This window comes from Amphibacillus marinus, assembly GCF_900110345.1.
In the GTDB taxonomy this organism is placed as follows: Bacteria; Bacillota; Bacilli; order Bacillales; family Amphibacillaceae; genus Amphibacillus_D; species Amphibacillus_D marinus.
Window position 1 is genome coordinate 1 of record NZ_FODJ01000011.1, and the last position, 115,343, is coordinate 115,343.

At 38.4% G+C, this 115,343-nt stretch carries 112 protein-coding genes and 2 riboswitches (1 of these 114 running past the window's edge); of the genes, 84 read left to right on the forward strand and 28 right to left on the reverse strand.

The window, feature by feature from the left end; genetic code table 11:
• Positions 1–374 precede the first annotated feature (374 nt).
• Complete coding sequence (locus tag BM000_RS13170; RefSeq protein ID WP_091499322.1) at positions 375–3,572, reverse strand: DEAD/DEAH box helicase; 3,198 nt, start codon at positions 3,570–3,572, stop codon at positions 375–377.
• 218 nt (positions 3,573–3,790) lie between these two features.
• Here BM000_RS13170 and BM000_RS13175 point away from each other — a divergent pair, with 218 nt between their 5' ends.
• From BM000_RS13175 to BM000_RS13300, 26 genes are all read left to right on the forward strand, one after another.
• Positions 3,791–5,374: a peptide chain release factor 3 gene (locus tag BM000_RS13175; RefSeq protein ID WP_091499325.1), complete on the forward strand. Its 1,584-nt coding sequence runs from the start codon at positions 3,791–3,793 to the stop codon at positions 5,372–5,374.
• Positions 5,375–6,101: 727 nt separating this feature from the next.
• Positions 6,102–8,084 carry an excinuclease ABC subunit UvrB gene (gene uvrB, locus BM000_RS13180; protein WP_091499328.1) on the forward strand — a complete coding sequence of 661 codons (1,983 nt, stop codon included), beginning with the start codon at positions 6,102–6,104 and terminating at the stop codon, positions 8,082–8,084.
• Positions 8,085–8,089: 5 nt separating this feature from the next.
• Positions 8,090–10,969 (forward strand): excinuclease ABC subunit UvrA, encoded by a 2,880-nt coding sequence (uvrA, locus tag BM000_RS13185; protein WP_091499330.1) that lies wholly within the window; start codon positions 8,090–8,092, stop codon positions 10,967–10,969.
• Positions 10,970–10,971: 2 nt separating this feature from the next.
• Positions 10,972–11,325: a DUF1806 family protein gene (locus BM000_RS13190; RefSeq protein WP_091499333.1), complete on the forward strand. Its 354-nt coding sequence runs from the start codon at positions 10,972–10,974 to the stop codon at positions 11,323–11,325.
• Between the two features lie 15 nt (positions 11,326–11,340).
• Positions 11,341–12,000, forward strand: a complete 660-nt coding sequence (gene bshB2 / locus BM000_RS13195) for a bacillithiol biosynthesis deacetylase BshB2 (RefSeq protein WP_091499335.1) — start codon at positions 11,341–11,343, stop codon at positions 11,998–12,000.
• Positions 12,001–12,037: 37 nt separating this feature from the next.
• Positions 12,038–12,241, forward strand: coding sequence for a PspC domain-containing protein (locus BM000_RS13200; RefSeq protein ID WP_091499338.1), 204 nt, complete (start codon positions 12,038–12,040; stop codon positions 12,239–12,241).
• Positions 12,234–12,596: a phage holin family protein gene (locus BM000_RS13205; RefSeq protein ID WP_091499341.1), complete on the forward strand. Its 363-nt coding sequence runs from the start codon at positions 12,234–12,236 to the stop codon at positions 12,594–12,596. The genes BM000_RS13200 and BM000_RS13205 overlap by 8 nt, the downstream gene beginning before the upstream one ends.
• A 180-nt stretch (positions 12,597–12,776) precedes the next feature.
• Positions 12,777–14,612, forward strand: a complete 1,836-nt coding sequence (gene pabB / locus BM000_RS13210; protein WP_245751678.1) for an aminodeoxychorismate synthase component I — start codon at positions 12,777–12,779, stop codon at positions 14,610–14,612.
• A 104-nt stretch (positions 14,613–14,716) separates the two neighbouring features.
• Positions 14,717–15,670, forward strand: coding sequence for an HPr(Ser) kinase/phosphatase (gene hprK, locus BM000_RS13215; protein WP_091499346.1), 954 nt, complete (start codon positions 14,717–14,719; stop codon positions 15,668–15,670).
• A gap of 21 nt (positions 15,671–15,691) precedes the next feature.
• A complete protein-coding gene (lgt, locus tag BM000_RS13220) occupies positions 15,692–16,519 on the forward strand; it encodes a prolipoprotein diacylglyceryl transferase (protein ID WP_091499349.1) in 828 nt (275 codons plus the stop codon).
• A gap of 116 nt (positions 16,520–16,635) precedes the next feature.
• Complete coding sequence (locus tag BM000_RS13225) at positions 16,636–17,583, forward strand: nucleoside recognition domain-containing protein (RefSeq protein ID WP_091499351.1); 948 nt, start codon at positions 16,636–16,638, stop codon at positions 17,581–17,583.
• Positions 17,573–18,214 carry a pyrophosphatase PpaX gene (gene ppaX / locus BM000_RS13230; protein ID WP_091499354.1) on the forward strand — a complete coding sequence of 214 codons (642 nt, stop codon included), beginning with the start codon at positions 17,573–17,575 and terminating at the stop codon, positions 18,212–18,214. The genes BM000_RS13225 and ppaX overlap by 11 nt, the downstream gene beginning before the upstream one ends.
• Positions 18,214–18,729 (forward strand): acyltransferase, encoded by a 516-nt coding sequence (locus BM000_RS13235; RefSeq protein WP_091499356.1) that lies wholly within the window; start codon positions 18,214–18,216, stop codon positions 18,727–18,729. Before ppaX ends, BM000_RS13235 begins: the two co-directional genes overlap by 1 nt.
• 105 nt (positions 18,730–18,834) lie before the next feature.
• On the forward strand, positions 18,835–20,442 hold the full coding sequence (locus tag BM000_RS13240) for an FAD-dependent oxidoreductase (RefSeq protein WP_091499359.1): 1,608 nt from the start codon (positions 18,835–18,837) through the stop codon (positions 20,440–20,442).
• A 143-nt stretch (positions 20,443–20,585) separates the two neighbouring features.
• A complete protein-coding gene (locus BM000_RS13245; RefSeq protein WP_091499362.1) occupies positions 20,586–21,590 on the forward strand; it encodes a tetratricopeptide repeat protein in 1,005 nt (334 codons plus the stop codon).
• Positions 21,591–21,668: 78 nt separating this feature from the next.
• The gene (trxB, locus tag BM000_RS13250; protein ID WP_091499364.1) at positions 21,669–22,619 is read left to right on the forward strand and encodes a thioredoxin-disulfide reductase; all 951 of its coding nucleotides are present in this window, start codon (positions 21,669–21,671) and stop codon (positions 22,617–22,619) included.
• Positions 22,620–23,001: 382 nt separating this feature from the next.
• Positions 23,002–23,478: an 8-oxo-dGTP diphosphatase gene (locus tag BM000_RS13255; RefSeq protein WP_091499367.1), complete on the forward strand. Its 477-nt coding sequence runs from the start codon at positions 23,002–23,004 to the stop codon at positions 23,476–23,478.
• Positions 23,479–23,483: 5 nt separating this feature from the next.
• The gene (rapZ, locus tag BM000_RS13260; protein ID WP_091499369.1) at positions 23,484–24,365 is read left to right on the forward strand and encodes an RNase adapter RapZ; all 882 of its coding nucleotides are present in this window, start codon (positions 23,484–23,486) and stop codon (positions 24,363–24,365) included.
• A gap of 5 nt (positions 24,366–24,370) precedes the next feature.
• On the forward strand, positions 24,371–25,351 hold the full coding sequence (locus BM000_RS13265) for a gluconeogenesis factor YvcK family protein (protein WP_091499371.1): 981 nt from the start codon (positions 24,371–24,373) through the stop codon (positions 25,349–25,351).
• A gap of 7 nt (positions 25,352–25,358) precedes the next feature.
• Complete coding sequence (gene whiA, locus BM000_RS13270) at positions 25,359–26,303, forward strand: DNA-binding protein WhiA (RefSeq protein WP_091499374.1); 945 nt, start codon at positions 25,359–25,361, stop codon at positions 26,301–26,303.
• A 99-nt stretch (positions 26,304–26,402) separates the two neighbouring features.
• Positions 26,403–26,660, forward strand: coding sequence for an HPr family phosphocarrier protein (locus tag BM000_RS13275; RefSeq protein WP_091499377.1), 258 nt, complete (start codon positions 26,403–26,405; stop codon positions 26,658–26,660).
• Positions 26,661–27,406: 746 nt separating this feature from the next.
• Complete coding sequence (locus BM000_RS13280) at positions 27,407–28,306, forward strand: ABC transporter ATP-binding protein (RefSeq protein WP_091499379.1); 900 nt, start codon at positions 27,407–27,409, stop codon at positions 28,304–28,306.
• Positions 28,299–29,561 carry an ABC transporter permease gene (locus tag BM000_RS13285; protein WP_091499382.1) on the forward strand — a complete coding sequence of 421 codons (1,263 nt, stop codon included), beginning with the start codon at positions 28,299–28,301 and terminating at the stop codon, positions 29,559–29,561. Before BM000_RS13280 ends, BM000_RS13285 begins: the two co-directional genes overlap by 8 nt.
• Before the next feature lie 127 nt (positions 29,562–29,688).
• Positions 29,689–30,924, forward strand: coding sequence for a metallophosphoesterase family protein (locus tag BM000_RS13290; protein WP_091499385.1), 1,236 nt, complete (start codon positions 29,689–29,691; stop codon positions 30,922–30,924).
• A complete protein-coding gene (locus BM000_RS13295; protein WP_091499388.1) occupies positions 30,914–33,889 on the forward strand; it encodes an ATP-binding protein in 2,976 nt (991 codons plus the stop codon). Before BM000_RS13290 ends, BM000_RS13295 begins: the two co-directional genes overlap by 11 nt.
• 59 nt (positions 33,890–33,948) lie before the next feature.
• Entirely contained in the window at positions 33,949–34,491 is a 543-nt protein-coding gene (locus BM000_RS13300) for a GbsR/MarR family transcriptional regulator (protein WP_091499562.1), read from the forward strand.
• Positions 34,492–34,550: 59 nt separating this feature from the next.
• Here the strand turns inward: BM000_RS13300 and BM000_RS13305 are convergent, their stop codons facing one another.
• Together BM000_RS13305 and BM000_RS13310 are read right to left on the reverse strand one after the other, a co-directional pair.
• Positions 34,551–35,777 carry an HD domain-containing protein gene (locus tag BM000_RS13305; RefSeq protein WP_091499390.1) on the reverse strand — a complete coding sequence of 409 codons (1,227 nt, stop codon included), beginning with the start codon at positions 35,775–35,777 and terminating at the stop codon, positions 34,551–34,553.
• Positions 35,778–36,245: 468 nt separating this feature from the next.
• A complete protein-coding gene (locus BM000_RS13310) occupies positions 36,246–37,142 on the reverse strand; it encodes a peptidylprolyl isomerase (protein WP_091499393.1) in 897 nt (298 codons plus the stop codon).
• 203 nt (positions 37,143–37,345) lie between these two features.
• Between BM000_RS13310 and BM000_RS13315 the strand changes: the two genes are divergently transcribed.
• Positions 37,346–37,435, forward strand: coding sequence for a YjcZ family sporulation protein (locus tag BM000_RS13315; protein WP_143063944.1), 90 nt, complete (start codon positions 37,346–37,348; stop codon positions 37,433–37,435).
• 196 nt (positions 37,436–37,631) lie between these two features.
• Here BM000_RS13315 and BM000_RS13320 read toward each other — a convergent pair whose 3' ends face one another.
• On the reverse strand, positions 37,632–37,913 hold the full coding sequence (locus tag BM000_RS13320; RefSeq protein ID WP_091499398.1) for a hypothetical protein: 282 nt from the start codon (positions 37,911–37,913) through the stop codon (positions 37,632–37,634).
• 175 nt (positions 37,914–38,088) lie between these two features.
• The gene (locus tag BM000_RS13325; RefSeq protein WP_091499401.1) at positions 38,089–38,553 is read right to left on the reverse strand and encodes a GbsR/MarR family transcriptional regulator; all 465 of its coding nucleotides are present in this window, start codon (positions 38,551–38,553) and stop codon (positions 38,089–38,091) included.
• A gap of 422 nt (positions 38,554–38,975) precedes the next feature.
• Between BM000_RS13325 and BM000_RS13330 the strand changes: the two genes are divergently transcribed.
• From BM000_RS13330 to BM000_RS13340, 3 genes are all read left to right on the forward strand, one after another.
• A complete protein-coding gene (locus BM000_RS13330) occupies positions 38,976–40,172 on the forward strand; it encodes a quaternary amine ABC transporter ATP-binding protein (RefSeq protein ID WP_091499403.1) in 1,197 nt (398 codons plus the stop codon).
• Positions 40,165–41,001 carry an ABC transporter permease gene (locus tag BM000_RS13335; protein ID WP_091499406.1) on the forward strand — a complete coding sequence of 279 codons (837 nt, stop codon included), beginning with the start codon at positions 40,165–40,167 and terminating at the stop codon, positions 40,999–41,001. Before BM000_RS13330 ends, BM000_RS13335 begins: the two co-directional genes overlap by 8 nt.
• A gap of 72 nt (positions 41,002–41,073) precedes the next feature.
• A complete protein-coding gene (locus BM000_RS13340) occupies positions 41,074–41,964 on the forward strand; it encodes a glycine betaine ABC transporter substrate-binding protein (RefSeq protein WP_091499409.1) in 891 nt (296 codons plus the stop codon).
• Between the two features lie 264 nt (positions 41,965–42,228).
• Here the strand turns inward: BM000_RS13340 and BM000_RS13345 are convergent, their stop codons facing one another.
• The 3 genes from BM000_RS13345 to BM000_RS13355 form a co-directional block, all read right to left on the reverse strand.
• A complete protein-coding gene (locus BM000_RS13345; RefSeq protein ID WP_091499412.1) occupies positions 42,229–42,591 on the reverse strand; it encodes a YtxH domain-containing protein in 363 nt (120 codons plus the stop codon).
• A gap of 496 nt (positions 42,592–43,087) precedes the next feature.
• Complete coding sequence (locus BM000_RS13350) at positions 43,088–43,606, reverse strand: tryptophan transporter (RefSeq protein WP_091499414.1); 519 nt, start codon at positions 43,604–43,606, stop codon at positions 43,088–43,090.
• A gap of 109 nt (positions 43,607–43,715) precedes the next feature.
• The gene (locus BM000_RS13355) at positions 43,716–44,144 is read right to left on the reverse strand and encodes an HIT family protein (RefSeq protein WP_091499416.1); all 429 of its coding nucleotides are present in this window, start codon (positions 44,142–44,144) and stop codon (positions 43,716–43,718) included.
• A gap of 253 nt (positions 44,145–44,397) precedes the next feature.
• Between BM000_RS13355 and BM000_RS13360 the strand changes: the two genes are divergently transcribed.
• From BM000_RS13360 to BM000_RS13375, 4 genes are all read left to right on the forward strand, one after another.
• On the forward strand, positions 44,398–45,132 hold the full coding sequence (locus BM000_RS13360) for an ABC transporter ATP-binding protein (RefSeq protein WP_091499417.1): 735 nt from the start codon (positions 44,398–44,400) through the stop codon (positions 45,130–45,132).
• Positions 45,133–45,136: 4 nt separating this feature from the next.
• Positions 45,137–46,345, forward strand: a complete 1,209-nt coding sequence (locus BM000_RS13365) for an ABC transporter permease (protein WP_091499419.1) — start codon at positions 45,137–45,139, stop codon at positions 46,343–46,345.
• 74 nt (positions 46,346–46,419) lie between these two features.
• Entirely contained in the window at positions 46,420–46,983 is a 564-nt protein-coding gene (locus BM000_RS13370) for a helix-turn-helix domain-containing protein (RefSeq protein WP_091499420.1), read from the forward strand.
• The gene (locus BM000_RS13375) at positions 46,947–47,801 is read left to right on the forward strand and encodes an IS3 family transposase (protein WP_091499422.1); all 855 of its coding nucleotides are present in this window, start codon (positions 46,947–46,949) and stop codon (positions 47,799–47,801) included. The genes BM000_RS13370 and BM000_RS13375 overlap by 37 nt, the downstream gene beginning before the upstream one ends.
• Before the next feature lie 64 nt (positions 47,802–47,865).
• Here BM000_RS13375 and BM000_RS13380 read toward each other — a convergent pair whose 3' ends face one another.
• The gene (locus BM000_RS13380; protein ID WP_091499423.1) at positions 47,866–49,029 is read right to left on the reverse strand and encodes a M20 metallopeptidase family protein; all 1,164 of its coding nucleotides are present in this window, start codon (positions 49,027–49,029) and stop codon (positions 47,866–47,868) included.
• A gap of 170 nt (positions 49,030–49,199) precedes the next feature.
• Between BM000_RS13380 and liaF the strand changes: the two genes are divergently transcribed.
• From liaF to lplA, 7 genes are all read left to right on the forward strand, one after another.
• Positions 49,200–50,036, forward strand: coding sequence for a cell wall-active antibiotics response protein LiaF (gene liaF, locus BM000_RS13385; protein WP_091499425.1), 837 nt, complete (start codon positions 49,200–49,202; stop codon positions 50,034–50,036).
• 14 nt (positions 50,037–50,050) lie between these two features.
• Entirely contained in the window at positions 50,051–51,106 is a 1,056-nt protein-coding gene (locus tag BM000_RS13390) for a sensor histidine kinase (RefSeq protein WP_091499426.1), read from the forward strand.
• On the forward strand, positions 51,107–51,733 hold the full coding sequence (locus BM000_RS13395; protein WP_091499427.1) for a response regulator: 627 nt from the start codon (positions 51,107–51,109) through the stop codon (positions 51,731–51,733). It begins immediately after the preceding gene.
• Positions 51,734–52,275: 542 nt separating this feature from the next.
• Entirely contained in the window at positions 52,276–54,444 is a 2,169-nt protein-coding gene (locus BM000_RS13400) for a transglycosylase domain-containing protein (RefSeq protein WP_091499429.1), read from the forward strand.
• A 20-nt stretch (positions 54,445–54,464) separates the two neighbouring features.
• The gene (locus BM000_RS13405) at positions 54,465–54,929 is read left to right on the forward strand and encodes a VOC family protein (RefSeq protein WP_091499430.1); all 465 of its coding nucleotides are present in this window, start codon (positions 54,465–54,467) and stop codon (positions 54,927–54,929) included.
• A 112-nt stretch (positions 54,930–55,041) separates the two neighbouring features.
• Positions 55,042–55,770: an MBL fold metallo-hydrolase gene (locus BM000_RS13410; RefSeq protein ID WP_091499432.1), complete on the forward strand. Its 729-nt coding sequence runs from the start codon at positions 55,042–55,044 to the stop codon at positions 55,768–55,770.
• Positions 55,771–55,842: 72 nt separating this feature from the next.
• The gene (gene lplA / locus BM000_RS13415) at positions 55,843–56,838 is read left to right on the forward strand and encodes a lipoate--protein ligase (protein WP_091499433.1); all 996 of its coding nucleotides are present in this window, start codon (positions 55,843–55,845) and stop codon (positions 56,836–56,838) included.
• A 603-nt stretch (positions 56,839–57,441) separates the two neighbouring features.
• Here the strand turns inward: lplA and BM000_RS13420 are convergent.
• A complete protein-coding gene (locus BM000_RS13420) occupies positions 57,442–57,894 on the reverse strand; it encodes a DUF3939 domain-containing protein (RefSeq protein WP_091499435.1) in 453 nt (150 codons plus the stop codon).
• Between the two features lie 192 nt (positions 57,895–58,086).
• On the opposite strand from BM000_RS13420, the gene BM000_RS13425 reads away from it, so the two are divergent.
• The 5 genes from BM000_RS13425 (at position 58,087) to addA (ending at position 67,538) form a co-directional block, all read left to right on the forward strand.
• Positions 58,087–58,626, forward strand: coding sequence for a competence protein ComK (locus tag BM000_RS13425; protein ID WP_091499436.1), 540 nt, complete (start codon positions 58,087–58,089; stop codon positions 58,624–58,626).
• Positions 58,627–58,943: 317 nt separating this feature from the next.
• Complete coding sequence (locus BM000_RS13430; RefSeq protein WP_091499438.1) at positions 58,944–59,609, forward strand: TVP38/TMEM64 family protein; 666 nt, start codon at positions 58,944–58,946, stop codon at positions 59,607–59,609.
• Positions 59,610–59,634: 25 nt separating this feature from the next.
• Complete coding sequence (gene lepB / locus BM000_RS13435; protein WP_091499439.1) at positions 59,635–60,186, forward strand: signal peptidase I; 552 nt, start codon at positions 59,635–59,637, stop codon at positions 60,184–60,186.
• Between the two features lie 152 nt (positions 60,187–60,338).
• Entirely contained in the window at positions 60,339–63,809 is a 3,471-nt protein-coding gene (addB, locus tag BM000_RS13440; RefSeq protein WP_091499441.1) for a helicase-exonuclease AddAB subunit AddB, read from the forward strand.
• A complete protein-coding gene (addA, locus tag BM000_RS13445; protein ID WP_091499443.1) occupies positions 63,810–67,538 on the forward strand; it encodes a helicase-exonuclease AddAB subunit AddA in 3,729 nt (1,242 codons plus the stop codon).
• Between the two features lie 53 nt (positions 67,539–67,591).
• Here the strand turns inward: addA and BM000_RS13450 are convergent, their stop codons facing one another.
• Positions 67,592–68,014, reverse strand: coding sequence for a BrxA/BrxB family bacilliredoxin (locus tag BM000_RS13450; protein WP_091499444.1), 423 nt, complete (start codon positions 68,012–68,014; stop codon positions 67,592–67,594).
• Positions 68,015–68,841: 827 nt separating this feature from the next.
• Here BM000_RS13450 and BM000_RS13455 point away from each other — a divergent pair.
• The 7 genes from BM000_RS13455 (at position 68,842) to BM000_RS13485 (ending at position 74,769) form a co-directional block, all read left to right on the forward strand.
• Positions 68,842–69,300 (forward strand): chemotaxis protein CheX, encoded by a 459-nt coding sequence (locus BM000_RS13455; protein ID WP_245751684.1) that lies wholly within the window; start codon positions 68,842–68,844, stop codon positions 69,298–69,300.
• Between the two features lie 113 nt (positions 69,301–69,413).
• Positions 69,414–69,878, forward strand: a complete 465-nt coding sequence (locus BM000_RS13460) for a chemotaxis protein CheW (protein WP_091499448.1) — start codon at positions 69,414–69,416, stop codon at positions 69,876–69,878.
• A gap of 18 nt (positions 69,879–69,896) precedes the next feature.
• Complete coding sequence (locus BM000_RS13465) at positions 69,897–70,253, forward strand: response regulator (RefSeq protein WP_091499449.1); 357 nt, start codon at positions 69,897–69,899, stop codon at positions 70,251–70,253.
• Between the two features lie 155 nt (positions 70,254–70,408).
• A complete protein-coding gene (locus BM000_RS13470; protein WP_245751680.1) occupies positions 70,409–71,611 on the forward strand; it encodes a methyl-accepting chemotaxis protein in 1,203 nt (400 codons plus the stop codon).
• 531 nt (positions 71,612–72,142) lie between these two features.
• Positions 72,143–73,309: an acyl-CoA dehydrogenase family protein gene (locus tag BM000_RS13475; protein WP_091499451.1), complete on the forward strand. Its 1,167-nt coding sequence runs from the start codon at positions 72,143–72,145 to the stop codon at positions 73,307–73,309.
• A gap of 49 nt (positions 73,310–73,358) precedes the next feature.
• On the forward strand, positions 73,359–74,270 hold the full coding sequence (locus tag BM000_RS13480) for a M14 family zinc carboxypeptidase (RefSeq protein ID WP_091499452.1): 912 nt from the start codon (positions 73,359–73,361) through the stop codon (positions 74,268–74,270).
• Positions 74,271–74,349: 79 nt separating this feature from the next.
• Positions 74,350–74,769 (forward strand): universal stress protein, encoded by a 420-nt coding sequence (locus tag BM000_RS13485; RefSeq protein ID WP_091499454.1) that lies wholly within the window; start codon positions 74,350–74,352, stop codon positions 74,767–74,769.
• Between the two features lie 45 nt (positions 74,770–74,814).
• Here the strand turns inward: BM000_RS13485 and BM000_RS13490 are convergent, their stop codons facing one another.
• From BM000_RS13490 to BM000_RS13500, 3 genes are read right to left on the reverse strand one after another with little or no spacing between them, the layout of a single operon-like run.
• Positions 74,815–75,225, reverse strand: a complete 411-nt coding sequence (locus BM000_RS13490; RefSeq protein WP_091499455.1) for a Fur family transcriptional regulator — start codon at positions 75,223–75,225, stop codon at positions 74,815–74,817.
• The gene (locus tag BM000_RS13495) at positions 75,225–76,076 is read right to left on the reverse strand and encodes a metal ABC transporter permease (protein WP_091499457.1); all 852 of its coding nucleotides are present in this window, start codon (positions 76,074–76,076) and stop codon (positions 75,225–75,227) included. Before BM000_RS13495 ends, BM000_RS13490 begins: the two co-directional genes overlap by 1 nt.
• Before the next feature lie 13 nt (positions 76,077–76,089).
• Positions 76,090–76,845 (reverse strand): metal ABC transporter ATP-binding protein, encoded by a 756-nt coding sequence (locus BM000_RS13500; RefSeq protein WP_091499458.1) that lies wholly within the window; start codon positions 76,843–76,845, stop codon positions 76,090–76,092.
• A 238-nt stretch (positions 76,846–77,083) separates the two neighbouring features.
• Between BM000_RS13500 and BM000_RS13505 the strand changes: the two genes are divergently transcribed.
• From BM000_RS13505 to BM000_RS13515, 3 genes are read left to right on the forward strand one after another with little or no spacing between them, the layout of a single operon-like run.
• Positions 77,084–77,392 carry a metal-sensing transcriptional repressor gene (locus tag BM000_RS13505; protein ID WP_091499460.1) on the forward strand — a complete coding sequence of 103 codons (309 nt, stop codon included), beginning with the start codon at positions 77,084–77,086 and terminating at the stop codon, positions 77,390–77,392.
• Positions 77,393–77,402: 10 nt separating this feature from the next.
• Positions 77,403–79,787, forward strand: a complete 2,385-nt coding sequence (locus tag BM000_RS13510) for a heavy metal translocating P-type ATPase (RefSeq protein WP_091499461.1) — start codon at positions 77,403–77,405, stop codon at positions 79,785–79,787.
• Between the two features lie 20 nt (positions 79,788–79,807).
• Entirely contained in the window at positions 79,808–80,017 is a 210-nt protein-coding gene (locus tag BM000_RS13515; RefSeq protein WP_091499565.1) for a cation transporter, read from the forward strand.
• Between the two features lie 49 nt (positions 80,018–80,066).
• On the opposite strand, the gene BM000_RS13520 is transcribed toward BM000_RS13515, so the two are convergent.
• Both BM000_RS13520 and BM000_RS13525 read right to left on the reverse strand, forming a co-directional pair.
• On the reverse strand, positions 80,067–80,387 hold the full coding sequence (locus BM000_RS13520; RefSeq protein ID WP_091499463.1) for a spore coat protein: 321 nt from the start codon (positions 80,385–80,387) through the stop codon (positions 80,067–80,069).
• A gap of 15 nt (positions 80,388–80,402) precedes the next feature.
• Positions 80,403–80,663, reverse strand: coding sequence for a spore coat protein (locus BM000_RS13525; protein WP_091499464.1), 261 nt, complete (start codon positions 80,661–80,663; stop codon positions 80,403–80,405).
• Positions 80,664–80,809: 146 nt separating this feature from the next.
• Here BM000_RS13525 and BM000_RS13530 point away from each other — a divergent pair, with 146 nt between their 5' ends.
• Both BM000_RS13530 and gcvH read left to right on the forward strand, forming a co-directional pair.
• Positions 80,810–81,166 (forward strand): arsenate reductase family protein, encoded by a 357-nt coding sequence (locus tag BM000_RS13530; protein ID WP_091499466.1) that lies wholly within the window; start codon positions 80,810–80,812, stop codon positions 81,164–81,166.
• Positions 81,167–81,181: 15 nt separating this feature from the next.
• Complete coding sequence (gene gcvH / locus BM000_RS13535) at positions 81,182–81,565, forward strand: glycine cleavage system protein GcvH (protein ID WP_091499467.1); 384 nt, start codon at positions 81,182–81,184, stop codon at positions 81,563–81,565.
• Between the two features lie 54 nt (positions 81,566–81,619).
• On the opposite strand, the gene BM000_RS13540 is transcribed toward gcvH, so the two are convergent.
• Complete coding sequence (locus BM000_RS13540; protein ID WP_245751686.1) at positions 81,620–82,042, reverse strand: TlpA family protein disulfide reductase; 423 nt, start codon at positions 82,040–82,042, stop codon at positions 81,620–81,622.
• A 112-nt stretch (positions 82,043–82,154) separates the two neighbouring features.
• A riboswitch (SAM riboswitch) is annotated at positions 82,155–82,270 on the forward strand.
• A gap of 133 nt (positions 82,271–82,403) precedes the next feature.
• Here BM000_RS13540 and BM000_RS13545 point away from each other — a divergent pair.
• The 4 genes from BM000_RS13545 to BM000_RS13560 all read left to right on the forward strand — a co-directional run bounded on the left by BM000_RS13545 (position 82,404) and on the right by BM000_RS13560 (position 85,340).
• Positions 82,404–83,429, forward strand: coding sequence for a methionine ABC transporter ATP-binding protein (locus BM000_RS13545; protein WP_091499470.1), 1,026 nt, complete (start codon positions 82,404–82,406; stop codon positions 83,427–83,429).
• Positions 83,422–84,087, forward strand: coding sequence for a methionine ABC transporter permease (locus BM000_RS13550; protein WP_091499472.1), 666 nt, complete (start codon positions 83,422–83,424; stop codon positions 84,085–84,087). The genes BM000_RS13545 and BM000_RS13550 overlap by 8 nt, the downstream gene beginning before the upstream one ends.
• A gap of 61 nt (positions 84,088–84,148) precedes the next feature.
• Positions 84,149–84,967 carry a MetQ/NlpA family ABC transporter substrate-binding protein gene (locus BM000_RS13555; RefSeq protein WP_091499474.1) on the forward strand — a complete coding sequence of 273 codons (819 nt, stop codon included), beginning with the start codon at positions 84,149–84,151 and terminating at the stop codon, positions 84,965–84,967.
• Positions 84,968–85,151: 184 nt separating this feature from the next.
• Positions 85,152–85,340, forward strand: a complete 189-nt coding sequence (locus BM000_RS13560) for a YuzK family famiily protein (protein WP_091499475.1) — start codon at positions 85,152–85,154, stop codon at positions 85,338–85,340.
• Positions 85,341–85,404: 64 nt separating this feature from the next.
• Here the strand turns inward: BM000_RS13560 and BM000_RS13565 are convergent, their stop codons facing one another.
• Positions 85,405–85,872: a hypothetical protein gene (locus BM000_RS13565; protein ID WP_091499477.1), complete on the reverse strand. Its 468-nt coding sequence runs from the start codon at positions 85,870–85,872 to the stop codon at positions 85,405–85,407.
• A gap of 384 nt (positions 85,873–86,256) precedes the next feature.
• On the opposite strand from BM000_RS13565, the gene sufC reads away from it, so the two are divergent.
• The 5 genes from sufC to sufB are packed head-to-tail and all read left to right on the forward strand — an operon-like array spanning position 86,257 to position 91,445.
• On the forward strand, positions 86,257–87,042 hold the full coding sequence (gene sufC / locus BM000_RS13570; protein ID WP_091499479.1) for a Fe-S cluster assembly ATPase SufC: 786 nt from the start codon (positions 86,257–86,259) through the stop codon (positions 87,040–87,042).
• Positions 87,043–87,061: 19 nt separating this feature from the next.
• On the forward strand, positions 87,062–88,372 hold the full coding sequence (gene sufD, locus BM000_RS13575; RefSeq protein ID WP_091499480.1) for a Fe-S cluster assembly protein SufD: 1,311 nt from the start codon (positions 87,062–87,064) through the stop codon (positions 88,370–88,372).
• Position 88,373: 1 nt separating this feature from the next.
• Positions 88,374–89,594: a cysteine desulfurase gene (locus BM000_RS13580; RefSeq protein WP_091499482.1), complete on the forward strand. Its 1,221-nt coding sequence runs from the start codon at positions 88,374–88,376 to the stop codon at positions 89,592–89,594.
• A complete protein-coding gene (sufU, locus tag BM000_RS13585) occupies positions 89,584–90,027 on the forward strand; it encodes a Fe-S cluster assembly sulfur transfer protein SufU (protein WP_091499484.1) in 444 nt (147 codons plus the stop codon). The genes BM000_RS13580 and sufU overlap by 11 nt, the downstream gene beginning before the upstream one ends.
• Positions 90,028–90,047: 20 nt before the next feature.
• The gene (sufB, locus tag BM000_RS13590; protein WP_091499485.1) at positions 90,048–91,445 is read left to right on the forward strand and encodes a Fe-S cluster assembly protein SufB; all 1,398 of its coding nucleotides are present in this window, start codon (positions 90,048–90,050) and stop codon (positions 91,443–91,445) included.
• Between the two features lie 253 nt (positions 91,446–91,698).
• On the opposite strand, the gene BM000_RS13595 is transcribed toward sufB, so the two are convergent.
• Entirely contained in the window at positions 91,699–91,980 is a 282-nt protein-coding gene (locus BM000_RS13595) for a hypothetical protein (RefSeq protein WP_091499487.1), read from the reverse strand.
• A gap of 149 nt (positions 91,981–92,129) precedes the next feature.
• Between BM000_RS13595 and BM000_RS13600 the strand changes: the two genes are divergently transcribed.
• The 6 genes from BM000_RS13600 to BM000_RS13625 all read left to right on the forward strand — a co-directional run bounded on the left by BM000_RS13600 (position 92,130) and on the right by BM000_RS13625 (position 99,519).
• A complete protein-coding gene (locus BM000_RS13600; RefSeq protein WP_177178307.1) occupies positions 92,130–93,008 on the forward strand; it encodes a diacylglycerol/lipid kinase family protein in 879 nt (292 codons plus the stop codon).
• A 111-nt stretch (positions 93,009–93,119) separates the two neighbouring features.
• A complete protein-coding gene (locus tag BM000_RS13605; protein WP_091499490.1) occupies positions 93,120–94,502 on the forward strand; it encodes a bifunctional metallophosphatase/5'-nucleotidase in 1,383 nt (460 codons plus the stop codon).
• 55 nt (positions 94,503–94,557) lie between these two features.
• On the forward strand, positions 94,558–95,316 hold the full coding sequence (gene yunB / locus BM000_RS13610; protein ID WP_091499492.1) for a sporulation protein YunB: 759 nt from the start codon (positions 94,558–94,560) through the stop codon (positions 95,314–95,316).
• A 51-nt stretch (positions 95,317–95,367) separates the two neighbouring features.
• Positions 95,368–95,543: riboswitch (Lysine riboswitch) on the forward strand.
• 313 nt (positions 95,544–95,856) lie between these two features.
• Positions 95,857–97,407 (forward strand): Na+/H+ antiporter NhaC family protein, encoded by a 1,551-nt coding sequence (locus BM000_RS13615; protein ID WP_091499493.1) that lies wholly within the window; start codon positions 95,857–95,859, stop codon positions 97,405–97,407.
• 512 nt (positions 97,408–97,919) lie between these two features.
• Entirely contained in the window at positions 97,920–99,395 is a 1,476-nt protein-coding gene (locus tag BM000_RS13620; protein WP_091499495.1) for a sodium-dependent transporter, read from the forward strand.
• Between the two features lie 16 nt (positions 99,396–99,411).
• The gene (locus tag BM000_RS13625) at positions 99,412–99,519 is read left to right on the forward strand and encodes a methionine/alanine import family NSS transporter small subunit (protein ID WP_091499497.1); all 108 of its coding nucleotides are present in this window, start codon (positions 99,412–99,414) and stop codon (positions 99,517–99,519) included.
• 73 nt (positions 99,520–99,592) lie between these two features.
• Here the strand turns inward: BM000_RS13625 and BM000_RS13630 are convergent, their stop codons facing one another.
• Entirely contained in the window at positions 99,593–100,528 is a 936-nt protein-coding gene (locus BM000_RS13630) for a M23 family metallopeptidase (RefSeq protein WP_091499498.1), read from the reverse strand.
• Positions 100,529–100,704: 176 nt separating this feature from the next.
• On the opposite strand from BM000_RS13630, the gene BM000_RS13635 reads away from it, so the two are divergent.
• Entirely contained in the window at positions 100,705–100,980 is a 276-nt protein-coding gene (locus BM000_RS13635) for a YutD family protein (RefSeq protein WP_091499500.1), read from the forward strand.
• A gap of 49 nt (positions 100,981–101,029) precedes the next feature.
• On the opposite strand, the gene BM000_RS13640 is transcribed toward BM000_RS13635, so the two are convergent.
• On the reverse strand, positions 101,030–101,539 hold the full coding sequence (locus BM000_RS13640) for a phosphatidylglycerophosphatase A family protein (RefSeq protein WP_091499501.1): 510 nt from the start codon (positions 101,537–101,539) through the stop codon (positions 101,030–101,032).
• A gap of 237 nt (positions 101,540–101,776) precedes the next feature.
• On the opposite strand from BM000_RS13640, the gene BM000_RS13645 reads away from it, so the two are divergent.
• Genes BM000_RS13645 through thrB form a run of 3 tightly spaced genes read left to right on the forward strand, consistent with a single transcriptional unit; the run spans position 101,777 to position 105,028 of the window.
• Positions 101,777–103,069: a homoserine dehydrogenase gene (locus tag BM000_RS13645; RefSeq protein ID WP_091499503.1), complete on the forward strand. Its 1,293-nt coding sequence runs from the start codon at positions 101,777–101,779 to the stop codon at positions 103,067–103,069.
• 4 nt (positions 103,070–103,073) lie between these two features.
• Positions 103,074–104,135 (forward strand): threonine synthase, encoded by a 1,062-nt coding sequence (thrC, locus tag BM000_RS13650; RefSeq protein WP_091499504.1) that lies wholly within the window; start codon positions 103,074–103,076, stop codon positions 104,133–104,135.
• Positions 104,132–105,028, forward strand: coding sequence for a homoserine kinase (gene thrB, locus BM000_RS13655; RefSeq protein ID WP_091499506.1), 897 nt, complete (start codon positions 104,132–104,134; stop codon positions 105,026–105,028). The genes thrC and thrB overlap by 4 nt, the downstream gene beginning before the upstream one ends.
• 40 nt (positions 105,029–105,068) lie before the next feature.
• On the opposite strand, the gene BM000_RS13660 is transcribed toward thrB, so the two are convergent.
• Entirely contained in the window at positions 105,069–105,290 is a 222-nt protein-coding gene (locus BM000_RS13660) for a NifU family protein (protein ID WP_091499566.1), read from the reverse strand.
• 208 nt (positions 105,291–105,498) lie between these two features.
• Between BM000_RS13660 and dapF the strand changes: the two genes are divergently transcribed.
• Both dapF and BM000_RS13670 read left to right on the forward strand, forming a co-directional pair.
• The gene (gene dapF, locus BM000_RS13665) at positions 105,499–106,350 is read left to right on the forward strand and encodes a diaminopimelate epimerase (RefSeq protein ID WP_091499509.1); all 852 of its coding nucleotides are present in this window, start codon (positions 105,499–105,501) and stop codon (positions 106,348–106,350) included.
• A gap of 77 nt (positions 106,351–106,427) precedes the next feature.
• Positions 106,428–106,787: a HesB/IscA family protein gene (locus BM000_RS13670; RefSeq protein ID WP_091499511.1), complete on the forward strand. Its 360-nt coding sequence runs from the start codon at positions 106,428–106,430 to the stop codon at positions 106,785–106,787.
• A 219-nt stretch (positions 106,788–107,006) separates the two neighbouring features.
• Here BM000_RS13670 and BM000_RS13675 read toward each other — a convergent pair whose 3' ends face one another.
• Entirely contained in the window at positions 107,007–107,996 is a 990-nt protein-coding gene (locus BM000_RS13675) for an NAD(P)/FAD-dependent oxidoreductase (protein WP_091499513.1), read from the reverse strand.
• A gap of 190 nt (positions 107,997–108,186) precedes the next feature.
• On the opposite strand from BM000_RS13675, the gene BM000_RS13680 reads away from it, so the two are divergent.
• Together BM000_RS13680 and BM000_RS13685 are read left to right on the forward strand one after the other, a co-directional pair.
• Positions 108,187–109,386 carry an NAD(P)/FAD-dependent oxidoreductase gene (locus BM000_RS13680; RefSeq protein ID WP_091499515.1) on the forward strand — a complete coding sequence of 400 codons (1,200 nt, stop codon included), beginning with the start codon at positions 108,187–108,189 and terminating at the stop codon, positions 109,384–109,386.
• A gap of 46 nt (positions 109,387–109,432) precedes the next feature.
• Positions 109,433–109,675 carry a hypothetical protein gene (locus BM000_RS13685; protein ID WP_091499518.1) on the forward strand — a complete coding sequence of 81 codons (243 nt, stop codon included), beginning with the start codon at positions 109,433–109,435 and terminating at the stop codon, positions 109,673–109,675.
• A 191-nt stretch (positions 109,676–109,866) separates the two neighbouring features.
• Here BM000_RS13685 and BM000_RS13690 read toward each other — a convergent pair whose 3' ends face one another.
• The 3 genes from BM000_RS13690 to deoD all read right to left on the reverse strand — a co-directional run bounded on the left by BM000_RS13690 (position 109,867) and on the right by deoD (position 112,028).
• Positions 109,867–110,343, reverse strand: coding sequence for a divergent PAP2 family protein (locus tag BM000_RS13690; protein ID WP_091499521.1), 477 nt, complete (start codon positions 110,341–110,343; stop codon positions 109,867–109,869).
• A 92-nt stretch (positions 110,344–110,435) separates the two neighbouring features.
• On the reverse strand, positions 110,436–111,026 hold the full coding sequence (locus BM000_RS13695) for a biotin transporter BioY (RefSeq protein ID WP_091499524.1): 591 nt from the start codon (positions 111,024–111,026) through the stop codon (positions 110,436–110,438).
• Positions 111,027–111,320: 294 nt separating this feature from the next.
• Positions 111,321–112,028 (reverse strand): purine-nucleoside phosphorylase, encoded by a 708-nt coding sequence (deoD, locus tag BM000_RS13700; RefSeq protein ID WP_091499528.1) that lies wholly within the window; start codon positions 112,026–112,028, stop codon positions 111,321–111,323.
• A 258-nt stretch (positions 112,029–112,286) separates the two neighbouring features.
• Between deoD and BM000_RS13705 the strand changes: the two genes are divergently transcribed.
• Entirely contained in the window at positions 112,287–112,550 is a 264-nt protein-coding gene (locus BM000_RS13705) for a phosphocarrier protein HPr (protein WP_091499531.1), read from the forward strand.
• Positions 112,551–112,604: 54 nt separating this feature from the next.
• Here the strand turns inward: BM000_RS13705 and BM000_RS13710 are convergent, their stop codons facing one another.
• Entirely contained in the window at positions 112,605–113,789 is a 1,185-nt protein-coding gene (locus tag BM000_RS13710; protein ID WP_091499533.1) for a MalY/PatB family protein, read from the reverse strand.
• Between the two features lie 396 nt (positions 113,790–114,185).
• On the opposite strand from BM000_RS13710, the gene yugI reads away from it, so the two are divergent.
• On the forward strand, positions 114,186–114,554 hold the full coding sequence (yugI, locus tag BM000_RS13715; protein ID WP_091499535.1) for a S1 domain-containing post-transcriptional regulator GSP13: 369 nt from the start codon (positions 114,186–114,188) through the stop codon (positions 114,552–114,554).
• Between the two features lie 60 nt (positions 114,555–114,614).
• On the opposite strand, the gene BM000_RS13720 is transcribed toward yugI, so the two are convergent.
• On the reverse strand, positions 114,615–114,854 hold the full coding sequence (locus tag BM000_RS13720) for a DUF378 domain-containing protein (protein WP_091499537.1): 240 nt from the start codon (positions 114,852–114,854) through the stop codon (positions 114,615–114,617).
• A gap of 150 nt (positions 114,855–115,004) precedes the next feature.
• Here BM000_RS13720 and BM000_RS13725 point away from each other — a divergent pair, with 150 nt between their 5' ends.
• Positions 115,005–115,343 carry the beginning of a glucose-6-phosphate isomerase gene (locus BM000_RS13725; protein WP_091499539.1) on the forward strand. Its footprint extends 1,008 nt past the window's final position, so 339 of the gene's 1,347 nt are visible here — the first part of the coding sequence; it begins with the start codon at positions 115,005–115,007; its stop codon lies off the right edge, out of view.

The window sequence follows — 115,343 nt, forward strand, 5'->3', positions numbered from 1 at the left end:
GTATTTAATCTTTCAATTTATGCTCACACAAATAAAAGAAGGGGTAAGCATACCTATCATCAAGCATTCAGCAGTCCCGTAGACTCCTATGGGAACAAATCACTTTGATGGGGTGAGTAATCGCAACCCCAGCGCGAGCCGAAGATCCACTTTGTCAAGCGTTCTGTGCTTGACAAAGTTAGCTGAGGCCGTGCCCATGTCTCGTTTGTGCCAGTGGGTGAAAGCGAAGGGACTGCTGAATGCGACACGCTATGCTAGTTAGTGGATTTTTTCATGTGTTTATTTTTAGCTAACTACGTTTAAAAACTCAATAATAAGTTTTAATGTTCGTTTTTTCCTATGTTAATATAAATTATGAAATTGACTCAAGTGTATTATTCATTCTGCTCAAATGTTAGTAGTTCGCGCAGTTGCGCTTCGGTTAGACTTGATAATAACGTGTTGCTTGGTGCAATTATCTGATCAACAAGTTCACGTTTTCCCTGTTGCAATTGAAAGATCTTCTCTTCAATCGTGCCCTCAGTAATTAAACGAATGACCTCAACTTTATTTTTCTGTCCGATTCGATGTGCGCGACCTGCCGCCTGCGCTTCGACTGCCGGGTTCCACCAAAGATCAAATAAAATAACAGTGTCTGCTCCTGTAAGGTTAAGGCCAGTTCCACCAGCCTTTAAAGAAACGAGGAACACATTGCAGTCACCATTATTAAATGCCTCTGCCATCTCCACGCGCTCAAGTGCTGGCGTTTGACCATCTAAGTAAAATGATAAATAGTTAAGCTTATTTAGCTCTGCTAAGATAAGCTTGAGCATGCTAGAAAACTGAGAAAAAATTAACACTCTGCGTCCTTGTGCTTGTAACTGTTCAAGAATAGTCAGTAAGAGTGAGAGTTTTCCCGACTCACCTTGATAATTATCTAAAAAGAGCTTAGGATGACAACAAATTTGTCGCAACCGGGTTAAGCCAGCTAAAATATCTAGCTTACCTGTTTCAAATTGGTTGCTCCGAATAGCCTCATCTAATTTCTGTTGCATCTTCTGCAAATACACGAGGTATACTTGTTTTTGCTCAATAGTGAGATCGGAATATTGTTCAAACTCTATTTTTTCCGGTAAATCAGGTAACACATCGATCTTTAATCTGCGTAAAATAAACGGTTGGGTAATTTGCTTAATCTGTTCATTTGAGTAGTTAACAAATTGTTTTTTGGAGCCAAGGAAACCAGGAGAAATGGTCTGAAATATTGACCATAACTCTTCTTGGCGATTTTCTATCGGTGTTCCACTTAAGGCAAAACGGTGAGTTGCCCTAATTTGTCTTGTTGCTTTGGCTGTTTGAGTAAGGTGATTCTTTATCGCTTGGGCTTCATCTAGTATTACAATATCAAACTGTTGATCTTCAAGTACCGGATAGTCCTGTCTTAATAACGGATAGGAAGTAATCAAGACGTCAACCTTTTTGTTACTTTTAATTCGTTCTCTTCGTTCTGTTTTAGTACCTGTAATTACTTTAACGATTAGCTCGGGAGCGAATTTTTGAAATTCTTTTTTCCAATTGTATAGTAAAGATGCTGGCGTAATAATAAGTGATTTTTGCTGAGCTGCTGTTTCCTTTTCACTTGCTATAAAACTAATTGCTTGAACGGTTTTCCCTAAGCCCATCTCGTCAGCTAGGATACCGCCTAAGTGATAAGAAGCGAGCGCTTTAAACCACTTAAATCCGATTAACTGATAATCTCTAAGTTCAGCGGTTAACCCAACTGGTAATGGATAATCATCCTTTCTTCCATGCTTAAGTGTCGTTAAAAGCTGTTTAAATGTCTTAGAGTAGTGCGTATTATTGTTTGACAATGCTTGTGTAATTTGAAGCCCACGTGCTGCATGAATATGCGCTTCACCATGTTGAATATCCTTTTTCTTAATACGAAGCTGATCAGCAAGGGCTTTAAACTCAGCAAAAGTTTGATCGTTTAGATCAATAAGGGGCCCATTTGAAGCTCGAAAATAGCTTTTTTTCTCTATTAATGCTTCAAGTAATGCATCAATATCGTCCTTTGTAATGCCTTCAATATCAAATTGAACATCTAACAACCCTGTTTGATGATTAAGGTCAATATTTGAGTGAAGCTGGGGCTTACTCTTAGTCAGCAATAGCTTAACCTTATCTGATAAATAAATAGAAGCTTGGTTAGTTAACTCAGGTATAACATTATTAATAAAGTGATGAATTTGTGCCTCATTAAATAGTTGAAAGCGCTGATTTAAATAATGAAAACCACTATTTTCTAATTTTTGAATGATCGCAGCTTCTCCCGCGAAATCCCTTAATAATACTTGCTCGTGATTAACTTGTTTTTGAAATGGACTAATTTCAATTTGGTCGTATTGAAAACTACAGCTAACTGTTAGTGATCCTTTTTCTTCATCTACAAATAGTTTCGGTAATAGCGGTGCCTGCTTCAATGTTCGCTCAGTCTCTGAGCTAAGCTGGACAGACCCTATTTGCTTTAGTTTGGGAACAACGTGACCAACGAAATCCGGCATTTGACTTCGATTAATTAGATAGGTTTGCTTTTGGCGATAAGGTAATAAAGCATAAAGCTGTTTTAGAATCTTAACCTTTTCTGAAGATAAGAAATAAAAATGGTTATTATAAACAAGAAGCTGATAAGCATGAGAAAAGTGATGCTTAAAGAGCTGACTAAGGTTAACAGAATAGGCGTGTTGATTGCTAAGCTCAACCTGAATAGCTAACTGTGGTAGTGATTGATAGCTGTGAATTTCTGCGAACGAGCTGTTATCCTCACTTTTAATAAATGTCAGCATACTCCCAACCAAATGTGCTAATAACTCCTTTAGTAAAAAAGGAGGAATGACCAGTTCTCTATTGTCAAGCTCTAAAAAATCTGTTCTATAGACATGAGCATGGTGAATCGCTTGTTCAACTAGCTCACAGATTAAAAGATCGTTTGGCATTAGAGAGAACAGATTAGGTCGATAACTAAAGGTATTGGTTATTTTATATACTTGCTGATTAAGGAGAGCCTCAATAAATTGTTCAATATCTTTAACAATAAATAATTGAGAGTCACCAGCTTTTATACTAAGTTTATAATAGGTTTCCATGTTGGCACCTTGTTTAACCTCTGTTAGGATAAACATGATCTTCAAAAGCTGTCTATCCTGTGAAACACCAGGTGCATTCGCTTCAAAGGCTTGAATCATTCTTAGTGGGAATGGATCAGTTGATTGTTGAATAACGGGTTCCTGGTAGACTTGATTAGGTTGTTGGCTATGACTAATGGCTAGCAAAACAGCGGCGATGTGTTTACAGGTGTAATGTGCTTCATAGGCTGGGCAGTTACAGGTTGCTTCAAGATCATCATCTTTAAAAAGAAATATTCTTACCTGATAGCTAGAGGCGCCTTTAACAGTAGCACTCCAGCATTGAATCGCCCGATTAAAGCTTAATTGGTGCACTCGCCCCTTTTTATAGTAGTCAAGGCCACGGCGATAGAAGCGCTGACCAGTAATTTTTATAATATCCTGTGTTTCGATAAATAATGATGACAAGAATAGCACCTCTTTTTTGATAATAAGTTAATTAAACGATATTGAGAATGTATCCCTTCATTATAACAAATTACTGCGCAAAGCTTAATTTTTCTTAAAGAGAAATTTATTAGCTACTAACTTAAGTGGAGGGGATTGACGTATACCTGTGAATTGTGCTAATTTCATTAAGATATAATATGAAAAAGTTCGAATAACTTAAGAGAAGGTATGGTTAGATGACAATTAAATTAGAAGTTGAAAGAAGAAAGACGTTTGCCATTATTTCGCACCCAGATGCAGGAAAAACTACCTTGACCGAAAAATTATTAATGTTTGGTAATTTAATTAGAACGGCAGGTACGGTTAAAGGAAAAAAAACAGGGAAGTATGCGACATCTGACTGGATGGAGATTGAGAAACAACGTGGAATTTCAGTAACTTCCAGCGTAATGAATTTCCCTTATAAAGATTTCAAAGTAAATATTCTTGATACACCAGGTCATGAGGATTTTAGTGAAGATACTTATCGGACCCTAACAGCCGTTGATAGCGTCGTGATGATCATTGATGCGACAAAAGGGATTGAAGCTCAGACAATTAAATTATTTAAGGTCTGTAAGATGAGAGGCATTCCAATTTTTACTTTTATTAATAAGATGGATCGAGAGGCCAGAGAGCCGTTAGCGCTGCTAGAGCAAATAGAGGAAGTATTGGATATTGAAACGTATCCGATGAATTGGCCCGCAGGAATGGGGAAGCGATTCTTAGGTATCTATGATCGTTATCAGAACCAATTTGTTAAGTTTAATGGTAACGAAAAAGAAAGTTATTTAGCGGATGGAGAGCTCGACAATCATCCGGACCTCATAAATGACCCAACCTTTCAAGATATGAAAGAGGAGCTCTCGCTATTGGATGAGGCGGGTGATCAGTTTTCATTGGATGCCGTTTTGTCTGGGGATCAGACACCAGTCTTCTTTGGTTCTGCCCTTGCGCCATTTGGAGTAGAGGTATTTTTTGATACGTTTATTCAAATGGCTCCCAATCCAAAGCCGAGAAAAACGACAGAAGGACTTATTCAGCCAGAAAAAGCTGATTTTTCAGGATTTATCTTTAAAATCCAAGCAAATATGAACCCAGCTCACCGTGATCGCGTAGCTTTTTTACGAGTGTGTTCTGGTAAGTTTGAACGTGGTATGACGGTTAAGCTAACGCGGTCAAATAAGTTAATTAAGTTAACACAAACACAACAATTTGTTGCCTCTTCACGAGACACGGTGGATACTGCATTTCCTGGCGATATTATTGGTATCTATGATCCGGGTATTTATCGGATTGGTGACACACTATTAGAAGGTAAAGAAAACTTTAAGTATGATGAGCTTCCCCAGTTTCCACCTGAGCTGTTTAAGCGCGTAACAGCGAAAAATGTGATGAAATCCAAACAATTTAAAAAAGGACTTGAGCAGCTTGTTCAAGAAGGGGCAATTCAGCTTTTTACCGGCTATCCAATGGAAAGTCATATTATCGGTGCGGTAGGTGAGCTTCAGTATCAAGTGTTTGAACACAGAATGAAACATGAATATAACGTAGAAGTTAATTTAGAGTCAATAGGAGAACGTATTCCAAGATGGCTAGAGTTGGAAAAAGTTGACACACAATTGTTTGATGACCGTAATTTACTTGTTAAGGATCGAGACGGCACTTTTCTGGTCTTATTCAAAAATGATTTTGCGTTAAGATGGTTTCAGGATAAACATGCTGATATTAAATTGATTGACCTTTACGATGTCAATAAATATGATCAATCCTATAGCTAAAACTTATTTAGAAGAACAACCCTTTAGCTCCCTATATTAATTTATTTATACTGGTTAACATTTAAAGCTGAGCATTTTTGTGCTCAGCTTTCTTATTTTTTAGCATCGAATTGCACTTAAATCATTAGCGTGACTAGTTTCCTAGCCAAGCAAATACGTCAATTGACGTTTTAATCAAACATACTTTTTGTTGTCACGGAGGAGCGACGCCGCTGTGGAAAGTAAGGTACTTCGCTTTCTGTGGACACGGCCTGGACTATCATCCTGTGTGCCGTTGGGTGCCAGAGCGACACTATTTTTTACAATGCAAGTAGTGAAAGAAGATGCCGTTTCGTGCCCTTTGGTGAAAGTGAATTCACGGTCGATTTGAGCGTAAAATGTGTCGATCATATAGACAATAGTCAAGTTCTACACGTCATTCTTGATATGATGTTGTCGTGCAGAAATTGTACATCTTTTTTAAACTTTGAAAGTTGAATTTTTATATAAAACACTTCCTAGTGTATGCTAAGTTTTTGCATTGGTAAAGAGTTTCCAAAGTATTTTAATGATAGTTCATTAAGCTTGCTTTGTTTTAACTAAAAACTTAAGCTTGGAAGGATGAGTTATCAAATTTTAAAAAATAATCGAATGTTCGTTCGCATTTATAAAATAAATTGTGTATAATAGGTTTAGCAATAAATTGGTTGGGCAAAAAGGTAGTTAGACAGATTGGAGGACGATAGTGATGGGGCAATCATTTGAATTAATTTCAAAATATAAGCCAGAAGGCGATCAGCCTAAAGCAATAAAAGAGCTTGTTAGTGGTGTGAGAGAGGGTAAAAGGGCTCAAACCTTACTTGGCGCAACGGGGACAGGGAAAACGTTCACCGTATCAAATGTGGTACAAGAGGTTAAAAAACCCACGCTTGTTATTGCCCATAACAAAACATTAGCTGGTCAACTATATAGTGAATTTAAAGAGTTTTTCCCTAACAATGCAGTTGAATATTTTGTTAGTTATTATGATTATTATCAACCAGAAGCTTACGTCCCTTCCACAGATACCTTTATTGAAAAAGATGCTAGTATCAACGACGAGATTGATAAGTTACGTCACTCAGCAACCTCTTCTTTATTCGAGCGTGAGGATGTACTCATTGTTGCGAGTGTCTCGTGTATTTATGGTCTTGGTTCACCAGAAGAATACCGTCGTCAAGTTCTGTCTTTACGGGTTGGAATTGAAAAGGATCGCGACGCATTGTTACGTAATTTAGTTGATATTCAGTATGCGAGAAATGATATTGACTTTCAACGCGGGACGTTTAGGGTGCGTGGCGATTCTGTTGAAATTATTCCTGCTTCTCGAGAAGAACATTGCTTACGTATTGAATTTTTTGGTGATGAAATTGAACGCATTCGTGAAGTGGACGCCTTAACTGGTGAAATACTGGGTGACCGTGAGCATGTGGCTATCTTTCCTGCCTCTCACTTCGTTACAGGAGAAGACAAATTAAAGGTTGCAATGAAAAATATAGAAGCAGAGCTTGAGCAGCAGCTTAAGTACTTTCGCGATCATGATAAATTGCTTGAGGCGCAGCGGATTGAACAACGAACCAGATACGATTTGGAAATGATGGCTGAGATGGGCTTTTGCTCTGGTATAGAAAATTACTCTCGCCATTTAACGTTACGAGAGGCCGGATCAACCCCATATACGCTCATTGATTACTTCCCAGATGACTTTATGATTGTCATTGATGAATCGCATGTGACACTTCCTCAGGTTAGAGGAATGTTTAATGGAGATAAAGCAAGAAAACAAGTGCTTGTTGATCATGGTTTTCGACTACCATCAGCTCTTGATAACCGACCTTTGACTTTTACAGAGTTTGAAGAAAAAGCTAATCAGTTTATCTTTGTTTCGGCAACGCCTGGACCATATGAGTTGGAGCATACCCCTAAGATGACCGAGCAAATTATTAGACCGACTGGTTTACTGGATCCCCTTGTTGATGTGAGACCAATTGAAGGTCAAATAGATGATTTAATTGGAGAAGTAAACAGGCGGATTAAACGAGATGAACGGGTGTTGATCACCACATTAACGAAGAAAATGTCAGAGGACTTAACCGATTACTTAAAGGAAATTGGAATGAAGATCGCATATTTACATTCAGAAATAAAAACACTGGAACGGATTGAAATCATTCGAGATTTGCGGGTGGGTAAATACGATGTTCTTGTCGGGATTAACTTATTAAGAGAAGGTCTTGATATTCCAGAAGTATCACTCGTTGCTATTCTCGATGCAGATAAAGAAGGTTTCTTAAGATCAGATCGTTCTTTAATTCAGACAATGGGTCGTGCTGCAAGAAATGAAAATGGTCAGGTCATTATGTATGCAGATCGGATGACTGATTCAATGCGCCGAGCCATTGATGAAACTGAACGAAGGAGAGAACAACAAGAAGCTTATAATCGCAAGCATGGCATAACACCAAAGACAATTAATAAAGAGGTGCGTGATGTCATTCGGGCAACAATGGCCGCTGAAGATCCAGCAGGCTATGATGAGGCACGACCTAAGCTGGCAGACATGAGCAAAGCAGAACGTATAAAACTAGTTGAGCAGATGGAACAAGAAATGAAGCAGGCTGCGAGAGAGCTTAATTTCGAAAAAGCAGCAGAATTACGTGATCTTGTTCTTGAATTGAAAGCGGAGGGATGATCAGGGTGGCAAAAAAACATATTTCAATTAAAGGAGCACGTGCTCATAATCTAAAAAATATTGATATAGATATTCCCAAGGATAAGTTAGTTGTTCTAACGGGATTATCTGGTTCAGGTAAATCCTCCCTTGCTTTTGATACGATATACGCTGAAGGACAAAGGCGCTATGTCGAGTCATTGTCAGCATATGCACGCCAATTCCTTGGGCAAATGGACAAGCCTGATGTGGATACGATTGAGGGTTTATCACCAGCAATTTCAATTGATCAAAAGACAACCAGTAAAAACCCCCGTTCAACGGTGGCAACGGTAACTGAAATTTATGACTATTTACGCTTACTCTATGCGCGTATCGGTCATCCTACTTGTCCAACGCATGGGGTTGAGATTTCATCGCAAACGGTTGAGCAGATGGTAGACCGCATTTTAGCTTATCCAGAGCGGACAAAGATGCAAATTCTAGCACCGGTTATTTCTGGTCGTAAAGGTGAACACGTCAAAGTAATTGAGCAGCTTAAGAAGGAAGGCTATATCCGACTTAGAGTTGATGGCGAAATGGTAGAAATTAGTGAGGATATCAAGCTTGAAAAGAATATAAAACACTCCATTGAGGTTGTGATTGATCGAGTTGTCATTAAAGAGGGGATAGCTGGTCGACTTAGTGACTCGCTAGAAACTGCGCTCAGACTTAGTGAAGGTCAAGTTATTGTTGATGTAATTGATGAAGAGGAGCTGTTATTCAGTGAGCATCATGCATGTCCAATTTGTGGCTTTTCTGTAGGTGAGCTAGAACCAAGGTTATTTTCATTTAATGCACCGTATGGCGCTTGTCCAGAATGTGATGGATTAGGTAGTAAGCTAGAGGTTGACGTCGATTTAGTTATCCCTAATAAGGCATTAACCCTTAATGAAGGAGCAATTGTTGCTTGGCAGCCAACGAGCTCACAATACTATCCACAGCTTTTAGCGAGTGTATGTGCACATTATGGCATTGATATGGACAAACCTATAAATAAGCTTCCTAAGCAGCAACTTGATAAGGTTCTTCATGGCAGTGGTAAAGAAAAGATTCATTTTAGCTATGAGAATGATTATGGTATGAAACGAGATACCCATGTTGAGTTTGAAGGTGTACTTAATAATATTTCCAGACGTTATCGCGAAACAAGCTCTGAGTACATTAGAGAACAAATGGAAAAATATATGGCACAAAAGGATTGTCCTAAGTGCGAGGGCAATCGGTTAAATGAGGAAGCTAGATCTGTCCTCATTAATGGCCTGCATATCGGTCGAGTTACACGTATGGCAGTAACCGAGGCAAGAGCATTTCTAGTGCAGCTTGAGCTTTCAAATAAGGAAAAAACAATTGCAAAGATGATTTTAAAGGAAATTGATAATCGGCTTACATTTCTAATTAATGTTGGCCTTGATTATTTAACGTTATCAAGAAAAGCAGGGACCCTTTCTGGTGGTGAGGCCCAGCGTATTCGTCTAGCTACCCAGATTGGATCGGCACTAACAGGTGTGCTCTATGTCTTAGACGAGCCCTCAATTGGACTTCATCAAAGAGATAATGATCGTCTAATTGAAACGCTACAACAAATGCGCGATTTAGGTAATACCCTTATTGTCGTCGAGCATGATGAGGATACCATGTTAGCAGCAGATTATCTTGTTGATATTGGTCCAGGTGCTGGGGAACACGGTGGCCAAATTGTTTCAAGTGGTACCCCAAAACAAGTAATGCGCGATAAGAAGTCGTTAACTGGTCAATACCTCTCAGGAGAGAAATATATTCCATTACCGCTTGAGCGTAAAGATACTGATGGTCGTTTTATTGAAGTTAAGGGTGGTGCCGAGAATAATTTGAAAAACGTGTCTGTTAAAATACCAATTGGGGTAATGACCACAGTTACAGGCGTGTCAGGCTCTGGTAAAAGTACCTTAGTCAATGAGATTATTCGCAAAAAGCTCTCAATGGTCTTAAATCGGGCCAAGCAAAAACCTGGTAAACATAAGGCGTTAACCGGAAGTGAGCATTTAGAGAAAGTAATTGATATTGATCAATCACCGATTGGCCGAACACCACGTTCAAATCCTGCGACATATACGGGCGTATTTGATGACATTCGCGATGTTTTTGCGCAAACAAACGAAGCCAAGATTCGTGGCTACAAAAAGGGGCGTTTCAGCTTTAATGTTAAAGGGGGACGCTGTGAAGCTTGCCGTGGAGATGGTATAATTAAAATTGAGATGCACTTTCTCCCAGACGTTTATGTACCATGTGAGGTATGTCATGGCAAACGTTACAATAGAGAGACGCTTGAAGTAAAATACAAAGGGAATAACATTGCTAATGTGTTGGAGATGACCATTGAAGAGGCGCTTGATTTCTTTAAAAATATTCCTAAAATTAAACGTAAATTACAAACCGTTTTTGATGTCGGTCTCGGCTACATTAGACTCGGGCAGCCAGCAACCACCTTATCTGGGGGTGAAGCGCAGCGGGTAAAGCTTGCAAGTGAGCTCCACCGGCGTTCAAATGGTCGTTCCTTATATATCTTAGATGAACCGACAACTGGCTTACATGTTGATGATATTGGTCGTTTATTAATTGTTTTACAACGGTTAGTTGAAAGTGGTGATACTGTGTTAGTAATTGAACACAACTTAGATGTCATCAAAACAGCTGATTATATTATTGATTTAGGACCAGAGGGTGGTGACCGCGGTGGTGAAATTGTAGCCACTGGTACACCTGAACAAGTGGCTGAGGTAAAGGCTTCTTATACAGGAAGATATTTAAAACCCATTTTATCAAGGGACCAACAGCGTAAGCAAGATCAAATTGCGCAAAGCTCGGCAAAAGGAATCGAGGTGTGACAATGAAGAAAATTAATTTGGAAAAAGTTCAAGAACAGCTTAATTATTATATAGGGGAGCCTGCATACCTGCACCTTGAAACAACCAATGGTGCATATGCAACCCATCATAATCGCGAGGCTTTTAATGTTGGTGCTTTTATTCGAAATACACAGATTACCTTTAACCAGGCGAAAATTAGTGGAGATGCCTCGAACTATCGAGTGGGTTTAAAGACTGAGCAAGGTTGGGTTTATGCTGAAGGACTGAGAGAGTACCACATTAATGAACAGGCACAATTACTGTTAGCTGGACATGATTTACAAGGGCGTTTACTTGTAACAATTGAGCTAAGTAAACATCCATTTGATAACTAAAAGGAGGCTGCTACTGTGGCACATAAGCATGTTGTTGTTATTTTCCCACATCCAGATGATGAAGCGTTTGGTGCTGCGGGAACGATAGCGCGTTTTCGAGCGCAAGGTGTTCCTGTCACGTATTTATGTGGGACATTAGGTGAAATGGGGCGCAATATGGGGAATCCTACCTTTGCGAATCGAGAAACATTGCCTCAAATAAGACAAGAAGAGCTTGTTAAGGCATGCCAAGTACTAGACATTAATCTTGAACAATTAGGTTACCGAGATAAAACGTTGGAATTTGAGCCGAAGCGTGATGTAGCCAAGCACTTATACAGTTTTCTAGAAAAAATAAAACCAACACTTGTGATTTCCTACTATCCTGGCTACGCCGTGCATCCTGATCATGATGCATTTGGCGCCGCTGCTATTGCAGCAGTTGAGCTCATTGAGCCAAGCCAGCGCCCAGAAGTTTGGGCGTTAGCGATTAAGAAGGATAAAGAAAAAGACCTAGGGGAACCACAGATTTATTATAAAATTACGGATACCTTCGAAAAAAAATATCAAGCCATTGTCGCTCACAAGTCGCAGGCGGCGGGAATATTGGGCGGAATTAACCAAGGGCCTGATCAGTTAGATGCAATAGTGAAAAATAAACTATCAACTGAAACATTTTATCGCTGGGAATTTTAAAAGGCTAAAAATTTTAAGAAGATAGGGAGGCTGTTATATGTCAAAAAAGTTATACCGCTCAGATACAAATATCATGCTTACTGGTGTCTTAGGTGGTGTCGCTGAATACCTAGAGATTGATGCTACGCTCGTTCGTTTAGGCTACGTTATCGCAATGATTTTTAGTGCAATTTTCCCTCTGGTGTTACTTTATATCGCAGCCGCTATCATCATTCCCAAAAAAGGTGAGACAAATGACTAAATGGCTATTATCGTTGATCTTAAATGCGATTGCATTAGTTGCTGTGGCTCAGTTATTTGACGGCTTTCATATCGATACCTTTGGGATAGCCTTACTCGCTAGCTTTATCATTTCAATTTTAAATGCAGTTGTAAAACCATTGTTAATTATTTTGACTTTACCAATTACCTTGTTATCACTGGGACTGTTTTTATTTGTCATTAATGCTATTACACTAATGCTAACCCAGGAGTTTCTTGGTTCTGGATTTGTAATTGAAAGCTTTGGTCTTGCCGTGATGGCTGCTATTGTAATTTCGCTTATTAATCTGGTCCTTAATAAATTAATAAGAGATACCCTTTTAACGAGTAAGTAAAGGACCGATATGAACAACGTGCCATTCGGTTTATTTTAGGGAAACTCTTTTTTCAGTAATGGATTCAGGTGACCGATTGTGCTTGCTTCACTAGATGGTGTTTAATTATATATTTTGTTTTCTGAACGTTTTCTCTGCATAATAGAGATGACGTTCTCTGTTATGTTACGGAGAATGTTATTGAAGGAAGCCAGTAGTGGTTACAGGTACTTATGTAATCGGCATAAATTAAGCAAAATATTGGCACAATATGCCATGGATATCGAGGTGATAATGATGAAGGAAGTTAATTTAAGGTTTGATTTTTCTAATGGCACTCAAGAAGGTCAGTCTTTGCTTTTTAAAAATCCAGAGCGGATCTTCTCTACTTATAAACGATCAGAAATAGTACCGATACTTAAGGAACTAGAACAAGAAATTGAATTAGGTAGATATATTGCCGGTTATTTATCTTATGAGGCTGCTCCAGCGTTCGATGTTAATTATCAAGTGAACAGTGGTGCTGATATGCCTTTGCTTTGGTTTGCCAGCTTCAAGAAGCCTTCGCCAGCCCCCCCTTTTAGTAAGTTAGCAAATTTTGAAATTGCCAATTGGCAGGATACCCAGTCATACCATACCTATCAGGATAATATTCGCAAAATTAAAGAAGCAATTAGAATTGGCGATACATATCAAGTGAACTATACTACTCGATTGCTAAGTAATTTTAAAGGTGATGGTGCATCTTTTTATCATAAGCTAATGAAGAATCAACAAGCCTCTTATAGTGCTTTTTTAGATTTAGAAAATTATCAAATATTATCAGCCTCTCCAGAGCTTTTTTTCAAGGTGAATAATGGTGTCATTACAACTAAACCAATGAAAGGTACTGCGAAGCGAGGGCTCGATTATTATACTGATGAGGAGCAAAAGGCTTATTTAACTGGCTCGGAGAAGGAGCGGGCCGAGAATCTAATGATTGTCGATTTATTGAGAAATGATTTAGGGAAAATTGCCGTCGAGGGTTCGGTTCATGTGCCGCATTTATTAAGTGTCGAAACCTATCCCACTGTGCACCAAATGACCTCCACCATCAAGGCTACTCTGAAGCCAGAAAGTGGCTTGACGAATTGGTTAGCTGCCCTGTTTCCGTGTGGGTCAATAACTGGTGCCCCTAAAATTAAAACAATGGCGTATATTAAACAGCTTGAGTCGACAGCTAGAAATGTTTATTGTGGCACGATTGGTTACGTTACGCCAAATAACGAAGCTGTTTTTAATGTGCCAATTCGAACAGTGACCTTAAATAAACAAACTGGACGAGCTCTTTACGGTGTTGGTGGGGGAATCACATGGGATTCTGAATCTGAGCTTGAATATGATGAAATCCAAACAAAGGCTGCTCTATTAACTGCTGAGCAACAATCTTTTAGTTTACTCGAGTCACTCAGTCTTTGTAACGGACAGTTCGAGCGCAAGGAGGCTCACTTAAAAAGGTTAACGAACTCTGCTGAGTATTTCCAGTTTAATTTTAACAAATCACTCATTCTTAATGAATTAAGTTATCTAGCCAAACGTTTTCCTTCTGGCCACTATAAAGTAAGACTGTTAGTTAACAAAAAGGGTTTGCTAAAACAAACAATTGCGCCGCTTAAACCGTTAGAATCAAACGTTACTTGTTATTTAGCGAAAACACCAATAACGACTAATACGCCTTTTGTATATCATAAAACGACGCAGCGGCAATGCTATCAAAAACTAGCAGTAAATGAGGAAGATAACTTTTCTACTCTGCTTTGGAACAAGCAAGGCCACTTAACTGAGTTTACAATTGGTAATCTAGTGCTTAAGCTTGGTAATGAATTTGTAACGCCCCCGCTTAATTCTGGACTGCTGCCAGGTGTATTTCGTGACCAGTTGTTAAAAGAAAACAGGATTTCCGAGAAAATCTTAGCTAAGAAAGATATTAATGAAGCTGAAGAAATTTGGTTAATTAATAGTGTTAGAGGATGGGTCAGAATAAATGAAATAAAATAGATAAAAACTTTGATCTGCTAAGCTTGTTTTAGTGTCATATAGCTAGAAAAAGTGCTACAATAGTGACACATATGTTTAAGTGAAGCTAGATGGAGGGAAGCCAGATGGCCAAAGTACAGACGAAAGATTTGTTGGAACAATTTAAATTAGAACTCATTGCAGGTGAGCAAGGGTTAGATCGAGAATTTATTATGAGTGATATTTCACGCCCAGGTATTGAGTTAACTGGCTATTTTCGTTATTATCCGAAAGCAAGGTTGCAAATTCTTGGGAAAACAGAATTATCGTATTTTAAGGAGCTTACTACAGAAGAACGGGTTGATCGATCTGTTAAGCTTTGTACAGATGTCACCCCATGTATTGTTATTTCACGTGGGATGGACGTTCCCCAAGAATTAGTTGATGCCTGTAATGAAACGCATGTTCCGTTGCTACGCTCGCCATATAAAACCACTCGTGTAGTTAGTCGGCTTACCAATTTCCTTGAAGCCAAATTTGCGCCGTTTACGGCAATGCATGGTGTGCTTGTTGATATCCATGGTGTTGGTGTAATGATTACTGGGCAAAGTGGTGTAGGAAAGAGCGAAACTGCCCTTGAACTTGTTAAACGTGGGCATCGACTTGTTGCCGATGATAGCGTTGAGATTCGTCAAGAGGATTATGATCGATTAATTGGCTCATCACCAGAGCTAATTGAACATTTATTAGAGATAAGAGGATTGGGCATAATTAATGTGATGACCTTATTTGGCGCAAGTGCAGTACGGTCACATAAGAAAATTGATTATGTCATTAATTTGGAAAATTGGAATGATAAAAAACAATATGATCGCATTGGAATGGAAGAGGAAACAATAAAGATCATTGATGTTGATGTACCTAAAGCTACGCTACCTGTAAGACCAGGGCGAAATTTAGCAGTTATCATTGAGGTTGCTGCAATGAATTTCCGTCTTAAACGTCTAGGTGTAAATGCTGCTGAAGAATTTTCAACGCGATTAACAAAAATGATTGATCAAGAGAAATCAAATTTAACCAAGGGAATTGATTTTGATTAACCCCTTGTAAGGGAGATACTTATGCCATTATTAAATACACCGCTTAATCCAATCTTTTTAGAATTAGGCCCGATAACAATTTATTGGTATGCGGTAATTATTGTTACTGGAGTTGTGATTGCTCTTTGGCTGGCAACGAAAGAAAGTGTCCGCTTAGGGTTGCCGAAGGAGCTCTTTACTGACCTATTAATGTGGGCCCTACCAATCGCCATTATTTCCGCGCGCATCTACTATGTGATTTTTGAATGGGAGCGCTATGCAAATCGCCCTTTTATTAGCTTAATAGCTGTCTGGGAGGGTGGCATTGCTATTCATGGTGCTTTAATCGGTTCGGTTATAACCGCATACATATTTGCCAAAAAAAGAGATATTCCCTTTTGGAAAATTGCTGATATTGCCGCACCAAGTATTATTATTGGGCAAGCAATTGGACGGTGGGGAAACTTTATGAATCAGGAGGCGCACGGAGGACCTGTTTCTGATGCGGCTTATGAAAATTTTATTCGCTTCTTACCAAATTTTATTGAGAATCAAATGGTTATTGATGGTGTCTTGTATCATCCAACATTCCTTTATGAATCACTCTGGAATTTATTGGTGTTCGCTGGGCTTTTGTGGTTTAGGCGACAGAATCCGTTGCGCGGAGACGTCTTTATCCATTATGTGATTTGGTACTCGGTCGGTCGCTTCTTTATTGAGGGAATCAGAACGGACAGCTTATATATAATAGGTGCATTAAGAACAGCACAAGTTGTTTCAATTGTGGCAATTATTGTTGGGATTGCTTTGCTCATTTACCATCGCAAGAGTAATACGATACAAGTTAAATACAATGGTAAGAAAATTTAACTGTTGAAACCTGCCTATGTCACCTAAATAGGCAGGTTTATTAAAATAAGGGTATGCTAACAGTTTAGCATTATTCGTCAAAGTAAAAAAAGACAAAAAAGGTGAGGGATGATTGCGTGGGGGCTATTTTAGTTCGAGGATTAAAGCAAGGGATAAACGTTACATGGACATTAAGTAAGGTTATTTTTCCAATTACGCTACTCATTAGTTTGTTGCAGTTTACACCGGTATTACCTTGGTTAATCAATCTAGTCAGACCTTTAATGGGTTTGTTTGGTCTTTCGGGAGAGGCTGCTGTGCCACTTGTGTTAGGGAATTCATTGAACTTATATGCCGCTATTGGGGCACTTGTTTCCTTTGAATTTACTGTTAAAGAAGTTTTTATTATGGCGGTTATGCTATCTTTTTCTCATAATTTATTTGTTGAGTCAAGTGTTGCTATTAAAGTCGGCTTGCGTTGGCCAATTGTAATTGGTGTGCGGTTGTTACTCGCCAGCTTGTCAGCAATTATCATTCAGTTAAGCTGGTCTGGTGGACAAGAAGTTGCTCAATATGGCTTTGTCCCAACAAATGCTAATGCACCAGAAGGTATTGTTGAAATAGGTTTAGAAGCAATTACTAAAGCTTCTACTAGTATTATTCAGTTGATGATGATTGTCATCCCACTCATGATTATCATGCAGTTTTTTCGCGATTTAGGCTGGATGAGTAAAATCTCGCAAGCATTCAGTCCGTTTACCAAGATTTTAGGCATTAAGCCCAATGCTTCAATGACGCTAGTGGCAGGTCTTTCAATTGGCCTTGCATTTGGTGCCGGTGTTATGGTTCAAGCGGTTAAAGAAGATGGTGTTGCTAAAAAGGATATGTACCTCTCCTTTATTTTTTTAGTTGCTTGCCATGCGGTCATTGAGGATACCTTAATCTTTATTCCCTTAGGCATCCCGGTTTGGCCATTATTAATTATTCGATTAGTAACAGCAATTTGTTTAACAGCATGTATCGCATTTTTCTGGAGACAATCAGAATATAAGGAAAGAAAGGAATCAATTCGTTATGAAAATTAAAACTTTACTTTTTGATTTAGATGGAACATTAATTGACACAAATGAACTTATTATTGCCTCATTTCTTCACACGTTAAAGAAGCATACTGGTAAGGACTATTTAAGAGAAGAAATTCTACCATTTATCGGTCCCCCATTAATTGAATCACTAACTAAGGTCGATCCATCCAATGCTAATGCACTAATGGAAACGTATCGCGCGCATAATTTATCAAATCATGATGCTTATGTAAAGGCTTATCCTACAGTAGTAGCAACAATTAAAAAGCTACATAAGGCTGGCTACAAATTAGGAATTGTTACAACAAAAATAACCGATACTGCCCGCTTAGGCTTAGAAATTACAGGTCTGCTACCATATTTTGATGTTGTCATTGGGTTAGATGAGGTTGAGCATGCTAAGCCTCACCCAGAACCTGTCATCAAAGCACTGACTGCATTAGGTCAAACCCCTTTTGATGCTATAATGATTGGTGACAATTATCATGATATAGAGGCTGGCCAGAATGCGGGTACTCGAACAGCTGGAGTAGCTTGGAGTATTAAGGGGCGGGAGACATTAGCCGCTTATAAGCCGGATTATATGCTTGAGCAAATGGATGATTTATTAACCATTTTAGAGGTGGAATAATGCGTAAGCTTGAGCGCTACCCAGTCCAAGGAGCGAATGCTTTATGGCAATTGTATAAAACCGTCTCCTTTTATAAAGTGCTAAAAAATTTTATTATCATTCAGATCGCCAGATATACGCCTTTCCTTGCTTGGAAAAATTGGTTATATAAAAACCTGTTGCACATGGAGGTAGGAGCTTATACTGCCTTTGCTTTAATGGTTATGGTTGATCTTATGTTCCCAGAGCGAATTAAAGTTGGAACGAATTCGGTAATTGGCTACAATACAACTTTGTTGACACATGAGTATTTGATTAAAGAGTACCGCTTGGGTAATATTATTATTGGTAACGAGGTCATGATTGGAGCGAACAGTACTATTTTGCCGGGTGTCACTATTGGAGACGGGGCAACAGTTGCTGCCGGAACTATTGTAGCAAAGGATGTGGATGCTGGATCATTTGTTGCTGGAAATCCAATGAGAGTTGTTTTTACAGCTAAAGAGATGCTTGAGCGTAAGCAGGAGGCTGAATAAACTGCTTAGCGGCTATTAGTAAGTTGCTAATATTAACCGTTTATTTTACTTTGGTAAGGTTAAAGCAGGGAACATCATGATTTCACATGAAGAGGAGGAGTCGCTATGACTTTGTCAAATTGTAACAGAATTGAAATGATTCGTAGATTAGCTAGTCAAAGCTTCGATGTTATTATCATCGGAGGTGGTGTGACGGGTGCAAGTATAGCTGTTGAAGCAGGTTTGCGTGGGATGAGAACCTTACTCGTTGAGAGACACGATTATGCTTCAGAGAGATCTGGACAGTTTAGTCCGTTATTGGCTAATCATTTCTTCTCTTCAAAGAAAGAATGGAAGCAGGCTGTTGCCGAGAGAAAGCTGTTTGAAACTAACTTCCCATTATTAGTAGATGAAGCGGATTATATAAATTTGAATTATGTTGGCGATAAGCAAAGTCAACATGGTCCGTATATGAGCAAAAAGCAATTGTCCCCGTCTCAGCAGCGCAGTTTTCTTGTGAAGCGAGCGCAACGGCTTTCGGAAAAAAATGTGCAAGCCTATTTACCCGAACTTAATACTAAACAGTTAAAATCCGCCCAGCTTATTAAAGATGTACATATTGATCAAGCAAAGATGACAATGGGTCTGATAAGGAAAGCACAACAACATGGTGTGGAAACAGTAAATTATATGAAGGTTACAGGATTTAATTATAACGCCGACAATCTGATAAATGGTGTTGTCATTGAAGAGCAGTTAACAGGCGAGCAGTACTATTTCCAGGGGCAGAAAATAATTAATGCGACAGGTATTTATTCAACAGATTTGCAACAGTTAGATATGAAAAAAAAACAAGCTCCTATTCGTGATAGGGTCAAAAGACTGCAACTTATTGTCCGATCAGAAGATCTACCCATACCCCATCCAATCTTATTCCCAGCAATAGATAGCGGGCAGTTAATTGAACTTTTTCCATATCGAAAATGGGTGCTCATTACAACCACTGTCGCTTTGGCCGATGAGGAGCAATTAGACTACTTGTTTTCATTCGAAGAGTTTGAAGGTTTAAGTAAAAGCATTTATGCTGTTAACGACAAGGCAAAATTAACGCTTGAACGGGTGGTTGATTTTAACATTTCATATCAATCCACGTCTGCCTATTTTGGTGAAGGCGAACTAGAACGATCTTTGTCAGGCTTAATTTCAAGCACAGGCGTTCCCTTAATTTTCTATCGCGTTCATGCTAATCATGTTGTCAATTTAATTGCTCAAGAATTTAAAAAGAAACAATTGATTCTCTATTCAAGATCCGAAACAAGAAAGCTAGTGATTCTGGACGATCATGCTGTTAGAGCAAATAAACGTCCAGAATCGTTTAATCATACATGGCTTAATGATGAATTTATTAGGCAAGTTTGCAATCGTGAAGGTGATCAGACTGATTTAATAACGGAATTACTTCAGGAAGCCGAACAATTGCAAAGCAAATACCCAATGGCTAAATCACTCTTAATTGAATTACTATTTGCAATTCGTTACGAATCAGTATACAAGCCAAGTGATTTTCTAGTGAGGTATTTACGACTGAGCATACTTGAAATCGGTAATATTGCCGAACAGATACCTTATATGTTAAGCTTCCTCTCTGATCAGCTATCTTGGTCGAAGGAAGAACGTTCATATTATGAGAGAGAATGTCGTATGTGGTTAATAAAGAACCAAGTTTTATTATGAAATGCAGGGCAAGCTCCTTGTGCACTAACGAATTATTTGCAGGTAAGAATAGCGATTTAAAAAGTTATCTACTTGAACCAGTCTAGATAAAGAAAGTATGTTATACTTCTGACTGTATGAAATCCTGTTTAAAGGGGTCGCTAATGACTAATAATAAAAAAGATAAGAAAGAAACGCGTAATCATGGTGTCATTCCTTTTGTCCCAGAAGGAGATTTCTTCTTCTCAAAAGGGGTAGAGGCCTTCTATAAGCGTAAGTTTGATCGTGCTTTAAAGTGGTTAAAAAAGGCTGCCGAAGTGGATCCAGATGAAGCCCTTTATCCTGCTCAAATGTCAATTATTTATACAGAAATAGGTGCTTACCATGCGGCAAATCAAATTTTAACAGAAGTAATTGATAAGCATGGAAGCGATTATTATGATTGCTATTATTTAATTGCTAATAATTATGCGCATCTCGGCTTACTTAATGAAGCTCAAAAGTATGCATCACTTTATTTAGAAAAAGACCCATCCGGGGAATTTATCTCTGAGGCTGAGCAATTGTTGACGGTGCTAGACGAGAGCTTTGAAGAGGATGAGGATTGGCTAGAAGATGATGAACTGCTAATCTATCAAGAGACAGCATTTTATCACCTTCAGCGTCATGAATGGGATTTAGCAAGTACCTTATTAGCCGAAATGATTGATCGTTTCCCAGATTACCCACTAGCCCAACGCTACTATTTCTATGCCCAATTTTTTGCTGGAAATAAAGCTAAGGCAATTAAAGCGGAGGAAAGTTTTCTAGAACAATCACCTGGTTCTTTATTTGCCTTAGCTAATTTAGCTGTATTCTATCATGAAGTGGGTAATACTGACCGCCAGGACAGGATTGTTAAGCAATTGTTAAATGTATACCCGATGCAATCAGAGCAATCATTAAAGATTGCCTTGACACTGGCACATACTGACTATCTTGCCGAGGCTTTTCAGCGATTTTCGGTGTTACCTAAGCGCAAGGTGAAGAGTCATTTAGAATACTATCGGGGATATGCAAAAGTGGCTTACCTTACTGGTTTTAAAGTGGAAGCTGAGAAAATTTGGGCAGAAGGTTGTAAGCTTCATGAAATATTAAGGCAAGAACCCTTTCCATGGAAAGTGGATTAATACTGAGCAAATCAGTGGACTGAGAATTGGAAAGCGATCATAATAAGGAAAAGATTTATTTGATATGGAGGGAATATGATGTCAGAGCAACATGTGTATGATGTGATAATTATTGGGGCTGGTCCCGCTGGTATGACCGCTGCTCTATATAGCTCACGAGCTAACCTTGATACGCTTATGATTGAGCGTGGCATTCCAGGTGGGCAGATGGCTAACACTGAGGATGTAGAAAACTATCCTGGCTATGAGAGTATCTTAGGTCCTGAATTGTCTAATAAAATGTTTGAGCATGCTAAAAAATTCGGAGCAGAATATGCTTATGGTGATATTCAAGAGGTGACTGATCAAGGTGAAATTAAGGTTGTTAAAGCTGGGCAAAAAACATATTATACTAAAGCTATAATTATTGCGACCGGTGCCAAATATAAAAAATTAGGTGTACCAGGCGAAGAAGAGTTGTCAGGTAGAGGCGTTTCCTATTGTGCTGTATGTGACGGAGCATTCTTTAAAGGCAAAGAACTCATCGTCGTCGGTGGTGGTGACTCTGCGGTTGAAGAGGGCGTTTATTTGACGCGTTATGCGAGCAAAGTAACGGTTGTTCATCGACGTGATCAATTACGTGCCCAAAAAATTTTACAAGAACGAGCATTTAAAAATGAAAAAGTTAATTTCATTTGGGACACCGTTGTCAAATCAATTAATGGCGAGAATGGAAAAGTGGGTTCAGTGACCTTGGAAAATGTTCAAACTGGTGAAACGTATCAGCATCATGCTGATGGAGCGTTTATTTATATTGGATTGGTTCCATTAAGTGAACCATTTGTAGCACTAGGTATTACGAATAGTGAAGGTTATATTCCAACAAATGAAAACATGGAAACAAAAATCTCTGGTATCTTCGCTGCCGGTGACATTCGGGAGAAAGAGCTAAGACAAATTGTTACTGCCACAGGTGATGGGAGTATTGCTGCGCAACGTGTGCAGGCATATATTGAGTCATTAGCTGAGAAGCAAGAAACAACGCATTAATTTATGGTATGTTATTAATGACAAGCAATTTTCTGAAAAGAAACCAATCTTTACCTGATTTTAATCACCCTGTAACACGACTGAAACACTAATTGGGTATAATAAAAATAATTAATTAACCCCCTTTTTTAAATACATTTTGACGCACAGACTCATCGTCTGTGCCTTTTTTTTGGGGTTGTATATCAAACATACTAAAATTAGTAGTGTTTAATATACAACCTTTTTTGTAAACAAATTAGTTCAATTAGCAGCGGCTAAGAAGCAATATTAGGATGTCAAAACTTTTAGCTCGTCTCTGCTGTTCTCTTTAATAGTAAGTACAAGCTTGTTATAGTATAATAAAGGATGAATCTATCCGATATGAAGAGAGTGAATTATTGTGCAGCGTGTAACGAATTGCTTAATTATAAAAAATAATCAAGTATTGCTTCTGAAAAAACCTCGTTATGGCTGGTATGCGATGCCAGGGGGTAAAATGGAGTACGGTGAATCGATTCAAGAAGCGGTCATTAGAGAAGTAAGTGAAGAAACAGGTTTGACCATACACGCCCCTAAGTTATGCAGTGTAGCCACCATGACTAAGCCTTCAGCACAGCCTCCTAAAAACGAGTGGATGATGTTTACCTTCCAAGCAGATAAATTTACTGGTCAGCTAGTCGAATATTCACCAGAGGGGCAGTTAGAATGGGTTTCAATTGATTTGTTAGGTAGTATTCCAGTTGCGCCATCTGATCGTTTTATTCATGAATATATTGTTAACAAAAAGCAACTACTTTACGGTAGCTTTGATTTGAATGAAGATGATCAACTCAATGATTACCGTATTAATGGTCTTGAAATTGCTAAGGAAGGATGATTAGGATGAGTGCTAGTCATGAGACGAAATTAGTTATTATAACTGGGATGTCTGGTGCAGGAAAGACAGTAGCCGTTCAAAGCTTTGAAGATTTAGGTTATTACTGTGTCGATAATTTACCACCTGCACTTCTTCCTAAATTTCTAGAGCTTATGAAGGATGCAAATAATACAATTAATAAAGTAGCATTAGTAATGGATTTAAGAGGACGTGAATTTTTCGATACCTTATTTGATGCGCTTGATCAATTAACAGACTCAGTCTGGTTAGAAGAGCATATTCTCTTCCTTGATGCACATGATAATATGCTGGTATCGCGCTATAAAGAAACGAGAAGGCAGCACCCACTAGCTCCTTCGGGGTTGCCGTTAGAAGGAATTAACCAAGAACGTCGAATACTTGGAGAGCTTAGAGGACGTGCCCAACATTTTATTGATACGACTAACTTAAAACCGAAAGAACTAAGAGAGAAAATTGTGCTTAAATATGGTGAGACAGAACAGAAGATTTTTTCAATCCATACATTATCATTTGGCTTTAAATATGGGATGCCAATCGATGCTGATTTGGTCTTTGATGTGCGTTTTTTACCAAACCCTCATTATGTTGCACATCTTCAACCGTTAACGGGGTTAACTAAAGATGTGTCAGACTATGTATTTAAATGGTCTGAAACACAACGCTTTTTGGAAAAACTACTGGATTTATTAGCTTTCATGCTTCCTCAGTATAAAAAAGAAGGAAAATCCCAATTAGTCATTGCAATTGGCTGTACGGGAGGACAACACCGTTCAGTAGCTTTGGCTGAGCATATAGCTAAGTATTTTTCTTCCCAATACACAACACATGTTGCACATCGGGATATTGATAAGAGAAAGGGACATTAATTTTTATGAAGCAAATAAATAAAAAAAAAATAACAGTACTTGGTGGCGGTACAGGTATGCCTGTTTTGTTGCGGGGTTTAAAGCATTATCCCATTGATTTAGCTGCAATTGTTACGGTTGCTGATGATGGTGGTAGCTCTGGCCGTTTGCGTGCTGAAATGTCAATGCCAGCACCAGGTGATATTCGCAATGTTATTTCAGCTTTGTCTGAGGTGGAACCAATTATGGATAGCCTTTTTCAGCATCGCTTTAAGAACGGCAATGGTTTAATGGGACATTCCATGGGTAATTTAATTTTGGCGGCAATGACTGCTGTTACGGGTGACTTCTATAATGGTATTAAGGAGATTTCCCGGGTATTTAACGTCCACGGTCAGATTTATCCAATTGCGAATCAGAACATGTTCCTAAATGCAGAGATGGTAGATGGTGAGATTATCGCAGGAGAATCCAATATTCCGCTTGCTAATAAGAAAATTAAGCGTGTTTTTGTCGAGCCAGAAGCAGTTGAACCTTTACCTGAGGCTGTTCAGGCCGTACTAGAATCTGATCTTGTTGTGATTTCACCCGGAAGTCTATATACGAGCACATTACCAAACTTAGTCGTCCCACAAATTGCCGATGCCTTACGTGAAACAAAGGGACAGGTAGTCTATGTGTGTAATGTCATGACACAGGCAGGGGAAACGACCAACTATACCGTAGCCGACCATGCTCAAGCAATTCTTGACCATATTGGTGAAGGCTGTCTCGATAAAGTAGTTGTGCATAATAAAGCCATTACTGGATCTGTTCGAGAACTATACGCTGAGGAAAATGCAGACCCAGTGGAATATGATCGGCATCGACTTGAAAAACTAGGCATAAAAATTATTGAGGCTGATATTATTGATGACAAAAGAACAGTCCTTAGGCATGATAAAGCTAAAGTAGCGCAAATTCTGTGTCAAATGATTGGCGTGGATGCTTTAACGAAAGAGGGGTGAGAGAAGCATGTCTTTTGCATCTGCAATTAAAAAAGAAATGACCCAAATAGATAATAAATCATGCTGTCAATCAGCAGAACTAGCTGCGTTAATTCGGATGAACGGTGCTGTCTCGATTGCAAGACAAGCGTATGTACTTGATGTTCAAACTGAGAATGCGGCCATTGCAAGACGCATCTATGTCATGATCAAGGCAAACTATGATTATCCAATTAAGCTACTTGTTCGAAAAAAAATGAAACTGAAAAAAAATAATGTCTATATTGTTAGAATAGAAGAAGGGGCTAAGGCAGTCTTGCTTGATTTACAAATTTTGCAGGAGCCTTTTGCCTTAGTAAGAACGATTCCAATGAAGTTTTTGCAGAAAAAATGCTGTAAACGTGCATACTTAAGAGGTGCGTTTTTAGCCGGCGGCTCTGTTAATAATCCAGAAACCTCTTCCTATCACTTAGAAATCGCAAATGCTTATCAGGAGCATAACGATTCATTATGTCAGCTAATGAACGATTTTGGACTTCATGCCCGTATTTTAGAGCGACGAAAGGGTTTTATCACGTATATTAAGGAAGCAGAAAAAATTACTGAGTTTTTAAATTATACTGGCGCCCATCAAGCTTTATTGAAATTTGAGGATGTTAGAATTATGCGTGATATGCGTAATTCTGTTAATCGACTGGTGAACTGTGAAACAGCTAATTTAAACAAAACAATTGGAGCTGCCTTTCGACAGGTTGAAAACATCAAATTTATTGACAAAACAGTTGGGTTAGCCGCTTTACCAGACAAATTGCAAGAAATTGCAAAATTAAGGATTACGCACCAAGATGTGACACTAAAGGAACTTGGGGAACTTGTCAGTGGTGGGAATATTAGTAAATCAGGAATTAATCACCGCTTAAAAAAAATTGATCAATTTGCAGAGCAATTAAGAAATCAGCATAGGCCATTGTAGTTAGAAAAAAAGGATAAAGCGTTTTCAAAACGTCTAAAAAGTGATAAAATAACATAAGCTTTTATAGTTTAAAAGGTAAACGAAAGGAGCTTATTGGCAATGGTAGAAAAGACGGTCAAAGTTGTTGTTGAACCTGGTTTACAAGCTGGACCTGCTTCAGAATTTGTTCAAAAATCAAATAGCTATATGGCAGAGATTTTTTTAGAGAAGGGTAACCGACGTGTTAATGCCAAAAGTATTATGGGCTTACTAAGCCTTGCCATCGCTACCGGTGATTCAGTGACATTATTAGCTGATGGACCAGATGATCAAGAGGCGATTACTTCGCTGGCAAACTTTTTAACGCATTTATCTTAATTTTTTTATGATAGAGATGCTTATTTGATCAGTATACTGACCAAATAAGCATTTTCTATATCAAACGATAGCGGGAATTAGGTCGAGCAAAATGTTTAACTAGCTAGTGAAGAAAGGAAAAACAGCATTGACAAGAAAGATTATTTATGGGTAAAATGGTGACAAGTATAATTGTCAAAATGACTTAAAATATTGTCTTAACGGTTAATTGAACGAGATAACTGTTAACGATTAACTCAACTTTTGCATTAACATAGCAACGTTCAGCTAAGCTGGCTGACGATAATAAGCGCTATTTTCGCTTCTACTCCTGATATGGCACGATGGGTCTGATTTACTCATGATGAACATCTGACTGAGTGGAGCTAAGCAATGAGTGAGACTCCTGTAGGAAGAGGATGAGCTAAAGATCCACTTTTGGCGCGTCTTTCTTCACAAAGTGGGGATGTGAGACTAAACCCATCACGTCATGGGACTGAGACTGGGATTGCGCTTACTCATCCCACCGAAGTGATTTGCGCCTACTCGCCCCACCAAAATACTTGGGACTACGTCTAACTGACCTACATCCTGTAGGGCCGAAGCCATTCCCGCGGAAATTGCTGTTCAGAACGGCATAGCGCGCCAAACGGATTAGAAAGTCACCATTGGTATTGCATAGCGACACCGCCAAACACGTTAAAGGGTGAATAACTATTCTCAGGGTGCGAAAGTTGAGTATTAATAAAAAGAGAGGGGAAAGAAGTATGTCATTAAAGATTGATTTAGTAACAAAGCGTTTTGGTTCCTTTACAGCTGTTAATCAGCTTTCCTTAGATATACCTGATAAACAGATTTTTGGTTTTTTAGGCGCTAATGGCGCCGGGAAGACGACAACATTTCGTATGATATTAGGTTTAATTGATGCTACAGAAGGAGCAATTACCTGGGAAGGTGAACCGATTAATTATGACAAGACTGATAAAATTGGTTATCTTCCTGAAGAGAGAGGCTTATATCCAAAGCAAACTGTTAAAGAACAAATTATTTATCTAGGCAGATTAAGAGGTATGGCAAAAAAGGAGATCTTAGAGCAATTAAACCAATGGTTAGAACGGTTTAGAATACCCGATTACCTTGATAAAAAAGTGGAAGAGCTGTCAAAGGGAAATCAACAGAAAATTCAATTTATTTCTGCTGTTATACATAATCCAAGGCTATTAATTTTGGATGAACCCTTTTCTGGACTTGACCCTGTAAACGTAGAGCTATTAAAAAATGCTGTATTAAAATTAAAGGAAGCTGGAACGACCATCGTATTCTCTTCCCACCAGATGGATACTGTAGAAGAGCTTTGTGAATATTTGTGTATTATGCAGCATGGAAAACCGATTGTACATGGTTCATTAAAGGAAATTAAGCGGTCATTTGGAAAGAAAAATCTTTTTATCCATGCAGACTTTGATTTAAGCTATTTAGCTGATTTACAAGGTGTTGTCAGTCAGAAAGTTACACCTGTAGGCTGTAAATTACAAATTGAAGATGAAGAAGTTTCTCAACGCATCCTTGAGTCTCTCCAAGGCAAAGGCTTTATACGGAAGTTTGAATTAGAAGAACCTTCCCTCAACGATATTTTTATTGAAAAAGTAGGTGAATCATATGAATAAATTCTGGGTGGTCTTTTGTTATACGTTCTTGTCCAGGGTAAAATCAAAATCTTTTATTATCACGACCGCACTTTTCCTTGTTTCTATTGTTGCTCTTGGAAATATTGATCGACTTATTGGACTCTTTGATAACGATGCTGGGGCAAATCAAGTAGCCGTTATTGATCAGACCGACACTGTCTTTTCGTTGCTGGAAGAATTTTCAGATCAGGATGAACTTATATTTGTTGAATTTAATGATTCTTTATCAGCGGCTGAGCAAGCCGTTTTGGCTGGCACCTATACTGCAGTCCTTGTGATTGAGGAAGATAATGAAACAATCTTTCAAGCAAGCTATCACACTGACCAGCTCATTAATCAATCCGTGCCTAACCAAACCGCAGCTTCCTTACAGCAAATAAAAGTAGCCTTAGCGACAAATGAAGCGGGGATTGACCAAGCTACCATTGATGCAATTTATCAACCGTTTGATTTTGACACCGTTGCGATTGAATTAGCAGATGGGCGAACGGCACGTACAGAAGAGGAGATTGGTGTTGCACGTGGTCTTGTCTATGCAATGCTCTTTATTTTATACTTTGCCGTGCTCATGTATGGCAATATGATAGCAATGGATATTGCTAATGAAAAGTCATCACGAGTGATGGAGATTTTAATCTCAAGTTCATCACCAATTAAGCAAATGTTTGCCAAGATTTTTGGAATAGCTTTACTGGGACTAATTCAGATTAGTCTGTTTATTACTGTTAGTTTTTATGTTGTTGAAAGTCGAGCTGACAACATGATTGGTGAGGCATTTGAATTTTTTGGTGTTTCAAATGTACCGCTATCAACATATATTTATGCTGTTGTTTTCTTCTTACTTGGCTATTTACTTTATGCAACCTTGTCGGCAATGCTCGGCTCTTTAGTTAGTCGGCTTGAAGATGTAGGGCAATTAATGATGCCTGTTACATTCTTAATCATTATAGCCTTTATGATATCAATGTTTGGTATCGGTGTACCTGATTCAACTCTTATTACGATAACATCACATATTCCATTCTTTACTCCTTTGGTTATGTTCTTAAGAGTTGGGTTATTAGAGATTCCTACTTGGGAAATTGCTCTTAGTCTTACCACACTTATACTGTCAATTTTAATCCTCGGCTATGTCGGGGCAAAGGTTTATCGAGGTGGCGTCTTAATGTACGGTAAAAGTGCTTCATTAAAAGACTTTAAGCAAGCTATTCAACTAGGTAAGCGAGATAATTAATAATTGAACAACCAGCAAAAGCACATTAGTGTTGGCTGGTTGTTTTAATTTTTTTGAAAAACGAACGTGCATTCGTTTGAAGGCTCTGCTAAAATAAATAACAACAAGAGGGTAAAGGGAGATAGTAATGAGTGATTCAATTAAATTTATTCATACAGCGGATTTACATTTAGATAGTCCTTTTAAAGGAATGAATACACTACCGGCCGCTTTATATGATCAACTAAAAAAAAGCACCTTTGCTGTCTTGGACCGGTTAGTTAAATTAGCGATAGAAGAAGCGGTGGATTTTATTATTATTGTCGGAGATTTATTCGATGAAACTGTTCAAAGTGTCTATGCTCAGATCCAATTTCTCAAGGCTTGTCAACGGTTAGAGCAAGCAAATATTGCTGTCTACTTAAGTTATGGCAACCATGACTATCGACAAGTAAATCAGAGTCTGCTCCAGTATCCGGACAATACCCACCTATTTATTCAGGGTGATGTGGAAGAGAAAATATTTAAAAAAAATGAGCAGACGATCGTTTCAATCCAAGGCTTTAGCTATCTGGAAAGAGCGTTGTTAGCAGATAAGACGAGTGAATTTAAAAAACATCCAGGTGCGACCTATTTTATTGGTATGCTACATGGAAGTACAGGTCAGTCTGATCACCACGATCGTTACGCACCATTTCAGCTTCAGCAACTTAAAACAAAGGGTTTTGATTATTGGGCACTTGGACATATTCATCTGCGCCAGCAATTAACAAAGGAGCCGCCAATTGTCTATCCTGGTAATACGCAGGGGCGATCAACTAAGGAGACGGGGGAGAAGGGCTGTTATGTTGTAAAGATAGACAAACATGAAGCACAATTGCAGTTTAAGCCGTTGCATAGTGTTCGATTCGAGCAACTTGAGATCGATGTATCAACTTGTAATCAGTTAGACCAGTTTTATCTACTTCTATCACAAACGATTAAGACTTTAAGTTGCGACAAAGTGATTATTTCCATTAAGCTTTGTAATGTTAGTTATGAACTTGAAGCAGCTTATTATAGTGGGGCAATTGCTGAACTAATTGAGGTATTAAATGATGCAGTTGAAGCAACTCAGAATTGGTGCTGGATTCGAGCTGTTGAGCTTGAGCACAAGGATAATGAGTCGCATGCTTTACTAACTGGGCAAGACCCATTCAGTTTAGAGTTAGCTGACAACTTTAATCAAATTGACTGGTTAACTATTAGTAGTGAGTTATGGCAGCATAAGCAGGCGAGGCGATTCTTAACAGAGCTTTCATTAGAAGAGAAGCTAGAGCTCACCGAGCAAGCTAAAGAGTTAGCCTTTTATCAATTAACAGGGATAGATACTGATGAAAATTAATAAATTACATATTTATGGATTCGGAAAATGGCAGCACAAGCAATTTAATTTTGAGCAGAAATCATTTATTTTAATACAGGGAGAGAATGAGGCTGGTAAATCGACCTTAGTTGCTTTTATTCAATACATCCTTTTTGGCCTGCCAGCTCAGAGACGTAAGCAGTATCTGCCAAAGCAAGGTGGAGCACTGGGTGGTAGCATGGAAATTGAATTGCCTAATCAACAACGATACACGATTGAGCGTGTTCATGATCGTCAGCAGGGGGAAGCAGTGTGTACGGATGTTCACGGCAATTACTTGAACCAGGCTTGGTTAACTGCTCATCTGAATGGCATTAATCAACTGTTATTCCAAAAAGTATTTGTTTTTGATGTGTTTAATCTGCAAATGCATGATCGTGTTTCACCTGAGCACCTGGGTGATATATTATTAAGCATTGGTATGTCGGGCTCAGAACGTATTTACCAAACTGAGAAGAAATTACTACAAACGACTCAAACGCTGTTTAAACCGAATGGTAAAAAGCCAATTCTAAATAAACAGCTAGATCAACTAACTCAGAAAGCCCAGCAATTTAACCAGTTAGAAGCAACGATTTCACGTTATGAAGAAGAACGAGCGGTAAAGCAAAGTAAAGAAAGATTATTAGCAGATAAGCATAAGCTTATCACCGAGCTTACCACCGAGATAACTGAACTGTTAGAAGCAATTCGTGTTTACCCAGAAATCGAAGTTTATCATCTCACGACAGAGCAACTAAATGATTTTTCAGACCAGCTTACTTTTCCAGAAAGGGGTGAAGAAAGGTATCGTGCACTTAAAGCAGATATTCACCTTCTTCAGTCTGAACAGGTAGTTGTAAAAGAAGCAGTGCTGAAGACACAGAAAGAACTTGAAGATATTGAGACTAAGTTAAGCAGCGTACAAGAGCTAGCTGAATTAACGGCTGTGGTATCGGATAGTAAGCAATATGAAGACAGAAATTATCAACTCAATCATCTTGAGCAAAGCATAGCTGAATGTGAAGCTAAACTAACAGAGCAGATTGAGTTAATTAACATGGATCTATCTCATCATGAATGGATTGAATTAAAGCTATCTTATATGACTAAGAATAGCTGGGACGAGCTAACGCAGCACTCTCATAGCTTGGAAGAGCAAACGCAAGTTGTTGAACAACGTTTAGAAGAGCAGAAATTAACAGAAAGTCAGTCAGTCAATGCGTTGGCTGAGTTAGCAAAGATTGTGTTGACCTCAGAGCGTCATCAGGCTAATCAGCATGAACGGAAGCAATTAGAACGTCAACACGTTAAGCAACAGTCAGGTAAGGAACAAGAACAAGTAAAGCTAGTTAAACAAAACCAACTCTACTTAATTGCACAGCTAGTTTTTCTTTCCATTCTTTCAATAATTACCTTGGTGGTGCTACAATCTATTGTCTCTTCTGGACTATGGTGGGTGCTACTCATTCTTTTACTCATAGTGGTAGTTGGATACACCATTAGTCAAATTCGGTTTCGAAGGAAAATTTTTAATGCAATAACAGATGATAGCCAATTTGATACAGAAATTAATCATGAAGCAATGTTGAGAATAGCAGAGCTTGATCAGTTGCTCTTTTTACATGAAGAAAATTACGAGCAGTACATTTATACAAAAAAACAGTTAAAGCAAACAAGAATTGAGCAATTAAAAAGCCAAGAGCAGCTTAATGCATTGGAGCAGCAAAAACAAAGGTTAGCTGGTCTAATTGCTGAGCAAATTAATCAGTATCCCTTCTTAAAAGCTATTCATGTTCGGTATTGGCCCGGTCTTTACGATGAGATTGTTAAGCTCAAAATGCTTATTCAACAAAGTCAAAGACTAGTAGCAGACAAGCAAGAACTAGTTAATTTGCAGCTTGATTATAACAGTAGATTAATTGCTGTGAAACCGTTAGTCGTAGAGATTGACTCCACTGATTATTATAGAATTATAGAGGCAGCCCGTACTTATATTGCAAGTCAGGAGACCCTTGCTATACAGCAAAAAGCACTTCAAGAGCGGTTAAGCGAATATGAAGAGCAACTAAACATCTTAGCCGGTAAGCTTTCGCCATATCTAGAGGAAAGAACATTCTTATTCGACCGAGCAAATGCTGATGAGGAAGAGACATTTTTATTAACCGCCGCTCAATTTAAAAAGCAACAGGAACTTGAGCAAAAAAGAAAAGCTGCCGAACGCTTTGTGCGTTATTCCTTAACGACTGAACAGGTGGAGCAAATGCTTAAGGCAAATCATTCTAGTAAAGCTGAGCTAGAGGTGCTCCTCAAGGAATATCAGGAACAGCTAGAACAGGTTAGGACAGAAATAAAAAATTTACAACAAGAGATTTCAGACCATACCGCTATTTTAAAGCAGCATGAAGAGTCGCAACAGCTAATTGACGTTAAACACGATTATTATTACTTAAAGGATCAATTCGAAGATGGGGCAAAGCAATGGCTAATTAATCAGCTTGCTTTAAAGAAAATTGAGCAGACAAAGCTTACCTTCCAACAATCTTATTTACCAGCCGTTTTAGAGCAGGCAAGTGAAATGTTTGCCCAGTTAACAAATCAGTATTATCAATCAATCTTTTTTTCTAGCGAAGCTCAAACTATTCAGGTTTCTAAAGCAGATGGTCAAGTATACTCACTTTTGGAATTGTCCCAAGGCACCTGTGATCAGCTTTTTGTAGCAATTAGGCTAGCAATTAGTCTCTGGTTAGCAAAACACAGTTCATTACCATTTTTAATTGACGATGGCTTTGTCCATTTTGACCAGAAGCGAAAAGAATTGATGCTCCAGTTGCTAAATAAAATAAAGGCACATCATCAAGTTATTTATTTTAGCAAAACAAAGGATCACTTAAGCATACCCACACAGTTTGCTGAACGAATTATTACAATTAGCAGTCACGACTTCACAAGTGTGAGGGAATAGTGATAAGATGTGATCAACTAGAAATCTTCTTAGGATGGGGGATTGTATTCTTGGCTAGCATGAAGCACCAATCAACAGAGTGGCAACATTATGAAGAAACAATCGATAAATTTGTTCAAGTAATTGCAAAAAATATGAATTTATATGGTATCACGCCGTCTGTGGGCCGTTTGTATGGAAAGCTATACTTTAACAATGAGCCAATGACTTTAGACGACATGCGCGATGCGCTTGAGATGAGTAAAACAAGCATGTCAACAGGTGTAAGAGCATTAGCTGAAATGAGGATGGTTGAACCAGCCTTTAAAAAAGGGGTTAGAAAAGACCTCTATCAAGCACAAGAGGATTGGTATAAAAGCTTTAGCTCATTATTTGGTAATCGTTGGCGTCATCACACCGAAAAAAATAGTGAGGAGGCAAAAGAAGCTATAGTTGAGCTGGAGAAACTCTTTCAAGTAACGAACGACCAAGTGTTGAAAGAGAAAATCCAATATGATATTGAACGCCTTCACTATGCACAAAATTACTACAGCTGGCTCATGCGTTTTATCCAAGTTGTTGAATCAGGGGAGATCTTTAATTACGTACCAAAAGAGGAGTAAGCGAATTTAGCAATCAAAGAGGATAAGGCGTTAGTAAGTCAACTAACGCCTTACCCTTACTATTTATCAGCATTTTCATAACGACTATCAAGGTAGTCGACAATATGAATTAAATAACCTTCTAGAGTTTGTGGGTGTCGGACTGCAGATCCCCATTCAGGTAAACCGTGATGACACAGTATGCAGTGATTTAGCTGATGAATGTCCTCAATTGATAGTGAAATGTCAAACTGCTCAATTAGTTTAGTCAATAGGATGACACCATAAGGAATATGCCCAACAAGAACACCGAGCGGGTCCATGCCTATTCCTGCTTGGTTTCGCGTTAGCAAAGCGTCTTTGTTTGCTGTCGGATAAAGAAAATTAAATGCTTTAAACGATTTTCCTGCATGGTCATACTCAAGTATCTTTCCAATATCATGATAAAGAATTGCAACGATGAGTAAATTATAATTAGGATTTTGATCGGAATAAGTCATGGCGCCTTGGATCATTTTATATAGATGATCAATGGTTTCATTCCAAATCATTCGTTTTTTGCTATCTTGACCTTGACGATATTGAGTGTATAGCTCTGCTTTATACATTTTTTCAACTTTTTGAACTAACGTTAGTAATGCTTCGATATGACCTTTTTCAAATGAAAGAATGTATCGAGCAAAACGCATTAACCCAACCGTATGCTTCAGAAGTCCTCCTAAATAGTTATGGTGGTAGCCTTTAGCAGCTGGGACTAGTCGAAAGTCATCCCAGAAATAGTGCACAGTTTCTTTTGCTAGTTTACGAAAAGGCTCATCTAGCTCATTTAAATATGAGATAAGCTCTATGGTTAAATCAGCAAAACTCTCATCTGTGTAGGGAAGTAATGAGAAAGGCTCAAGTTGATCTTTTACGGGAATTAACTGATTAACAACGATAGATTTATTACCATTATATGAATCAATCACACCTTCAACATCGAAAATGGCATTGCTTTCAAGTAAAGGAATGTTTTTCTCTAGCGCCCCATTATTATCCCACATTTTACCGTCTATCATTCCGCTATTATTACTAAACGATAATTTCAAAAACTGCTTTTGCGTCCGCGTTAGCCTTACTTCAAAGTCATTAACCAATAGTCGTTGGCTAATCTTACTACCAGCTTCTTCGTTGTCTAGTGTGAAAAGGGTGTTCCCTTCAGGAAGCTTAGGGCTGGGGAATTGTGTTAGGATAGTTTGTCTTTCTTCATCAGTTAATCTAATATGTAAAGGGATTAATTCATAGAAATAACTTAGATCATTACTCATAATAGCCTCACTCCTCGATTTAAATTCTTACTTCCTATCTTAAACTATATTGCAAGATTTACAAAGTAGGACTTAAACTAACTAAAAAGCTTTGTTGACAATTGGTAATCTAGCAGAACGTCTAGTAAGCTAACGGATCGGTAACATGTTATATTCGGCATCATGCTAAACGTGGGCACGATCGCAGGATAAAGCAAATGGAGAAAGCAATTGATCTCGTTGTGTGAAAATAGTCGTCTTCATTTTGCGGAGTCAGTTCTTTTTTTCTTTTACCTAGTCATGCAAAAACCTCTCACCACCTGAAACGGAAAGCAACACTCTATGTCAGGAAAGAGAAAACGCAAAGTTGTGCTGAATCGTAATTTCCTACTTTAATAGCGATTAAAAACCAGCCTTATTCAGTGGTTTCTCAATTGATGATAGTGGTATATAAAAAAGCAGGCTGATGAGCATCAACCTGCTTGTGATTTATTCAATATCTTCGATGTCTTCTGAATCCATAATCTCAAAAAGATCCTTAAATTCGTCAATATTAACCTTAATGTTTGCTTCATCAATTAAGCGATTAAATTTTTCCATTGTCTCTTCTTGACTTTGTTCGTTAACTTTTTGCTCTAAAATTTCAGAACGAATAGCGTCACGACTGTCTTCTAGCGAGTCAACTTCCATTTCAGTATCACGGATATCCGTTACTTTGATAATATGCCAACCAAAATCAGATTGTACAGGCTCACCAATCTCATCAATTTCCAAACTGAAAGCCTTGTCCTCAAAAGCAGCTACCATACTACCAGTAGAAAAATAACCAAGTTCGCCACCCTCTACAGCAGAACCAGGGTCGGTTGAATGCTCTTCTGCAAGTTCAGCAAAATCTGCACCATCTAAAAGCTGGCTATAAAGATCATTTGCTAATTCTTCATCCTCGACTAAAATGTGACTTGCTTCAATTTCTTTTAGCTGGCGCTCATAATATTGCTCAATTTCTTCATCTGTAACTTCAATACCGTCGCCTAGTGCTTGGGTTTGAAGTAGTCCCAACCGAATACGATCCTTAAGTGTTTCTTCATCCGCAATTCCCTGTGATTGAATGAACATTTCAAATGATTCACCATATTGATCACGAATTTCATCAACTTGTGCCTCAACAATGCTTTCGTCAACCTCATATTTATCGGTAAGAATTTTTTCTAGCACAATCGTTTGTAGTACTGCTTCACCACTGGTTGACTTTAATTGGTCATAGAATTCTTCCTTGCTAATATTGCCATGATCCGTTTCAACTACTGTTTCTGAATCATCTGATGTACATGCGGCAAGTCCCAGGACACTTGCTGAAATTGCTGCAACTAATGCTAATTTTTTCATCTGTAAACACTCCTAATTCATTCAGACGCATTTTTGTCTATTTTTTTACTCTCAAATGCTAATATACCATAGTTTTAAGATAAAAAAAGATCTACTATCAAAATTTCCTCTGATTTTACTAATTTCTTAAAAATTGCCCATCCCCAAATATTTTTATGTGCATAAAATGGTGGGTAGACATTGTGACGGAGGAGGTGAGTTGTATGGGTTACCAAGAGAACTTTGGCGGCTTTGCCTTGATTGTTGTGTTATTTATTCTACTCATCGTTGTCGGGGCAGCTTGGGTTTGTTAATACAAAAATAGTTTAATTGTAGCTAATATTAAGTTAGGGCAAGTACATCGCACCTCTTTACTAAGGAGGTAGCGGTGTTTTTTTAGCGAAAATTTTTTTGATAACTAACTGATGTTATAGTCATTTTGGAAAACGCTCCAGTAGTTTGCGTTAATGTGAGCGTTAGAAACCGTGACCAGGTTAACACATCAGCAGTTTACGTTAATGCGAGTGGTAGAAATTGTGCCCAGGTTAATGCATCAGCAGTTTGCATTAACGTGAGTGGTAGAACTCGAGCCCAGGTTAACGCAGCAGCAGTATGCGTTAATGTGAGTGAGGAAATTCGTGTCCAGGTTAACGCAGCAGCAGTATGCGTTAACGTGAGTGCTAGAACTCGAGCCCAGGTTAACACATCAGCAGTATGCGTTAATGTGAGCGAGGAAATTCGTGCCCAGGTTAACGCATCAACATCACTTGTACCCCCAAAAAAAGATGTCAAGCTCCAGATAACTAAAATAGAAGAACGTCACTTTAAAGAAGGTTTGCTTGCTAAAAGATTAGCAAAGAACAATTGAACTAAAATTAGCTGAGGTACTATCATGAAGAACTCATCCTTAAGACTGCGTCTTAAGGATGAGTTCTTATAGTTTCTAGGTTTTTAATAAAATAGTTAGTTAAGTGGTAGGCTTCATTTGAGCAAAAGAATTCTTAAGTGAGGTATGGAAAGCAATCATTTCATTTAGTTTATTTACAATAAGTTCGTCTTTATATTGGGAAGCAAGTTGTGCTTTAATTTTAGCTAAACTTTCTTCTTGATTGACAGTATGGCCTAGCCATTTATTAATATAGGTGGACATAAAGCATTGGTACAAAGCATGATCCGTTGTGTAGAGATCCTTTCTGACACCTTTTTTCCAAACTTGCTTAACGAGATTTAGGTCGGACAAGTTTCGAATTCCTGTATTTACAGTTGTTTTACTTTTTCCAGTTGTTTGACTCATTTCATCTAATGTCATCGGTTGGTGATTTAAATATAGAATGGTAAACAAGCGAGCATCGGCAGAAGAAAGATCAAACATTTCTAATGTTTGAGAAAACGTATTAATTAAATTAGCAATAATATTCTGATCTATATCCATTGCAGTTCGTCGCTCCTTTCAAATTTCGAAAAATTACTGTATGGGTATGTTAGCCTGACTAAACTGCATATCACAAGCCAAGGCTATGTTATGTTCTCTCCCTCATATAAAGACAGCTTACACAATTTTATCTGAAATTGGAAATGGCTATGTTGCTAGCATAATGAAGGAAAACGGCGTATTTTTAAGAAAAAAATACATATAGTTTGTACAGTTTAAACTGTACGTAAAATACGTACGAAATTAAACGAATTTGCTGTTTGAATCATTGTTTATAAAAGGGGTATAGTATTAAAGTAGCTGAATTCGTGCAATTTTACATGCAATTAAGCAAGCATTATTTAAGTCAAAATGTTTAGCAATTTACGGATATGGGTAAATGTAACGAGTTGCATGCAATTGAAATAAGAGAGGTGAACGATATGCCAGTCATAGCAGTTAAAGATTTATCAAAAGTATTCGGTAAGAATATAAAGCAATCTTTAAAGCTTTTAGATGAAGGTAAAAAGAAGGATGAAATATTAAAAGAAACTGGGGATACGGTTGGGGTTAATCGTGCTTCGTTTGAAGTTGAAGCGGGTGAGATCTTTGTCATTATGGGGTTATCAGGAAGTGGTAAGTCGACACTCATTCGTTTAATTAACCGATTAATTGAACCGACTGAAGGAAGCGTCACAATTGATGGAGAAAATCTTGCAACGATGAATAAGGATGATCTTCGACGTGTACGACGTGAAAAGCTAAGTATGGTATTTCAGAAGTTTGGTCTATTCCCATTCAGAACCATATTAGAGAATGCGGAATATGGTTTAGAAGTTCAAGGAATGCCAAAACAAGAGCGAGAAGAGAAAGCAAAGAAAGCCTTAGACTTAGTCGGACTTGGGAACTATGTTAACCAATATCCTGAGCAATTATCGGGTGGAATGCAACAACGTGTTGGCTTAGCTAGGGCACTAGCAAATGATCCAGAAGTGTTATTAATGGATGAAGCCTTCTCTGCACTTGATCCACTTATTCGAAAGGATATGCAGGATGAATTACTTGAGCTTCAGCAATCGATGCAGAAGACAATTATCTTTATTACGCATGATTTAGATGAAGCACTTCGAATTGGCGATCGAATTGCCTTGATGAAGGATGGTTCAATTGTTCAAATTGGAACACCTGAAGAAATATTAGTCAATCCAGCAAATGATTATGTTGAGCGATTTGTTGAGGATGTAGATCGTTCAAAAGTATTAACGGCAGAGAATATTATGAAAAGACCAGAAACGATTAATATTGAAAAGCACGGTCCACGCGTAGCGCTTGAACGGATGGCTGAAGAAGGTATTTCTAGTATTTATGTAACCGATAGTAAACGAAATTTAAAAGGATACGTGACAGCAGATGATGCATCGGCCGCGCGTAAAAAAGAAATTAGAGATTTGAAAGAAATATTAAAAACGAATGTGCCAACAGTAGAACGTGATAAGCCGATGCAAGAAATCTTTGAGCTTATCTATGACTCGCCGGTTCCAATTCCGGTTGTCGATAACGGTAAACTTGTTGGAATTATTATCAGAGGTTCGGTGCTAGCTGCTTTAGCTGGTGAGAGTGAGGTGCTCAATAATGTTTGATTTTATTCCCCAAATTCCCCTTGCAGATTGGGTCGATGCAGCAACAAATTTTATTACTAGTACATTTTCATTTGTTTTTAATCCAATTCGAAACCAGTTTGGCGATTTTATGTCATGGACAGCCTCACAGCTGTCAGCTATTCCGCCTTTCGTAATTGTAATTCTTGTTGCAGTTTGTGCATTCTTTATTACAGGTAAGCGAATCGGTTTGGCTGCATTTTCGGTGGTCGGATTAATATTAATTGATAATCAAGGGCTTTGGGACCAGTTAATGTCTACTTTTACCCTTGTTATTATCGCAAGTTTGTTATCAATAATTATTGGCGTTCCGGTAGGAATCTTAATGTCAAAGAGCAAAACAGCAGAGGCTATTATTTTACCGATTCTGGACTTTATGCAGACGATGCCTGCCTTTGTTTACCTGATCCCTGCCGTAGCCTTCTTTAGTATTGGGATGGTACCAGGTGTATTTGCTTCTTTAATCTTTGCCACACCACCAACGGTTCGGTTTACCAACTTAGGTATTAGACAGGTGTCTACGGAATTAGTAGAAGCAGCTGAAGCGTTTGGTAGTACCGGGTCTCAGCGCCTATTTAAAGTTGAATTACCAATGGCTAAGAAAACGATTATGGCCGGGATTAACCAAACGGTTATGCTGTCATTATCGATGGTTGTTATTGCATCAATGATTGGTGCTCCAGGTCTTGGCCGTCCAGTGCTGTCAGCACTTCAGCGTGCCCAAGCAGGTCCAGGGTTTGTGGCAGGTCTGTCAATTGTTATTCTAGCCATTATTATGGATCGCTTCACACAGAATATTTATAAAAAATAAGCTTGGCAATCTTTCATAATGAAGGATTTACCATAGATTTTTCTAAAAAACAAAAAAAGGGGAGACGTTTTAATGTTAAAATTTTCATGGAAACATGTCGCTTTATTGTTCGTGCTTTCAATCACATTAATTGCTTGTGCGGATAGTGGAGATGACAATGGTGGCGAAGAAACTGCTGGTGATTTAGGTGATGAAAATATCACGCTAGTATATGTTGAGTGGGATTCAGAGGTTGCCTCAACCAATGTTATTGGTCAGGTATTAGAAAACCAAGGTTATAACGTTGAGTATACGCCAATTGACAATGCAATTATGTGGGAAGCGGTAGCAAGTGGTGATGCTGATGCAATGGTTGCTGCATGGCTACCTGGGACACATGGTGATTTATTTGAGCGCTATGAAGCTGACCTTGTTCAATTAGGTACCAATCTTGAAGGTGCTAAAATTGGCTTAGTTGTTCCTGAATATATGGATGTAACAACAATTGCAGACCTAGCCGATTATGATGGTTTAACAGCGATCACAGGTGTTGAAGCTGGTGCAGGTGTTGTCCAAGCTGCTGAAAATGCTGTTGATGTTTACGGACTTGATGGTTGGACTGTTGATACTTCATCAAGTGGGGCTATGGCTGTTGCCTTAGGTGAAGCAATTAATAATGAAGAGCCAATCGTTGTTACTGGTTGGACACCACACTGGAAATTTGCTGATTACGATTTAAAATATCTTGAGGATCCAGAAGAGGTATTCGGCGGAGCAGAAACAATCGAGACGATGGTTCGTCAAGGGTTTGAAGAAGATAGTCCAGCGGCATATCAGATTTTGGATCAGTTTTACTGGGAAGCGTCAGATATGGAGGAAGTTATGTTAGAAATATCTGAAGGTGCAACGCCAGAAGAAGCTGCTGCTAATTGGATTGAAGCTAATCAAGACAAGGTTGATGAGTGGACAGCTGGAATTGAATAAGACAATTAATTGGAGAAGCAGCCTCGATTAGGGAGGAATTACTGCTTCTCCTTTCTTTTAGATTATGAAATAAGGGTTGTATATCAAATAGCATTGGTAAGATAATCTCCCAATATTGGGCGGAAGCAAAAAAACATTTGCTTAACCAACGCTATTTGCAGAAGAATCGAAATATGAAATAATTACAATTATTGTAAAAAGACAAAGAAAACGACGTTAGTGAATAACTATTATCACTAACGTCGTTTTCTTTGTCATCACTTTTTAGCTAGTAGCTTGAGATTGCTCTTCTAGTTCTTTTAATCTCTCCTCAATTTGAGTGAGGTAGAGCTGGATGTTCTTTTGATGAGGCTCTATTGTTGATTTCCAGCTCTCAATAGAGTCTTTAACATCCTTAGAGAGCTCTTTAATTAACAGAGCACCTTCCTTTGATGTTTGAACAATTTGTTCTGATAACACTTTGCTATTCACTTTTACCTTTTCTAAGGCACCTTTAATCTCTAATACATGGTCTTTAAGATCTTGCCTTGTTTCTTTACCAGACTTAGGAGCACTTAGTAGGGTAGCGGTTGCACTAACAACCCCTCCTGCAAGTAATCCAAGTAGTAATGATTTACTGTTAGCCATCGCTGACACTCCTTTCTCCTCTATTCTATTATCTTCTCTTTAATGAAGAAGGTCAAACCTAAACAGCAAAAAAAGTCAAAATTCTCGATACTAATTAGTGTGTTCAAAACCTTTTTCTCTATTCCACCTTCCACAAAGTAAAAAGGAGCTAGGACAAATGCATAATTAAATAAGGAAAATCCGAACAGTATATCAGAAAGCAGATAATGTTTCGGTAAAACACTTTGCTTTCACTCAAGGGCATGAACGTGACAGCTTCAGGCTCACAGGATGTAAGTCAGTTGGATGTCAGCACAAGTGTATTTGGTTGGATAAGTAATTGCAAATCACTTCGGTGGGATGAGTAATCCCAATTCCAGGGCATGGCGGGTTTAGCCCAACCTCAACTCGTGTTATTCCCATTGGCGGCAACGTATTTTACCTAAGCTTAGTCAGAATGTTCGGATGCTCAGTTTTAATATTTAGTTATGTTCCAGCTTGTTTTTCAGTTTGTTTGCTATGCATATGTGAATTTAGTTCGTTGTAATATATTTTGAATGATTGGGTATAAGATGATTGTAAAAATACTATTAAATAAAGTGGCTGGGAGGACAACAGCAACAAATAAACTTGTGAAGGTGCCTGGCATTTGTCCAAGAACGAAAAGGGCCATAGTCAAAAATACTGCGCCACTTATAAGTGTACCAATCCCTGTAAGCAATGGTGCAACCACTTTTTGATTTCGTTTTTTTGGTAGCATTAGCAATAACGCAAAGAATACGAACGCGGTAATTGGCTTTTCGACAAGATTGGATATTTGCCCACCAGGTGCTGATGTTGTTAACGCAGATATAACTCCCGTTGCAATGCTTAAAACAAGGACGTAATTAATCTTCGGAAACAATAGAATGCCTAGAAACATCATCGGTAACATAATATCAGGTTTCATTCCGAATAGAAACGGTGGAGAAATGATATGCAGTACCGCACCAATTCCCATAAATAAAGCAAGCAACACTAATTCTTTTGTCTTCATCTAATCTCTCCTCTACTCAACTAATCTCAACTGTGCCATCCCATTTATGCTTCAATGCTAAATGCGAATGGTATTAATTAGTGTAACATATTCTGTGCAATTGTAAACACTAAATCTGATCGGCAATTGCCTTTGAAATGCGTGCTAAATCAGCTTGGTTATAGGCATCACTATTGGTCATCCACTTCGTACCAAAGCCATCATTTTTATCATAGCGTGGTAGAAGATGAATATGTAAGTGGAATACAGATTGACCAGCAAAGGCATCAGTATTACTTAGAATATTTAACCCTGCTGGTTTAAATGCTTTTTTAATCGCGTTAGCGATTGTTGGTACTCTGGCAAAGAGTTGGCTCGCGATTTCCGCATCGGTATTGTAAATGTTGGTTACATGCTGTTTAGGAATAATTAAAGTGTGTCCTTTGGTAACTTGACTAATGTCAAGGAATGCATAGACATGCTCATCCTCGTACACTTGTGCCGACGGAATATCACCTTGAATAATTTTGCAAAATATACAATCAGTACTAGAAGACATTACGATTCACTCCTTATATTAGTATTATTTTATTTTACCATTTAATTTCGGTATTTACTTAACTTTTGTCGCAGAAACATATGCTAAGGTCTTTGAAAGATGCAGCACAGAAGCGATGCTCCTTAATATTTAATAAAGTCTATTTACTTGCGCCCTATTTTATTTGCATTCATACTAAAAGATGGTAAAATTTGATTAGGAAGTAAGGATAAGACTAATATTGATTGACTAATGATAACGGAGGAAGCTAAATATGGCACAGTTATTACATATAGAAGGTTTATCGGGGGGGTATACCCATAAGAACGTCATTGATGATCTCACATTTCATATTAAAGAGGGTGAAATCGTTGGTCTAATCGGGCTTAATGGTGCTGGCAAGAGTACAACAATTAAACATATTATTGGGCTAATGGAACCTAGAACAGGTCAGGTTCAATTAAATGGACATAGCTATACTGATGCTCCAGAGCAATACCGTCAGCAATTTGCGTATATTCCTGAAATGCCGTTATTGTACGAGGAATTGACATTATATGAGCATTTAAAGCTTACTGCGATGGCCTATCAATTAGATGAAGCAATTTTTGAGAAAAGGCTGCCTCCATTACTAAAAGCTTTTAGATTAGAAAAACAGTTAAAATGGTTTCCAATCCACTTTTCTAAAGGGATGAAGCAAAAGGTCATGATTATGTGTGCTTTTCTAGTGGAGCCAAGCTTGTATATTGTCGATGAACCGTTTGTTGGGCTTGATCCATTAGGTATTCAGGCTTTTCTAGATTTAATGGTGGCACAAAAGGAGAACGGCTCTGGTATCTTAATGTCGACTCATATCTTGGCAACAGCTGAACGTTATTGTGATCGCTTTTTAATCCTCCATGAAGGTAAATTACAAGCGAGCGGGACCATTGAGCAATTAAGAGCTCATTTCTCAATGCCTACTGCGACGCTTGATGACCTTTATATTCAATTAACAAAGGAAGGCTAAGGCAATGATTAATAGTAAAGCGCTATTTACTAATCGAATAAGTGCTCATTTAAAGGAATCTGTTCGCTACCTACAGTATATTTTTAATGGGCATATTGCCATAGCCTGCACCTTCTTAATTGCCGTTGGGGCCATTTACTATCAGCAATTTTTAGCTAATATGTCACCAGATTTTCCGGCAATTTGGCTGATTAGCTTGGTATTTGCTGGTGTATCGCTCTATAATCCAATTCAGAATTTATTAAAGGAAGCGGATCTCGTGTTTTTGTTGCCGGCAGAGCGGAAACTTCAAGGCTATTTTAATGCAACCTTAATGTATAGCTTTCTCACACAGCTCTACCTGTTAGCGTTAGTTGCTGCGATGTCTGCACCATTATTCCGTGCCAGTCAATCTGACCAAAACTTTTCTTTCATTGTTTTTATCTTCGTGTTTTTGAAAGTTTGGCATTTTTTGACGAGCTGGTGGGTTCTCCGAATTAGGGATAAATATTATCGTAACGCTGAAAGATGGACCCGCTTTATCCTGCAATTGTTACTCTTTTATTTTTTAATGCAAGGACAACTTATGGTGGCGGCTTTGTTAACACTGGCTTTATTCAGTCTCATTATCTTCTTATACAGCTACAGTCACCGACATGCGCTACCGTGGGACTTATTAATCGAAAAGGATTATCGCCGTCTACAAGCGTTTTATCGGTTAGCAAGTCTCTTTACTGACGTGCCGCAATTTAAATCAACCGTGAAAAAGCGTCGCTTACTTGTAATGAGCTTAACGAAAATGATTGCATTCAGGCAGAACAACGTCTATACGTATTTATTACGGATAACCTTTGCTCGTGCTGGCGATTATTTAGGGATATACCTGAGATTAATGCTGGTTGGTGGTCTGGCACTTTACTACATTCAGCATCTTACATTGGCAATGCTTGTCACCATTCTTTTTCTCTACCTAACTGCGTTGCAACTGCTTGGTCTATGGTATCATCACCGCACAACGCTATGGCTTGATTTATACCCTGCTCCGAAGCAGCTGCGAGAGCGTGCGCTAATTGTTTGGGTTGAGCAGCTATTACTTGTCCAGTTATTCTTTTATCTCGTTCTTACTTTACTTAGCGGCGAAGTCTTTACCGTGATCGCGGTGGGGATAATCGGTCTCGTATTTATCTTTGGCTTTACCCGACTATATATAAAGAATAAAATAGCACCAAATTAAAAAAGAAGGATGAGCCGCCTAGGTACCGACCCCCAAAAGTTAGAGTAGAAAATCTAACTTTTGGGGGTATTTTTATGGCTAAATACAGTGAGGAATTTAAGATGAAACTTGTCACCGAGTATTTGTATGGGAACCTTGGATATAAGTTGTTGGCGAAAAAATATAATATGCCCAGTTCCACCCCATTAAGCCGTTGGGTGAGCTCATATAGAGCGCAGGGTATTAATGGACTAGCGCGAAGAAAAACAAACGAGACGTATTCTGTTCAATTTAAATTAGATGTTGTACAATTTATGTTAAAGACAGGTGCTTCTTATATGGAAACTGCTGTGCAATTTGATTTGAACAATCCTTCCTTAATTGCACGCTGGTTGAAAGTGTTTCGCGAACAAGGAATAGAAGGCCTGAAACCAAGATCAAAGGGGAGACCTTCTATGTCTAGGAAACCTAAAAAATCAAAGAAAAAAGAAGAGATAAAGTTAACACGTGAAGCAGAATTAGAACGCGAGAATGAACTGCTGAGGTTGGAAAATGCCTACCTAAAAAAGTTGAGAGCTTTTCGGGAGAATCCGAATGCGTTTCACGAAAAGCACATGCAAAAGTGGCATTCGAACTCAAAAAAGAAGGATTTCGACTAAAAGATATCTTCGTTGTTGTAGATATTCCTGAGGCAACCTATCACTATCATGTAAAAAACTTTGGGAAAGAAGACACAGATACAGAGCTAAAAACACGTATTACACACCTATTTAAGAAGTTTCATGAACGCTACGGTTATAAACGCATCACGGAAGAATTGAAGAAACTAGGGTATTCTATTAATCACAAAAAAGTGTATCGTATTATGCGGGAAATAGGATTAAAATGCGTGAAATTTATGCGAAAATCCCGTCGATACAATTCATATAAGGGGAACGTAGGAAAAGTAGCGAAAAATCGATTATCTCGACGCTTTAGTACACCTATCCCTCTTCAGAAGTTAGTCACTGATATAACAGAATTCAAATGTCTGAGCGAAGAAAAGTTGTATTTAAATCCGATCCTTGATCTTTATAACGGAGAAGTGATTACGTTTGAAATCAAAAAACGTCCAACGTTAGATCTTGTGGTGGAACCTTTAAAAAAGGCGATCGGCATCATAAAGAAACACGCAACTTATCGTACCACCATCCACTCTGATCAAGGCTGGCATTATCAGCATAACCAATGGGTGAGTACATTACAAGCGCATGATGTATGCCAAAGCATGTCACGTAAAGCAACTTGTGCCGATAACTCACCAGCGGAGAATTTCTTTGGCATTTTAAAGCAAGAAATGTATTACGGAGAAAAATTAGTAAGTTATGAAGAGTTAAAAGAGCGAATCGAAGAATATATCTACTGGTATAACAATGAACGATCAAAAGCAAAATTGGCCGGATTGAGTCCAGTTGAATACCGAACGCAATCCAGCTAATCAGCTGCATAAAAAAACTCTAACTTTTTGGGGTAACCACCCTAGCTCTTATCCTTCTTTTCATTTATTGGTAGGACTGAATTAGCTTTAGGAATACCTTAACAGCGATTGGCATAGCGCGTTCATCAAAATCAAATTTAGGATGATGGTGTGGTTGGAAGTTTCCAGCAATTTGTGCGCCAGTAAAAAAGAAGGCACCTGGTTTTTCGATTAAGTAATAGGCAAAATCTTCAGCCGTCATACTTGGCTGGACAAAGCTAGCTTGTTCGACCTCATTTATCTGCTTGGAAACCTCTAGGATACGTTGAGCTTCTTGGCGATGATTAATGACTGGTGGATACCCCTTTAGGTAATCAAATTGATAGCTTGCGCCATAGGCAGCGCAAGTACCTTTAATAATGGTGTCCATTTCATCAATTATTTGATCTTGTAATTTCGGGTCAAAGGTTCGTACAGTACCATCTAGTACTGCTTGATCAGCAATAATATTAAATGAATCGCCTGCTTGGAATTTACCAATTGTTAATACAGCAGTGTTAAGTGGATCAAGGCGTCGGCTAATGATTTGCTGCAAATTAGTCACAAGCTGTGAGCCAATCACAATGGCATCCTTTGTTTCGTGAGGCATTGCGCCATGCCCACCTTGGCCCTGAATAGTAATAGTAAACTTATCAGCACCAGCCATAAATCTATCCGGTGCCGTTTGAATAACACCAATTGGTGCACTTGACCATAGATGTGTCCCGAATACAAGGTCAACATCGTCAAGAGCCCCACCTGCAATCATTGATTTTGCCCCGCCTGGCGTAAGCTCCTCAGCATGTTGATGGATAAATACAATTGTACCCTTTAATTGATGCTGAATTTCTTTTAGTAGCTTTGCAGTAATTAATAGAATAGCGGTATGACCGTCATGTCCACAAGCGTGCATAACCCCAGGCACTAACGATTTGTAGGGCACTTCTTTTTGGTCATGGATGGGTAGAGCATCGAAATCAGCGCGTAAGGCGATTGTTTTACCTGGATAGTTACCGACTAGTCTGGCGACTACGCCGTTACCGCCTACCTTTTCCTGATAGGGGATTTGTAACTGTCGATAATAATCAGCAATGTATGCGGTAGTTTGGAATTCTTTAAAAGAAAGCTCAGGGTGCTGATGCAGATGTCTGCGCACGGCTACCAGTTCATTAAAATGATCCTCGACTTGGTTAAATAGTGTATCCCACATAGATTGGCCCCCTTAATTGTTACAGCCATTATAGCACATCTCCACCTTAAGACGGAGAAAAAACCATGCTTACGGTCGTTACAGAACATGGTATAATCAGTATAATTAATACTATATAAAAAAAATCTATCGATTTAAATAAAGAAATATGCCGGAAAGGTTGAGTAGTTATGGGACAACGGTTCTTTAGCAATATTTTTGCACTCGCAATCATCTTGTTAGGTTTAATGCTTGTTTTGGTGAATATAGGAGCTGTTACATGGTCGTTTGGCGACTGGTGGCATTATATTTATCCAAGCTTTTTTATATTAATTGGCCTTAAATGGTTATATGGATCAATTAAGGGTGTAAATGGTTTTGCCACACCCTTATTTCTTGTTGTTTTTGGTGGGCTACTACTATTAAATCAATTTGATTTAATCGCCTTTGGTTTTTGGGATTTATATAAGCTTTGGCCATTAATCTTAATGTTTATCGGTTTAAATATATTAGGACTGAACAAACGAAAAAGCAAATTCAAATTCGTTTATGATTCTGATGATGCAGATAGTTTTACCACAGGACCATCAGGCGATGAAGCATTTCAGGATTTTGAGAATAGTGAATTTAATCAAGACGAAGATCCCACTCAGGCTCACCACCGCTCACAAAAAGTACTAATCGGTGATTTCACATATGATAAGCCAAATTGGAAGGTTGAACCCATTCATCTCTGGAATGCAATTGGCGAGCATACGATGGATTTTACTAAAGCCTTTATTCCCGAAAAAGAAACCCCAATTACCATTCACGGGCTCGCTGGAGATATAACAATAATCTTACCAGATCATGTTGACTTTCGTGTTATTGCAGCTGTTAAAGCAGGGGATTTAGTCGTTGTTGATCAGCATACGAGTGGTTTAAATCGAGCGCAAACCTATCAAACAACAGGTTATGACACAGCAATTCGAAAATTAACCTTCGACTTAAAGCTTAAAGCCGGCTCTATTCGAGTTAATCGGATCTAAAGGAGGGCCTTATCATGTTAAACAAGCTAAATTCTATCCGCTATACGTTTATCCAAGCTCAGTTAACAACGATTTTATTTACAACAATCTTAATGCTTGTTATCCTCTCGGTAATTAGCATGATTTATAACCCAGATTGGTTAGGCCAACTGAATATTGTTTTGTTTTCAATGGGCTATTTTTTCCTTGGGTCAATAATTGCAGTATTAGTCGGTTTTCGTACAAGTGGTCAGTTAAAATCAAAGATAGACGACTTATCGGTTATGATCATGCACTTATCTCGAGGTAATTACCGAAGTCGGCTTCAGCACGAACCAGAAGGCGAGGTTGCTCGCATTGCTGTTGAGCTTAATGAATTGGCAAAAAAACTTGATGATCAAGTCAGGTATCTGCAACGTTTAGCCGATGAAAAAGCTGCTTATGCTGAAACGGCACATAAGATAGCAACAATAGAAGAACGCCAGCGGTTAGCGCGAGACTTACATGATTCTGTTAGTCAACAATTGTTTGCGTTAACAATGATGTCACAAGCGCTCGTGCGGATTATCGAGAAAAACCCAGCAAAGGCACGCCAACAAATGGCTGAAGTGGCGGAGACAGCGATGAAGGCTCAGGCCGAAATGCGCGCACTACTGCTTCATCTGCGTCCGATTCATTTGTCAGATCAATCGCTTAGTGATGGAATCGCAAACCTAATTGCTGAGTTGAAAACAAAATGCGATATTCAGTTTGAGTTAAAAATTGATCAAGTGAGCTCACTTGCTAAATATACGGAGGAGCATTTATTTCGCATTATTCAAGAAGGACTTTCAAATATTTTACGTCATGCAGATGCCGAGCACGTTAAGCTGTTTCTGATTCAAAAGAAGGATCATGTCTTTATTCGCTTAGCCGATGATGGTAAAGGATTTGACTGGACAAAAGCTGATCAGAAAAAAACCTCATATGGCTTAAAAACAATGCAGGAGCGCGGTGAAGAGATCGGTGGCCAATTTCAATTAAGAACGAAAATAGGTGAAGGAACGTATATTGAGCTGCGTGTTCCTTCTCATTGTCAGGAGGATAAGTAGATGATAAGAATAGTAGTCATTGATGATCATGATGTGGTCAGGAAGGGTGTTATTTCATACCTTGAAACTGAAGCGGATTTTGCAGTAGTTGGGCAAGCAGATAGTGGGCATAAAGGTGCCGAGGTCGTACTTGCCGAGAAGCCTGATGTTGTTTTGATGGATCTCATTATGGAGGATGGCACTGGCATGGAAGCAACCCAGTTAATTAAGAAGGCACTACCAGACTGCAAGATTATTATTTTAACGAGTTATTATGATGATGAGCAAGTTTTTCCGGCGCTTGAGGCGGGGGCATTCAGCTATCTGTTGAAAACAGCTTCGGCTGAAGAAATTGTAATTGCTATTAAGAAGGCATTTAATGGTGAGACTGTCATTGAGCCAAAGGTTGCCCACAAGGTAATGAGTCGTTTCCATGGGCAAAAGCCGCAATTACATGATCAGCTAACTGAGCGTGAGTTAGAGGTGCTTATTTGTCTGGCCAATGGAGCAAGCAATCAAGAGATCGCGGATCAATTATTTATCGGTATTAAAACGGTTAAAACGCATGTCAGTAATATTCTCCGTAAGCTTGATGTTCATGATCGAACACAGGCTGCTGTTTATGCCCATAAACAAAAATTACTTTAAATAATTTAGTAATCGTTACATAATCCCCACTTTGACTTTCTTATCAGGTTAGCGCGCTATGTCATTCCGAAAAGGAATGGCTTCACTTTCCGCTGGGCTGCCTTCAGACCTACATGAGGTAGGTCAGTTAGACGTTGTTACATGTGTTTTGGTGGGAAGAGTAATCGCAGCCCTAGGACGTGACGGGTTTAGTCTAACATCGCCCACTTTGTGAAGAAAGACACGCCACCAAAGTGGATCTTTAGCTCATCCTAATCCCGCAGGAGTCTCACTCACTGCTTAGCTCGTCTTAATTGGGTGTTCATTATGAATGGAATGAGTCCAATCGTGCAATATCGGGTGTGGAAGCGCAAATAGCGCGTATTATTAGTCAGCCAGCTAAGCTGAATCTCACTATGGTAATGTGAAAGTTGAGAGCATACCATAATCATCCCTTAGTCGTGCATGAGATAGAGGGCTATATCTTTAGCTTTAGCCTTTTTTGTCGTATAATGTATGTTTGATAGTTTATTAAGCTATCTAACTAAGAGGTGATTTTTTTTATGAAACTAACAAAGTGGTTATCAGGGGTTAAGCAGCCGTGGTTGCTGTGGGTGTTGCTTGTTTCAGGTGCAATTTTACTATTAAGTATCAGTGGATTTCTATTTATTTTATACGGTGGTGGACTAATTGTTGATCAGCAACAGTTAGTGTTGCCTGCTACAACAACAGTTGTCACTACTGCAGGTGATCCAGCCGGCAAGCTTTATACCGAAAATCGTAGTCTTGTATCCATTAATCAGGTACCTGAACATGTGCGTCAAGCATTTATTGCTGTTGAAGATGAACGCTTTTACGAGCATGCTGGGGTAGATTTTCGTTCAGTAGGTCGGGCTGTCTATCGCGATTTAATCGCATTCAGTAAAGTTGAAGGAGCCAGTACAATTACTCAGCAGTTGGCGAAAAACCTATTTCTTGACCATTCTCGGTCGTGGATGCGCAAAACTCAAGAAGTGATGGCGTCAATTTATTTAGAACGGCATTATTCTAAAAATGAGATTCTTGAGCTATATCTAAACCAGGTCTATTTTGCACATGGTATTTATGGAATTGGTACTGCCGCAGACTATTTTTTTGCTAAATCAGTTGAGGATTTATCAATTGCTGAGGGGGCATTGTTGGCCGGGATGGTTAAAGGGCCAAACCTGTATTCACCATACCTTAATCAAGAAAATGCGTTAGCACGAAGAAATCTTGTCTTAAGTCAAATGCATCGTGTCGGTCAAATTGAGACTGACGAGTTGCTATCCTTACAGGGGCAGACAGTTCGTTTAGCTGATCAGCAAATAACAGATCCATGGCTTGATGACTATCTAGAGGTTGTTATCAGGGAAGCTGAGGAGCGTTACCAAATTTCTCGGCGTGAATTACAACGTGGGGGGTATAAGCTTACCGTTTATATGGATGCGACTATCCAAGAATATGCTTATCAAGAAATTCAAAACGATTCCTATTTTTCTGGGTCAGCAGATAATGTAGAAACTAGCTTTGTTCTCCTTGAACAAGAAGCAGGTCAGTTGAGAGCTATCATTGGAGGACGAAATTATAGTATCGGTGATCAACACAGAGCGCTAACAGCGAAGCAACCTGGATCGGTCATAAAGCCTTTGGCAGTTTACGGCCCGGCTTTATCCGAAGACTATTCACCTTATATGTTAGTAGACGATTCTGAACGTGACTTTGATGGTTACTCAGTCAGCAATGCTGACCAACAGTATGAAGGTGAAGTTACCATGCAACATGCAGTGACCGTTTCAAAGAACACCTCAGCTGTCTGGCTCCTTGATCAAATAGGGATTGACACGGGTAAGAGCTATCTAAAAAATATGCAAATTGATTTATCAGATCAAGGACTTGCTATTGCCTTAGGTGGCTTGACAGACGGGCTTTCACCAATCCAGGTTGCTGAGGGCTATCGAACCTTTATTCATAGTGGTGAATGGATTGAGTCACAGAGTATTGCTCAGATTGAGGATCGTTATGGCAACATTGTTACAGAAGTAGCACAGAAACACCAAGATGTTTTCACACCGCAGGCAGCCTGGTATATGTTGCGAATGCTTGAAAATGTAGTAGTTGAAGGGACGGGACGAGCAGGCGATTTTTCTAAAGCGTTGGCAGGTAAAACCGGTACAACACAGCATCCCCAAGCAGCCGGCTATGCGAAGGATACCTGGTTTGCAGGTGTGACTCCTGAATACGTCACTGCATTATGGATTGGTTATGATCAGGCTGATGGTGATCATTATTTAACACAGGGAAGCCAAGCCCCAACGGAGCTCACAAAAGCGATTTTATCGCGCGTTGATCAACAGCAGGGTTTAGCAGATGCATTTACCTTACCTGATGGTTTGGCAGAGCTTGAAGACCCGATTCAACTTCCTATAATAGATGATTTAGCTGTGTCGTACCGTTTTGGTGGTTGGCCTGTTGTTCAGGGAGAATTAACATGGACGCAAGCTATAGACAACCGAGTTGTTTATTATGTTTACCGGGTCGGGGAAAATGGAGAGGCTGATGCTCTCCTTGGACAAATCGAGGGGATTGGTCGTTTTCGGTTGAACAGACCAACATTTTTTAGTCAATCAAGGTACTACGTTATTCCGTATAATCGATTAACCGATCAATATGGAGAACGTTCAAACATTGTTTCACAGTCAATTCATGATTAAACAAACAAGGGGTTGAAAAGTTGATAATAGGATTATTTGAAGCACACTTACCAGTTAGCAAGCTAGAAGCGTCAATTGCTTTTTATTCAGGATTAGGACTTGAACTTGATCATTGTGTTGATAATAAACTAGCATTTCTATGGATTGAAAAAGATAAGAGCTGGTTAGGCTTATGGGAAACAGACCAAGTAGATTTAGATTATCATCCTTCTATTAGACATATTGCATTTCAAGTAACATTGCAGGGCTTAAAGAAATCAATAGATTGGTTAAATCAAAAAGGCTACCAGCCAAGGGAGGCTTTCGGGTTTCAGCCAATAGAACCATTTGTTCTGCCACATGAGCATTACGCAACAGCTAAGGTCCATTTTAACGATCCTGACGGAAATAGTCTTGAGTTTATATGTAAGCTAGACAACCCGAAAAGAATAACTGAGCGCATGTATTTAAGTGAATGGGAGAAGCAGACCAACTTAACGAAGTAATTGAAACGCATTATTACGATCAAATTGGGTATTAATTAACTTATCTATTAAAAAACAATCGGTTATGTTAAACTGGCGTTAGTTTAGCATATTTGAAAGGTAAGGTGAGTTAATGAAATTGACAGTTGTCGGATTTTGGGGTGCTTATCCTGAACGAGGTGAAGCAACGTCAAGCTATTTATTAGAAAAGGATGGTTTCTCTCTGCTTGTTGATTGTGGTAGTGGAGCGCTTGCTCAGCTTCCAAACTACCTTGATCCGTATGAATTAGATGCAGTTATTCTCTCCCACTATCATCAGGATCACATTGCGGATGTTGGGGTCTTACAATATCAGATGCTTGTCCAGAATGGTGTGCGTCAGCAAGAGAGGATTTTGCCAATCTATGGCCATCATGAGGATGAATTAGCCTTTAAGCAGCTTTCGCATAATTTTACAACAGGAAAAGCCTATGACCCGCAAGCACCAATTAAGATCGGTCCTTTTACACTAACGTTTATGAAAACCAATCACCCAGTTACTTGTTATGCGATGCGGATTACTGACGGTGAAAAGATAATTGTTTACACGGCAGACTCAAGCTATCAAGAGGATTTTGTACCATTTAGCGAAGGGGCAGACTTGCTGATTACCGATTGTAATTTCTATCAACACCAAGATGGTCAGGCAGCAGGTCATATGAATAGTCAGCAATGTGGGTATATCGCTAACAAAGCAGGGGTAAAAGAACTTATCCTTAGTCATCATCCTCATTTTGGTAAACGTGCTCAGCTTGTTGAGGAAGCAAAACAGGTTTACAAAGGGAAGATAACTTTAGCTTCTTCAGGCTACCAGTGGATCTAGGAAAACATAATTGAAAACAGCTCGACATTTTATTAAAATAGTTGTAAATACTGATGAGCAGGGGGAGTTTCTGTGAAATTTATTGATAACCAAGGTGTGACAGATCCATCGATTAATATCGCTATTGAAGAGTATATTTTAGAAAATTTTGGCGAAGAGGACAGCTTCTTGCTTTTTTACATTAATCGTCCATCTATTATTGTCGGTCGAAATCAGAATACAATTGAAGAGATTAATACCAAGTATGTAGATGAGCAAGGGATTAAAGTTGTTCGCCGGTTATCTGGCGGTGGCGCTGTTTACCATGATGAGGGTAATTTGAATTTTAGTTTCATTACTAAGGACGATGGCAATAGCTTTCATAACTTTGCTAAATTCACAGATCCTGTCGTAGAAGCATTACAAGCACTAGGTGTTCCGGCAGAGCTGAGCGGGCGAAATGATTTATTAGCAAATGGCAGGAAGATCTCAGGTAATGCTCAGTTTACCAAACGAGGCAGGATGTTTAGTCATGGGACGTTGATGTTTAATTCAGAAATTGAACATGTGGTAGCATCATTGAATGTTAGCTCAGAAAAAATTAAGTCAAAAGGAATCAAGTCGATTCGAAGTCGGGTAGCTAACATTAAGGAATTTCTTGAACAGGACTTATCAATGGATGAATTTAAGAAACATTTATTAAAGCATTTGTTTCATGTTGATAATCTAGAGCAAGTCCCTCGATATCAGCTTACTGACCAGGATTGGGCCAACATTCATGAAATCGCGCAGAAGAGATATCAAAATTGGGATTGGAATTATGGTAAGTCACCCAAATTCGATATTCAAAAGTCGCATAAATTTCCAGCGGGTCTTGTTGATGTACGGCTTGATGTATCAAAAGGTTTAATTACTAATTGTAAAATCTATGGTGATTTCTTTGGTGTTGGAGAGGTAGAAGTCGTTGAACAAAGCTTAATTGGTGTTCGCTATCAGCGCGATGCATTACATACTGCTCTTGCTAATATTGAGGTTCCCCACTATCTCGGAAAGATCTCCAAAGAAGAATTAGTTGATCTTATTTATTAACCATCTAAAATTTAGCAACGTAATAAGCATGGCTAACTAGGTAATGAACGAACGATCATGCGTTTAATTGATCGTTCGTTTTTTTGTCCACTTTAGTCAGTTACTGTGATACTGATGGTAATGGTTGGCTTTACAAAATTGAGGAACTTACTTTACTGTAACTCAACATTCTCATCAACATAGCAAGGTTCAGCTAAGCTGGCTGGAGGATGGAGGAAGGATTATTCTTTAATAAAGTTATGGTTATTAATCCACAGGGTAGATGTGTTCCGCTTTCCGTGGGCGTGTCTTTCTTCACAAAGTGGGCGATGTTAGACTAAACACGTCACTTTCTGGGACTGGGGCTGGGACTGCGATTACTCGTCCCACCGAAGTGATTTGCGATTACTCACCCCACCAAAACACTTGTGACAACGTCTAACTGACCTGCACCATATAGGCTTGAAGCTAGCCCCTCGGAAAGCGAAGCCATTGTTTTTCGGAACGACATAGCGCACCAAATTGATAAAAAAGTTAATATGGAATTGAATATTAACGCTCGCAATCACGTTCAAGGCTTAATGCCTGTTTTCAGTGTTCGAAAGATAAGACTATAATAAACAATTATTTAGGGCGCTTATGGGTAATCATTTTGTCAATTGGATCAATGTAAAATGCATGAGTCGGCCGATAAGTTAATAATCCGTGCTTTATTAATTTATGAAAGCTTACTTTCAAATAAGGATCACCATGAATAATTGGCATTTCATTATTTAAATTATAATAGTGATCAACTGCACGTTGGATCGTATCTAATTCTTCAGCTAAATGTTTCCCTTCTTCATCAAAAACGTCATAAGTTTCAAGTGACATGTAAAATTTTTTTAGAGGGAGAGCTTGTAAAATTGGAGCCAACTCACTATTTTTTAATGAAAGGTCTTCATTAATTAAAATGCTAAGTGGTGTTTCTTCTGGGAGGCTAAGTGCATATGTTTCAATTGCTTTTTTTATGTCGGCTAAAGGAATATCAACGACAGGATAATTCTCTTTTGTCTTTTTCCTAAAGAAAGTCCACATTAAGTATCGACACCTCGCTTATTTATCCTTCTTTTTATTATACCAATAAATTTTATTTTTAAATAATTTGACAAATTAATGAACATTTTTTGTTTTATATTGTAATTATATTGGGGATTGTGTTTAATTAACTTTATAGAATATTTTTACTTGGATATTCTATAAAATTCTATTTAAAGAAAGGATGTTAAAATGGTAACAAACGTTATTTCGACATATCAACTCTCTCATTCTACAATGGGTATCACTGCCGTAAATGTTGAGGGGAAATGGTACTCGGAGATTATTGAAGAGAATGTAGAAGAAGAGATGATTATCAGTCAGCCACCTAATAAGCTCATAAGCCAAGCTTGTAAAATGTATGGTGAAGAAATCATTTCTAGATTTGACGGTGCCAAATTATTATGCGATTTTAGCAACAAAGCCCCAATTGCCATTAGCTCTGCTCATAATATTTACTTTTTTCCAACAGAATCACCTTCGCGCATTAACTGCTCATGGTTCTCCCACACACACATCAGATCAATCACCAAAGCCGATTATAATAACTCAACGTTAACATTCAGAGATGGTAAACAACGTGTTGTACCTTTCTCTTATGGTATCATGCACAACCAAGTCAACCGAACCGCCCAGTACCGTTTTATCTTATCAGAACAGCTAAAGCACAATCAACAAAAAGGTGTTTTACAAATGATTTTAAAAGCAATGGATTTATCGAAATATGATTAAAAATAAAATATAAGGTAACATAATGATTAGTCATTTCGTCTTTACTACAAACGAAATGACTTTTTTTATTTATTTAAATCAATTTCACAATTCAATATTTAGCCATAAAAAACGGACATTTTTGTCTTTTGGATTTTTTTAGGAAGAGGAACATCTAGGCGTTTACGATCAGGGGCTGTAAAAGGATTATTATAATTTCAGACAATTTAAATAATATTCCATGTTAGAATTGCTGTTATTTAGGGAATAGAACAGCATAACGGTGGAATAATGCATAACAAGCATGTGAGTTGTCAGTAGTGAGGGATGTGTTGGTTATGAGTCAAGCTATACAGGATACATTGTCAATGGAGCAAGTAAGAGAATTAATTCAAACAAACCAGTACGACGTGCTTGTAGAACGTTTTTTGTTTATTTATGAAGGTTTTGGTCCTTTACCAGGTCTTTTACTACCCTTTATCGAATCATTCCTTCCATTTTTACCTTTAACTGTTATTGTCATGACCAATGCTGCGGCTTATGGACTTCTTCGGGGGTTTCTATACTCGTGGATTGGCGAATCATTAGGGTCTATTGCTGTGTTTTTGTTAATAAGACGCTTTAAAAATATCGCAGTTTTACGGTGGATACATAAGAACAAACAAGTTCAACGTATTACAGGATGGTTAGAAAGAAAAGGATTTGGACCGCTATTCTTACTATTATGCTTTCCCTTTTCACCTTCATCGGTCATTAACCTTGTGTCTGCCTTATCGGGCGTGAGTATCCTTCAATTTGTCTTAGCAATATTATTGGGGAAAACGGTAATGATTTTTTCTGTAGCATATGTAGGTAGTAGTATCGCCTCATTTGCTGAAAATCCTATTCGGACCACGTTAATCGCAATCGGCATTTCGTTATTCTGGTTTCTGGGAAAACGAATTGAAAAGTACCTTTACCGAAATGGCGAGTTAGAGCACCCTAACTCAATTGAGAAAACATAACGCTTTTTTTGAGAGGAGGACAGTCATGTTTAAGCAAAACACCAATCATAATCAATGGCATGTTATGAAATTATTCATGACCTTTCTCTTGTTGTTTGTTTTTATTAAGGCTTATGTGTTTTCAAGCTTCGTAGTGGATGGCATTTCAATGGAACCAACTTTGAAGGATGGCAATATGATTATGGTTAACGAGATGGTTTATACGTACCAAGCGATTGACCACTTTGATATTATTGTCTTTAAAAATGAAGATGGAAGCTACTTTGTCAAGCGTGTTATCGGACTTCCTGGTGACCAGGTTGAAATGAAAGAAGGTCACTTATACCTAAACGGTAACAAGATTGAAGAAAGTTACATTAATTATATTCAAATTGACAGCATTCTTATGGATTTTAATTTAGAGGAAATTACTGGAGAATCCCATATACCAGCGGGAAAACTATTTGTATTAGGTGATAATCGTGAACGAAGTTTGGATAGTCGTAATTTTGGCTTTATAAATCAGGAGAGTGTTGTTGGCAAAGTTGATTTGCACTATTGGTCAATGAGTCAATTAGCGGTAAAGTTGATAAATTAAAAAGCTATTAAATTAAGCATCTATTAATACGGATGTTTTTTTTTGATTTGAAAAGGTAACGTATTTAATCGTTGTATGTTAGAATAATAACATGAGAACAAATGATCGTTTTAGTTAAATTAATTAAAGAACTATAAAAAGGGTGAATAAAGGTGGGTATTCGACTGTTATTAGCACCTGCAACGATTGCTAAAGGTGAACAATGTATAAATGAAATTAGACAAGAATTAAAGGAACGACCATTAGGACACCCCATTGTATATTTAGTACCAGAGCAAATGACATTTCAACAAGAATATCAGTTATTACATGGCGACAATATTAATGGCAGCATACGGGCTCAAGTACTAAGCTTCTCGAGACTTGCTTTTCGGATTATGCAGGAGCAAGGTGGTGTGACGAGAACGTTTATAAGCTCAACAGGCATTCAAATGATGCTAAGAAGAATTATTGAGCAAAAGAAAACAGATTGGGAGATCTTCCAAAAATCGGTTGAAAAAAAAGGCTTTATTGAGCAATTAGAAGCGATGATTACCGAGTTTAAGCGCTATCAAGTGACACCTGAGATGTTGGCGGCACAATTAGAAAATGCAGAGCAATTAGGGAATAAGAAGCAATTAGAGAGCAAGCTTGCAGATTTACATTATCTCTATCAAGCATTAACGGATGTTTTGGCGAACCAGTACATAGATGGAGAGGACCAATTAGCTTTATTAGCGGAGCAGATTCCAACATCAAACTATCTTACCGATGCAATTGTTTATGTTGATGGGTTTCATCGCTTTACCCCACAGGAGCAAGCTGTACTTTCAGCGCTAATGAAGAAAGCAGCGCAAATAACGTTTACGTTAACCCTTGATAAAAAGCAAGTGACCGATCAAGCTGATCGCTTTGATTTGTTTAGTCAAACAAGGACGACTTTGGCAAATTTAAATGAAATGGCAGAGAACAATAATCAAGCGCTCACTATTGACTGGTTAGAAGAAGAAGGGATTGCGCCATTTCGTAAACATTTAGCCGACTATTTCGACCATCGTCCAACCCCTGTTTATGGAGAGAAACCACCGATTCGGATTGCTTGTGCTGTTCATCCACGAGCAGAAATTGAGGGAATTGCCCAGGAAATATTATCATATGTTCGGGATGATCACTATCGTTTTCGTGATATTGCCATTCTAATGCGCAATCAAGACTTATACTTAAATTTAATTGAAACAATTTTTGCGGATTATGGTATACCTGTGTTTATTGATCAAAAAAAATCAATGCTTCATCATCCAGCAATTGAGTTAGTCAGGTCATTATTAGAAATAATTTTAACCGACTGGCGTTATGATGCCGTGTTTAGGCTATTAAAGACAGGGTTAATTCTCCCGTCAGATGATCGCTTTCCACTTGATCAGGATGCTGTCGATACGTTAGAGAATTATGTTATTGAATATGGCATCAGGGGTAGAAAGCAATGGTTAGGGGAGCAAGATTGGGTTGTGCAACGCTTTAAAGGATTCGAGAATCATTTGCAAACAGACACTGAGCGCGAGCAACAAGCTCAGATTAATGCTTACCGCAAGCAAATTATCACTGCTCTTGATAAAGTCGACACTGCTTTTAGGCAGGTGAAAACAGTTAAAGAAAAGGCGGTCGTTCTTTATCGGTGGTTAGAGCAAATGCAGGTTAATCAGCAGCTAGAGCTTATGCAGCAAACGTTTGAACGGAATGGTCAAGTAGAACGTGCTCGAGAACAGGAACAAGTATGGCAAGCTATCGGACAGTTGCTTGACGAAATGGTTGAAATTATTGGCGCTGAGCAAATATCTAATCAGCTTCTCCAACAAACGTTAGAGGCGGGATTGGATACATTAACCTACGCTCATGTCCCACCTACCATTGATCATGTTGTGGTGGGTTCAATTGACCGGTCACGTATATCGCAAGTGAAAGTTGCCCTTCTTATAGGTGTTAACGAAGGAAATTGGCCGACAAAACCCAAAGTTGACACAGTGCTTTCTGAATTGGAACGAGAACAACTAAGCGAACAAGGTATAGTGTTAGCGGATAGTGAAACGCAGCAACTTATTGATGATTGGTTTTATATTTATTTGGCAGTGACACTTGCATCAGAACGGATTTGGCTTAGCTATCCTTTAAGTGATACTGAGGGGAGGTCTATGGTTCCAGCCACCCTAATTAAACGGTTTCAGGATCTTTTTCCTAACTTAGCCGATCCGGTTATGTTGCAGGATCCTGAAGAATTGATTGAAGCGGATCGGTTTATTACAACTGCTGGGAAAACGCTTTCTGCATTAACTGCACAATTAGCTAAGTACCAACGTTCTTATCCAATTGATCCTGTTTGGTGGAGTGCTTTAAATTGGTATATAACAAAGAAACATACTGATGCGCAGATTATCCCTATATTACAAAGTCTCTTTTACAGAAATGACCCCGTTTCGTTGTCAGAGCAGACAGTCACTAATTTATATGATAAGAAAATCCAGACAAGTGTCTCAAGAATGGAAATGTACCATCGTTGCTCTTATCAACATTTTGCTAAGCATGATCTCGAATTAGCGGAGCGAAGCACATATAAGTTAGATGCTCCAGATATTGGGCAATTGTTTCATGAAGCGTTAAAGACAATTACCGAATGGGTTCGAGAGGAGCAGCGATCATTTAAAGATCTTTCTAAGCAAGATGCCTATGAACTAGCTGAACGTGCAATTTTACGATTAGCACCTATTTTACAACACCAAATTTTGCATAGCTCAAATCGTTACCAATATATGAAGAAGAAACTCGAACAGATTATTGCGCGGGCAACCTTTATGTTAAGTGAACAATCTAGAAAAAGCGAGTTTTCTCCTGTTGGTCTAGAAGTTGGATTCGGACTAGCGAATAGTCCAATCGATCCAGTAACAATGCAGCTTCCTAACGGCTTCGAATTATTGCTACGAGGTAGAATTGATCGCGTTGATCAAGCAAAAATAGCAGACCAGCTTTATTTAAGAATTATTGATTACAAATCTAGTGCTAAAGGTCTTAATTTAGTAGATGTTTATTATGGTTTAGCCCTGCAGATGCTTACTTATCTCGATGTTATTATTAGTCAATCAGAGCAATGGCTTGGTATGAGAGCATCACCAGCAGGCGTTCTCTATTTTCATGTCCATGATCCGATTTTAAGTGAACAGCAAGCAATTAGCCAAGAAACACTGGAAGACAAGCTCTTAAAAAAATATAAAATGCAAGGATTGCTTATTAATAACGAACAAGTGGTTAAGAAAATGGATACTGGGCTTGAGACTGGTATCAGTCCAGTTATTCCTGCTGGCTTTAAACGAGATGGATCATTTAGAAGCGGTTCACAAGTTGCCAGTCCCGAGGTATTTACGACATTACAACTGTATGCACGACAGGTTATTGAACAAGCTGGAATCGCTATTACTAGTGGTAAGATTAAGTTAAATCCATTTAAGCAAGAGCAACAGACAGCTTGTCAATTTTGTACATTTAAATCAGTTTGCCAATTTGATCCAGGTGTGCCAGGCCACCAGTTCCGTAAGCTTCAGCCATTAACTGACGAACAGGTAATAGGTAAATTGCTAGATAGGGGGAAGAGCTAAATGCCGAAATGGACAGCACAGCAGGAAGAGGCTATTTATACGGCCGGTGAGGATACATTAGTTGCTGCGGCAGCTGGTTCGGGGAAAACGGCTGTCCTAGTTGAACGGATAATTCAAAAGGTTTTAGACGATCAACAGCCCATTAATATTGATCAGTTACTTGTCGTTACTTTTACCAATGCAGCAGCTCAGGAAATGCGTAATAGGGTAGCTCAGGCTCTTGAACGAGCACTAAACGATAAGCCAGAATCCAAACATTTAAAAAAGCAAATAACCTTGTTACAACAAGCTTCAATTTCTACTTTGCATTCATTTTGTTTAGAGTTAATTAAACGAAATAGTTACTTGTTGGACATTGATCCAGGTTTTCGAATTGCAGATGATATTGAAGCTGATCTTCTTAGACAAGAGGTTTTAGACACTCTTTTTGAAGAATGGTACGGGCAGGCTCTAGACGACCAAGAAGCATTTTATAGTGTAATTGATCGTTTCTCAAGTGACCGAAGTGATCAAGACGTTGAGGCGCTTGTATTAAAGCTATACAATTTTTCAATGCAAAATGCTTCACCGGCACGATGGCTAGCGCAAATTGTAGCGCAATATAATGTGACAGCACCGATTCAGGAACAGGAGATACCTTGGCTGATTCTGCTTAAACAGCATGTAGAGGAGCAGTTGCATGCAACAATAGCAGAAGTGGAGCGGGGGTTAATTATTGCTAATGCATATGATGGACCTTATCATTATGTCGAAGCCTTAGAACAGGACCAAGCATTAGCATTAGCTTTGATAGCTGAGCTTAATAAAGGTTGGGACATGGCTCAGCAAGCATTTCTTGAGTTGAACTTTAAAGCCCTTTCCCGCAAAAAAGTGGATTGTGACGAAGGGAAAAAAGAGCAGGTAAAGACAATCCGTAATAGAGTTAAAAAACGGTTAACAGAGATAAAAGATCAACTTTATATGCGTTCATTGGATGCACATTTAACTGATATGCGGGAGTTGTATCAGCCAATTAAACAATTAGCTGAATTAGTTAATCAATTTCACACCAGCTATCAAAAAATAAAGAAGGAAAAAGGACTCGTTGATTTTACTGACCTTGAACATTTTGCTATTCAAATTCTAAGTAATCAAATAAGTGATAATAAAGAATATCTACCGTCAACAATTGCTTTAGCTCTGAGAGAAAAATATACTGAAGTTTTAGTGGACGAGTATCAGGATACGAATATGGTGCAAGAAACCATTCTTCAGTTGATATCAAAGGAAAAACCAGGGAATTTATTTATGGTTGGCGATGTTAAACAAAGTATTTATCGCTTCCGCCATGCCGAGCCAGCTTTATTTATTGATAAATATAAAAAATTCTCAAATCAAGAAATTCAAGGGAAACGGATTGATTTGGCGAAGAACTTTCGGAGCCGAGAACAGGTCTTAACAGCAACTAATTTTATATTTAAGCAATTAATGGATGAACGTCTAGGTGAAATTAACTACGATCACGATGCAGCCCTTATCTATGGTAATTTAACCTATGACCAGGCAGATAAGTCTGACCCAGAGGCAGAATTAATTATTATTGATCGCGCTGACGGGGCACCTAATGCTGAAGCATCCGAATCTATTACTCACGAAGGTGAGACAGATCTTGCTAAAGCTGAAATTGAAGGCAGAGCTTATGCCAAGCAAATAAAGCAATGGATTGGTCATGACACGTCAAACCCTACACAAATATTTGATAAAGACACAGGTGTATCGCGACAGGTGCAATACCGAGACATTGTTATTTTACTACGCTCCATGTCATGGACACCAGTTATTATGGAGGAATTAAAAAAACAAGGTATTCCAGTCTATGCTGAACTAGCATCAGGATATTTAGCTGCAATAGAGATTCAGATTATGCTTAGTCTTTTAAAAATAATTGATAATGCGAAACAGGATATTCCGTTGGCAAGTGTACTGAAATCACCTATCGTTGGGTTAAATGAGGAAGAGCTAGCACAGATTAGAATTGTTAATAAAAAAGATAGTTATTATCAAGCTTTATTAACCTATAACAGTTCTGGCTCTAACTCAGCTTTACAGTACAAAATTAACCAGTTCTTAAAACAACTTAACAAGTGGCGAGAGCAGGCGCGGCAAGGAAGCTTATCAGATTTAATTTGGCTAATTTATCGAGAAACTGGGTACTATGACTTTGTCGCAGGTATGCCAGGTGGTAGACAGAGACAGGCTAATTTAAGAGCATTGTATGATCGAGCAAGAGGCTATGAGCAAACATCATTCCGTGGTCTATTTCGATTTTTACGTATGATTGAACGGATGGAGGAACGCGGCGAGGACTTAGGGGCTGCGCGTGCCCTTGGTGAAAGTGAAGATGTTGTTAGAATTACAACAATTCATAAAAGTAAAGGTTTAGAATATCCCATTGTTATCCTCGGCGCCTTGGGTAAGGTGTTTAATCAACAAGATTTACGTCAACGTTATTTACTGCATAAGGATTTAGGCTTTGGAAGTCGCTATATTGATCCAATTAAGCGAATTATGTATCCTACACTTATGTTTCAATCGATCAAGCACAGGCTACAGAGAGAGCTGTGGGCTGAGGAGATGCGGGTTCTCTATGTCGCTATGACACGAGCGAAAGAGAAACTAGTCATGATTGGAACAGTTAACAATTTTGAAAAGAAACAAGAGAAGTGGCAGGAGCTTCTTGAGCATAACGATTGGATCATTCCAGTGGCAGCTCGACTTGAAGCAAGTAGTTATTTAGATTGGTTAGGCACAAGTCTAATCCGTCACCGTCACGGAACGGTACTAAGAGGTAAACAAGGAATTACTTCTTTAACACCGGATATCGCCGATGATGTTTCTCAATGGAAAGTTACTATTGATAACGCTAGTGATTATCATCTAAAACAGGAAGCGGGGCAGGAAGTGCGCCTTGATTTACAAGCAATAATTACTGGAGAGCAATCTGTTCCACTTTCCGATTCTAAATTGGATGAACACGTTGAGGGGAGGCTATCCTATCACTATCCCTACCAAGAAGCAACGAGCTATCGAGCAAAGCAGAGCGTAACCGAGATTAAAAGGCAAAAAGAACACCTTGATGAGAACAGTGGTAATGAAATGATTGCACAGCTTATTCCTCATATCAGTGAGCGACCACGCTTCATGCAATCAAGTCGTGCCCTAACAGCTGCGGAAATCGGTACAGCCATGCATACTGTAATGCAACACATTCCGCTGGAGCAAGAATGGTCACAACAGACAATTAAGAATTTTGTGGCTAGCTTAGTTAACAGAGAAATTCTTTCAACAGATCAAGCAGATGCAATTGATCTAGCTTTAATAGCAGATTTCTTTGCTAGTAAGCTTGTTACTCTGGTTAAACAGGCAGTTCGAATTGATCGAGAGGTTCCGTTTAGCTTAATGCTTCCAGCTAATCAAATTTATCCAAGCTGGCAAACGGCAGAAGATGATCAAATCTTTGTTCAAGGTGTTATTGATCTGCTTATTAAAACAGACGAGGGCTGGTATATTATTGATTATAAAACTGATCAGGTAGCGTCGAAAGTTAATGATCATGAGAAATTACGCTTAAAAGAAAAATACACAACACAAATTAATCTTTATCAGACTGCAATTGAGCAAATTTTAAAAATTAAAGTTAAGCAAAGCTTTTTATACTTTTTCAATCAATCTTTTTATATTAGTTTATAAGCAAAAAGTGCCCAAACCATTTTGGTATTGGGCACTTCTTAATAAGTATTAATCTATTCAAAGCTACTTAAAATCCGTTGAATAAATGTATCCGGATCAGCACCTTCAATATCTTCACGAGGAATAAAATGTTTAACTTTATTATCCTCTAAAATTGCTACGGATGGTGAAGATGGAGGGATTTCACCAAAATACTCACGCATTTTCGCTGTTGCCTCACGATCTTGCCCGGCAAAAACAGTCACCATATTATCAGGCTTTATGCCACCTTCATTCGTTGCATATATAACTGCGGGACGTGCTAAACCGCCAGCACAGCCACAAACAGAATTGACTAGCACTAATGAAGAGCCCTTTGCATTCGCCATAAACTGGTCTACTTCTTCCTCGGTAGTAAGCTCCTTAAAGCCGTTGTTAGTAAGCTCATCTCTCATTGGTTGAGAAACTTCGCGCATATAAGCTTGATAAGCATCCATAAAAAATTACCCCTTTCAAATCATTGTCAAAACGAATTATTTGCATTTCATTAGCCATCATTTCGCTAAGCATGGCTAAATGAAGTTAGCTTTATTTTAACATAATTTTTTAAGAAGTATGCCTTAAAAGCATTATAAATTGAATTAAGGAAGGTTAACATCCCTATATCTTAGCTGAGTGACCGATAATAAGCGCTATTTTCGCTTCTACTCCTAATTTTACATGATTGGACAGATTCATTTATGTTAAACACCCAACTAAATGTGGATAAGCAATGGATGAGACTCCTGCGGGAAGAGTGGGGATGATAGACTAAACCCGTCCTGTCCTGGGTCAACGTCTAATTGACCTACATCCTGTAGGTCCGAAGCCATTGTTTTTCGGAACGACATAGCGCGCCAAATGGATAAGATAGTCAACATGGTTAGTAAATACCGACTCTCCCAAACAGTTTCAAGGCTTCATCACTATTTTCAGTGTGTAAAAGTTGAGTTAGCATTCCCTTTAACCAGCTTTTTCTCAACTCACTATATAGTACAGAATTATAAATTATTTACATAAAAACGCAGATATAGCAGAGCATTAATTAATTAGTAGTTTAGATAAATTATCGCCATTATCAAGATGGGGAAATCAGGAAATGGTATTCGCCTATCTAGCTACTTTCGTTGCTACTAAGCACACGCATAACGTTTTAATTAACTTTTTAGTTCGAAAAACTTTACATTTTAGTTTTCTAACCGAAAAAAACAGTAGGTGTAAAAAGTTCAGATAAAAAAGACCTATTTAATATGAAATGGGCATTTGGGAGGGTTTCAGCTTGACTGTGCAAGAAAAAAGTATTAATGAAATTATTAAGGCAATATACAACGGAACAATTGTTAGTGTGAAAAAAATTGTTCCAATTGATCCGACGTTTGGCAGTCCTAGCCTGGTAGAACCACCACTCGCAGTTGAGTTTGGGGTAATGATCGGCTTTACAGGAGAGATTAAAGGTGAATTGGTGCTTCAGGCTAATGCCAGCTTTTTTAAAGAAATTGGCGAAGCAATGTTCGGGATGCCTTTATCGGATGAGATGCTTGACTCATTTGCTGGAGAGCTAGGAAATATGATCGCTGGAAGTTTATCAACCTATTTATCTAGTGTTGATATTAATACCGATATAACCCATCCAACGCTACTAAAGGGGGATGCCAGTCTGTTAGGGTTCAAACGTGCTTTATTAGTGGAAATAACTTATGCTACTCAACAAAAATTGACGCTTCATCTCTTGTTAAATCAGTAAAATGACTTAACTCCTTATTGATTTATAGGAGTAAAGCGGGTATTCTTTAAATTAAGCGGATTTTTAATTAACTTTTCCATATGATTGATTTTTATAGGTAAAGGAGTGTAGAAATGGCTACTGAGAAGTATATTGTATTTCAACTTAATGGACAAGAGTATGGTGCAAGTATTCAGCAAATTGTATCAATTGAAAGGATACAAGAGATGGTATCTTTACCTCAAGTATCGGCTTTTATAGAAGGAATCACCAAATTACGTGGTGATGTCATTCCAGTTATCGACCTGAAGACTAGAATGCGCTTACCTTCATCGGAAAAAACTGACCAATCCCGTATGCTTGTTGCCCTTGTCGATGATCTATCAGTGGGCTTTATTGTTGATGCTGCATCAGATGTAATTGATATTAATACGTCAATTATTGAGGACGCACCAACAACAATTAAAGGTGTAAATGCAAACTTCTTAAGTGGGGTGGCTAAATTAGAAGATCGCTTGTTGTTGCTAATTGATTTAGCCTATGTACTAAATTACGAAGAACTAAATGAGGTAAAGCAAGCAGTTGAAGAGAATGACTAAAAAGGAGAACCTATAGATATGGCACGTATTCTAGTAACCGATGATGCAGCATTTATGCGTATGCAATTAAAAAATATTTTTCAATCTCTTGGCCATGAGGTAGTTGGGGAAGCTGAAAATGGGCAAGTTGCAATTGATATGTACAACGAAGTTAAACCTGATTTAGTAACGATGGATATTACTATGCCTGAGCTAAATGGAGTAGAGGCCGTCAAAGAAATAAAAAAACATGATCCAAATGCAACCATTGTTATGTGTTCTGCAATGGGTCAACAGCAAATGGTGCTAGAGGCTATCCAAGCTGGTGCAAAGGACTTTATTGTTAAGCCATTTGATCAGGATCGAATCAAGCAGGCAATTGAAAAGATTTTCTAAGCAGCGCTTACATACGATTACGCAGAAGATATTAATATCTTTTGCGTTTTGTTTTTTTATTCATATACATTCCAAATAAGCTGATATACAATATAGATAGGCTATATGGATTACATGATAACATGTAGCCATCAATTGAGAGGAGTTGCATTGCATTGAAATTACATCCAGTTTTAGTAACACTAACCGTAAGCTTACTACATATGGGGGCATTTGGGTACTTTATAATCACTGCCAATGCTCTAGATGAAATAGGGTTTGACATCATTACCATTACCCTAGCTGCTGTCATTATAAGTCTAACTATTGGACTATTTTATCGGAGAGGTCAAAGAAGAACATTAGTAGATATTAAAAATAAGTTAGTAGAGATTTCAAATAACGACGATCTTATTTTAGGAAAAAACGATTTACACAGTATTCAAGTATTAGTAACTAATATTGCTGAACAGATGAGCGATCAGCAGGAAAATATTGTTCAATTAAAAGAAAGAATGATTCAGCAGGCTACAGAGGTAAGCGAAAGTGTCATTGGTTTGGCAGAGGACAGTGCAAACATATCTGTAACGATGCAGGAAATATCTACTGGAGCTGATGAGCAAGCCCAATCAGCAGCAACACTGACAGAGACAATGCAGAGCTTTACCAGTACAATTATGACTATTGCGCTAAATGGTGAAAATATTAAAACTGAATCAAACAATATGCTAACGATTACCAAAGAAGGTCGAGAATTAATGGATAAGTCTGTTGATCAAATGAAGATTATTGATCAAACCATTAAACAATCTTTGGACAAGGTTAAGGGCTTGGATGATATGACACTGAAAATTACTAAGCTTGTTACGGTTATTCAGGAGGTTGCCGAGCAGACAAATCTTCTTGCGCTTAATGCAGCAATTGAAGCAGCTAGAGCTGGTGAGCACGGCAAAGGTTTTGCTGTTGTTGCAGACGAAGTCCGCAAATTAGCTGAACAAGTAAGTCTATCTGTTAGTGATATTACAGAGACCACTACAGGGATTCAGCGTGAATCCGCAGCAGCGGTCGGCGTACTAGAAGAAGGCTATCAGGCGGTGGGTGAAGGATCAAGCCAAATTCAGACAACTGGTGAGACGATTAAAAAACTGAATACAATTATTAATGGTATGAGTACTGAAATTACATCGGTAGCAAATTCTTTGTATGAAGTTTTAGACAATACCAAAGTAGTCAATGATTCAATTACTAATATTGCAAGTGTATCCGAGGAATCAGCAGCAGGAATTGCTGAGGCGGATTCCTCTGCGGAGCGCTTGACTCAATCAATTGAACAGATTCGTGAGATGCAAACAGAGTTAAAACTTGAATTAACCAATTAGGTAATATTAGGAGAAAAGGTATAGTTAGGACATAACTAAATATAAAAATTAAGTATCCGAACATTTTGTCTAAGCGAGGTTTTTTACCGAAGCACTATATGCTTTCAGACATTATGTTTGGATATTTTTATCTAGTTAACTCAGCTTTCGCATTAACATATTAAGGTGCAGCTATCCTCGCTGAGGGTTGGACGAAGAATTAAGTCTACGTACTGACATGACCAGTAGTTATTTTAGTGAATAATCACTTTCTATTGTCATTAACTCTTAGTGGAGATATGTTTCGCTTTCTGTAGTCGCGTATTATCCAAAGAAAGTCTGCATGGGTATTGCATACGGACTCGACTAAACACGATCAAGGCTTAATGACTATTTTCAGTGTGCGAAAATTGAGAAGTAAATCTTTTATTCCGGCCTCTTTTCTTGTAAGGGGTAAAGCTAAATAATGGTGGTGCAATTGCTAACCAAGGATTTTGCTTCTAGAGGTTATTTTGGTTAGAATAAGGATAGTAAAGTTAGAGGAGGATTTAAATGGCTATTTTTGATGCTTTTATCCAGAATGAACGACAACAACAGCTTATTAAAAAAGTAGCTCGTTTAGCTGAAGGAGTAGCTAAACGTGTAGCAGAGGCTGAGGAGAATGCACAGTTACCAGAAGGGACCATAGCTGATTTAAAACGAGAAAACTACTTTTCTTTGACCTTACCAACAAAGTTAGGTGGGGAAGGGTTATCACTTTATGAATTTTTACTTATTCAAGAGCGATTAGCGGTTGGCGATGGTGCTACTGCACTCTCAGTTGGTTGGCACCTAGGTATTGTAAAGGAATTAGCGGAAGAGCAGCTTTGGGATCAAGCTGTTTTTAATCCGTTTGCAAAGGAAATTGTGGCGGAGCAAGTTTTAGTAAATCGGATTGCATCAGAACGCGCAACGGGTAGCCCGACCCGTGGTGGGATTCCTGAAACGATAGCAACTCGTCAAGGTAATCACTATCTAATTTCTGGAAGAAAGACCTTTTCAACGATGGCCGCTGTTTTAGACTATTACATTGTTTCAGCATATATTGACGATTTAGATCAGGTTGGTTCGTTTTTAATTAGTGCCAAGCTTCCTGGAATATCAATTGAGAAAACATGGGACACGATGAGCATGCGGGGTACGGGCAGTGATGATCTTATCTTTGATCAGGTTAAAGTTGACCAAGCGCTGCTCGTGGAGCAGAATAAGCAAGCAAATCCCAACAAGGCAAAAGGATGGCTATTACATATTCCCGCATGCTATCTTGGCATTGCAATTGCAGCACGCAATGATGCAATTAACTTTGCTAAGAATTTTAAACCGAATAGCTTAAATACACCAATAGCAGAGGTCGCACACATTCAACAAAAAATTGGGGAAATGGACTTGAAGCTTATGCTGGCACGCCGGTTTATGTATGGTGTTGCTGAGCAATGGGATCAGTCTGGACCGGAACAACGAAAGCTATTAAGTGCCGAACTAGCTGCAACTAAAACAATTGCGACTAATATTGCGACTGAGGTTGTTGATTTAGCAATGAGAATTGTTGGTGGCCGTGGACTTTCTAAGGACTACCGTTTTGAACAATATTACCGTGATGTCAGAGCAGGATTACACAATCCACCAATGGATGACATGGTCGTGCAACTCCTAGCTAAGCGTGCTTTAGCAGAGCAGTAACATAAATACCCTCTGTGTGATCATAGTCTTAATAGGGGGTGTTTTTCTTATGTATCAATCATTTAATCCAAAGCAAGTGTATCACTTTGAGCAACTGGAGCAGGATCTAACAATCCTTTCAGATCATATGAATCATCTTTGTGAGCTTAGGATTATCGGTTACTCAGTTGAAGGAAGACCTATTTATGCGTTTAAAATTGGATCAGGTGAAAAACGGGTATGTATTACAGGAGCACATCACGCTAGAGAATGGCTAACGACAAACTTAATTGTTGATTTTATTTATCATTTGTTGTTTGATCAGACCTGGGCTTGGTTAACAATTAGGGAGGATTGGTTACGTGCAATAACTTTTTGGTTTGTTCCAATGGTTAATCCAGATGGTGTCAAGCTTGTACAACAAGGAAGTGTTGGGTTAGTTAATCAGAAAAACCTATTAACGTGGAATCGAGAATCAACTGATTTCGAGCGTTGGAAGGCAAATGCTAGCGGTGTCGATTTAAATCGGCAATATCCTGAAGGTTGGGAAATAATTCAAAATGATCCTGGTTATCCTAGTGAAAGTCATTATAAAGGAGAAAACCCCTTATCAGAGCCAGAAGCACAAGCTTTACACGATTTTGTCAGCACACATAAGATGGATTGTGCGTTAGCCTATCATTCGTCTGGTGAAGAAATTTTTTGGCGTTATCTATTAGAGCAATCAGTCTATCAGCAATTTCAGCCGCTAGCAAATGAGCTCGCTCAAGTGACTGGCTATCAGTTAATTGATCCCGGTGAGAATCCGAGTGGTGGCGGGTTTATTGATTGGTTTCTAATGACCTTTAAAAAGCCGGGTTTTACAATAGAAATCGCTCCATCTGTTGGACCCAAGCCTGTCCCGTTATCGATGTATAATCAAGTATTTCAATCAAATGAACTCGTTTTATATGTAATAGCCGACTTTTTAATTAATAAGTAAGCGTAAAAAGGTTTAAGTTAAGTTAAAAAAGGTAAGAGATAGATGTAATAATCTCTTAAAAATTGTTAGGGGTGGTCACATGTTTAATCAAATTTTACTTGCTTCAGACGGTTCTGAATATGCTATTCGGGCTTGTGAGAAAGCAGTAGCTTTGGCTGAGGGGAATTCAAGTGCAAAAGTAACGGTATTATATGTTGTTGATGGATCAACTTCTCGCCTCGATGCAACACAGCACTGGAATGCTGAGGATATTGATAAAAGTCGTAAGGAGAAGCTAGCGATTTGTGAACGTAAATTGGAACAAGCAGCTATTACTTATGAAATTAAGATTTTACATGGTGATCCAGGTCCGACAATTATTGAATATGCGAATGAACATAATGTTGATATTTGTGTTATCGGAAGTAGAGGTTTAAACGGCTTACAAGAAATGGTGCTAGGAAGTGTAAGTCACAAGGTTGCTAAACGTGCAAACTGTCCAGTTATGATTGTTAAATAAAGAAGAGTGAAGGCTAAGAAAGGTTATTTCTTAGCCTTCACTCTTTTATTGCTGACAATGTGGACATAAGCCATAAATTTCGAATTTATGATCATCAATAACAAAATTGTTTAGCTCAGTCGGTAATCGATCCATTGGGCAAGCGTGTATCTCTTTAGTTAGCCCACAATCTTTACAGATAAAATGATGATGATGGTGCTTAGCGCAACTCATTTGATAGTTCTTTTCGCCATTTAATTCTGTTGATTCTAAGATGCCAAGTTGGTTAAATAAATGTAGATTGCGGTAAATTGTATCAAAGCTAATTCCTTCGAAATGAGGCTCAAGGTATGCTAGTAAATCCTTAGCAGTTCGGTAGCGATCCTCGTTAGCAAAGAAGGTCAAGATCATTTCTCTTTTATCGGTATATTTATAGCCAGCTTCTTTCAGAAGGGCTAATGCTTCTTCAATCTTCATTATATCGCCCGCTTTCTCTTCATGTTAAGCCAAACCCTTTTAAGCGTAATAGTGAGTAATAGGCTCGTAATCAAAACCATCACAATTGTTCCACCAGGTGGTATCTCTAAGTAATAGCCAGAAATCAAGCCGATGATAATCGCTAGTTCACCAAACATAATTGAAAAAAGAATGGTCTGCTTGAAGCCACGAGCTATCCGAATACTCGCCGCAACAGGTAAGGTCATTAATGCAGATACAAGTAAAACGCCAACAATACGAATTGACGCAGAAATAACCAGTGCGGTTAGAACAATAAATAAGAAGTGAATACGTTTAGCATGTATGCCTGATACCTTTGCGTGCTCTTCATCAAAGGATAACATAAACAGCTCCTTATAAAAAATACTTAAAATAACAATTACAATAGTGGCTATAATAATAATACCATATAAATCATTTCTACTTACCGCTGAGACAGAACCGAATAAATAATTATATAGATCATTGTTAAAGCCATCAGCTAATGAGATGAAAATAACGCTTAAACCTACACCTGCTGATAAAATAATCGGAATAGCAATCTCCTGATAAGCGTGATAAATACTGCGCAACCTTTCAATGAAAATAGCTCCAAACACAGAAAATAATGTTCCCGAGTAAAAAGGAGTTAAAAAAAGAACACCGTATCGTTTTTCTAAAAATAGTCCGAAAGCAATTCCAGCCAAGGCAACGTGAGAAAGACCATCAGCAATTAATGATAGCCGTCTTACGACAACGAAGGAACCAAGTAGTGGGGCAATTAGTCCAATTAATAGCCCAGTATATAATGTATTTTGTAAAAATTCATATTGAAAAAAATGTGTCAGCATTTTTTGCACTCCTTTAATGTTGATGCGTCACAATATTTAAATCGTGTCCGTAAAATTGAGATAATTGGTGCTCAGTTAAATTGGTAAAGTCGCTTGTATTACCATGAAAATGAATGGATTTATTTAAGCATGCTACCCCATTAGCGTACTTTGTCATCGTTCCAACATCATGAGAGACGAGAAGAAGTGAAATGTTTTGCTCACTATTTAATTTGTGCAGGAGTTGATAAAATTTTTGAACATTCTCAGTATCAATCCCGACAGTTGGTTCATCAAGAATTAAGAATTTAGGATCACTAACAAGCGCACGCGCAATAAAAATTCGTTGTTGTTGGCCACCCGATAGGTCGCCAATATTCTGATTTAAATAGTCAGACATGCCAACTAAGTCAACAGCCTCAATTATTTTTTGGCGATGTCCTTGGTTAAAAAACTTAAAATAACCAACTTGAGCAGTTAAGCCGGTTGAAACGACTTCCTTGACTGTTGCTGGAAATCCTCGGTTAAAGCTGTTTGCTTTTTGCGAGACAAAGCCAATCTTGTTCCAATCATTAAATTCAGTAATATCTTGACCGAACAAGCTAATTTGCCCTTGTTGCGGTTTAATTAACCCGAGGATTAACTTAATTAAAGTGGTTTTTCCACCACCATTTGGTCCAACTAGACCTAAGAAACTGCCTGTTGGAATCGTTAGATTTATGTTGTTAAGTGCCATTTTATCTTCATAGGCATATTTAATATTTTTCATTTGTACAATTGATTTGTTCATAGCTAAAACTCCTGACTTAAAGATGTAATTAGTAAAAAAACGTTAAGCTATCTCATCTCAGATTTTAAAAGCACAATTATTTAAACGGATAGGATGTTAATTATACATAATATAGGTCAATGTCATTGTAGCTGAAATATATTAAAATGTAAATAAGAATAATTACGGTTTATAAACAAGGTAATTAATTTGACTTTTATACTATAGGGGGGTATAGTATGTTTGAGAGGTGGTTATTATGAATCAAGTTAATCAGAATTCAACAAGACATTCACATCATCGAACTGAGCAAGATAAGCAGAAGCTGTTGACGCGTTTAAAGAAAATTGAAGGGCAAGTTCGAGGAATACAGAAGATGGTAATTGATGATCGCTATTGTGTTGATATCATGGTTCAAATCTCTGCGATCAATGCCGCATTAAAGAAAGTAGGCTTTACAATGATGGAGGATCATGTCAACCATTGTGTTAGTGATGCCATTCAGGATGGAACTGGCGAAGCGTCGGTTGCAGAGCTGATCAAAGTTGTAAAGCAGTTTAGCAAATAGGGGGATAGACATGGAAAATATAATTCTTGATATAGAGGGAATGACATGTGCAGCATGTGCGAATCGCATTGAGAAGGGCTTAAATAAGCTTGAAACAGTTGATGCTACTGTGAATCTAACTACAGAACGGGCAGCGATTAGCTTTAACGAACAAGCTATTTCTGTTGATCACTTTGTGGAAAAGGTGGAAGAGCTGGGCTATCAAGTTAGCAGTGAAAAAAAAGACTTTATCATTACGGGAATGACATGTGCAGCGTGTGCCAATCGCATTGAAAAAGTGCTGATGAAGCAGCAGGGTGTTACAGAGGCAACAGTTAATTTGACAACCGAGGTAGGCACCGTTCAATTTCTTTCAAGCGTGACGACACCAGACCGTATCGTGACAGCTATTGAAAAAATTGGCTATGGAGCAAAACTAAAAGATAATCAGGCGCAAGGGGAAACAGGAAGAGAACGTGTCATTAATCGCTTGAAAAGAAAAGTAATCATTTCTTCAATACTGACATTTCCGTTGTTTCTTACGATGGCAGTCCATTTATTCCAAGCACCTATGCCTGCCCTCCTTATGAACCCGTGGTTTCAGATGCTGTTAGCTACTCCTGTTCAGTTTTATATCGGTTGGCAATTTTATACCGGTGCTTACCGAAGCTTAAAAAGCGGTTCGGCAAACATGGATGTATTGGTTGCACTTGGAACCAGTGCTGCTTATTTTTATAGTGTTTATGAGGGCTACTTAACTTTAGAGCACCAAGGGATGGGGCACATGGGTCATGCCGATCTTTATTTTGAAACAAGTGCAATGCTAATTACGCTAATTATTCTAGGGAAATATCTAGAGGCAGTAGCCAAAGGGAGAACAACAGAAGCTTTATCCAAGCTGTTAGGCTTGCAAGCCAAGCAAGCACGGGTACTTATTAATGGTGAGGAGAAACTCCTTCCTATTGATCAGGTGAAGGTAGGTGACACCATTATTATTAAGCCAGGTGAAAAAATCCCCGTCGATGGTGAGGTTATCTCTGGCAAAAGTGCGATTGATGAATCGATGTTGACAGGTGAATCTATTCCAGTTGAAAAGACAGTTGCTGATACAGTCATTGGTGCAACCATGAACAAAAATGGTAGCTTAACGATTAAAGCAACAAAAGTAGGTGAGGATACCGCTCTAGCCAATATCATTCGTATTGTTGAAGAAGCTCAAGGCTCTAAAGCACCAATTCAGCGTTTAGTAGATAAGATTTCTGGTGTTTTTGTACCGATTGTTGTGGCAGTTGCTATTATTACGTTTATCATATGGTATTTCTTTACGCCAACAGGCTTTGAACCATCGTTCGTAGCGGCAATTGCAGTTTTAGTTATTGCTTGTCCGTGTGCGCTTGGGCTTGCTACGCCAACATCAATAATGGTGGGGACTGGTAAAGCTGCTGAGCTTGGTATCCTATTTAAAGGTGGCGAGCACATTGAAGGAGCTGGTAAAACACAGGTGGTTGTCTTTGATAAAACCGGTACAATTACACATGGCAAGCCAGTCGTAACCGATTATCAAGGCTCAGACCAAACGCTAGCCCTTATAGCAAGTGCAGAGCATAACTCGGAACACCCTTTAGCAGATGCGATTGTCCAATATAGTAAGGACAAGGCGCTGGAATTGCATAAGGTTGACGACTTTCAAGGGGTACCAGGTCATGGGATTGAGGCTCGAATTGCCGATCAAACCGTTCTTGTTGGGACACGGAAATTTTTGCAAGACCATGAGATTGATGTTGCTAACTATGAGATAGAAATTGACCAGTTGGAGCAACAGGGAAAAACCGTGATGTTAATTGGGATTGATCAAGCCTTTCAGGGATTAATTGCTGTTGCAGATACGGTGAAAGATAATGCTAGACAAGCACTAGACGAATTAAAACACATGGGTATGGAACTCGTTATGCTTACTGGGGATAACGCAACCACTGCCCGAGCCATTGCAGAAGAAGTTGGGATTGAGCGTGTCATTGCCCAGGTTGTTCCAGAGCAAAAAGCAAAAACAATTGAGAAGCTTCAGGCTGAAGGAAAGAAAGTAACAATGGTGGGGGATGGCATTAATGATGCGCCGGCCCTTGTTGTCGCTGATACAGGTATTGCCATTGGTACTGGTGCAGATGTGGCTATTGAAGCAGCTGATGTGACGATTCTAGCTGGTGATCTTGCATTACTTCCGAAAGCATTTAAAGTTAGTCAAGCAACAATTAAAAATATTAAACAGAATTTATTCTGGGCATTTGCTTATAACAGTGCGGGAATTCCAATTGCGGCATTTGGCTTGCTCGCTCCATGGATCGCTGGAGCAGCCATGGCATTTAGCTCTGTTAGTGTGGTCAGCAATGCATTACGATTAAAACGGGTAAAAATATAAGTTGGAGAGGTTGAGTGAAAATGAATGATTTAAAATTAGAGGTAGTGGGTATGAGTTGCGGTCATTGTAAAAAAGCAATTGAAGCAGCATTAACTGAGCATGCGGCAGTCGAGTCAGCAGAAGTTAGTTTGGCAGAACATACAGTCGCTATTTCATATCAAGAAGCGGCTATTAGCATAGCTGAACTAAAGACAATTATTGAAGAGCAAGGTTATCAAGTACAAAGCTAGAGTGAAGGCAATTAAAGAAAACAGGGCTTAAGCTGAAGCCCTGTTTTCTTTAATGAACGGGAAATTGATTCATATAACCAGAAAATTGTTGAACGGTTTGATTGATTTGTTGCGCATCTGCTTTATCTAAGCTGTACCAACCATTTTTAAACATTAAGTTATAAAGGTTTCGTTGTTGGTTTTGCGTCTCAGTAAAAATTTGCAAAACCGTTTGATACAACGTTTGATTACTTGCTTCGTTTAGTGCGGTACAGTAGGCGTCAGTCATATACTTTTCAGAAGCTAATAAGTCGTTAATAATATCACGATCGTTTAATTGTGCCGTTTTTTCAATTTGCGTCTCTGGATTTTGTACTTTATTTTGCTGCATAATCAACTTTCCTCCTTAGTGAACCATTTGGTTGCTATTATTTTTGGCGTAATTTAATAACAGCTGGTAGTGACGTTCATGCATCTGATAGACCTGCTCAGCCGCTTGTTTAATTTCTGGTAGTTTACAATCCTGTGCTAAAAAGTTTGCCTTTTTAATTACACCAAGATTCCATGACATCATGTCGCTTAAGTAGAGTAAATCCTTTGAGCTAATCATCTCTGGTGGTTGCTGCATGTTGCCACTATTGTTTGATTCAAATGTTTGTTGCACCATTGTTTCCTCCTCTTTATTTAGGGTATACTTTTAATGTGGCTTATTTGTGTACATTTATGCACGATTGGATAGGTAGATAATTGGTAAAGTTTTTCACATCAAATTATACTTATCAATATCTTAACTAGAATTAGGGGGATCTTACGATGGCTTTAAAATTTTATAGCTACCCAAAGTGTGGCACATGTAGAAATGCAAAAAAATGGTTAGAAGAAAATGACGTACAATTTGATGAAATTCATTTGATTGAACAGCCGCCTTCTACAACAGAACTGAAAGAAATGATTGATAAAAGTGGTTTACCATATAAACGGTTTTTTAATACCAGTGGCTTAAAGTATCGTGAACTTGGCTTAAAGGACAAACTCGCTGATGCGTCTGACGATCAGAAACTTGAATGGCTAGCATCTGATGGTATGTTAATTAAACGCCCATTAGCATTTGATGGTGTTCAAGTTACCGTTGGCTTTAAAGAAGAGCAATATAAACAAACATGGAAGTAAAGTGGGGGGGATACTATGGCAGTACATGCAGAATTACGTTATTCAGAGGATCATATCTGGGTGAAGATAGAGGATGGTCAGATCAGAATTGGGATAACTGAGCATGCTCAAGATGAATTAGGTGATATTGTTTTTATCGAGCTACCTGAGCAGGGAGATCAATTTGAAGCTAGTCAGACTTTTGGCAGTGTCGAGTCGGTTAAAACCGTTTCTGAGCTGTATGCGCCGATTACTGGTGAGATTGTTGCGGTAAACGAACAGTTAGACGAGCAGCCTGAATTAATTAATACGGCACCATATCAAGAAGGTTGGATTGTGGTCATTAAACCAGAGGATTTAAGTCAGCTCGATCAGCTTATGACAACAGATCAATACACAGATTTCCTTAAACAAGCATAAAACAGAACGAGCAGTTTCACATAATGATTGTGAGAGCTGCTCGCTTTCTTTTGCTTAAATTAATTGAGTTAAAGCCGTCATAATCTCCATTGTATTCGCTTGGTCAGTAAATTGATTGATAATGGTGCCGTTTTGATCAATAATAACAGTCGTCGGGACACCCAAACACTTATACTTTCGATAAACCTCAATCCCATTATCAACAAGGGTTGGTTGTGTCATGAAACTATTAAAGTAGCGGATAGCATCCGCCTTGCTTCGCTCGCGGCCACTTACATTAATCGTGATAAATTTAACTTTATCTGAGTCAATTGATTGGAATAATCGTTCCTTTAATGGCATATCATTGCTACAATCAGGACACCAAGATGCCCAAAAAGTGAGCACAACAATTTTTCCAAAGTCATCAGACAAACAGTAGCTTTCATTTTTATTTAGATAATTTAACGTGAAATTAGGTGCTTGCACATGGCTCATTCCTTTTAGTGAGATCATCCTGAGTATATCATAATGAGAAAATTATAAAAAATGATTGACACATTATTTGACACATGCTAATATCAATTTTAGTTAATTAAATAGTTCGAAACTCTTATCAAGAGAGGCGGAGGGACTGGCCCGATGAAGCCCGGCAACCGTTAAACATATCGATGTTTAAAAAGGTGCCAATTCCTGCAGAGCATGTAATGCTATGGCAGATGAGAGAAGTGAAAAGACCTATATTATCATATAGCTAACGTCTTTCTGCTCTGATCTCATCTCAGCAGATAGGCGTTTTTTTAATTGTCAAAAATGTTATCTATTCTTTAATAGAACGGTGATGAAACGGGGGAGTCGAATGATCAAAATCGAACAGTTATCGAAGGTGTTTAAGACAGCAAATCAAACTGTTCAAGCTGTCGATCAAATGAACTTATCAATTAACAAAGGTGAAATCTTTGGTGTAATTGGCTATAGTGGTGCTGGAAAAAGTACCTTTATTCGGTTAATTAATCGCTTAGAAGAACCGTCTACCGGTAAGGTCATAATTGAAGATCAAGAAATTACGCGCCTAAATAAAAAGGATTTGCGGCTATCGAGGCAAGAGATTGGTATGATCTTTCAGCATTTCAATCTATTATGGTCTAGAACCGTTCGTGAGAATATTGCCTTTCCGTTAGAAATTGCTGGTGTTAGTAAGGCTGAGCGTAATGCCCGCGTAAGTGAATTAATTGATCTTGTTGGTCTTACAGGTAAGGAGAATGCATATCCCGCTCAGCTTAGCGGTGGTCAGAAGCAACGTGTCGGCATTGCCCGTGCTCTAGCAAATAACCCGAAAGTGTTATTATGCGATGAAGCAACTTCAGCCCTTGATCCTGAGACAACTGATTCCATTCTCGCTTTATTGGTTGATATTAACGAAAAGCTGGGTCTAACCATTATTTTGATTACGCATGAAATGCATGTCATTCAAAAGATTTGCCGCAATGTTGCGGTCATGGAGGATGGTAGAATTGTTGAGCAGGGTAGCGTCTTAAATGTATTTTCACATCCTAAACAGCCAGTAACAAAAAAGTTTGTTGAGCAAGTCATGGGTAAGCCAGAGGATGAAGAGACTGAAGAATTGTTTATCCAACACAGTAATTCTGGTCAGGTTTTGAAGCTTCAGTTTATTGGTGAAACAACACATCAGGCGATCATTAGTCAAGTCGCAAAGAAGTTTGATGTTGAGTTAAATATTTTACAAGGTAGTGTTAAGCAGACTCAAGCTGGGGCATATGGTTCGTTATATCTTCTGGCAATTGGTGAGCCGGAGACGATTAATCAGGCATTAGCATTTATTCGTGAAACCTCTGTTGAAGTGGAGGTGATACAGCATGGCTAATCTTTTTCCAAATGTGGATTGGTTTGATTTAATTGAAGCAACCGGTGAAACCTTCTACATGACGATTATTGCCCTTGCAGGTACATTATTAATTGGTATTTTATTAGGCTTATTACTGTATCTCTCAGCACCTGGTGGCTTGTGGGAAAATAAGTACATTAATTTTATTACAGCAAGTCTAGTCAATATTTTTCGAGCCATTCCATTTGTGGTGTTAATCCTCTTGTTAATTCCATTTACCAACTTTTTATTTGGAACTTTTCGAGGACAGGATGCTGCTTTACCTGCCTTAATCATTGGCTCAGCCCCGTTTTATGGTCGACTCGTTGAGATTGCGCTTCGAGAAATTGATAAAGGGGTCATTGAAGCAGCAAAAGCGATGGGTGCTAAGACATCAACCATTATTTTTAAAGTGTTGTTAAAAGAATCGCTACCTGCTCTGGTATCAGGGTTAACGGTTACCGCAATTGCCTTAATTGGCTACACAGCTGTTGCGGGTGTTATCGGTGCTGGAGGCTTGGGTGACTATGCTTATTTTTATGGGTTTGCCAGACGTGATTTTGATATCGTGTTTGCATGTACCGTCTTAATTGTTCTACTTGTGTTTTTATTTCAATTTATTGGAGACATTATCGCCAATAAATTAGATAAAAGATAAGATTAATGTGATTCAGTAGCTGAATCCTTAATTTATAAAAAAAAAAAGAGGGGAAATAACGATGAAAAAACTTATAGTTGCTTTAACTGTGTTGTTAACCGGTATTATTTTAGTAGCATGTGGTGGTGGAGATTCAGATGAAAACGAAATTACTGTAGGGGCTACGAGTGTTCCGCATGCCGAAGTACTTGAGCAAGTTGCACCAATCCTAGAAGAAGAAGGCATTACCTTAACGATCGAAACATACTCTGACTATTTTATTCCCAATGAAGATCTGTCTAATGGTGAGTTAGATGCAAATTACTTCCAACACATTCCATTCTTTGAATCTGAAAAAGAAGAGAAGGGTTATGACATTGTCAACCTTGGTGGCGTTCATATCGAGCCAATGGGTGTCTATTCTCAATCAATCGCAAGCATTGATGATATTGCAGACGGAACAGAAGTTATTATTAGCCGAAACGTCCCTGACCATGGCCGTATTCTTGCTTTGTTTGAAGCAAATGGATTAATTACATTAGATCCAGATGTAACAAAATCAGTTGCGACAATAGAGGATATTATTGACAATCCATTAAATCTTGTTTTTTCACCAGACGTAAATCCTGAATTCTTGGTAGAGGCGTATGAAACCGAGCAAGATACCCTAGTAGCGATTAATACCAACTATGCGATTGAAGCAAACCTATCACCTGTAGAGGACGCATTATTTGTTGAAGGTTCTGATTCATTATATGTCAATATCGTTGCTGCCCGAGCAGAGGATGAAGATAATGAAGCGTTATTAAAGCTTGTTGAAATCCTGCAATCGGAAGAAATTCAGAACTTTATTACTGAACAGTATAACGGTGAGGTTGTTGCCGTAGGGTCAGAAGGGTAAGGAGTTAGAAAAATATACAATAGTTAAGGGATTTGTAGAATTTCTAACAAAAAGCCTGTTATATAAAGTTGATCCGTACAAATCAAGTTAAATCGCTTCTTAGTCTAGTAAATGGCTTTTGGTCTTGTGTGATGCAAATGTTATAATTAATCTCGGGGCAAAAAGAAAGGGAGATTATTTAACAATGATCAACAAGCTTGAATTGAATTACACAGCTGAAATGGAAAAGGCCATGTATCAATCACATGGGATTGGCTATGCGAAGTATGAAAGAAATATGGATGAACGAATAAAAGTCGAACAAAGTCGAGAATATAGCCATCGGGCTAGCCTTGATATTGTGAATGATATTGAAAGACAGGTACACCGCTAAGTAAATAATAAGGAGACCGCTTCAAGCTATATAGTAGCTTGAAGCGGTCTCCTTTTAATTTTTGCTAAGGGATTCTAGGATAGATAATCTCAAAATTTTCGATCTGACTAATTTGCATCGGATAACTTTCCTTAATTGGTACTGTAACATGAATTGTTACATAGTCACCATTTCTTAAGCCTAAGCCAGCTGTGGGAAATGAATAGAGTTCCAAAACACCTAAAGCTTCAAAAAAATGCAGGTAATCTTGCTCAATTACTTCATCGCTTCTTGTTATGATCATAAAATTTTTAAAATAGTCTTGAAAATATTCGTCCATGTAGTAGAAGTATTCTTGTTCAAGCTCAAGCTCCTGTTTTGGCCGTGCATCTAGATAGCCGAAGTAATAATAACCGGATAGTTCGAAAGCTGGTTTTTCATCTTCTTGAACTTTCGCCACTTTCTCATTATCGCCAACAGTTATTCCTTTAAGCGAAATAAAGAAAACAACTAATGTGACAAATAAAATGGTGGTTAAAAGCATTTTTTTCAATTTTCTGCACCTCCTACTCTGCCAAATTAAACTAATGTTTCCAGTTCTACTAAAGCCTGTTCGGCATTTTTCACTTTTAACTATTCCTCGTTATAGATACAACAAGAAGCAATCAAAAACCTGCATATACTGTGTTATTGTTTATAAGAATATTGCCCTAATTAGAAGAACGCATTAATTAGCGAAAAAAGCTCAAAATATGTTAAGATAACAACAGGTAAAAACTTTTTAAACTGCTAGGTTTGAAAAGGAGGTTACCGATGCGTTAAAATCTTGATATTAGATTTGAAATAGTATAAGATTGTAATGAGAATAAAGTGAGAATGAATAAAATAGCACGTGCTGTTTTATAGTCATTATACAATTTTTTTGGAGGTATAGGTTATGAGTGGATCAACTTTAGAAATTAAAGATCTTCATGTTGAAATTGAAGGTAAAGAAATTTTAAAAGGCGTTAATTTAACGGTTAAAGGTGGCGAATTTCATGCCATTATGGGGCCGAATGGAACTGGGAAGTCGACGTTAGCTTCTGCCATAATGGGGCACCCAAAATATGAGGTAACAAAAGGGCAAATCCTAATGGATGGTGAAGATGTGCTCGAGATGGAGGTTGACGAGCGCGCACAAGCTGGCCTATTCTTAGCCATGCAATACCCAAGTGAGATTAGTGGCGTGACGACGTCTGATTTCTTACGTTCGTCAATTAATGCGCATCGTGAAGAAGGCGATGAAATTCCTTTAATGAAATTCATTAAGGAAATGGATGCTGCAATGGATTATCTGGAAATGGATAAAAACATGGCGCAACGTTACTTAAATGAAGGCTTCTCCGGTGGTGAGAAAAAACGTAACGAAATTCTGCAATTAATGCTATTAAAACCTGCAATTGGAATCTTAGATGAGATTGATTCTGGTTTAGATATTGATGCCCTTAAAGTCGTCTCAAAAGGGATTAACAAATTGCGTAGTGAAGCATTTGGTTGCTTAATTATTACCCATTATCAGCGTCTATTAAATTATGTAACGCCTGATTATGTCCACGTTATGATGCAAGGCCGTGTGGTTAAATCTGGGGGTCCTGAGCTTGTTGAACGCTTAGAAAGTGAAGGCTATGACTGGATTAAACAAGAGCTAGGAATTGAAGATGAAACAGTAGGGATAGACGCTTAGAAGTAAGGAGGGATTATTGATGTCAGTGGAATTAGTAGACAAATACAGTGTTGATTATATAACGGCATTTTCGAAAGCTCGACAAGAGCCGCAGTGGATGACCGATTTAAGGGTAGCTGCGCAGCAGAAATCAGAATCGATTGCGATGCCAAAGCCAGATAAAACAAATATAACCCGTTGGGATTTCAATACATTTCAACATCAGGCAAACGAAACCGAACGGGTTTCTTCATTAGTAGACTTACCTGATCATATTAAGAAGTTTGTTGATTTATCAAAACAACAGCATAATTTACTGTTATTAAAGAATCAAACGAATGTACACCAAGCATTAGCACCTGATCTCAGTGATCAAGGTGTCATATTTACCGATATATTCACCGCACTAGCTGAGCATAGCGAGCTTGTTAAAAAGTATTATATGACTGAGGGCGTTCAAGTTGATGAACATAAACTTACTGCTGTCCATGCTGCTTTAATGAACGGTGGAGCATTTGTCTATGTACCAAAAAACGTTGTCATTGACGAGCCATTGCAGGCTATTTTCTGGCAGGATGATGCTGAACTTGCCTTATTTAATCACGTTATTATTGTCGCTGAGGACAATAGTGAAGTTACCTATGTTGAGAACTATTTAACAAGTCACCAAGAAACAAAGACGGTAGCAAATGTCATCGCTGAGGTATTTGCAAAAGATAATGCGAGTATTTCCTTTGGTTCAGTTGACCACTTTGCACACGGAACCACGACCTATATTAATCGTCGGGGCATTGGCCAACGTGATGCAAAAATTGAATGGGCATTAGGACAAATGAATGATGGCGATACGATATCTGAGAATGTCACGCACTTATTAGGTGATCAGTCAGTTTGCTATGCAAAGGCCGTATCAGTTGGTCGTGGTGATCAAACACAAAATTTCACTGCGAAAATTGTTAACCATGGTAAACATTCAGATGGAATTATTCTTCAGCATGGGGTTATGAAGGACAGTGCGACAGCTATTTTCCACGGTATTGGGAAAATTGAGCATGGGGGAACAAAGGCAAATGCAGAGCAAGAATCAAGGGTGTTAATGCTTAGCAAACATGCGCGCGGTGATGCTAATCCAATTCTACTAATTGACGAGGATGACGTTACTGCAGGACATGCCGCATCGGTTGGTCGTGTTGACCCAGTTCAACTTTACTATTTAATGAGCAGAGGAATTTCTAAGCAAGAGGCTGAACGCTTAATTATCCACGGCTTCTTAGCACCAGTGGTAAACGAAATTCCAATTACAAGTGTTCGTGAACAATTAACGGACGTTATTGAAGGGAAAGTATATTAAAATGGATGTCCAGGCAATTCGTTCTGACTTTCCCCTGTTAGATCAAGAGATAAACGGTCATCCACTTGTTTACCTTGATTCGTCAGCAACCTCACAAAAGCCTGTGCAGGTTATTGAGGCTGTTAATCAGTACTATCGCTTAAACAATTCAAATGTGCATCGTGGTGTTCATACGATTGGTACGCGTGCAACTGACCAGTATGAAGGGGCAAGAGAGCGCGTACGCCAATTTATTAACGCCAAGCATACTGAAGAGATTATTTTTACCAGAGGAACAACCACAGCCATTAATTTGGTTGCATCCAGCTATGGTCAAGCCAATTTAGCGCCTGGTGATGAAGTGGTTATTACGGAGATGGAGCACCATAGTAATATCATTCCGTGGCAACAGATTGTTAAAAAAACAGGTGCCAAGCTTAGCTTTATTCCGATGGAGCAGGATGGCACGATCACGATTGACCAAGTGAAAAAAACCATTACCGCTGCAACGAAAATTGTCGCGATTACTCAAGTCTCAAATGTACTTGGGACCATTAATCCTATTAAAAAAATTGCTGCAATTGCCCATCAGCATGGTGCCGTTGTTCTAGTCGATGGTGCTCAAGCAGTGCCACATATGAAGGTTGATGTTCAGGAGCTCGATTGTGATTTTTACGCTTTTTCTGGTCATAAGATGTGTGCACCAACAGGGATCGGTGTTCTGTATGGAAAAAAAACACTACTTGAATTGATGGAGCCAATTGAATTTGGTGGCGAAATGATCGACTTCGTGAATCGCTACGATTCAACCTGGAAGGAGCTCCCTTGGAAATTTGAAGGGGGAACCCCGATTATTGCTGGAGCAGTTGGTCTGGCTGCGGCGATTGATTATTTAACAGATATCGGCTTTGCTGCGATTCAGCGTCATGAACACGAACTCGTGCAGTATGCATTTGAGCAATTAAGTAATCTTGACGGAATAGAAATTTATGGTCCAAAGGAAAGAGCAGGCTTAATTACGTTTAATTTGGCGGATGTTCATCCACATGACACGGCAACAATTCTTGATAACGAAGGCATTGCCGTTCGGGCAGGCCATCATTGTGCTCAACCGCTGATGAAGTGGCTAAATGTAACAGCGACAGCTAGGGCAAGCTTTTATTTGTATAATACTAAAGATGACGTTGACCGATTAGTAGCAGGGTTAACGACAGCGAAGGAGTTTTTTGGAGATGTCTTTTAATAATCTGGACACACTCTATCGGCAAGTCATTATGGATCATTATAAAAACCCGCGGAATAAGGGGGCGCTTTCTGAAGAAACCCTAACGCTAGAAATGAACAACCCAACCTGTGGTGATCGTATTCTGCTTCATCTCTTATTAGAGGGCGATCATGTTAAGGACGCAAAGTTTGAAGGTGAGGGGTGTTCCATTAGTTTGGCTTCTGCCTCGATGATGACCCAAGCGATTAAAGGACAAGAGATTAAGAATGCGTTAGAAATGTCTGCTTATTTCTCCAATATGATGCTTGGTGAAGAAGAGCAATCATCTTTAGAAATGGGCGATATTGAGGCCCTTCAAGGCGTAGCTAAATTTCCAGCAAGAATTAAATGTGCAACATTAGCGTGGAAAGCAATGGAGAAGGCAATTGATCAAAACCAGGCAGAAGATTAACAAAGATAAGGAGGGGTATTATGGCTAAAAATTTACCTGATGTTGGAGAATATAAATACGGATTTCATGATAAAGATGTATCAATTTTCCGTACTGAAAAAGGATTAACAAGAAAAATTGTCGAAGAAATTTCAAAAATGAAAGAAGAGCCAGCTTGGATGCTTGAGTACCGCTTAAAAGCACTTGAGCATTTCTATAGCAAGCCGATGCCACAATGGGGTGGTGACTTAGCAGAATTAGATTTTGATGAAATTACCTACTATGTAAAGCCATCTGAACGTTCAGAGCGTTCATGGGATGAGGTTCCTGAGGAGATTAAACAGACCTTTGATAAACTAGGTATCCCAGAAGCTGAGCAAAAATATTTGGCCGGGGTATCCGCTCAATATGAGTCTGAGGTTGTTTATCATAACCTAAAAGAAGATTTGGCTAATCTAGGGATTGTCTTTAAAGATACCGATACAGCACTGAAAGAAAACGAGGATCTGTTTAAAGAGTACTTCGGTAAAGTTATTCCTTATACAGATAACAAATTTGCAGCTTTAAATTCAGCCGTCTGGTCAGGTGGTTCATTCATTTATGTACCAAAAGGCGTTAAAACGGATACACCATTACAGGCTTATTTCCGAATTAATTCTGAGAATATGGGCCAATTCGAGAGAACGCTAATCATTGTTGACGAAGGCGCTTCGGTCCATTATGTAGAAGGTTGTACCGCCCCAGTCTTTACCACGAATTCACTACACAGTGCGGTTGTGGAGATTTTTGTTAAGAAAGATGCTTATTGCCGTTACACAACCATTCAGAACTGGGCGAACAACGTTTATAATCTGGTAACCAAACGGGCAACCTGTGATGCTAACGCAACAATGGAATGGATTGATGGTAACATCGGATCGAAGCTAACGATGAAATATCCTGCTGTTTTGTTAAAAGGTGAAGGTGCAAGAGGAATGACCTTATCTATTGCCTTAGCTGGTAAGGGACAGCATCAGGATGCCGGTGCAAAAATGATGCACTTAGCACCAAACACCTCATCAACGATTGTCTCGAAGTCAATTGCTAAACAAGGTGGTAAGGTATCTTATCGTGGGATTGTTCATTTTGGTCGCAAAGCAGACGGAGCGCGTTCGAATATTGAATGTGATACGTTAATTATGGATAATAAATCAGCCTCTGATACGATTCCGTATAATGAAATCTTTAACGAGAACATTTCATTAGAGCACGAAGCAAAGGTGTCGAAGGTATCAGAAGAGCAATTGTTCTATCTGATGAGCCGTGGTATTTCTGAAGTTGAAGCAACTGAAATGATTGTCATGGGCTTTATTGAGCCATTTACAAAAGAATTACCAATGGAATATGCCGTTGAAATGAATCGTTTGATTTCGTATGAGATGGAAGGTTCAATCGGTTAATTGCGATAGAGGCTGGGACATAACTAAATATTGAAACAGGATATCCGAACATTCTGATTAAGCGTAGGTAAAATACGTAGACTCCTGTGGGAACAGCGCGAGCTGAGGATCCACTGTGTGAAGTGTCTTTCTTCACACAGTTAGCCGAAGCCGTGCCCACGGAAAGCGAAGTGTTTTACCGAAGCGCTATACACTTTCAGACATAATGTTCGGATTTTCCTTATCTAATTACTCTTTTGTCCCAGCCCCTTTTTTAAAATTTTCGATAAAACAGATAGACCTGCCACACTACCAGTGCACCACAACCGATAAATAGAAAAGTATCCATCCAATTGCCGTTGCTACCTAACTCATCAATGACAATACCACTGTTAAAAAGTAACAATCCGGCGATAATGGTTAAGATCACAGATTGAAAAAGGAAAATTTTCTGTGCTTTTTGTTTTGTGCCTTTGTTTAATAAAACGATTAAGTTAAACGCGATTAATACTAAGATCAGTATGAAAATTGGGGTAAACAAATAAAAAGTATCCATTAGAAATAGTCCTCCAGCACCTTAATAAAAACAATATACCACTTTATTCCTATGATTAAAATAAAAAGCGATAACTGTTTCATTTACAGATAACTTGGGAATAATATCAGCAACTATTTTGTGAAAATATGAAAAGAGGTATGGTCAGGATGGAGAAGGCAATCTTATTAATTAATCCAAATGCTGGACAGGGAAAATTAAAGGGCCTTGCAACAGAATTAGTTGCAAGGCTTACCGCCGCTTTTAAAGAAGTAAAGCAGATTAATTTAGCTGATCCTCAAGTAGATAGGACGCAGATTGCTGAGCTTGCTCAAGAGTTTGACCTCGTCATTGCTGCTGGCGGTGATGGGACTGTTCACTCGGTCGTTAATGCAATTGCACCATTAGAGGAACGTCCCGCGCTAGCCATTATCCCAGGGGGAACAGCCAATGATTTTGCCCGTCAGCTCAATATTGCTCAAGATCCGCTTGATGCAGTTGAGCAGATTTTTGCAAGGAAAACAGAATGGATTGATATTGGTCAAGCGAATACTTCTTATTTCTTAAATTTTTGGGGGATTGGCTTAATTACTGAAACTTCACAAAGTGTAGATACTACTAATAAACAGACAGTTGGCAAGCTTGCTTATTATCTCGGTGCAGTCCAATCAATAGGGAAATTTACTCCGTTTAAGGTTTCGATTAAATCAGAGCAAAGCCATATAGAAGATGAAGTTGTGATGGTTATTATTGGGAATGGAAGCTATACTGGCGGCATTAGAGCTTTTTTTCCAGAAAATAAAATCAATGATGGCCTATTCGAGGTTGTACTTATTAAAGAAGCATCTATTCAAACTGCTTGGTCAATATTACAAGCAAAGCTAACAAAGACAACTGAGAACTCAAAGGGCATAATAACCTTTCGAACAAACACCTTAACGATTAATACAGAGCCTAATCAACAAATTGATTGTGATGGTGAAGCTGAAGGGCACACCCCTGCTTTAATTAAAGCACTTCCCAAGCATATCAATGTTATTGTTGGTTAATTAAGAGGTTTGAATATTTAAGTGAGTCGCTTCACTGTTTTTGCTTTTCTATGGTAAACTAATTAAGAAAATACACAGAAAAGCAAACATGGGATAGGAGCAAGGATGCGGATGCAAGAAGCCATATATCTTTATTTTACAAGTGACTTGCACAGTCATTTTGAAAATTGGCCAAAGCTGATCAGCTTTTTTAACCAACAAGCAATAGAGCGTCGAAATCGTGGAGAATCCTATTTCCTACTTGATAATGGGGATCACTTAGATCGCGTTCATGTGGCTACAGAAGCTTTTAAAGGAAAAAATAATATTGAATTATTAAATGAGGCTAACTATCGAGTCGTTACAATTGGTAATAATGAAGGCATTACCTTTAATCGTGATCAATTTTTTTCGCTATATGATCAGGCGAATTTTGAAGTTGTTTGTGCCAACCTAAATAGTGAAAATAGTCATAATCCAGCTTGGTTGAAGCCATTTAAAATCATTTCGACACCATCACAGATTAAGGTAGCTGTTATCGGTTTAACGGCACCATTTACATCATTTTATCAGCCACTTGGTTGGAGCGTTACCGATCCAATTAAATCGTTAGCTAGAAGTATAGCAGAGTTGCAAGATCAGGCTGATATTATTGTCCTGCTATCTCATTTAGGTATTGATCAGGATGAACGAATAGCAGAACAGTTCCCAGCTATTGATGTCATTGTTGGTGGCCATACCCATCACCTTTTCAAAGAAGGGAAGCAGCTTAATCAGAGCTTGTTAACAGCTGTGGGTAAGTTCGGTCATTATGCTGGTGAAATTATGTTGAAATGGGATCATAATCTCAAGCAAGTAGTTAAGAAGGAGGCCTTTGCCGTTCCAATCGAAACAATGGCTGAAGATGAAGCTACTCTAGCGCTGTTGAATACGCAACAAACAGAGGCTAATCAATTAATGGAAACAGTAATTGCTGAAATGTCAGCACCATTAGAGGTAAACTGGTTTAAAGAAACTCCGCTTATTCAAGGATTAACAGCCACCTTGTTGGAATGGACAGCTGCTGACCTTGCGATGCTTAATGCTGGGATACTTATTGATTCCCTTCCTGCTGGAGCGATAACTGAATTCGATGTTCATCGTATTTGTCCACATCCGATTAATCCATGTACGGTTGAATTAACGGGAAGTGAATTATTAGAACTTATTCGTGAGGGTATGACAGAAGCATATATAAATACGATTATTACAGGGTTTGGCTTTAGAGGAAAAATAATGGGTAAGCTGGTTTATGCAAATGTTGAAATAGAGCTAGAAGCACAACAGTTAATTAAATCCGTAAAGATTAATCAACAGCCGCTAATAAAATCAAAGATCTATACGTTAGCTACGGCGGATATGTTTACGTTTGGACAGCTAGCCCCACCAATTGCTCGCTCCAGCTCAAAACGGTTTTTTATGCCGGAATTTATGCGTGATTTATTGCGGCAAACGCTTCAGGTGAAATTGAATTAGCGCATGATCCCTCCCTTGTCTTCATATAGTTTAGGTAAGGCAAGGAGGGATTTTTGTGCGTAAAAAAAAGCCTCGAGGTACCGTTACCAATCGGCAAATATTTATGTGGACGTTCTTATTTTTCCTTATTAGTACTTTTTTTAGTATGCTTTATATTAATAATGGGATCAAACCGATTTTACTTCAGATTGCCGAGACGCGTAATAAGCAATTTGCCAATATGGCGATGGGTGTTGCCGTTGGTGAGGAACTAAGTGATGATATTGATTTAGCCGATCTCATTCAGTTTAATTATGATCAAAATGGGCGAGTGGTTAGCTATCAAGTTAATACAGCCCTGGAAAATCAAATTCAACGTAATGTCCAGTACCGCGTTGAGAATTATTTAAAGTTACTGGAGCAAGGAATTGTTCCAGATGAAGCAGATTTAGACATTGATTTAAATGCCGTTCAGCTTGACTCAGTACGAAGGCAATCTAACTTAATTGAAATCCCATTAGGTCAAGTCTTGGGATTGCCTTTATTAGCTAATCTGGGTCCTAAAATACCTGTGAATCTAGAGGTAATTGGCTATGTTAATACGCAGGTTGAAACCCTTATTGCGGGGATTAAGATTAATAATGTTCATATAGAACCTGTTGTTCATATCGAAATTGGCATTCGAACGATCATACCTTTTGGCTCTCAAACAGCCTTGGTCCAACAGTCTATCCCGATTGGCTCTGGCGGTTATAGTGGGGAAGTACCTTTATACTATAATTCTGGATCAGACCAAGAACTACCACTAACAATTCCCTTAGATCCCTTGCAATAAGGAGCAATAGCTGGTAAACTAACCTAGGAAATTTTATATACCTTATCAGATCGATGAGATAGAGGCGCAAGATAAAAAGAGTACCATCTTTGAGCTGTCAGCAATGAGAAGATGGGAAAGGGTTATGTTGCCGAAGCAAGCGTTTTTTTGACAAAAAAAGGTTTGCTGGTAAAGGGCTAAACAAGTTCTTTACTGTCATGTCTATAACGTGGAGAGCTGTTGATCGACCGGAGGATAACGAAGTGATTATTTATGCATTCATAAATAGTAGCAGCGGGTTATTTTCTGCTGCTATTTTTTTATTGCAGATTAACTGACTGTGCACCACATCATCAGTTTAGGCGGAGAAGCCAATTATGCTAAGTTGGTCATTCACAGTCAGTAAAAGTCCGATGCGTTTAGTAACAATCAGTGCGGAATAATGAAAATTCCGTTGATTGCAGATTTACTATCTCGCTTTAGCCTATTAATAATTGCTGCATTTGTTTTTTTGGTCTGTGCTGGGTAAATCTATTTTAACGTGTACAGGAGGAACCAAATATGATTGGTACGGCTTATTCATTAATTCCAGCATTGCTTATGCTGGTACTTGTTATTGTAACAAGAAAGATCTATTTATCTTTGGGACTTGGAATAGTGGTTGGCGCTGCAATGCTTCAAAATTTTAACCCAATTAATACACTTGGACAAATTTGGACTGTCTTTCGAGATATTTTTTATATTCCTGGTGAAGGCATTAACAGGGGTAGCCTTTTTTTACTTGCTTTTCTAATTTTACTAGGCATCTTAACAGCCGCGATGACCGCGTCTGGTGGAAGTCTGGCGTTCGGGAAATGGGCGGCAACGCATGTGAAATCTAGACGTGGTGCTCAACTTGTTCCAGTCTTTTTGGGACTGCTTATTTTTATTGATGATTATTTTAATGCACTAGCAGTTGGGCAAGTAGCTAGACCATTAACAGATCAACAACGTGTCTCACGAGCCAAATTGGCTTATATAATTGATTCAACATCTGCTCCTATTACCGTTATATCACCGATTTCGTCATGGGGAGCTTATATTATCGGGGTAATCGGTGCTATCTTTGCTACCAATCAAATTGTGAACTATCAACCGCTAGAAGCTTTTATTCGAATGATCCCATTGAATTTTTATGCTTTTTCATCTATTTTTCTTGTTTTTGTCGTCGCGTTGTTTAACTTGAATTTAGGAGCAATGAAAAAACACGAAGAGCGTGCAGAAAAAGAAGCACTTGTCTATGATCCCGATAAAGAAAGTATGGGAGGGGATTTAACTGAATCATTACCGGCGCATAAAGATGGACAGCTTTATCATCTCCTTGTGCCAATTCTAACGTTAATTGTAGCTACTATTATTGCGATGTTGTGGACAGGCTACCTTGAAACTGAAGGTGCTGTTACGATTTTTTCTATGTTTGCCAATACAGATGTTAATTTCTCGCTTTTCTTAGGCGGTTTAATTGCAGTTATGGTTGCTTTTTTATTGTTTAATAAACAAGCTCAGCCCAAAGTATCAATGCTAACCATTGCTAGCAAAGGCTTTCAGTCTATGCTTCCGGCTCTTTTAATTTTATTTCTCGCATGGATGATTGGGGATATCATCGGTGCGTTAGATACTGGTGGATTTTTAGCACTTCTTGTTGAACAGGCCGCTTTTAATCCGAATTATTTACCACTTGTTTTATTTGTAGTTGCGGGTTTTATGGCGTTAGCAACTGGGACATCTTGGGGTACATTTGGTATTATGCTACCGATAGCTGCGCAAGCCGCCTTTGCAATTGATGTAACATTGGTTCTACCGGCAATGTCAGCAGTATTAGCAGGTTCAGTATTTGGTGATCATTGTTCACCAATATCAGATACAACAATCCTATCTTCTACTGGTGCTGGAGCGAATCATATTGATCATGTCATCACACAACTTCCTTATGCCTTTATCTGTGCAATTGCTTCAATGTTAGGTTATTTTGTTTATGCACTATTTCCAGTGACGATCGTTGCATTGGCTGTCACACTGGTGTTAACGATTGCGATATCATTAATGGGTTTACTGATAAAAAATAAGCTATGAAAACTAATTTGCTCTTGTATGAGTGTCATACAAGAGCATTTTTTACTGCCGCTTCAGAAGCCTGCATGGGCTAAGTTACTAACTGGATAGCTTTACTAAAAGAGCAACTTTTACTATCGGTACAATTGTGACATCCTATGACTCTGAAGATGTCATGTTTGTGCCTTGAGCCAAGCATGTTCATTGACGCGCAGAGTGAATAAATTGTTTAGTTCTCGTCTTAATGGTCGTGTTTCGAACTAGGATAAGCAATTATGAAATTCACTTATTTGAATAAACATTTTGAACTTGAGCCTTTGAGCTTTAAAATAACTGCTTTTAATTTAAATAATGACGAAAAAGCAATAATTCTAAAAAAACACTTTGACAGAAATACTGACAATCGATATAATCTGTAAATGTCAGAAAATTAATTTATTTTAACGAATGGAGTATTAAAGGCAAAGTAAGTGTAAGGCTACTTATATATATGATTTTGCAAGTTTATCTCTTTCGTAGAAAGGATGTTAGTTATGGAGAATCGCTCTCAATGGGGCACTAGATTGGGGTTTTTGTTAGCGGCAATGGGTTCAGCAATTGGCCTTGGGAACATTTGGAGATTTCCGGCTGTTGCTTATGAAAATGGGGGAGGTGCTTTTTTTATTCCCTATTTATTCGCCTTAATTACCGCTGGAATTCCAATGCTAATTATGGAATATACAATTGGTCATAAATATCGAAGCTCTGCACCTCGCTCATTTAAACGCATTAGTAGCGGTATGGAATGGATCGGTTGGTGGCAGGTGGCTATTTCTTTTGTTATCTCCACCTATTACCCGGTCATTATTGCTTGGTCACTCATGTATACTTATTTCTCTTTTTCTCAAGGATGGGGAACTGAGACAAGTCAGTTCTTTTTTCAAGACTTCTTAGATGCTTCAGATGCAGGCGTATTTGGCGAAATTGTTCCGAATGTCTTGATCCCGATTGCTATTGTATGGATCATTGCTCTGTTTATTCTTTTCCGTGGAGTAAAGAATGGAATTGAATTAGCGAATAGGATTTTTATTCCTTTATTAATCATAAGCTTCTTACTTATTGTTATTCGAGCAGTGACGTTACCAGGGGCATTAACAGGGTTAAATGCTTTCTTTGCACCTGATTGGTCAAGTATTGCTAATGGATCAGTGTGGGTAGCAGCATATGGTCAAATATTCTTTAGCTTATCAATAGCCTTCGCAATCATGATCACATTCTCATCTTATTTACCTAAGGATGCAGATATTACCAATAATGCTTTTATTACTGGTTTTGCTAATTCATCATTTGAATTAATTGCTGGTATTGGCGTTTTTGCGGCTCTTGGCTTTATGGCTAATCAAACAGCTCAGCCTGTTTCTGAAGTGGTAAGTGACGGTATCGCTCTAGCGTTTGTCGTGTTCCCACAGATCATTAATCAAATGCCTGCGCCCGCATTGTTCGGTGTGCTCTTTTTTAGCTCGCTTGTTCTTGCTGGTTTTTCTTCAATGGTGTCAATTTCAGAAACATACATTGCTGCATTACAAGAAAAGTTTAGTCTCTCTAGACGCGCTTCCGTTGCAATCGGAGGCGGAGTAGCAGCAATCTTTTCCTTATTCTTTGCGAACCAGGGTGGCATTTACTTGCTTGATACGGTTGATTATTTTATTAATAATTATGGTGTAGCATTGGTTGGATTAGTTGAAATTGTTGCCATTTCCTGGTTTGCAAAAGAAATTAATCACTTGTACGAGCATGCTAATGGTGTTTCAGATATACAATTGGGTGAGTGGTGGAAGTTCTCATTACGAGTTATTACGCCAATTGTACTTGGTTACATGATGCTTCAAAATCTTAGGTATGATATGACCCAAAATTATAGTAATTACCCTTCAGAGTTTTTATTCAACTTTGGTTGGATGGTTGCTTTGGGAGCCATGGCTTTTGGTGCCTTTATAACAATTAGAAAGTGGCCGAACGATGAGAAGTAAGGGAGTGATATAAAAAATGACAACCTCAGCAATAGTCATGATGGTTATTGGATGCGTCATTATCTGGGGGGGCTTAACAGTCAGTATATTACACGCTGTGCGTGCCTCTAAGAAAGACAAGTAGTTATAGGGAAATGAATAATGCACCATAAACAGACCGGATTGACAGAATCAGGCGTCAACACGGTCTGTTTATCTTACTGTCTTTCCCATTTTCGTAAGGACGGATAGGGGTCAAATGCCCATTCATTTTTTCCATTATCCTTGTACATGCCATAGTGTAAATGGGGTGGAAATTTACCTGATGTCCCTGGTGGACCATAACCAGAAGACCCAACATAGCCAACTACATCACCTGGCTTAACAATTTCTCCAATTTCAATACCTTGTTCAAAGCCACTTAGGTGGGCAAAATAGTGGTAGACGTTATTAATGTCACGCATGCCAATACGCCAGCCGCCATAACGATTCCAGCCTTTTATTTCGATTGTCGCATAGGTTGTTGCCCTTACGGGTGTGCCATAATCGGCAAAGATATCCGTGCCTTCATGAATTCGCCTCCCACCATATCCTCTTGCATCCCCCCAGGTACTGCGATAGCTATAATTAAAATGCTGAGGTAATGGAAAGGCGCGTTCAGGCAAATCGTTCGTTTTAAATAATGCGAAGATTCTTGCATTTTGAACAATTGTTTTTACAGCCAGTGGCTTCTGATAAAACGCCCATAATGCTTTTCTAATTGCGTCATCTGTCACCCCGAAATTCATTATATACATAGCCATGGTATATAAAATATCCTCTGAATTATTTATTTCAGCTAAGCCATCATTATTGCCATCCTTGCCAATGCCGTTATGCACGCCAATGGCTGCTAGTCGACTATCTTCAGATAGGTTTGAAATGCCATACCATTCTTCGCCCGAGAAGGAAATTGAGATGAGTGGTTCATCTTCTCTAATTTGTCGCTCATATTGATCAATAGCGGCAAAGTAAAACCATGGTATCTGTGTGATAGTTGCCGTTTTTTTATAGAGCGCCAGTCTTTCTTTAATTGGGTTAATTTCCTCCGCATTCACTTTGGTAAAGGGGACAAGGAGTAATAAGATAAGAAGTGCTAAATATTTTTTTTTCACCAAATCGTCCTCCTTTTTTCATCTACTTTTAATATGAGCGTTTTTTCAAAAAATAACAGTTAAAAATATTACCATGTCGCTAAATTTTTAGCTGAGACTAGTTTTATGGATTGAAATTATGGTAAAATAGTGCTGTTATTGTTTGCTATTTGACTAAATAACAAAGGGGTACAAAAATGGTGCAAATTGAAGGACAAAGCTATCAAATTATTGAGGACTATAAAAATGGCTTTCAAGAAAAGGCGTTTACTGAGCGCTATAGTGATATATTGGCTAAATATGATTTTATTGTTGGTGATTGGGGTTATGAGCAATTGCGCTTAAAGGGCTTCTATGATGACCAAAATAATAAAGCTACCTTTGATACAAAAGCAAGCACGATCGATGATTATCTTTATGAATACTGTAATTTCGGCTGCTCATACTTTATTGCTAAAAGAATGGTTAAATAAGAAGATTAAGAAAGCGAATGAACCTAAAGGTTACATTCGCTTATCTTTATTAATCAAGCTCCTCATCGTTAGCAACACTGTGGGCCAGTCGACTGGAAGCTGATGCAGCTATTGCGCCGACAATATCATCAAGGAAGGTATGGCACTTGCCTGAAGATTTATCATTTAGTTCCTTTAGAATACCGGGTTTCTGCTTATCTATGTAACCATAGTTGGTAAAGCCTATCGATCCATATACATTTACAATTGATAAGGCAATAATTTCATCTACCCCATATAAGCCCTCATCTACTTCAATGGTTTCTTGAAGTGGTGAAATGAGTTTTTTCTGTTCTGCTAAGACATCGAGTTGAATACCAGTTAAGACAGCATTTTGAACCTCACGCTTACTCAGTACCTTATCAACATTCTCAATACAAACTTCTAGTGATAATGATTCATGATAAGGGGCTTGTAAGTAATGAACGAGCTCTGCAATATCATGAAGGGTTACCCCGCGTTCCTTTAACCATTCGCGTGCTTTTCGTTCTAATGCTGTTTTAGGATTCTTTTCAGTCATCATTTTTACTTCCCTTCAGAAAAATTATAGATAATCCTTTACCCGAATTATACCATGATCAAACTTTAAAGCCAGTTTTGTTTCCTGTTAGCTTATGCTAGCAAGGAATAGAACATTTCTTTTTTGTTTTTTCAGAAATTTTAGTGAATTATCCCTTGAATCAAAGCATGTGAACAGTTATAATGTCCTCTATAGATAAACATTTGTTCACTTTATAAAAACAGGGGGAGAATCATCATGGATAAGATTAGAGTGGGTCTATGCGGATTAGGTACTGTCGGTACGGGTGTAGTAAAGGTACTAGCTGATCACCAAGCTCGTATTAGACATAAATTGGGCTGTGACATCGAAATCGTGAAGGTTTTAGTTAATGATATTAATAAACCACGGGACATCATTATTAATAAAGATTGGCTAACAGTCGATGCTGCCGAACTCGTAAGTAATGAAGATATAGATGTTATTGTTGAAGTTATGGGTGGCATTGAGGGAACAAATAAGCTTTTAGAAGAAGCTTTAAGGAATAGAAAGCACATCGTAACAGCGAATAAAGATTTAATGGCCGTATACGGACAAAAGCTTCTGAAGCTAGCTAAAGAGAATCATTGTGATATTCTATATGATGCCAGTATTGCTGGCGGCATTCCAATTGTTAGGACATTAGTTGATGGACTTGCTTCAGATCATATTGAAAAAGTGATGGGCATTGTCAATGGGACAACAAATTATATTATGACGAAGATGACTGATGAAGGCTTGGACTTTGATTCTGTCCTTGGGGAAGCTCAAGCATTGGGTTTTGCTGAAGCTGATCCGAGTTCAGATGTTGATGGTTTAGATGCAGCCAGAAAAATGGCATTATTAGCAAACTTAGCTTTTAAAATGGAATTGAATTTAGATGATGTTAAAGTAAAGGGTATTAGACAAGTGAGCCAAGATGATATTAATTTTGCTAAGAGCCTCGGTTACACAATTAAATTAATTGGTATTGCATCCATGCATAACTATAAAGCTGAGGTAACGGTTGAGCCTACCTTACTGCCAATGGATCACCCGTTAGCATTAGTGAAAAATGAGTTTAATGCTGTTTATGTCCATGGTGAAGCTGTGGGTGAAACAATGTTTTATGGACCAGGTGCTGGCAGTCTCCCAACGGCAACGGCTGTTGTTTCAGATTTAATGGAGGTTGTCCGTAACATCAGGTTAGGTATTAGTGGAAATGCTTATATTGATCCACAATTTAAGCGCCAGCTAAAAGCGAATCATGAAAAGTTTTCGAGACATTTTATTCGCTTGGATGTAGACGATCAAGCTGGAGCATTCCAAGAAATCACCAATGTTTTTACAGAGCAAAAGGTGAGCTTTGCAAAAATTCTACAGCTTCCGGGACAGATTGAGGGGCGGGCGGAAATTGTCATGATTACACATAGTATTAGTCAAGAACAATTACTAAATAGTTTACAAGCACTTGGTCAATTAGCTGTTGTTGAGCGGTTAATTAGTCATTACCGAGTGGATGGGGAGGAATAGAGCAATGGCATGGCAGGGATTACTTAAAGCTTATCGAGATTATTTACCAATTACGGAGCAAACGCCTTCATTATCATTACATGAGGGTAACACACCATTGATTAAATTAGAGAATTTATCAGCTAAATATAATGTAGAAGTTTACGCAAAGGTTGAAGGTATTAATCCAACTGGCTCATTTAAGGATCGTGGTATGGTGATGGCAATGGCTAAGGCAATTGAAGCTGGCTCTAAGACAGTTATTTGTGCATCAACAGGTAACACATCTGCTTCAGCAGCAGCATTTGCCGCCCGCGCTGGGTTACGTGCGATTATTGTCATACCAGAAGGTAAGATTGCCCAAGGTAAGTTGGCTCAAGCTGTGATGTACGGTGCCGAAATCTATTCAATTAAAGGGAATTTTGATGATGCGCTAAGGATTGTGCGCAAGCTGGGTGAGCAGGATGATATTACGCTTGTTAACTCTGTTAATCCGTATCGAATTGAAGGTCAGAAAACAGCAGCATTTGAAATTTGTGATGTCCTTGGTGAAGCACCTGATTACTTATTTATTCCTGTAGGTAACGCTGGTAATATTACGGCCTACTGGAAGGGCTTTAAAGAGTATCACCAACAAAAGCAAACAGGCTTACCAAAGATGATGGGTTATGAAGCAAGTGGAGCAGCAGCAATTGTTCATGATCGAATCTTTGAAAATCCTGAGACGGTGGGGACGGCAATCCGGATTGGCAATCCTGCAAGCTGGCAGCAGGCTGTTGCAGCACGTGATGAATCTGGTGGTCAAATTGATGAGATTACGGATGAGCAAATGATTGAAGCCTATCAATGGATGGCAGCTAATGAGGGGATTTTTGCTGAGCCAGCATCAAATGCCTCTGTTGCTGGATTATTTAAAGCATTAAAACAAGGCAATGTGAAACAAGGGAGTAAAGTTGTCTGTGTGCTAACTGGAAACGGTTTAAAGGACCCAAATACCGCAATTGAGTATAGCTCTGTGAAACCTATCGTATTAGAAAATGATGAAAATTTAGTGATGAAGGAAATTCTAGGCAAGGTTCCATCATGAGCTGGCAAATAAAAGTACCTGCTACAACTGCTAATATTGGAGCGGGCTTCGATTCAATTGGAATAGCTCTCAACACATACTTAATGTTAGAGGTGGAAGAGGCGCATTATTGGTCATTTCACTCTAATTCATCATATCTAGCTGCTATTCCAAGTGATAAAAATAATTTTATCTATAAAATAGTTGAACAGACAGCCGTTCATTTTGGCAAGAAACCAGAGCAACTAAAGCCGTGTCGCGTGGAACTCAAAAGTGATATTCCGTTAGCACGAGGACTTGGAAGCAGTGCAACAGCAATTGCTGCTGGTATTGAATTAGCTAATCTGTTACTAGATTTAAGGCTTCCTATTGAAGAGAAGATTCGCTTTGCCACTGAATTAGAGGGGCATCCAGATAACGTTGTCCCAGCAATTTTAGGGGGTTGTGTCATTGGGCATTATGATGGCGAACTTAATTATTCTCAAATAAAAATTAATCAGGTTGCTTTTTTAACAATTATTCCGACTTTTCAATTAAAAACAAAGGATGCTCGCGCAGTGTTGCCAGTTCAATTTGATTATCATGCTAGTGTGGCTGCAAGCAGTGTTGCAAATGTCTCGGTGGCAGCATTGTATCAAAGTGATTGGCCGTTACTTGGCCGGATGTTAAAAAAAGATCTTTTTCATCAGCCGTATCGAAAGAAGCTCATTCCACATTATGATGAACTTGAGCTGTTGTTGACTCCAGATGTATACGGTGTTTATTTGAGTGGAGCGGGACCGACGTTAATTGCCTTAGCTAATCCAGCAGATATTCATTCAAAAATTGCTGGTTGGAGAGCACATTATGACCAGTTTGAATGGCGGGTGCTTGAGGCTGATAATGAAGGCTTAACGGTAACACAATCTAAATAACAGAGCCACCAGAAATGGTGGCTCCTTAATGTAGGATTTATTAAAATACTTGTTCTATTTCACGAACACCTGGAACCTCTGCAACAAGTGCCCGTTCAATACCAGCTTTAAGTGTTATTGTTGAACTCGGGCAATTTCCGCAAGCGCCCATTAAGCGAAGACGAACAATACCATCTTCTACCTCAATTAATTCAACATCGCCACCATCACGTAGTAAGAATGGACGTAGTTTATTTAAAACTTCTTGTACTTGATCTTGCATCATCCACCTACTCCTTTCTATCTTCAATTGATAGTATACCATTATTTGATGCGTTTAAGAAAGTGTTTTAATTCGGAGCCAAAAACTTATTTGGTTATATAAAGTGAAAGTATGGCTAACAGGCTTCTTAAGTGTTCAAACCTAAGAAGTTAGTTTATAATGATAACATGTTTGACGGATAGGGAATAGGATAGTGGAGGGAAAAGAAATGCAGATTGCTTTTACTAAAATGCACGGGTTAGGAAATAGCTATATATATATTAATACATTTGACGTTTCACTTGCAGGGCAAGATTTGTCGGTTTTAGCTAAAAAGGTAAGTGACCCAAACACGGGAATTGGTTCTGACGGGCTTATTCTCATTACACCTAGTGAACAAGCAGATGTTGGGATGCGTATGTTTAATAAAGATGGCTCAGAAGGTAAGACATGTGGTAATGGCTTGCGCTGTGTTGCTAAGTATGCTTTTGACAATCAATTAGTCACAACGCGAACCTTTACAATCGAAACAAGGGCAGGGAATGTTAGTGCTGAAATACTAGGTGAAGGAAGGGTGGCGGAACAGGTAACAATTGATATGGGACCGCCCTATTTACAACGTAAGCAAATCCCGATGGTTGGTGTTAATCTTGAGCGAATTGTCAATGAACCATTTCCTGTTGGCGACCAAACCCTGCGAATTACCGCAGTTTCTATGGGGAACCCACACGCTGTCTTTTTTGTGGACAATATAGAGCTTGCCCCATTATATGAGCTAGGGCCAATTATTACTAATGATGAACGGTTTCCGGAAAGTGTAAATGTTGAATTTGTTGAGGTGGTTAATGAAAACGAATTGAATTTCCGTGTCTGGGAGCGTGGTTCAGGTGTTACCCAAGCTTGTGGCACAGGGGCATGTGCAGCTGCTGTAGCGGCAATTCTAAACAAGTTGGCAAAGCGTTCTGAGGATATTGTTGTTCACTTAGCCGGCGGTGATCTCATTATTAATTGGTCTAAGGATAACCACGTCTGGATGACTGGACCGGCCATGACAACAGTACAAGGTCAGTTTATCCTTTAAGCATAAAGCAGTAAGTTTGAATTTATTCACAGTTTTTAATATACTTATCTACAACACTTTATAGGGGGCAAAACGAAATGGTATTAAATATTACCGATCAAGCCAAAATTCAAATTCAAGAAATGATTAAGCAGGAAGACAATGATCAGGTTAGACTGCGTTTTGGTGTGAAAGGTGGCGGCTGTAGCGGGTTATCTTATTCACTTGGCTTCGATCAAGAGGTAGACGCTGAGACTGACATAGCTGATGCTATTAACGACGTTCCTGTTACCATAAAAAAAGAAGATATCCCGATTATTAATGGAACAACTATTGATTTCAAGCAGAATATGATGGGTGGAGGGTTCACGATTGATAATCCTAACGCCATTATTTCCTGTGGCTGTGGCTCATCCTTTAAAGCGAAGGAACGTGAGGGTACGCCAGAGAACTGCTAAATCGATTTAATGTGTCTGGAGAATTTTCAAAAAAACGAACAGATGAACGCCCATTGAATGCTACATCAATGGGCGTTTTTTAACGCGCTTAAAATTATTATGTTTGTACCCATCTTAGGTTTAAAAAAATGTTGTGTATTGATGGCGATACCCTAGTTAAAACGAGCTAACTCTTATTTTCACTATTTATGCTGTTTCTTAAAGGCTTACCACAGATTATTATTCAAAAAGACTTGTTGAATGCTTTGGTTGCAGGCGGGCATCAGGCTCGATAAACGCTTTTGCATTATTAACAGCCGTCGGTCCTTCGCCAAAACCAGTTGCAATAAGTTTGACTTTGCCTGGATAAGTACAAATATCACCTGCTGCGTAGATGCCTTCAATATTTGTCTCCATTTTCGAATTAACGACAATACTATTTTTTTCAATTTCTAAATCCCAGTCCTTAATGGGACCTAATGAGGAAATAAAGCCGTAGTTAACGATGACATCATCAACGTTTATGGTTAATTCACGATCCCCTTTAACCTCTTTAACAACAACTTGCTCAATTTGATCTGTTCCAATTAATCTCTCGGGTACGAATGGGGTAACAATGTTAATACTTGACTGATTTAACTTTTCCACACTATGCTCATGGGCTCGGAATTGCTCACGGCGATGAATTAACGATACTTCTTTAGCGATTGGCTCTAACATAAGTGCCCAATCGACTGCCGAATCGCCACCGCCAAATAGAACAACACGCTTATCTTTAAATTGCATCATATTATCGACGAAATGATGAAGATTGCGACTTTCATAAGCTTGTGCCTCTTTTAAGGCAAGCTTACGTGGCTGAAAGGCCCCATTTCCAGCAGTAATAATGATGGTTTTAGAGAAGTGCTCACCATTATTTGTGCTGAGTTTAAATGTGCCATCTTCTAAACGTTCAACCTGCTCGACTGCTTCCTCTAAGCAAAAAGTGGGATCAAACATTTGCAATTGGTCATTAAGGTTATTGACCAAATCTTGCGCACGAACTTTTGGAAAACCGGCAATATCGTATATATATTTTTCAGGGTAAAGCGCACTAAGCTGCCCCCCGATATGTGGTAAGCTTTCAATAATTTTAACACTCGCCTGTCTTAGTCCACCATAGTAAGCAGTGAACAAGCCAACAGGCCCTGCACCAATAATGGTAATATCGTATATTTGCTCATCAGACATAAAAATCCCTCCTAAACTAACGCTAAAAAACGTTACTAAAAAACATTTTATCACATTTCGCTAAATTTTAAATCTTTTTCGATTGTGAAGAGTTCGCTCTATAAGTATATTGAAAAAAGCGGGAAAAACAGCTAAGATTGAAATATGACAAAATTGTGACGTTAAGATGAGAGGAGGGCCTGGTTTTTTGATGACTAATATTGTAATTATCGGGGCAGGGTATGCTGGCTTTACTTGTACGCTGCGCTTGCAAAAATTGCTAAAGAAAGAAAATGTCAGTGTAACGCTAATTAATCAGCATGATTACCATTACCAAACAACCTGGCTACATCGACATGCAGTTGGTATTTATGACCACACTAAAACAACCTTTCCTATCGCGGATTACATTGATGCTGATCGAGTGCAATTTGTTCAGGACCGTGTTGTTAAACTTAATGCAGATGAAAAATTAATAGAAACTATAAATGGGAAGTATGGTTATGATTACCTTGTTGTAGCTTTAGGATCAGAAATTGATTCATTTCAAATACCAGGTTTAGAACAGTATGCCCATTCCATTACAACAATTAAAGCGGCAGATCGGTTTTATCAGGACCTTGTTCAAGTCTTAAGGGCGTATAGTAATTCTAACAAGATCGATCCCATCCAGATCGTTATCGGGGGCGGTGGCTTTACTGGGGTAGAATTATTAGGGGAATTAACAGATCGACTTCCTGAGCTTTGTAATCGTTTTGCTATTAATCCAAAAAATATTAAGCTCGTGTCAATCGAAACTCAGCCAACCGTTTTACCGGAATTTGATTTAGAGCTAGGTGAGTATGCCATGCAACAACTTGAAAAAAAGGGAGTGGAATTCCGTTTAAGTACAAAGATAAAAACCGTTGAGCATAATTACATAAAAATTGAACGTGCGGGGCTTGTTGAAGATATCCCCGCACACTTATTCGTTTGGACTGCTGGGGTAAAAGGAAATCGGATAATTGCTGAAAGTGATATAGCCTCAATTTCAGGACGGGTTGAAGTTGATGGTTATTTAAGAGCGCCAGCCTACCATGACATATACATTATTGGAGATGTTGCAATTATCAAGGATCGCGAAACAGCCTACTTACCTAATGCTGACTTAGCCATCCAAAAGGCAAATTACTGTGCCAAGCATATTCATGCCCAAATAAGCAGGGAATTAGTAGGAAAACCCTTTTTCTTTAAGCCATGGGGAAATATTGCCTCGATTGGGGCAAAGGATGGGATAGGGGTTGTTGGGAGACAGGCAAAGATTTTTGGGAGATTTGCTGCTTTATTAAAGTTTATTAATGATGGCTTTGTACTTTATCAAATTGGCAGACTAAAGATGTTACGAGCAGGAATTAACCAAAAAAACGTATAAACTCACTCTTTTTTGTTAATGCTGGTCGTAAAAAGGGATGAGATAAATGAAGAAGAGTATTTATCAAGTAATTTTCCGTATTTTGTTAACTGGATTAATTATTATTGCTGTACTAACGACTATTTCTGCTGTGACAAATATTAATTATACTGCATTCCTCGAATGGTCACAGCTAGCCAGCCAGCAGCAAGACCAGCTTTATGCCAATAAGATCGTACACCTAACGGAAAAAGCCAGTGTCTTAGAAGCGTTTCAACCTGAACAATCACTTACCCCTGAAGGTGTTTGAAAAATTTGTATATTATATGCTGTTGGTGGAATAAATTCCTTAGATTAGTCAGAAGCAAAAAAGGGCCGGCTTTTTTTTGCTGGAGCACTACAAACAGTTGCTTAACCGACGCTATGTGATAAAAAACTAAAAAAAACCTATCTGTGCACCCTTATTCTTTATTAAGGGTTGCCTAGATAGGTTTACTTCGTTTAGCTGAACAAAGGATAGGCTAGAAAGGCTAACAGAATGCCGGTTAATCCGCCAAAAAAAACCTCAATTGGCTGATGTCCAAGTAATTCCTTCAGTTCTTGTTTCTTTTCAAATTCCTTTTTTTTGGCCCACATTTTTGCTTCATCAACAAAATACTGGAAATCCTTGACGAGCATATTTAAAACAATTGCCTGTTCCCCAGCCTGTCTTCTAATTCCGGTAGCATCGAACATAATAATAATACTAAAAATGCATGATACTGCAAAAACCCCGGATGAAACCCCGTGCTCAATTCCAATACCCGTTGTGACAGCTGCCACCGCAGCAGAGTGACTACTTGGCATCCCGCCCGTGCTAAATGCAAGTCCAGGTTTGAATTCACGTGTTGCAATATAATGAATAGGTACCTTCACTCCTTGGGCAAACATAATGGCAAATAAAGCGATCATTAATGGAAAATTCTCAAACAAAGCCAAGCTGAATCCATCCTCTCTTTCTCTCACAATCTATACCGAATATTATAGCACAAGATTAAATTTAAAGTCATAAATTCAGACTTAATGTTTTATTAAATATGCTTTTTTTGAAGTAAAGACAGTCGTTGGATAACGCTGTAAAGGGCAAAAGTGATAAAAAGACTAAGACCAAGATCTTTAATTAAAAAGGGAATCATACTGACCCATGAAGCATAATAGGAGACCTCTAACCCCATCCATGTATTCATAGCAATATACATATAGGTGACACCAATAAGATAATTGACCAACGTACCACTTAACGACGCTAAAAATATACTGCGTTTTGTGAAAGGTTTTTTAATTTCAATGATTAATCCAGCAAGATAGGCAGTGACAATAAAAGAAAGTAAAAAGCCGCCGGTGTAACCAAAAAGCACAAATATGCCCGATTGCATTTGGGCAAAAACGGGTACACCTGCAATGCCTAACAGGAGATAGCCAAATATGGAGAATGCAGCAAGTCGCTTGCCAAGAATGATTCCAGCTAGAATGCTAATAAACGTTTGAAGTGACACGGGAACAGAAACCCCTCCAATTGGAATAGCTAAAAAGGGAATCCAAAATGTGATATTTGAGCCAATTGCCATTAGGCAAATAAAGAAAGCACTGTAAGTTAAGTCAATTGTTTGATATTTTTTCATTATAAAACACTCCTTAGATTATATTGTTAACTTTATTTTTTTAAGGTTAACAATTCACAGTTTAAAAAGTTTAAACAAATGGTTTAAACCGTGGTTAAGCTTTATATATAGGTATGGATAAAATGCAATGTGACAAAAGATTGTATCTTTTTCTAACTAGATTTTTTTAAAAAACAAACGTTGTTTACAAGAGGATTAATCTGTCTTTTCACTTTTTGGTAAGCTAACAGGCTGTGGCGTACTAAATACGCCACATTAAAATAATTTATCCCCGCCTGGTTTTTAAAGAAGAAACTACTTGATAGCAGCTTCCAGAGCAACTTCGATCATATCATTAAATGTTGTTTGTCTTTCATCTGCAGTGGTTTCTTCTCCTGTGAAAATGTGGTCAGAAACGGTTAAAATGGCTAATGCTTGCCGATTATACTTTGCGGCTATGCTATAAAGGGCAGTAGCCTCCATTTCTACAGCTAATACTTGATAGCTGGCTAATTTCTCAAATAGTTCCAAGCCATTATCACGATAGAAACTATCACTAGTAAACACATTGCCCACACGCAGACCAAGTCCTTTTTCAATTCCTGCGTCATAGGCATTCTTCAATAATTCAAAATGAGCTGTCGGCGCAAAATCTATTCCGCCAAACACCATCCGATTAATTTGTGAATCGGTGGTCGCTGTCTGAGCTAGGATGACATCCCTAACCTTGACATCTTTTTGGATAGCGCCACAAGTCCCTACTCTAATTAAGGTTTGGACGTCAAAGGCTTGAATTAGTTCATTAACATAAATAGAAATAGATGGAACTCCCATTCCTGTACCCTGAACTGAAATACGTTCACCCTTATATGTACCTGTAAACCCATACATACCTCTCACTTCATTGTAACAAACTGGGTTCTCAAGAAAATTTTCTGCAATATACTTTGCTCTTAACGGATCACCAGGTAGTAAAATCTTATCAGCAATATCACCTTTAGTTGCGCCAATATGTGTGCTCATTAAAAAAAAGCCTCCTTAGACTTATTATAATGATAAGTTATCATAATCGAATTTATAATACAAATTTTTTTTTGCATGTGTTAACAAGTTTATTTATTATTTGAGGCAAGTAATTCAAGTAATAATAATGAAAACGTTCTAAATTAACGACTATTTCTATTTATTCCTTTTCGAATTTCGTATATAATAGCATTAGTTAGTCCATTCGCGTATGGGAAGACGGATTAATAAAAAAGTCGAGAGTTGGGAGGCGCTAAGATGAAAGAACAAACATTTACAATTACTGAAGACACTGGAATTCATGCAAGACCGGCAACTTTATTAGTTAACAAAGCTGGACAATATGAAGCACATGTGGAAATGCATTATAATGGTAAATCAGTTAACTTGAAGTCAATTATGGGTGTTATGTCGTTAGGTGTACCTAAAGGTGCAGAGATTAAGATTACTGTTGAGGGTAACGACCAAGACCAAGCTATTGCCGGAATTGCCGAGACAATCCGTGAGCAGTTAGGTGAGTAATTATTGATAAAAAAAGAAAGCCAGCTTTTTGCGAGGCTTTCTTTTTTATTTAAATTATAGTTGAGGTGTTTTTATTCGATCAAGTGCCTGACAAATTTTTTCCACACCTTCTAACACATAGCTTGTTGGACTAGCAATATTCATCCGCATAAATCCTTTTCCTTCATCACCAAAGGTAGCACCACTATTCAAGCCAATTTTTGCCTCTTCTTGCATAAAAAGCGTGAGCTGCTTATGAGTCAGCCCGCTCTTCCGGAAGTCTAACCAAATTAAATAAGTTCCCTCTGGTTGAATAACGTTAACCTCGTCCCGATTTTTAAAAGTTTCGTTTACAATACGCAGATTTTCAACTAATAGCTCAATTAATTGTGCTAACCAATTAAAGCCGTGTTCATATGCGGCCTCTAGAGCGGTAATTCCTAATGTGTTTAACATAGTTCGTCCATGAGTTTCAAAAGCCTGATAAATAGTAGTGCGGATTGTTTTGTCTGGGATAATTGCATAAGCAACCTGCAAGCCAGCTAAATTGAACGTTTTTGTAGGTGCCATACAAGTAATAATTTTATTTTTTATCGGTGTATCGAGAGAACCAATAGGAATATGCTTTACCCCTGGATAAACAAGATCAGCATGTATTTCATCAGAAATTAGCATAACATTATATTTATGAGCAAGTTCAGCAACCCTAGTTAGCTCATCTGTTTTCCAAACGCGCCCAACCGGATTATGCGGACTACAAAAAATAAATAATTTTACGCCCGTCCTAAATTTAAGCTCTAAATCTTCAAAATCAATTGTATAATGACCGTTATTTAACAAAAGTGAATTTGTAACAAGCTCACGCTGATGATTTTTTATAATACTTTGAAACGGATGATAAACTGGTGTTTGAATTAAAATTTTATCTTTTGGCTTTGTATAAGTCAGCACAGTCATGTGAATAATCTCAAGTACACCAGCACTATACAGTAACGAAGTTGAATTAATTTCCCAATCATGCTTGGTTAATAGCCATTTTTTTATTGAATTATCAGTTTTGTCATCTGTGTATGAGTAACCAAATACGCCGTGGTCTATTACCTTTTTTAAAGCCTCTTTAATGGGTTGGGCAATTTCAAGATCCATGTCAGCAACCCACATCGGCTGCACGTCATGTGCACCATATATTTGCTTAACCATATCCCATTTGACTGATCGAGTTCCTTTGCGATTGGGTAGCTGCTCAAATAAGTTAACCATTAATATCAATCCCTTCGCCACTATTTTAATTTTTGCTATGCATTATACCATAATTTCTTAGCTAAAAAAATGGATGAACTAATAATTATTTGAATTTAGTGAATATTTATTCGTAATAAAAAATCAAATTCTTTTCAAATAAAACTATTAATATTTATTTATGCGCTTAACAACCGAAAAATGGATGAAGGTAAAACTTTATACATCGCGGATTATTGTTAAAAAAACTGATAAAATTTTACTGTTATAGCGAAGGAATTGAGTTATTGTAAAATAAATGACTTGTATAATGAATCAAGGCTATGCTAAAATAAATAATTGTGTATAAATGAATCGGTAAATCCAATGACTAAAAGTCGTTTTCGATTTGTCAAATTAAAAATAGGAGTTGTTATTATGTCAGAGAAATTAACAGAGGGTCAAGTTTTAACAGGTAAGGTAACAGGTGTTCAACCATACGGAGCGTTTGTTGCTTTAAGTGATGAGGTACAAGGATTAGTCCATATCTCTGAAGTTACACATGGTTTTGTAAAAGATATTAACGAATTCCTTACAGTAGGCGATGAGGTTAACGTTAAGATTTTATCTATAGATGAAGAAAAAAATAAATATTCATTATCTATTCGTGCGACAGAAGAAGCACCGAAACAAACTGAAAAACCTAAACAAACAAAACAAAGCCATAATCAAACAGAAGAGCCAGGCTTCAATACATTAAAAGATAAATTAAGTGAGTGGTTAAAGCAATCAGAGCAAAATAAATAAAGCAGTAAACAGCCAGACTACAATACGCTAGTCTGGCTGTTTTTTTATTCTTAATGAAAGTTAACTTTGTGGTTGATAATGATGGTTTTCTTCAACTTCATGATTAGGTTTAAAAAGAATACTCAAGCTAACCAATCCACTAATGCCAACCAATGCATAAATAATGCGTGCGAAAACACCTGCTTGTGATCCACCACCAAATATTGTAGCGACAAGATCAAATTCCAATAAGCCAATTAAGCCCCAATTGATCGCACCAATAATAACTAATACAAGAGCGATTCGTTCTAATGCATTCATTGTTCGCACCTCCTTTTCTAAACTGTCCTGCACTTTTAATATGTGTTTTTCCGCTCAAAACTATACATCGATAAAGATTCTGACTTGATTTAACAAGTTGGATTAGGTATCTTTAAAGAGATAAATTATTCTTTTTTGGAGGTTTTTTTCATGACACACATACGTTTTGAATATGACAAGGCTTTGAGTTTCTTTGGGCAACACGAAGTTGATTATTTAAAAGAACCAGTTAAGCTTGCACATGAAATGATACATAATAAAACGGGAGCAGGTAACGACTTTTTAGGTTGGGTTGATCTTCCAGAGCAATATGATAAAGAAGAGTTTGCCCGAATAAAAAAATCAGCCGAAAAAATTAAAGCCGATTCCGATATTTTACTTGTAATTGGTATTGGTGGCTCATATTTAGGAGCACGTGCAGCAATTGAAATGCTTAACCACTCATTTTATAACATTTTGCCAAAAGAAAAGCGCCAAGCACCTCAGGTG

What these genes read in the sequence shown, in the direction of transcription:
- BM000_RS13175 (WP_091499325.1), top strand. Translation starts at nt 3,791, where the DNA reads ATGACAATTAAATTAGAAGTTGAAAGAAGAAAGACGTTTGCCATTATT.
- uvrB (WP_091499328.1), top strand. Translation starts at nt 6,102, where the DNA reads ATGGGGCAATCATTTGAATTAATTTCAAAATATAAGCCAGAAGGCGAT.
- BM000_RS13190 (WP_091499333.1), top strand. Translation starts at nt 10,972, where the DNA reads ATGAAGAAAATTAATTTGGAAAAAGTTCAAGAACAGCTTAATTATTAT.
- BM000_RS13200 (WP_091499338.1), top strand. Translation starts at nt 12,038, where the DNA reads ATGTCAAAAAAGTTATACCGCTCAGATACAAATATCATGCTTACTGGT.
- BM000_RS13205 (WP_091499341.1), top strand. Translation starts at nt 12,234, where the DNA reads ATGACTAAATGGCTATTATCGTTGATCTTAAATGCGATTGCATTAGTT.
- hprK (WP_091499346.1), top strand. Translation starts at nt 14,717, where the DNA reads ATGGCCAAAGTACAGACGAAAGATTTGTTGGAACAATTTAAATTAGAA.
- lgt (WP_091499349.1), top strand. Translation starts at nt 15,692, where the DNA reads ATGCCATTATTAAATACACCGCTTAATCCAATCTTTTTAGAATTAGGC.
- ppaX (WP_091499354.1), top strand. Translation starts at nt 17,573, where the DNA reads ATGAAAATTAAAACTTTACTTTTTGATTTAGATGGAACATTAATTGAC.
- BM000_RS13235 (WP_091499356.1), top strand. Translation starts at nt 18,214, where the DNA reads ATGCGTAAGCTTGAGCGCTACCCAGTCCAAGGAGCGAATGCTTTATGG.
- BM000_RS13240 (WP_091499359.1), top strand. Translation starts at nt 18,835, where the DNA reads ATGACTTTGTCAAATTGTAACAGAATTGAAATGATTCGTAGATTAGCT.
- BM000_RS13245 (WP_091499362.1), top strand. Translation starts at nt 20,586, where the DNA reads ATGACTAATAATAAAAAAGATAAGAAAGAAACGCGTAATCATGGTGTC.
- trxB (WP_091499364.1), top strand. Translation starts at nt 21,669, where the DNA reads ATGTCAGAGCAACATGTGTATGATGTGATAATTATTGGGGCTGGTCCC.
- rapZ (WP_091499369.1), top strand. Translation starts at nt 23,484, where the DNA reads ATGAGTGCTAGTCATGAGACGAAATTAGTTATTATAACTGGGATGTCT.
- BM000_RS13265 (WP_091499371.1), top strand. Translation starts at nt 24,371, where the DNA reads ATGAAGCAAATAAATAAAAAAAAAATAACAGTACTTGGTGGCGGTACA.
- whiA (WP_091499374.1), top strand. Translation starts at nt 25,359, where the DNA reads ATGTCTTTTGCATCTGCAATTAAAAAAGAAATGACCCAAATAGATAAT.
- BM000_RS13275 (WP_091499377.1), top strand. Translation starts at nt 26,403, where the DNA reads ATGGTAGAAAAGACGGTCAAAGTTGTTGTTGAACCTGGTTTACAAGCT.
- BM000_RS13280 (WP_091499379.1), top strand. Translation starts at nt 27,407, where the DNA reads ATGTCATTAAAGATTGATTTAGTAACAAAGCGTTTTGGTTCCTTTACA.
- BM000_RS13285 (WP_091499382.1), top strand. Translation starts at nt 28,299, where the DNA reads ATGAATAAATTCTGGGTGGTCTTTTGTTATACGTTCTTGTCCAGGGTA.
- BM000_RS13290 (WP_091499385.1), top strand. Translation starts at nt 29,689, where the DNA reads ATGAGTGATTCAATTAAATTTATTCATACAGCGGATTTACATTTAGAT.
- BM000_RS13295 (WP_091499388.1), top strand. Translation starts at nt 30,914, where the DNA reads ATGAAAATTAATAAATTACATATTTATGGATTCGGAAAATGGCAGCAC.
- BM000_RS13300 (WP_091499562.1), top strand. Translation starts at nt 33,949, where the DNA reads ATGAAGCACCAATCAACAGAGTGGCAACATTATGAAGAAACAATCGAT.
- BM000_RS13305 (WP_091499390.1), bottom strand. Translation starts at nt 35,777, where the DNA reads ATGAGTAATGATCTAAGTTATTTCTATGAATTAATCCCTTTACATATT.
- BM000_RS13310 (WP_091499393.1), bottom strand. Translation starts at nt 37,142, where the DNA reads ATGAAAAAATTAGCATTAGTTGCAGCAATTTCAGCAAGTGTCCTGGGA.
- BM000_RS13315 (WP_143063944.1), top strand. Translation starts at nt 37,346, where the DNA reads ATGGGTTACCAAGAGAACTTTGGCGGCTTTGCCTTGATTGTTGTGTTA.
- BM000_RS13325 (WP_091499401.1), bottom strand. Translation starts at nt 38,553, where the DNA reads ATGGATATAGATCAGAATATTATTGCTAATTTAATTAATACGTTTTCT.
- BM000_RS13330 (WP_091499403.1), top strand. Translation starts at nt 38,976, where the DNA reads ATGCCAGTCATAGCAGTTAAAGATTTATCAAAAGTATTCGGTAAGAAT.
- BM000_RS13335 (WP_091499406.1), top strand. Translation starts at nt 40,165, where the DNA reads ATGTTTGATTTTATTCCCCAAATTCCCCTTGCAGATTGGGTCGATGCA.
- BM000_RS13340 (WP_091499409.1), top strand. Translation starts at nt 41,074, where the DNA reads ATGTTAAAATTTTCATGGAAACATGTCGCTTTATTGTTCGTGCTTTCA.
- BM000_RS13345 (WP_091499412.1), bottom strand. Translation starts at nt 42,591, where the DNA reads ATGGCTAACAGTAAATCATTACTACTTGGATTACTTGCAGGAGGGGTT.
- BM000_RS13350 (WP_091499414.1), bottom strand. Translation starts at nt 43,606, where the DNA reads ATGAAGACAAAAGAATTAGTGTTGCTTGCTTTATTTATGGGAATTGGT.
- BM000_RS13355 (WP_091499416.1), bottom strand. Translation starts at nt 44,144, where the DNA reads ATGTCTTCTAGTACTGATTGTATATTTTGCAAAATTATTCAAGGTGAT.
- BM000_RS13360 (WP_091499417.1), top strand. Translation starts at nt 44,398, where the DNA reads ATGGCACAGTTATTACATATAGAAGGTTTATCGGGGGGGTATACCCAT.
- BM000_RS13365 (WP_091499419.1), top strand. Translation starts at nt 45,137, where the DNA reads ATGATTAATAGTAAAGCGCTATTTACTAATCGAATAAGTGCTCATTTA.
- BM000_RS13370 (WP_091499420.1), top strand. Translation starts at nt 46,420, where the DNA reads ATGGCTAAATACAGTGAGGAATTTAAGATGAAACTTGTCACCGAGTAT.
- BM000_RS13380 (WP_091499423.1), bottom strand. Translation starts at nt 49,029, where the DNA reads ATGTGGGATACACTATTTAACCAAGTCGAGGATCATTTTAATGAACTG.
- liaF (WP_091499425.1), top strand. Translation starts at nt 49,200, where the DNA reads ATGGGACAACGGTTCTTTAGCAATATTTTTGCACTCGCAATCATCTTG.
- BM000_RS13390 (WP_091499426.1), top strand. Translation starts at nt 50,051, where the DNA reads ATGTTAAACAAGCTAAATTCTATCCGCTATACGTTTATCCAAGCTCAG.
- BM000_RS13395 (WP_091499427.1), top strand. Translation starts at nt 51,107, where the DNA reads ATGATAAGAATAGTAGTCATTGATGATCATGATGTGGTCAGGAAGGGT.
- BM000_RS13400 (WP_091499429.1), top strand. Translation starts at nt 52,276, where the DNA reads ATGAAACTAACAAAGTGGTTATCAGGGGTTAAGCAGCCGTGGTTGCTG.
- BM000_RS13410 (WP_091499432.1), top strand. Translation starts at nt 55,042, where the DNA reads ATGAAATTGACAGTTGTCGGATTTTGGGGTGCTTATCCTGAACGAGGT.
- BM000_RS13420 (WP_091499435.1), bottom strand. Translation starts at nt 57,894, where the DNA reads ATGTGGACTTTCTTTAGGAAAAAGACAAAAGAGAATTATCCTGTCGTT.
- BM000_RS13425 (WP_091499436.1), top strand. Translation starts at nt 58,087, where the DNA reads ATGGTAACAAACGTTATTTCGACATATCAACTCTCTCATTCTACAATG.
- BM000_RS13430 (WP_091499438.1), top strand. Translation starts at nt 58,944, where the DNA reads ATGAGTCAAGCTATACAGGATACATTGTCAATGGAGCAAGTAAGAGAA.
- lepB (WP_091499439.1), top strand. Translation starts at nt 59,635, where the DNA reads ATGTTTAAGCAAAACACCAATCATAATCAATGGCATGTTATGAAATTA.
- addA (WP_091499443.1), top strand. Translation starts at nt 63,810, where the DNA reads ATGCCGAAATGGACAGCACAGCAGGAAGAGGCTATTTATACGGCCGGT.
- BM000_RS13450 (WP_091499444.1), bottom strand. Translation starts at nt 68,014, where the DNA reads ATGGATGCTTATCAAGCTTATATGCGCGAAGTTTCTCAACCAATGAGA.
- BM000_RS13460 (WP_091499448.1), top strand. Translation starts at nt 69,414, where the DNA reads ATGGCTACTGAGAAGTATATTGTATTTCAACTTAATGGACAAGAGTAT.
- BM000_RS13465 (WP_091499449.1), top strand. Translation starts at nt 69,897, where the DNA reads ATGGCACGTATTCTAGTAACCGATGATGCAGCATTTATGCGTATGCAA.
- BM000_RS13475 (WP_091499451.1), top strand. Translation starts at nt 72,143, where the DNA reads ATGGCTATTTTTGATGCTTTTATCCAGAATGAACGACAACAACAGCTT.
- BM000_RS13480 (WP_091499452.1), top strand. Translation starts at nt 73,359, where the DNA reads ATGTATCAATCATTTAATCCAAAGCAAGTGTATCACTTTGAGCAACTG.
- BM000_RS13485 (WP_091499454.1), top strand. Translation starts at nt 74,350, where the DNA reads ATGTTTAATCAAATTTTACTTGCTTCAGACGGTTCTGAATATGCTATT.
- BM000_RS13490 (WP_091499455.1), bottom strand. Translation starts at nt 75,225, where the DNA reads ATGAAGATTGAAGAAGCATTAGCCCTTCTGAAAGAAGCTGGCTATAAA.
- BM000_RS13495 (WP_091499457.1), bottom strand. Translation starts at nt 76,076, where the DNA reads ATGCTGACACATTTTTTTCAATATGAATTTTTACAAAATACATTATAT.
- BM000_RS13500 (WP_091499458.1), bottom strand. Translation starts at nt 76,845, where the DNA reads ATGAACAAATCAATTGTACAAATGAAAAATATTAAATATGCCTATGAA.
- BM000_RS13505 (WP_091499460.1), top strand. Translation starts at nt 77,084, where the DNA reads ATGAATCAAGTTAATCAGAATTCAACAAGACATTCACATCATCGAACT.
- BM000_RS13510 (WP_091499461.1), top strand. Translation starts at nt 77,403, where the DNA reads ATGGAAAATATAATTCTTGATATAGAGGGAATGACATGTGCAGCATGT.
- BM000_RS13515 (WP_091499565.1), top strand. Translation starts at nt 79,808, where the DNA reads ATGAATGATTTAAAATTAGAGGTAGTGGGTATGAGTTGCGGTCATTGT.
- BM000_RS13520 (WP_091499463.1), bottom strand. Translation starts at nt 80,387, where the DNA reads ATGCAGCAAAATAAAGTACAAAATCCAGAGACGCAAATTGAAAAAACG.
- BM000_RS13525 (WP_091499464.1), bottom strand. Translation starts at nt 80,663, where the DNA reads ATGGTGCAACAAACATTTGAATCAAACAATAGTGGCAACATGCAGCAA.
- BM000_RS13530 (WP_091499466.1), top strand. Translation starts at nt 80,810, where the DNA reads ATGGCTTTAAAATTTTATAGCTACCCAAAGTGTGGCACATGTAGAAAT.
- gcvH (WP_091499467.1), top strand. Translation starts at nt 81,182, where the DNA reads ATGGCAGTACATGCAGAATTACGTTATTCAGAGGATCATATCTGGGTG.
- BM000_RS13540 (WP_245751686.1), bottom strand. Translation starts at nt 82,042, where the DNA reads ATGAGCCATGTGCAAGCACCTAATTTCACGTTAAATTATCTAAATAAA.
- BM000_RS13545 (WP_091499470.1), top strand. Translation starts at nt 82,404, where the DNA reads ATGATCAAAATCGAACAGTTATCGAAGGTGTTTAAGACAGCAAATCAA.
- BM000_RS13550 (WP_091499472.1), top strand. Translation starts at nt 83,422, where the DNA reads ATGGCTAATCTTTTTCCAAATGTGGATTGGTTTGATTTAATTGAAGCA.
- BM000_RS13555 (WP_091499474.1), top strand. Translation starts at nt 84,149, where the DNA reads ATGAAAAAACTTATAGTTGCTTTAACTGTGTTGTTAACCGGTATTATT.
- BM000_RS13560 (WP_091499475.1), top strand. Translation starts at nt 85,152, where the DNA reads ATGATCAACAAGCTTGAATTGAATTACACAGCTGAAATGGAAAAGGCC.
- sufC (WP_091499479.1), top strand. Translation starts at nt 86,257, where the DNA reads ATGAGTGGATCAACTTTAGAAATTAAAGATCTTCATGTTGAAATTGAA.
- sufD (WP_091499480.1), top strand. Translation starts at nt 87,062, where the DNA reads ATGTCAGTGGAATTAGTAGACAAATACAGTGTTGATTATATAACGGCA.
- BM000_RS13580 (WP_091499482.1), top strand. Translation starts at nt 88,374, where the DNA reads ATGGATGTCCAGGCAATTCGTTCTGACTTTCCCCTGTTAGATCAAGAG.
- sufU (WP_091499484.1), top strand. Translation starts at nt 89,584, where the DNA reads ATGTCTTTTAATAATCTGGACACACTCTATCGGCAAGTCATTATGGAT.
- sufB (WP_091499485.1), top strand. Translation starts at nt 90,048, where the DNA reads ATGGCTAAAAATTTACCTGATGTTGGAGAATATAAATACGGATTTCAT.
- BM000_RS13595 (WP_091499487.1), bottom strand. Translation starts at nt 91,980, where the DNA reads ATGGATACTTTTTATTTGTTTACCCCAATTTTCATACTGATCTTAGTA.
- BM000_RS13600 (WP_177178307.1), top strand. Translation starts at nt 92,130, where the DNA reads ATGGAGAAGGCAATCTTATTAATTAATCCAAATGCTGGACAGGGAAAA.
- BM000_RS13605 (WP_091499490.1), top strand. Translation starts at nt 93,120, where the DNA reads ATGCAAGAAGCCATATATCTTTATTTTACAAGTGACTTGCACAGTCAT.
- BM000_RS13615 (WP_091499493.1), top strand. Translation starts at nt 95,857, where the DNA reads ATGATTGGTACGGCTTATTCATTAATTCCAGCATTGCTTATGCTGGTA.
- BM000_RS13620 (WP_091499495.1), top strand. Translation starts at nt 97,920, where the DNA reads ATGGAGAATCGCTCTCAATGGGGCACTAGATTGGGGTTTTTGTTAGCG.
- BM000_RS13625 (WP_091499497.1), top strand. Translation starts at nt 99,412, where the DNA reads ATGACAACCTCAGCAATAGTCATGATGGTTATTGGATGCGTCATTATC.
- BM000_RS13635 (WP_091499500.1), top strand. Translation starts at nt 100,705, where the DNA reads ATGGTGCAAATTGAAGGACAAAGCTATCAAATTATTGAGGACTATAAA.
- BM000_RS13640 (WP_091499501.1), bottom strand. Translation starts at nt 101,539, where the DNA reads ATGACTGAAAAGAATCCTAAAACAGCATTAGAACGAAAAGCACGCGAA.
- BM000_RS13645 (WP_091499503.1), top strand. Translation starts at nt 101,777, where the DNA reads ATGGATAAGATTAGAGTGGGTCTATGCGGATTAGGTACTGTCGGTACG.
- thrC (WP_091499504.1), top strand. Translation starts at nt 103,074, where the DNA reads ATGGCATGGCAGGGATTACTTAAAGCTTATCGAGATTATTTACCAATT.
- thrB (WP_091499506.1), top strand. Translation starts at nt 104,132, where the DNA reads ATGAGCTGGCAAATAAAAGTACCTGCTACAACTGCTAATATTGGAGCG.
- BM000_RS13660 (WP_091499566.1), bottom strand. Translation starts at nt 105,290, where the DNA reads ATGCAAGATCAAGTACAAGAAGTTTTAAATAAACTACGTCCATTCTTA.
- dapF (WP_091499509.1), top strand. Translation starts at nt 105,499, where the DNA reads ATGCAGATTGCTTTTACTAAAATGCACGGGTTAGGAAATAGCTATATA.
- BM000_RS13670 (WP_091499511.1), top strand. Translation starts at nt 106,428, where the DNA reads ATGGTATTAAATATTACCGATCAAGCCAAAATTCAAATTCAAGAAATG.
- BM000_RS13675 (WP_091499513.1), bottom strand. Translation starts at nt 107,996, where the DNA reads ATGTCTGATGAGCAAATATACGATATTACCATTATTGGTGCAGGGCCT.
- BM000_RS13680 (WP_091499515.1), top strand. Translation starts at nt 108,187, where the DNA reads ATGACTAATATTGTAATTATCGGGGCAGGGTATGCTGGCTTTACTTGT.
- BM000_RS13685 (WP_091499518.1), top strand. Translation starts at nt 109,433, where the DNA reads ATGAAGAAGAGTATTTATCAAGTAATTTTCCGTATTTTGTTAACTGGA.
- BM000_RS13695 (WP_091499524.1), bottom strand. Translation starts at nt 111,026, where the DNA reads ATGAAAAAATATCAAACAATTGACTTAACTTACAGTGCTTTCTTTATT.
- deoD (WP_091499528.1), bottom strand. Translation starts at nt 112,028, where the DNA reads ATGAGCACACATATTGGCGCAACTAAAGGTGATATTGCTGATAAGATT.
- BM000_RS13705 (WP_091499531.1), top strand. Translation starts at nt 112,287, where the DNA reads ATGAAAGAACAAACATTTACAATTACTGAAGACACTGGAATTCATGCA.
- BM000_RS13710 (WP_091499533.1), bottom strand. Translation starts at nt 113,789, where the DNA reads ATGGTTAACTTATTTGAGCAGCTACCCAATCGCAAAGGAACTCGATCA.
- yugI (WP_091499535.1), top strand. Translation starts at nt 114,186, where the DNA reads ATGTCAGAGAAATTAACAGAGGGTCAAGTTTTAACAGGTAAGGTAACA.
- BM000_RS13720 (WP_091499537.1), bottom strand. Translation starts at nt 114,854, where the DNA reads ATGAATGCATTAGAACGAATCGCTCTTGTATTAGTTATTATTGGTGCG.